The organism is Tenacibaculum gallaicum (genome assembly GCF_003387615.1).
Taxonomy (GTDB): Bacteria; Bacteroidota; Bacteroidia; order Flavobacteriales; family Flavobacteriaceae; genus Polaribacter; species Polaribacter gallaicus.
Window position 1 is genome coordinate 1 of the sequence record NZ_QUNS01000006.1, and the last position, 115,343, is coordinate 115,343.

Consider the following 115,343-nt stretch of genomic DNA (forward strand, 5'->3'; position numbering starts at 1 on the left):
ATCACAGTAACCGATACGACTGCACCAACTTTATCAGCAGAACCAACCGATATTTCAGTAGACTGTGAAGCCATACCATCAGTACCAACGATTACGGCAACCGATAATTGTGATACTGTAGTAGACGTAGTGTTTACCGAAGTAAGCAATACGGTAGTAGACGGATGTGGAGAAATCGTACGTCAATGGGAATCAACTGACAACTGTGGCAATACAGTAAGTCATACCCAAACCATCACAGTAACCGATACGACTGCACCAACTTTATCAGCAGAACCAACCGATATTTCAGTAGACTGTGAAGCCATACCATCAGTACCAACGATTACGGCAACCGATAATTGTGATACTGTAGTAGACGTAGTGTTTACTGAAGTAAGCAATACTGTAGTAGACGGATGTGGAGAAATCGTACGTCAATGGGAATCAACCGACAACTGTGGCAATACAGTAAGTCATAGCCAAACCATCACAGTAACCGATACCACTGCACCAACTTTATCAGCAGAACCAACCGATGTAAGTGCTGACTGTGAAGCCATACCATCAGTATCAACGATCACAGCGACGGACAATTGTGATAGCGTAGTAGACGTAGTGTTTACCGAAGTAAGCAATACTGTAGTAGACGGATGCGGAGAAATCGTACGTCAATGGGAATCAACTGACAACTGTGGCAATACAGTAAGTCATAGTCAAACCATCACAGTAACCGATACGACTGCACCAACTTTATCAGCAGAACCAACCGATATTTCAGTAGACTGTGAAGCCATACCATCAGTACCAACGATTACAGCGACTGATAATTGTGATACTGTAGTAGACGTAGTATTTACCGAAGTAAGCAATACGGTAGTAGACGGATGTGGAGAAATCGTACGTCAATGGGAATCAACTGACAACTGTGGCAATACAGTAAGTCATAGCCAAGCCATCACAGTAACCGATACGACTGCACCAACTTTATCAGCAGAACCAACCGATATTTCAGTAGACTGTGAAGCCATACCATCAGTACCAACGATCACAGCGACGGACAATTGTGATAGCGTAGTAGACGTAGTATTTACCGAAGTAAGCAATACGGTAGTAGACGGATGTGGAGAAATCGTACGTCAATGGGAATCAACTGACAACTGTGGCAACACAGTAAGTCATAGCCAAACCATCACAGTAACAGATATTACTAAACCAGGTTTTACAGTTCCAGCTGACATCACAATATTTAAAGATGATACTTGTACTTATGATGCTAATGTTGGAATCACTGGAGATGTAATAGATGAATCTGATAATTGTGATACAAATTTAAGCGCTAATTATACTGATATAGAATCAGCAGGTTCATGTGAAGGAGAAATAATTGTAACTAGAACTTGGTCTTTAACAGATAACTGTGGAAATACAACAGAAAAAGATCAAATAATAACAGTTAAAGACAATATAGCTCCAGTTATAGATGAAACGAATAAAAATAATATAGATATAGAATGTGGAGTAGGAGATACAGAAACTACTTTACAAGATTGGTTAGACAGTAATGCAGGAGCAACAGCAACCGATAACTGTAGTAGTGTAACATGGACAAATAATTATGGAGATGATACTTCTGTAAAATGTGATGGAAGTTATATTATAGTAACCTTTACAGCTACAGATGTTTGTGGTAATTCAAGTATCACAACCGCAGGATATTTAATTAAAGATGAAACAGCACCGACAATAACTCAACAACCATCAGATAAAACTGTAGAGTGTGATGGATCAGGAAACACAGCAGAGCTAAACGCTTGGTTAGCTAGTAATGGAGGAGCAACAGCAACAGATGATTGTAGCGTTGTATCATGGAGTAATAACTATACAGATTTAACATATACCTGTAGTTTTACAGGAGAAGTAGAAGTAATTTTTACAGCGAAAGACGCCTGTGGAAATCCTGTAGGTACCAATAGTGCTAAATTTATTATAGAAGACACGCAAGCACCAGAATTTGTTGAGACTTTACCAGTAACAGAGATAACAGTAAGTTGTGATACAATTCCAGTAGCAATGGTATTAACCGCAACAGATAACTGTGATACTTCTGTAACAGTAAACTATTCAGAAGAGTTTGCAGGACAAGATGACGAATGTGCATCAGAATATACAATCACAAGAACATGGACTGTAGAAGACTGCGCAGGAAATACAACCTCACATACTCAAGAGGTAACCGTAGAAGATACTGCTGCACCTGAATTTGTTGAGGAATTGCCAGTGGATGTAACGGTAAGCTGTGATACAATTCCAGCAGCAATGGTATTAACCGCAACAGATAATTGTGATGCTTCTGTGACTGTGAATTATTCAGAAGAGTTTTCAGGACAAGATGACGAATGTGCATCAGAATATACAATCACAAGAACATGGACAGTACAAGATTGTGCAGGTAATACAACCTCGTATACTCAAGTAGTGACAGTAGAAGACACGCAAGCACCAGAATTTGTTGAGACTTTACCAGTAACAGAGATAACAGTAAGTTGTGATACAATTCCAGCAGCAGCGGTATTAACCGCAACAGATAACTGTGATATTTCTGTGACTGTGAATTATTCAGAAGAGTTTTCAGGACAAGATGACGAATGTGCATCAGATTATACAATCACAAGAACATGGATTGTATCAGACTGTGCAGGTAATACAACTACACATAGTCAAGTAGTAACAGTAGAAGATACTACTGCACCAGTATTTGTAGAAGCATTACCAGCAGGTGTAACGGTAAGTTGTGATGCGATTCCAGCAGCAGCGGTATTAACCGCAACAGATAACTGTGATACTTCTGTGACTGTGAATTATTCAGAAGAGTTGTCAGGGCAAGATGACGAATGTGCATCAGAATATACAATCACAAGAACATGGACAGTACAAGATTGTGCAGGTAATACAACCTCGCATACTCAAGAGGTAACTGTAGAAGATACTACCGCACCAGAATTTGTTGAGACTTTACCAACAAACACAATAGTAAGTTGTGATGCTATTCCAGCAGTAGCAGTACTAACAGCAACAGATAATTGTGATTCTGAAGTAATAGTTGTATATTCAGAAGAGCTTTCAGGCCAAGAAGAAGGATGTGCTTCAGAGTATATCATTACAAGAAAATGGGAAGTACAAGATTGTGCAGGTAATAGCACATCACATACTCAAGTTATCACAATAGAAGATAATGAAGCGCCAACCTTGGTGTCAACATTAGAAGATATTACAGTAGAATGTGATACTGTTCCTGAAGTTCCAACTTTAGAGTTTACAGACAATTGTTCTTCAAATGTAACACAAACAAATTTTGAGGAAACAAGCACATTTGATGGAAGCGATAGTGACTATACAATCACTAGAACTTGGACAGTAGCAGATGATTGTGGAAATACAGCAGACTTTACACAATATATTACAGTAACTGTAAAAACATCCGTAACAGAAATAGCAGATTCAAGATGTATTGACGATGGCGAAATTGACTTGAATGACTATTTAGCGAATCAAAGTGAAGATGGAACTTGGGAAGTAACTCAAGGAAGCGTAACAGTATCTGATGATGGAAGCTTTGACCCGTCGGGAGTAAATTTAGGAGATTATATATTTACGTATACATCAGCAAACAATGGCTGTTTAACATCGACAAAAGTTACGATTAATATAAACGATGATTGTATAGTATTACCATGTGGACAAGAAGATGTGGTAATTTCAAAAGCAGTAACCCCTAATGGAGATTCATGGAATGAATTTTTTGAAGTTACAGGAGTAGAATCTTGTGGATTTATAGCCAATGTACAAATATTTAACCGTTGGGGAGCTAGAGTTTTTGAATCTAATAATTATGCAAATAATTGGAACGGAGTTTCAGATGGAGCTACGTTTGGATCAGCAGAAAGATTACCAGCTGGTACATATTACTACATTGTAATATTAGAAAATAGTGGGTTAAAACCATTTACAGGAGCAATTTACTTAGGAACCAAATAATATTATAGCTATGAACCAAAATTACAAGCTATTACAAGCAGTTATTGTACTGTTTTTTACAACAGTTTTAACAGTTCAATCACAACAGCTACCACAATTTACTCAGTATATGTACAACACAATTTCTATTAATCCTGCATATGCAGGAAGTAGGGAAGTACTGAGTATTGTTGGACTGCATAGAAGCCAGTGGGCAGGATTAGATAGAGCACCAGAAACACAAACCCTATCTATTCACTCACCTCTTAGAAATGATAAAATAGGATTAGGGTTATCATTTATAAATGATCAATTAGGATATGAAAATTTCACCTATTTATATGGAGACTTCTCATATACAATTCAACTTAATGACGATATAAAACTAGCCTTTGGACTTAAAGCAGGGTTTACTCAATACAATATTGATGATGCTTTAATAGCCTCTGAAGGGTCAGATCCAGGAATTTCAGGGATTCAAAATAGATGGGAACCTAATTTTGGGAGCGGTTTATTATTGCACACAAATAAATGGTATGTAGGGTTTTCAGCTCCAAGACTATTAAATATAGATCATAATGATTTGGTTGTTAACGGAATTAATTACGGAATCATAGATAAAGTAAGTTACTATTTAACAGGGGGGTATGTTTTTGATGTAAGTGATAACGTAAAATTTAAGCCAGCTACATTAATTAAAGCAACCAACGGAGCTCCAGTATCATATGATATAACAGCAAACTTTTTATTCAATGAAAAGTTCTGGTTAGGAGGTTCTTATAGAATTAATGAAAATACAGGGGCTTTAGGAGCTTTAGTAGATTTTCAAGTATCTCGTCAGTTCCGAATAGGTTACGCGTATGAACATCCATTATCAGACATCAATCAATATTCAAATGGTACACATGAAATATTATTAATGTTTGAGTTATTTCCTAAGTCATATAGAACGAAATCTCCTAGATATTTTTAAAAAGCATAGTTATGAAGACAAAAATTACACTGATACTACTTTTTTTATCATGCTTTGCATTTTCTCAAAGAAAAATAGCAAATAAATTCTATAAAGAATATGCGTACGTAAAAGCAGCCGAGTTTTATAAAAAAGCCATAAATGGAGGTGATGATGGGATAGATATGGTAACAAGATTAGCAGATTGTTATTATAATAACTCTAATTCTAAACAAGCAGCTTATTGGTATGGAGTTGCTTCAAATAGAAATGAAAATTTAACAGATGATGCTATATATAGATATGTACAGTCACTTAGAAGTATAGGGGAATATGACAAAGCAGATACATGGCTTCAAAAAATACCCGATACAGCGTTAAAAACAGGAAATGTTGATTATGATAAGTTAAAAACGCTTAATAAAGACTCCGTAGTCGTAGCAAATTTAGATATTAATACTAAAAACTCAGAGTTTGGATCATATGTACATGGACAGAAATTGTATTTTGCTTCGACAAGAAAAAAAGATGGCGAAATTTATGAATGGAATAACCAACCGTATTTAGATTTATATCAAGCCAAAATTACTAAAAATGAAAAGAAGGAAGATAGTATAGAAAATGTTATTCCTATTGTTTCTTCTAAAATTAACACAAGCTTTCATGAATCGAGCGTGGCGATAACTAAAGATGGTCAAACGTTATATTTTACAAGAAATAACTTAAACGATAAAAAAAAGTTAGAGTATAGTAAAAAAGGAACATCACATTTAAAAATATTCAAAGCTACATTGGTTAATGGTGAGTGGGATAATATTGAAGAGTTACCGTTTAATGATAAAATGTATTCTAGTGGGCATCCAGCATTGAGTCCCGATGAGAAAACATTATATTTTGTGTCTGATAGACCAGATAGTTATGGCTTAACTGATATTTATAAAGTAGCTATTTTACCTAATGGAGAGTATGGTGAACCAATAAATTTAGGAGATAAAGTAAATACAAAAGGAAGAGAGATGTTTCCTTTTGTAGCTAAAGATTATACCTTGTATTTCTCTTCGGATGGTTATGCAAACTTAGGGTTATTAGATGTTTTTAAATCTGACTTACTAATAAACAATTCGTCAGAAGTTATAAATATAGGAGCTCCATTTAATAGTGGGTACGATGACTTTGCTTTCTTTTATAATGAAGATGGAAAAACAGGATACTTTTCTTCAAACCGACCTGAAGGGAAAGGACAAGATGATGTATATAAGTTTAGAACGCTAAAATGCAAGCAATTTATCAAAGGAGTAACATATGATAAAAGAACTAAAGAAATATTACCCAATGCTTTAGTCGAATTGATTGACTCTGAAGGTAAAGTAATAAAAAGGTTTGTAACTCAAGAAGATGCCACCTACGTTTTTGAAGTAGAATGTGAGAAAAAATTTTCTTTAAGAGGAACAAAGTTAGATTATAAAGATGATTTTATCAATAATATTGAAACGACAGATGTAAGAGGTATAGAGATAGAACATGATTTATATCTAACACCATTAATTATAGGAAACGAAATAGTGATAGATCCTATATTTTTCGATTTCGATAAATGGAATATACGACCAGATGCAGCTTATGAATTAGAGCACATTGTAAGAGTAATGAACAATCATCCAAAAATGATTATCAAGATTGAAGCTCATACCGATAGTAGGGGGAGCGATAGGTACAATGAGATTTTATCAGATAGAAGAGCTAAGTCTACCAGAGATTATATTTTTTCAAGAGGTATAGCTACCAATAGGATAGAAAGTGCCATTGGCTATGGAGAAAAACAGTTAATGAACAAATGTTCTAATGGTGTTCCCTGTACAGATGAGGAACATCAAGAAAACAGACGATCAAAATTTATAATCGTCAATGATTATAAATAGTAAGAAAAAGAAATTAGTCTCCCGTAGAGTAGTTTTCTTTAGTAGCCCCAATTCAATGCGCATATTGAGTTTGGGGCTTTAATTTACTTCACTATTTTTTCACAAAAATATTAGTGTAATACCACTTACCGTTGTCGCTTTTTTCAGCTGTAATTTCAAAGTGAGTATAGTCACCTTCAATATTTTCTTTATGTCCGTTGCTTTTAATCCAAGCATCAACTACAGCTTCAGCAGTAGAATAGCCATAAGCTACATTTTCACCTACCTTAATAGCATTAGCGTTTTCAGTCAAATACTCTTTGCGTTGGTGAAAAAAGTCGTGAGAAATTTCTTCTTTTTCAATCATGTAATTTGTATGATTGTTTGTTTGCGACTTAATCGTTTGTAACTTGTTTAGTGAAGAAAAGCCATTATTAACTCTATAAGAATTAATAAGGTCTAAAACGTCCGCTTCTATCGATTTCTCATTGATACTAGTTGACATTTCTGGGGTACTATCAGCTATCTCGGCTTCGTTAGAAGAACAAGATGTTATTATTAGTGCGCAAAATAGCACCAATAACTTTTGGGGGTAGTTATTCATGATTATAGGGGTTAGGGGTTAATCAAAAACGTTGTAAAGATATAATGAAAATTAAATACAAAACAAGTTAAATGTGTGTATTTTAACAAAAAAGGTGTTTTTCCTGTGACTAGATTGCTTGCTTTATAAAGTCTTCATATTCATAAAAAAACAGTTCAAATTGTGTCATAGTTTCAACATAAAACTCATAACAATCTCGCCAAGTGTCTTTATTATGAATACTAAACTTCTTATCGAAAGGGACATAAACTCTGTGAATAATCTTGTGATTATCTAGTTCAAAATTATTATCAAAAATAACTTCAGGCAAATATTCTGTTTCCAAGATATTTTTCAAAGAAAGAAGTTGATCGTAAAGCAATTCATTGGCAATACTTTCTGGATGCTCGAAATCTAAACAAACTGAAGCTTTTTTTCTGTCTGCTTGAAATTTAAAAGCAAATCCTTTTATTTTAGTGTTGTATAACAACCATTTTCTTGGAAAAGACTTTCCAAAACTAGTCCAAAACTCCTTACGTAAGCGGGCAGATTCTTCTTTACTAAACACTATCCGTGAACTTTTGCTGTTTTACCTCTTTCTCGCATCATTTCAGCTTCAAAAGCTAATAAGTCTTCCCATTTTTTATCTACAATTTCACGATCCATATACTTTCTAGCATATCCTAAAAATAAGGTGTAGTGATTTGCTTCAGAAATCATTAAATCGATATAGAATTTTGATAATTCTTTATCTTCCATATTATCAGCAAAAACCTTAAAGCGTTCACAGCTACGCGCTTCTATTAAAGCAGCAACTAAAAGTCGGTGAATTAATGCTTCAGTTCTGTTTTTTGTATGCGGAAAGAATTTTTGTAATTTTAAAGCATAGTCGTTTTTAGTTGCTTGTCCTAAAACCATACCACGTTCAATCATTATGTTATGTACCATTCTAAAATGTTCCATTTCTTCAATAGCAATATCACTCATGTCTTTAACAAGTTCAGTTTCTTCAGAGTAATTGATGATAATTGACACAGCATTTGAAGCAGCTTTTTGTTCAGCAAAGGCATGATCTGTTAATAACTGTTCCAATCCATTTTTAGCAACTTCAACCCATGAAGTTTCAGTATCAAATTGTAATCCAAGCATAATGTATTATTCAGGCTGTAAAAGTAAAAAATATAAGTGCTAATTGTATCATAAATAGCTTAAAAATAGCTAGATTTGTTATTAAAAAAATCTCTTGAGAAAATTGCTTAAAAATATTGGCTTTAATTGCGAATACTAAATGAATTGCTACAAATTCTAAATAGATAATCTTTTAAAGATATTTTTAACTAGTTTTAGATAAAAAAGACAAAAACTTCTGATGAAATGAAATTACAATTATTTAAAAAAGTGAAAAAAATTATTGGCGTTTTTACATTAATCTTTTTAATGTTTATCGCTAACTCCTGCAAAAAATCTGCTGTTACAGAAAGTAACGTTAATGAGTTTAGTGAGTACATTAGTGTTTTTCCAGATAAACTGATATCGGTAAGCCCTAATTTAAAGTTTGTATTAAAAAATAAAGTCACAACAAACTTTGATGCCACTGAAGTAATTACTACAAAACCGGCCATAAAAGGAGAAGTTGTTTTTAATGACAGTGAGCTAGTTTTTGTGCCTGCTGAAAAATTAAAAAGTAATCAAGAGTATTTAATAACACTTCATTTATCTAAGTTGTATGAAGATATAGAGGAAGATTTAGAGAACTTTACTATTAAAGTAAAAACTAAAGAATTATTATTCAACGTTTCCTTACAAGCTCCAAGTGTTTATAATAAAAAATTATATGAGGTAGAAGGAGAGTTAATTGCCAGTGATATTATTGAAACGGAAAAAATAGCATCTTTGGTAAAAGCTACATACAACGGGAAAGAAAAAGCTATAAAGTTTAGTACTGCAGGTAAGGTAAGTTCTAAAGTTTACTTTAAGATAGACAGTATAGAACGATTTAAAGAAGATAAACAACTAAAGGTAGAGTGGACTGGAACGCCTATTCAGTCAGAGTCTAAAGGAAGTAGAGAGGTAACCATTACAGGAAAAAATAATTTTAAGATATTAAATGTTGAAGTTATTGATACAGATAAACAACATATCGAAATAAGCTTCTCAGATCCAATCCAAAAATCACAAAACTTAAAAGGACTTATTCAGTTTTTAAATACTCAAAAAAGAGCTTTTACATATAAGGTAAATAGTAATAAGGTAACGGTATACCCAAAATCATCATTTACACAAAAAGTTGATATAGAGATATTCAAAGGAATTAAGAGTGTGGATGGTTACGCTTTAAAAGAAAACACAATTAAAACGGTTTATTTTGAAGAATTAAAGCCAGCGGTAAAGTTTATAAAGAGTGGATCAATACTTCCAAACTCTAATAACCTAAAAATAAATTTTAGTGCAGTTAACTTAAAAGCGATTGATGCTACAATTTATAAAGTATACAAGGAGAATGTATTACAGTTTTTACAAAATAATAATTTAAGTAATCAAGGAAATTTACGTTATGTAGGGCGTCCGGTAGCGAAATATACAGTAAACCTTGGTAATCAAGGATTAGATTTAAGTAAAGAAAATGCTTTTGCTATTGATTTAGCAGAAATAATAAAAGTGGAAAACGGAGCGATGTATAGAGTTGAGTTTTCATTCAATAAAGACTATTCAAATTATAAATGTACTGAAGGTGTTTCAACCAAAACCATCGTTTTCGGGAAAAAGAAGATAGATACCAAAAGCTATGATAATCCTAATTACTACGACGATTATTACTACGATTATAGTTGGAGAGATAGAGAGGATCCTTGCACAACGTCATACTATTACAACAAAGATATTAGTACAAATATTTTAGCTACGAATATTGGAGTTATAGTAAAAAAAGGAAATAACAATAAAACGTTAGTAGCTGTTACAAATATACTTACCACAGATGTTATAGAAGGAGCAAAAGTAACCTTATATAATCTACAAAAACAAGAAGTAGCTTCAGCTACAACTAATAAAGAGGGAGTAGTTTCTTTTTCTGACGTAACAAATGACTTTTTTGCAGTAGTTTCTAAAAAAAGCAATACTACTTATGTGAAATTGAAGGATGGAGAAACACTGTCAATGAGTAAGTTTGATGTTTCTGGGGTGAAATTACAAGAAGGAATTAAAGGGTACATTTATGGAGAGCGCGGAGTGTGGAGACCAGGAGACCAAATATTCTTAACATTTGTATTAAATGACAATGCTAATCCAATTCCAGAGGAACACCCAATAAAATTTGAATTATTAAATCCAAGAGGAAAGATAATTGACAGAAAAGTACTTTCAAAGAAATCAAACAATGTATATGCATATGCTCCAAGAACAAATCCAGAAGCTATTACTGGTAACTGGAAGCTACGTGTAAGTGTTGGAGGGGCTGTTTTTAATAAAACATTAAAAGTTGAAACTATTAAACCTAATCGATTAAAGATTAAACTAGCTACAGATTCAGAGTTTATCAAAGCAAACTCAACTATTACAGGAGATGTAGAAGTAAAATGGTTGCATGGAGCAATAGCTAGAGGATTAAAGTTAGATATCAACGGAAAATTTTCACAAACCAATACAGAGTTTTCAAAATTCAAAAGCTATAATTTTGATGATGTAACTCGTCGATTTGGAACTGAAGAGTTTAAGGTATTAAAAGGAAATTTAAGTAACGAAGGAACCACTAAGTTTTCGGTAAAGCCTAAATTAGATAGTAAAGCTCCAGGTATGTTGAAAGCAAGCTTTATTACAAAAGTGTATGAAAATGGTGGTGACTTTAGTACTGATGTATTTTCTAACAAAGTATCGCCGTATACTTCATATGCAGGATTGCAAGATGCTGAAGAACCACAGTCTAAAAATTATTTATTTACCGATGAAAACTATACATTTAATGTAGCTTCAGTAAACGAAGATGGGGAAGGAGTAGCGAATAGTTTAGAAGTAAACGTATATAAATTATCATGGCGTTGGTGGTGGAGTACCTCTGATAATGGATTATCAAGTTATGACGGTACACGTTACCATGAACCATATAAAAAACTAAAAGTAACAACAAACGGAAGTGGTAAGGGAACGTTTAAATTAAAAGTTGATGAAAATGATTGGGGACGTTATTTAATAAAAGTAAAAGATTCAAAAAGTAAGCACGTTACCTCAAATGTGGTATATTTTGATTGGCCTTCTTGGTATGCTAAGAAGAAAGGAAATCAAGATAAAAGTAACGCTACGATGCTAATATTTACAACCGATAAAGAATCGTATGAAGTAGATGAAAAAGCAACTGTTAAGTTTCCGTCTTCCGAAGGAGGAAAAGCGTTTATTACGATAGAAAATGGAACAGAGGTATTAGACCATTTCTGGGTACCAACACAAGCACAACAAACATCATTTAGTTTCCCAGTAAAAGCGAGTTATACACCAAATGTATTTGTAAACATTTCATTGTTACAAAAACATAGTCAAACGGTAAACGATTTACCAATTCGTATGTACGGTTCAATACCAATGTTGGTAAACAATCCAGCAACTAAATTAGAACCAAAAATCCAGTTAGCTGATGAGTTACGACCAGAATCTACGGCTACCATTCGAGTGAAAGAAGAAAAAGGTAGACCAATGACGTATACGATTGCATTGGTAGATGAAGGTTTGTTAGATTTAACACGTTTTAAAACACCAAACCCTTGGGAAGTGTTCTATGCACGCCAATCTTTAGGAGTAAAAACTTGGGATATATTTGATGATGTAATTGGTGCTTACGGTGGAAAAGTAAATCAAATATTAAGTATTGGAGGTGATGAAGCAGAAGCAGGAAGTAAAAACAGGAAAGCCAACCGATTCAAACCAATGGTTACTTATTTAGGACCTTTCGATTTAGAAAAGGGAGATAGTAAGGAACACAAAATTAAAATACCAAAATATGTAGGATCTGTTCGTGCTATGGTAGTGGCTACCGATACTAAAAAAGATGCGTATGGTAGTGATGAAAAAACAGCTTTTGTACGAAAACCAGTAATGATTTTAGCCTCATTGCCTCGTAAAATAACACCAGAAGAAACCGTTACGTTACCAGTTACTGTTTTTGCAATGAAATCAAATATTAAAAATGTAAAAGTAACAGTACAACCAAACGAAGCATATACAATTGTAGGAGATAGAACACAAACGGTTTCATTTAATCAGCCAGATGAAAAAATGGCGTACTTTACATTAAAGGTGAACGATTTTAAAGGAATAGGTAAAGTGAAAATAGATGCAAGTTCAGGAAGAGAAAAAGCATCTTACGAGGTGGAAATAGATGTGTTAAACCCAAATCCAGTAACTACAGAAGTAAAAGATGTCGTATTGAAATCTAATGAAGTAGGGGAGATTAACTTTACAAGTTTTGGTACTAAAGGAACGAACGCAGCTACGTTAGAGTTATCAACCTTACCTCCAATGAATTTTACGAAGCGTTTGGGATACTTAATTCGTTACCCACATGGATGTGTAGAACAAACAACCTCTGGTGCTTTTCCGCAGTTGTTTTTACCAGAATTATTTGAATTATCAAAAGAGAAGATAGCTTCAATAGAAAGAAATATAAAAGCAGCAATTCAACGCTTATCAGATTTCCAATTATCTAATGGAGGATTGTCATACTGGCAAGGAAATAGTAGTGCTAATAGCTGGGGAACATCGTATGCAGGTCATTTTATGATTGAAGCTGAAAAGAAAGGATATGCGCTACCTATTGGATTCAAGTCAAAATGGATAGGGTATCAAAAACAACAAGCACGTAATTGGAGAAATGACTCACGTTACTACAACAATTCGCTTTCACAAGCTTACCGATTGTATACCCTGAGTTTAGCTAATACCCCTGATTTAGCTTCAATGAACCGTTTACGAGAGTCAATGGGAGTTTCAGATGAAGCAAAAATGAGATTAGCAAGTGCGTATGCTTTAATAGGCAAAAAGGCTATAGCAACATCTATTTTAAAAGGAATTACTGGTTATACGTATACAAAACGATATTATTCAAACTATGGTTCTGAAACGCGAAATAAAGCAATGTCTTTAGAAACCTATATGTTATTGGATGATGAAACAAAATCAATAAAATTAGCAAAAGAAATAGCTGAAGATTTATCTAGTAATAATTGGATGAGTACGCAAACTACAGCATATAGTTTACTAGCAATGAGCCAATATGCTTTGAAAAATGGAGGTAGTGATGGAATTAATACAAGTTATGTATTAAATAAAGCTTCAGGAGAAGCAAGTACTTCAAAATCGTTGTTGGCAAAAGATTTAATCGCAATTCAAAAAGAGAATTCATTAAAAATAACCAACAAAAACAGCGGAGTTTTATATGTACGTATACTAAACAAAGGAATTTTACCAATTGGTGAAGAAAAAGTATTCCAAAAGAATTTAGAAACATCTATCACATACAAAACAAAAGACGGTACACGTATTACACCAGATAACTTATCACAAGGGACTAATTTTGTAGCAGAAGTTACAGTAAAGAACCCAACAAGTGAAACGATTGATAATGTAGCATTAACACAATATATTCCTTCAGGATGGGAAATTGTAAATACTCGTTTTACTGATTTTGGAAACAATACTACGTCTTCAAAAGTAGATTATACCGATATACGAGATGCAAGTATCAGTAATTACTTTACCTTAAAAAAGTACGAAACTAAAACATTTAGAGTATTACTAAATGCGTCGTATTTAGGAGAATATTATTTACCAGGGGTACAAGTTGAAGCAATGTATGATAATGATTACATAGCACGTACCAAAGGTGAGTGGATTAAAGTAGTGAAGTAGTTAATATACCAAATAAGTAATAAACTCATAGATATTAAATAATATGACAACAAAAATAAAAACACAAGAAGATATTTTAGCAAAATTAAATATCTATGAGTTAAATGAAATGCAACAAAATGCCATTTCTACGATTGATAAAACAACTAATACAGTAATACTATCACCCACTGGTACTGGTAAAACATTGGGGTTTTTATTACCAACATTAAAGTTAATAGACCCTAATAATAAAGAGGTTCAAGTTTTAATTTTAGTACCATCAAGAGAATTAGCGATTCAAATAGAACAGGTAATTCGTGAAATGGGAACAGGTTTAAAAGTGAATGCTGTATATGGTGGGCGTTCAATGGCAAAAGATAAAATAGAGTTAAAACATACACCTAGTATATTAATTGGTACGCCAGGTAGAGTATCTGACCATTTTGCTAACAATCGTTTTTCTAAAGAAAGTATTAAAACTCTAATTTTAGATGAATTTGATAAATCGTTAGAAATTGGTTTTGAGTACGAAATGCGCGGAATAATTAATCAATTACCTAATATTAATAAACGTATCTTAACTTCAGCAACACAAGAAGCTGAAGTTCCAGATTTTGTACGTTTAAGCAATCCTACCGTATTAAACTATTTAACAGGTAAAAAACCAAAGAAATTAACTTTAAAAACGGTTGTTTCACCATCAAAAAATAAAAATCAAACCTTAGTAGAACTATTACACCATATAGGGAATGAACAAGGAATTATTTTTTGTAATTTAAAAGACAGTATTGCTAATGTAAGCGAGTTTTTGACTAAAAACAAGATAGCACACAGTTGTTTCTCTGGAGGAATGGAACAAAGAGATCGAGAACGTTCTTTAATAAAGTTTAGAAACGGAACAAGTCAAGTATTGTTAGCGACTGATTTGGCTGCAAGAGGAATTGATATTCCAGAAATGAAATACATTATTCATTACGAATTACCACAAAGAGTAGAAGAGTTTACGCATAGAAATGGTAGAACAGCAAGAGTTAATGCCAAAGGAACTGCTTATGTTTTAAAATGGCAAAAAGAAAGCTTACCAGAATTTCTTAAAAATATACCCAATGCGGATATTTCTCAGAAACAAAAATTAAAGCCTAGTTATTGGGAGACGTTATTTATTTCTGGAGGAAGAAAAGACAAAATATCTAAAGGAGATATTGCAGGTTTATTCTTTAAAAAAGGAAATTTAACCAAAGAACAAGTAGGAGTTATTGAACTAAAACAAGATTGTGCTTTTATTTCAGTTCCTATTACTGAGTCAAAAAGATTATTGGAAGATTTAAATAATACACGCTTAAAAAATAAAAAAGTTCGTATTACATTGGCGTAAACTTAGAAATAGACCAGTGTAACCTTGGTACATAGGTAGCTATTTTGATGTTGTTTGTTTTTTGGAGTGATATTTATCAAAAAAATAATTAGAAGTAATGTAATCAATGATTATATAGCATGTGCTAAAGATAGAGATGAATTAAAGTTTTGAAATAATTAATAACAATATTCTTTCGCGAAGAATAGGCATAAATCTTGAGTGCCTTTAAATGTTCAAGGATTTAATTATATTTTAAATAAATCTTAGTATTATCATGAAAAATGAAATTTTAAAAGCAGGTAAAGCTTTAACAAAAAAAGAACAAAAATCTATTGTAGGTGGTGGTTACGAATGTGGCTTAGTTTTCGATGAAACACAATGTGAAGAATTTTGGGCTTTGCCACCAGAATATCAAGCTTGTAGTGATGTTCATGCTGACTGCGTTTCTTAAAAAAGAATGTTACAATTTATAAAGAATAATAAAATCAAAACAATCATCACAGTATTTGCGGTGTTTGTTTATTATTTCTGTCTGCCTAAAAACTTATTTAATAACCTAACATCAACAGTCGTTATAGCAAAAATAGAGCTATAAAACATGTGATTAATTGTATAAAAATAGGTAAAACAGAATATAATAAGTATTAGTTATATATTTAAAGTTTCAAGGTTATCTTTCAAAGAGGGTAACCTTTTTTACCTTTCTCCATTCAAAATCTCCTTAACAGCCACTTGATATTTCTTAGGGTTTGTCGCTTTTTTAATTTTTTTATAAGTTTTACGAGGATCAGAAAACGATTGAGAAAAATACTCCCAAAAGCCTAACATTTTCATTTTTATAGGCGTTGGTCCAGATAAGGCAGCATCATACTGCTGGTATATTTCATCATGAAACTCTCCAAATATTTTCCATCTGTCTTTTGGATATTCAGTAGTATTATCTTTAATCATTTGTGGTAAAAACGGATCTGCAATTAAACCACGTCCAATCATAAAATGTGTAATGCTAGGAAAACGTTCTTTTATAGCTTTAAAACCTGCTACTGTGGTAATATCACCATTATAATATAATTGATGCTTGGCAACGTCTATACATTTTTGAAAAGCATCTAAATCAACACCTCCTTTGTACAATTGTTTTCCAATTCTGGCGTGAATAGCTACATTTTTTAATGGATACTTATCTAAAATAGGAAAAGTGTGCAGTATTTCTTCACTGTTTTCATAACCCATTCTCATTTTCATCGATACTAGAATGTCGGTTTCGTTATGAGCACGATGTAGTATCTCATCTATACGTGTAGGATTACAAATTAAACCAGAACCCATACCCGATTTTGTAACCATAGGGTAGGGACACCCTAAATTCCAATTCAACTCTTTATAACCTAAATTTTGTACATATTTGGCAACAAATAAAAATTCTTCAGCATCATTGGTTATAACTTGTGGAATAACCGTTAAGGTTGTGTTATTTTCAAGGAGTAAATCACGTTCATAACTCGATTTTATTTTAAATTTCCCATTTAATCGAATGTAAGGAGCATAATAAGTATCGATACCACCAAAATATTTTTGTTGGGCATTCCTAAAACGAAAATCGGTAAACCCTTGTAAAGGTGAAGAAAGTAAGTTAAAACTCATAGTGTAATTTGAGTTGCAAATATAACAGACTTATCGACTAGATGTTTGTTATAAACTTTATACTTTTGAGATATATAAGTTGTCTATGAAAATTGTTTTTAACTTTTTAAAACAGCATAAAATTAAAGTTATCATTATAAGTGTTTTTATGGTAGCTTATTATTTCTGTTTACCTAAAAATTTATTCGATAATCCAACATCAACAGTCGTAACATCAAAAAATAATGAATTGTTAGGAGCTGTTATTGCTAGTGATGGTCAGTGGCGATTTCCTGAGTTAGATTCTGTTCCTAAAAAATTTGAACATTGTATTTTACAATTTGAAGACGCTTATTTCTACAAACATCTTGGATTCAATCCTATTTCAATAGGAAAAGCGATGGTAGAAAATATAAAAGCAAAAAAAGTTGTCCGAGGTGGTAGTACATTAACGCAGCAAGTAATTCGTTTATCACGAAAAAACAAAAAACGTTCCTATTTTGAAAAGCTGCAAGAGTTAATATTAGCCACTCGTTTAGAATTTCGTCACTCCAAAAAAGAAATTTTAAATCTGTATGCTTCACATGCACCTTATGGAGGAAATGTTGTTGGGTTAGAAATGGCTTCGTGGCGTTACTTTGGATTAAAACCATATCAGTTATCATGGGCAGAAACGGCTACATTAGCGGTATTGCCAAATGCCCCATCATTAATTTATCCAGGGAAAAATCAACAAAAGCTAAAAAATAAAAGAAATAGGTTACTACAAAAGTTACACGAAGAAGGAATTATAGATCAAATTACGTATGATTTAGCGATTGAAGAAGAATTACCACAAAAACCATATCCATTACCTACGGTAGCACCACATTTTGTGCAAGAAGTAACTAAAAAGTATAGAGGACAACGCGTAAAAAGCTCTATTGATATTCATTTACAAAGGCAAATAAATAATTTAGTAAAACAACACTACTTCCGTCAAAAACAAAATGAAGTCTACAATATGGCGGTATTGGTGTTAGATGTTAAAACAAGAAAAGTACTGTCTTATGTAGGGAACTCTCCAACCGATAAAGCGCATCAAAAAGATGTGAATAATATTAATGCTCCAAGAAGTACAGGAAGTACTTTAAAGCCTTTTTTATATGCACAAATGCTACAGTCAGGAGATTTATTACCCAATCAATTAGTAGCAGATGTACCAACAGAGATTGCAGGATATTCTCCGAAAAATTTCAATTTAACTTTTGATGGAGCAGTTCCTGCGAACGAAGCATTGACACGTTCGTTGAATATTCCTTCAGTACGTATGTTACAACGATATGGATTGGAAAAATTTAGAGAAGATTTAAGAGCATATCATATTAAAGATATTAATAAATCAGCAGATTATTATGGACTTTCATTAATTTTAGGAGGAGCAGAAGCCAGTTTGTGGGATTTATGTAAAACTTTTGCAGGATATGCAGGAATTGTAAATCACTATGAAGAATTAAAACATAAGTATTATCAAAAAGAATTTGTAGAACCTAGTTTTTTGTCTGATGGAATTCCAAATTTTGGTGAGATTCAGGAGGATTATACAACTTTAGATGCTGGGGCTACATTTTTAACGCTAAATACTTTAATTGAGGTAAATAGACCTTATACAGATCAAGCTTGGAAGTACTATGATTCGTCCCAAAAAATAGCGTGGAAAACAGGGACAAGTTTTGGGAATAAGGATGCTTGGGCAGTTGGAGTTACCCCAAATTATGTGGTAGGGGTGTGGATAGGAAACTCTGATGGAGAAGGACGCCCTGATCTCACGGGAGTTGGAAGCGCAGCTCCACTAATGTTTAATGTTTTTGATGTATTACCAAAATCTAATTGGTTTTTAGAACCCTATGAAGATTTAATTGAAGCAGTTATTTGTGAGAAAAGTGGATTTTTAGCCAAAACTATTTGTCCATCAACAGTAACCAAAAGAGTTCAAAAAAGTGCAATGAAAGCTAAATCATGTCCATATCATCAAGAAGTAACAGTAGATGCATCTGAAAAATATAGAGTGAACTCAAATTGCGAATCAATTTCCAACATGGTAACAAAACCATGGTTTGTATTGCCACCATTAATGGCATATTATTATCAGCAAAATAATGCAGATTATAGATCACTTCCTAAGTTTAGGTCAGATTGTAACCAGTTGGAAAGTAATACAATGGATTTTGTTTTTCCTGCCAAATATACCTCGAAAATATCTTTAACAAGAGGAGAAAACAATAAGCTAAATCCTATAATTTTAAAGCTTACACACGCTAATGCAGAGGCAAAAGTGTATTGGTATTTAAACAAACAATTTATAGGAATAACAGAACAGTATCATGAGCAAGCAGTTATGCCAAAAAGCGGAACTCATATAGTAACGGTTATAGATGATTTTGGTAATGAGTTGAAGAGAGTTATTGAAATAAAAAATTAAATAAATATAAATAGGGTTTAATTAAAAGCTGTATTTTTAGTTTTTTTAAATATAAAATATGTTAGAACTAGCAGGGATAATTATACTTGGAATTTTAGCACAATGGGTAGCTTGGAGGTTTAAAATTCCAGCAATTTTACCTTTAATCTTAATAGGATTACTTGTAGGCCCTATTGCAGCAGAGTTTTTTAATGATGATGGAAGTAAATGGATAGAGCCTGTTTGGGATGGTGAAAAAGGATTATTCCCCGGCGACGGGCTGTATTATTTTGTATCACTATCTATTAGTATTATTCTTTTTGAAGGAGGATTAACCTTACGACGTGGTGAAATAAAAAATATAGGACCTGTTATTACAAAATTAATAACATTAGGATCGGCAATTACCTTTTTTGGAGGCGCTATAATCGCTCATTATGTGTTTGGTTTAAGCTGGGAATTATCGTTTTTATTTTCAGGATTAATAATCGTTACAGGACCTACGGTAATAACACCAATTCTTAGAAATATACCGCTTAAAAAAGATGTTTCGGCAGTTTTAAAATGGGAAGGAATATTAATAGACCCCATTGGAGCTTTAGTGGCCGTACTTGTTTTTGAATTTATAAGTGTAGGAGGAGGCGCAGGTTTTACAGGAACTGCCTTGTTAGAATTCTTAAAAATAATCCTTTTCGGAACCACTTTCGGGTTCACTTTTGCCCATGCTTTAATATTTGTAATCAACAAAAAATGGGTGCCACACTACTTATTAAATGTAGTTTCTTTATCCACAGTTTTATTAGTGTTTGTAGAGTCAGAGTTATTTGCTCATGAATCAGGACTACTAGCTGTTGTAGTAATGGGAATGGTGTTAGGAAACAGTAAACTAAAGAATTTAAAAGAAATATTATACTTTAAAGAGTCATTAAGTGTCTTATTAATTTCTATTCTATTTATTTTACTATCAGCAAATATTGATTACAAAGAATTAACACTATTGTATGAATGGAAAACACTGCTTTTATTTGCTTTAATAGTGTTTGTAATACGTCCGTTAGCGGTATTTTTAAGTACATCTAAATCTAATTTAAAAACAAATGAAAAACTATTTATTAGTTGGGTAGGGCCAAGAGGTATTGTTGCCGCTGGTATTGCTTCGTTATTTGGTAGTAAGTTATTAAAACAGGGAATTGAAGGATCTGAGTATATAACACCTTTGGTATTTATGGTGGTGTTAGGAACTGTTTTGTTAAACGCTACTACAGCAAGATTGTTTGCTAAATTAGTTGGCGTGTTTTTAAAGCGTTCAAATGCAATAATGATTGTTGGGGCTTCAGATTTAGCTAGAATGATTGCTAAATACTTAAAACAAAATCAAAGAAGAGTAGTATTGATTGATTCCAATATTGAAAATGTAGAAAAAGCAAAGGAAGAAGGGTTGGAGTCAATTGAAGTAAATATTTATGACGATCAACTTACAGATAATATCGAACTTAATGATGTAGGGTATTTAATTGCAATGACAGGAAGTGATTCCATTAACAAATTTGTAATCTCAAATTTCTCATCAATTTTTGGAGAACAGGGTGCTTATCGTTTAGCAACGTCACAAGAAGTTATTACAAAAGATTATGAAGATGAAGATCATTTATTTACTATAGAAGATGATTATATTAATTTAATGGAAGCTGTAAGAGAGTTTCCTGAAATTCACGAAACAGTAGTCAATTCTATTGAAGATTATAAGAAGAAGATTGAAGAAATTAATCGAGATCAAAAATCAATACCAATCTTTGTTAAGAGTCAGAAGAATGAAATTTTATTAATTTCAGAATTTGAGAAAAAAGTAAAGAAAATAGAAGATTGGAAGTTAGTTTACGTGGGGAAGAATTTAAACATCTAACCCAAAAGTATTCTTTAGCTTCTCAATTAACGGATTTTTTTCTTTTAGTTTGTCGTACTTCTCTTGAGGAGTATAGGCAAACTTTTTTTCTACAGTTTCATTTACAATAACATTGATTTGAATACCGTAATTGTTTAGTTTCTCACGTAAAAAACGTAATAACTTAGGTTTTCCTTTTTCAAGTTGAGATTTCATTAAATCGTTAGGTAATGAAAAAACAATGGTAAAATCCTCTTGTAGTTTAGGTTCATCTGAAGCTAAAATAGCGGCTATACTTCGCTCTCCAAAATTCTGAAGTTGAAAATAATATTTTTTCCAAGCATCTTTTAACTCATCTTGATTAAAAGGAGTTCTAGGATGATTGTCGTAATTCTCTTCTATATCTATGTTACTTTTTACTTCTTTCTTTTGCTGTAAACTTTTAAAAGATAAAGCAGAGGTACGTCGTTTAATATTTTTTAAAACTGGTTTAGCAGGAGTTTCTTTTGCTGCTGAAGCTGTTACAGGTGTAGCTTCAACTTTTTTAGGGGTTTTTGCAACAGCAGGTTTCACCTCAGTTTTTTTAATTGAGGGAGATAAAGCGGTAAAAAAAGTAGCGGGAATTATGTAGTTGCTAGATTTTTTTTTTGCTCCATCAAAAGTGATAGAGGCAATTTGCATTAAAGTAAGTTCTACCAATAACCGTTGGTTTTTACTTCCTCGGTATTTCAAATCGCAATCGTTTGCCTTATCTATAGCAGGGAGCAAAAACTGCATACTAGCTTTAGACGCTTGTTCTAAGTACTTCTTTTTTGTATTGTCTCCAATCTCAAGTAAAGCTATGGTAGCTTGGTCTTTTGCTACTAGCAAATCTCTAAAGTGAGAAGCTAAACCATTTATAAAATGATGTCCCTCAAACCCTTTTCCTAACACATCATTAAAAGCCATTAAAACTTCTGGAATTTTATTTCCAAGTAACAAGTCAGTAATGTTAAAATACACATCGTAGTCTAACACATTTAAGTTTTGAGTAACTGCTTCACGAGTTAAATTACTACCAGAAAAACTTACAACTCTATCAAAAATAGAAAGCGCATCACGCATAGCACCGTCAGCTTTTTGTGCAATTACATGCAAGGCATCATCTTCAGCAGTAATATTTTCTTTAGCACATATGGTTTTTAAATACTCTTTAGCATCTAAAACACCAATACGTTTAAAGTCAAAAATTTGACAACGAGATAGTATTGTTGGAATAATTTTATGCTTTTCTGTAGTTGCTAAGATAAAGATAGCATGCGCTGGCGGTTCTTCTAAGGTCTTTAAAAAGGCGTTAAAAGCAGCTTGTGAAAGCATGTGAACCTCATCAATAATATACACCTTGTATTTTCCTGTTTGAGGCGGAATACGAACTTGGTCAGTTAAATTACGAATATCATCAACAGAGTTGTTAGAGGCCGCATCTAATTCAAAAATATTGAAAGCAAAATCTTCATCATCAGTAGTTGCATCTTCTTGGTTAATACGTTTAGCCAAAATACGAGCACACGATGTTTTACCAACTCCACGAGGTCCTGTAAATAATAAAGCTTGTGCTAAATGGTTGTTTTGTATCGCATTTTCTAACGTATTGGTAATAGCTTGTTGCCCTACCACATCTTCAAAATTTTGAGGACGATATTTACGTGCCGATACTATAAAATGTTCCATTAAAATCTACTGTTTACGTAAACAAAAATAGAAAACACAAAGGCAACACACAAACAAATTTCTTAAGGAAATATTAAAGTTGTAAACAATTGTAAAAAATGTATTCTTTGTACGACCAACTAATATATAAACAGGACTAATTATATGAAGATATTTAAGGTAGTAACAGCATTTGCAGCTATTGTTTTAGTGATAACGCTATTGAGTTTCTCGCAAAAAAAAGAAGAAGAAAAACAAAGAAAGACATCAGAAAAAGTACTTTCAGAAACAAAAGTAGCTTACTTTGCAAGTGGTTGTTTTTGGTGTGTAGAAGCAATTTTTGAAAGTGTAAATGGAGTAGAGGAGGCTGTATCAGGATATGCAGGAGGACACACTAAAAACCCAACGTATAAAACTATAGGAACAGGTCGTACAGGACATGCAGAATCCGTAGCAGTATATTACAACCCTAAAAAAGTTAGTTTTCAAACGTTAGTAACGGTGTTTTTTGGTTCACACGATCCAACCACCAAAAATGGACAACATCCAGATTATGGTTCACAATACCGATCAATAGCTTTTTACAAAACAGAAGAGGAAAAGCAAATATTAGAGAATACTATTAAAAGGTTAAATAAAGATGTGTATCAAGGGAAAATAGTTACGGAGGTTAAAAAGATGGAGAAGTTTTATCCTGCGGAAGAGTATCATCAAAACTATGAACGTTTGCACCCAGAGAATCCGTATGTGCAAAAAGTTTCAATTCCTAGACTAAATCGGTTTAAACGCAAGTTTCCGGAATTGCTTAAAAAGGAAAAGCATTAAAAACTTTATTAAGTTAAAGTTTGTTTATATAAAAGCTCCCCAGTAGCAGTGTTACTGGGGAGTTATTTTTTATAGAGTGAAGTTTATTTCTTAAACAATATTTCTACCAGGGTAAAAAAATATTATCAGGAGTAAATTTTTTGGGTGAATGTAACTGATCGTGCAGGACATACAGAATCGTTAGCTGTGCATTGCAATACGGAAAAAGGAGTTTTCAATTCCTCGACTAAATTGGTTTAAGCGTAAGTTTCCGCAATTACTTAAAAAAGAAGAGAACTAAAAACTTTACCAAGTTAACGTTGGTTTAAATATAAAGCCTCTTAGCAGCATAGTTACTAAGAGGCTTTTATAATATGTATTGTTATAATTATTGTATTTCTACAGGTAATGAAACTTGTACATCTGTTTCTCCACCAGCATTGGTAATATCACCATCTTTAACATTGGCAGCACTTTTATTAGGCTCATGTCTTAAGATAAAAACATAATTTCCGCTTCCAGCTTCACCAGTTGCAACCGTAAAATTAATACCTACAGGATTTCCATTGGTATCATTATCACCAGCATAAGAGAAAGTACTTGTTACACCTGTTTGGCTATAAAAGAACTGGTGTTCATCTGCTTCTTCAGCAACTTCTTCAGTAATATTTTCAGCTGGATCTTCTAATTCGTTTAATAAGGTAATTTCTCCATTATATGTTGTGTTTGCACTTAAAGTACCTCCTGTAACTATTGGATCGTTAGGACCATCACCATCTAAATCTCTACTTTGTAATGTAACGGTGTCACCACCTTCTTGTGGAGTTAATTTAATAGTTACTGTAGTAATAACTTCTTCTTCGTTAACTGGTACTGGATCATCATCACTAGAACAAGAAGTAATTGCTAATGCAGAAGTAAATAATATGGCTAATAATTTAATATTTTTCATTTTAAATGTTTTTTAATAATTAATTTTTAGTTGAACTTTAAAGTTTCTTCCTAAGTCGTCAGCAAAATATCGTAATCTATTTAAATAATTTCGGTAAGATTTGTTTAAAATGTTATCCACATATAAGTTAATGTTAACTTTTGTTTTATTGAGTTTAAAATCAAATCCTGAAGAAAAGTTTAATAAATGGTATGCTGCTGGAGGTGTGCTAATATCAACAAGTACATTTTGATTTAATGTAGGAATAAAGGCATTAAAATTATTATTAGGGTACTTGTTTTGTTTTGCGTTGTATTCGCTTTCGATAGAAGCATAAAAATTTTGCCAACTTTCTTTTTTAAAAGCTAGCGAAGTTACTGTTTTAAAAGGAGGGATGTCTATTAACGGTCTATCGTTAGATACATCGGTACCTCTTAAAAATGAACTTTTGTTTGTTAACACAAAATTATTATTAATGTTGTATTGAGCGCTGGCATCAATACCAAATAACTGTGCGTTAACTTGTTTATAAGACCAAACAGAAAAAGTACCTCTGTTAGTAGTTTCTTGTCCGCTTGGTTCTATGTAAATAAAATCTTTAATATGATTGTAAAAAGCTTCTAAATTAAGATTTACCTTTTTATTAGTATACTTGTAAGAGGCTGATAACCTATTAGAAGTTTCTGTTTTAATACGTAAATCTCCTAATTCTATTCTAGCAGCAGAGTGGTGCAATCCATCGCTAAATAGCTCTGATGGATTTGGCGCTCTGTTTGCTAAACCGTAATTAAACATAAAAGAATTATGATCATTTGCATTATAGGTAATACCTACAGAAGCTGATACATTATGATAAGTAAACGTTGGATTTGTTAGTAGTTGTGAACCAGATACGTTTGGATCGATAACTATACTGCCAAAATCATTTTGATAATTTAAATTATCCCATCTAGATTGTTGATAGAATTTTTTAGCATCAATATGATTAAAATCATATCTAACACCTGTTGTTATATACAATTTATCAAACGTTAAATTAGAAATAGCATAGGCTCCAAAAGCATATTTATCATAATCGGGTATTAATCGTCTAACTTTAGTTATTGGATCAGAAAAATTTGATTGATACAAACCATTTATACCAAATTTATAAATTTGGTCTGTATTTGAATCTAAATACAAATCAGATTTAAAACTATGAGTTTTTAGTTTTAAGTCTACTGCTTGTAAGTTTTTTCTATCACCAATTCGTTTATCAAATTCAAACCTATGATTTACTTGATAATCATATTGTAATGATAGTTTACCAAAAGCTTTAAATCGTTTGTAAAATTTAGTTTTGAAAATTTGATGAGTTACTTCTTGTTTTGGATTATTAATAGTATAGCCAAAGTCATCAATAATAAGTGGTTGTTTACTATTAATTGCATTCAGCAAATCGGTAATATTACCAAAGTGAGAAGCACTTAATATACCAACTTGATTATCTAAGTAACTATAAAACAAATCAAAACCTTTTTCAAACTTATGAAAACCTGTGTTAACAGTAAATGCTTTTGAATTAATAGCTGTATTGGTAAGTTTATAGTCTGCAGCATCAAAATCACCAGCTCTTTTATACGATGCTTGTCCGTTTACATACCAACCAGTTTCATAATTTTTATTTACGTTGGTTGCTACTGAGAATAAACGACCATTGGTTTGTTGTGATATAATAGTTTTACCAAACAAAGTATCTTTAAGAATATTGTTTTTTGGGTTAAGTATTACCACACCACCAATAGCATCACCTCCGTATTGTAAAGCATTTGCTCCTTTAATTACAGAAATTGAGTTAGCAGCATTAATATCAATATTCGGAGCATGTTCTACACCCCACTCTTGATCTTGTAATCTAACATCGTTAAAAGACACCAAAACTCTACTACCATGTAACCCATTAATAACAGGTTTAACTATGCTATTACCTGTATTAATTGATGAGACTCCAGAAATATTTTTAAGGGCGTCTCCTAAAGTAGCGTCACTATTTTTTTCTAAAACACTTGATTTTAACACTGTTTCTTGTGCAGTTTTAGTTTTTAAGCCCGTAACACCTTTTATATTTACTTCATTTAGTTCTTCTTCATGATGTTCTAAATCAATAACTAAATAAGTGTTTTTAGTAATGTTACGTTCAATAATTTGTGACTCACAAGCTACATGTGATACTTCAACTATAATTTTACCAGAACATACATTTTTAATTGTAAACTTTCCTTCAATGTTTGTAACAGCATATTTATTTTGATTTTTAATATATACCGTAGCTCCTATAATAGGAGACTTATCATGAAAGTCTTCAACTAAACCAGAAAATGTATATTCACATTTTTGACCATATGCTGTAGAAAAAAATACGAGCATTAGCATCAAAATGATACAATTTGATTTCATATAAAGATTTTATATTATTTTTTTAAATTTTAATTTTTTGTAAAACTTAAAAAGGAGGTGCTCTAGAAGATCTTTTATCAGCATATATAAAAGAGATTAACTGAGGTTGAGTCTCATAATCTAATTTATAAAAGTGTTGCGGAATAACTGCAAAATTTTCAGCAGTACGATATGTAAATGTGTTAAATTGATAGTGAACTAAAGAACAATCAAGTTCTTGCGCATGGAAGTGATGCTCATTTGTAGAAGAACAGACTGTATGCTCATGATTTTCAAATAAGTGTATCGTTAAAACTACAGTTGGTAATAGTAGAATTAATATACTTAGTAAAGCAATATGTTTTTTTAGTTGAATCACAAGGAACAAAAGTATAAAAAATAAAACCTAATAGAAATTAACTATTAGGTTTTATTTTTTTATAGTCTTAATATTTTCTTAATGCTTTTTTGAATTCCCTCGCATTTTCATATTTAGCATTTCTACTACTAAAGAAAAAGTAATAGCAAAATATAAATAGGCTTTAGGGATACTCCCTATTTCTTCTCCAAAAAGAGTAGCATGAGATAGATGTGCTCCTTCTGCAATAAGCATGAATCCAATTAAGATTAAGAAAGACAATCCTAACATTTGAATGGTTGGGTGCTTGCTTACAAATTTTCCTACTGGATTTGCAAATAACATCATAATAACCATAGATAATACAACAGAAGTAATCATAATAACCATAGCACCTTCAATACCATTAGTCATTCCTACAGCTGTTAAAATAGAGTCAAAAGAGAAAACAATGTTAATTAACGTAATTTGTATAATAGCTTGCGTTAATGTGTATCCTTTTTTAGGCTTACCATCATTTTCATCTTCAGCATACCCTTCAACTTTATGGTGAATTTCTTTAGTACTTTTATATAGAAGGAATATTCCACCGGCAAATAAAATTAATGCCTGCCCAGTAACTCCAGCTTTGAACCAAGATAAATCAATGTTAAAAAAAGGAGAGTTCATAGCAATAAGCAATGAAATACCAAATAGCAGCAAAATACGAAGTACCATGGCTAAGAACAGCCCAATATTAGTTGCTTTTTTTTGTTGATTTTCAGGTAGCTTATTTGCAGCTATTGAGATAAAAATAATGTTATCAATACCTAATATAATTTCTAAAAAAGTTAAGGTTACTAAAGCACCCCACGTATCAGGTTGTAAGAAAATTTCCATAGTTTATTGTACTTTATATACAGTTCCTTTTTGTTTAAAGTTAGAATAGCCAATTTTTGCGGTAAAACTATAAGAGCTATCAGTAACTTTAGTTATTTGAACAAATATTGGATCTTTATCTAAATCAGTTTTAGGATTTTTCATTCGCAGAGTATATGCGAAATTATTTTTCCATTTGATGTAGAGTGTATCTATATGCTTTATTTCTTTTTCAGTAACTAAGCTGTCAGTAGAAATACTTACTTTTTTAGTATACTCTTCTATTTGTAAGCTATCTTTTCTTACAATAGTTGTTTTTCCGTAGTTATCACCAGCAGGAATTTCAAATGTTCCGTGAACGAAACGTGTTGGGTCTCCTTTTTTCTCAGTATTACAAGATGTTATAATTAACATGCAAAAAAAGAAAAAGACTTTAGATAGAAATAAAAAGTTAGCTTTTTTCACTTTCTAGATTATTTAGTTTTTGATAAATTATTTCGTAAATTTCTTCTACAGATTGATTTCCATCTACCTCAATAGTTGTTACTCCTTGTTCTTTGATGAAATTAATAGCCTGTTTAGTAAGATTAACAAATTCATCAATCCTAGTTAAAACTGTGTTTTGGTTTTCATCATCTTTTCTGTTTTCTTCAATTGCCCTTATTTTAGCTCTTTCTAACAAAACATCTTTAGGAACTTTTAAATGGATAATTAAATCTATAGCATTCTGATCTTTTTCTAGAAAATTGATTAAATGCTTTGCTTGTTTAATGTTTCTAGGATAGCCATCAAAAAGAAAATTGTTTTTATCATTTTGATTGGTATAAAATTTCTCTACTATTTCCATAACTAAATCGTCTGGAGCAAGTAGACCTTTACTACTGTATTCTTCAGCTTCTAAGCCTAAAACACTTTTTTTAGCTTTTTCTTTTCTTAACACATCTCCAGTAGAAAGATGTGTTAAGTTAAAATCATTTATTATTTTTTTTGATTGGGTTCCTTTACCAGCCAATGGAGGCCCAAAAATTATAATGTTCATGGATTATATACCTGTGTAATTAGATGGTGTAATTTGTTTTAATTCATTTTTAATCGCCTCAGAAACCTCTAAAGTATCAATAAAATTAGCGATAGAATCTTTGTTGATTTTTTCGTTCGTACGAGTTAATCCTTTTAAAGCTTCATATGGATTTGGATACGCTTCACGACGTAAAATAGTTTGAATAGCCTCAGCAACTACCGCCCAGTTATTTTCTAAATCTTCAGCAAACTTAGCTTCGTTTAATAATAACTTGTTTAATCCTTTTAAGGTAGAAGCAAAACCAATTAACGTATGTCCAAAAGGAACACCAACGTTACGTAATACCGTACTATCCGTTAAATCACGTTGTAATCTTGAAAGCGGTAACTTAGCAGATAAATGCTCAAAAATAGCATTGGCAATACCTAAGTTTCCTTCAGAGTTTTCAAAATCAATAGGATTTACCTTGTGGGGCATTGCAGATGAACCAACTTCACCTTTCTTGATTTTTTGTTTAAAGTAGTCGTTAGAAACATACGTCCAAACATCACGATCTAAATCAATTAAAATCGTATTTACACGCTTTAATCCGTCGTATAAAGCTGCCATATGGTCGTAGTGCTCAATCTGCGTAGTAGGGAAGGAGTGGTGTAATCCTAAAACCTCCTCAACGAAATGAGTTCCGAAGTTTTTCCAATCGATATCTGGATATGCTACTTTGTGTGCATTGTAATTACCCGTAGCCCCACCAAACTTTGCTGCGTGTGGTGTATGTTGTATGTGAATAACTTGATTGTTAATACGCTCTACAAATACAAAAAACTCTTTTCCTAAACGAGAAGGAGAGGCTGGTTGCCCGTGAGTTCTTGCTAACATAGGTACGTTTTCCCACTCTTCAGATAAATCAGCTAATTTGCAAACTAAGGTATCTAAAGTAGGGTAGTATACTTCTTCCATCGCATCTTTAATAGATAATGGAATAGCAGTATTGTTAATATCTTGAGACGTTAATCCGAAGTGGATAAACTCCTTATACTTATTCAAGTTTAGCTTGTCAAACTTTTCTTTAATAAAGTACTCAACAGCTTTTACATCGTGATTGGTAACGCTTTCAATTTCTTTGATTTTTAAAGCATCTTCAGCAGAAAAGTCTTCATAAATTTTACGTAAATCAGTGTATAAATCTTTGTTGAAATCGGCTAACTGAGGTAATGGAATTTCACATAAAGCAATGAAATATTCAATTTCTACCTTTACACGATATTTTATTAAAGCTTCTTCTGAAAAATAGTTCGCTAAGCTTGCTACTTTGTTACGGTATCTACCATCAATAGGAGAGATGGCGTTTAATTCTGTTAAGTTCATGTTTTGTTGTTGTGTTGAAAGGCACAAAAATAGAAAATACTTCCCTTTTTTTAGAGATAAACTACAGGAATTTTAGTACTTAAAGTTGAATTTCTTTTATTGCTCGGGCTTTAAAACTTTCGTAATCAAATTTATTGTCTTCCATATCCATAAATCTATTAATTTTTATGATTTATGACACACTTTGTTGAATACTCCCCATCAGCGCGTCACGCTGAGCTTTCCTCAAAGCAACGAAACCGTCAGCGCATTACGCTGAGCTTTCCTCAACACAACGAAACCTTCAGCGCGTCACGCTGGTCTTTTCTCAACGCAACGAAACTATCAGCGAGTTTCGCTGGTCTTTCCTCAACGCAACGAAACTATCAGCGACCCATGCCGTGATGTTAACGGAGCATGCCACAATATTAGCGAGCTTTCACTAAGCTTTTCTCACAGATATGTTAATACAATAAAACGTGTAGAGAACTTTATGAATGAATTGTTGCTATGGGGGTAGCCTATGTTGTAAAACGTTTACTGTTAATGTTAGATAAATATTATGAGTAAAATTATAATTAAAGGAGTTAGTATAATCATAGATAAATACCAGGCGTAAATATTCAACTGTAAATCACGCTTTATTTTGTTTATTTCTTCTTTATTTTCAAATTCTTCTCCGAAATAATCTAAATTTTTTATTCTAAATGTATCATAATCGATATCATCGTGGTTATCATATTTATTTAATATCATCTGGTACTTATCGTTTATTTCAGAGCAAAATTCAGCTATTTCTGATTCACTTTTCTCACCTTCTAAGGTTTTAAAAGTTCTTAATCTATTATAAATTTCGCCTAATTCAAGTCCACAACTATGAAAATTGTAAGCTTTTAGTTTGTAATTCTGATTATTCTCGTGCATACTTACAACAAGTAAAAGTATAGATAGAGCAGTAACTAAGTAATTGATAATATTATTATCAGAATTTTGATTTATATTGTAAACAGAGAATAAACTGGCAATAATTAAATAAGCTGATATAATTGATATACTGATATTAGATAACTTTGATTTTTTCTTGAACCTACTATCTGCATTGAATCTTGTTCCTTTTGTACACCATATTTTATGATTTAATTCTTCAAGAAAAGTTTTATCTAGATATTCTTTAGATTTTTTTCTTTTTTTTTCAGACATTATTTTTTCTAAATTTTATTTTAATGTTTTACAACGGTCTCGTATAAAAGTAGTAGTAGATTTTTTAAACACTAACTTTTCGGTTAAACACAGAGCTTTTTATGTTTACTTACTTTCGTTTTAGCGATTAAACTGCCATTATTTTTATACGGTGTTGTAGGTAGTTATTTTAATAGATTTTTAATTTCTCTTTCCCACATATTTCTATGAATAAACCTGTTTGTGTGTAAATCTCCGTCTAAAATTTCTTTTTTCGAAAGTTTAGATAGTTCTTCCCAATTATTTCCGAAAACATAAGTTGCATTCCCGAAATGTACACTTTCTAAAAGGTAAATGTTTTTATCAGGAAATCCAAAAATCATATAACCATGAAATCCAGCATTCCCAATGGCTATGAAGTCAGGTGAATATTGATTTATTAGACTTGTTCTTCTTTCAATTTTCTCTTTTTTCTCTTTTGAATAGTTATACTTAGAAATGACTTCTCCAACTTTATCTTTCAATTCACTCCAAGGATATTTTCCTTGTGGTAATATATTCCAATTTAGTCTTTTAATATTTTTGAAAGATGGAGTAAGGTCATCTTTTAAAACCTCACATTCTCCAAATAATTCTAAAAATAAATTGATGATATGTTTGGTTTGAAACTCATTCGAGTTGTTATTCTTTAATTTTGGTGAAACAATTATTTTCTCTCCATTATTTTCAATAATAGTTAATTCAATACTTGGTGCTGGAATAGGTTTTCTTTGATATCGTTCATAAGGAACATCTACAAAATGAGTATAACCGTGCCAATCAGTCATTTCCACTTCTCTATAAACTGTTTCTTTTGGCAAGTCAGTTAGTTTTTCAAAACTTCCATTTGCATTAAAGTCAGAAACTTTTCCTAAAGATGAAGGAAGAACTTGTTCTCCAACATTTAATGAGGTTGAAAATCCTGATTCTATCAATTTTGTTAAATCAATTTCGGAACTTTTAATTCCTATGTAAAACTCTTTGTTTGAAAGAATTCCAATTAAGTATCTTTTTGGAGTTCTTATTCTTTTTCCTTTAATTTTCATCTTTTCGTTTTTTTTAATTACTTACAACTCGTTATATGTCAAACTTTAGTTGTTTTATCCTGACAAAATCTTGGGATGACATAAAGTTTAGCAATTTTTATACGTTACCAAAGATATTAAAATCAATAGGTTACCTAAAATAAAGTTATTAACGAGTTATTGTTATTTGTTAATTAGTTATACAATTCCAACAAACTTACTACAAGGTGTGTACAAAATCTTACGGAATTCCATAAGTCTATTAATTTTATGGTTTATGACACACTTTATTAAAGGGTCACTTTAAAGAAAGCTTTAACGATATACCTTTCGTTTGCTAATTTTTACGTCTCCCTTTTTTTCTAAAGATTTTATGACTCGAATTACGGTTTCTACACGTAAACCTAAAATATCAGCTATTTGCTGACGTGTATAAGCTACTTTAAACGAGTATTTTCCTTCAACTTTGTATACATCGTCTTTTAAATAGTCAATAAAGCGGAGTACTCTGTGGGCAGGCTCTTGACTCGATATTTCGGAAGCAATAATAGCTTTGTAATACAAACGTTTTGCTAAACTTTGAGTGATTTTTAAGTGAATTTCAGGATTATCTTGCAGTAATTTAAACAGGTTGTTTTTAGACAAGGCTAGAATTGTACTGTCAGAAATTGCCACTGCATTAGCAGGATATTTTACATCGATAAATAAAGGTGGCTCACCAAAACTTTGGTTTTTATAAAATACGCCTTGAATAAACTCTTTGCCATCATCATTAAAATTATTCATTTTAACCACTCCGCTTACTATTTGGTAGTAGTAGTGTGCGGTTTGTTTTTCAGAGAAAATAATCTCGTCTTTTTGAAAACGTTTCGTTTCAGCGGTATATTTTAATAAGAGTTCTTCTGGAATCATTATGATTTAAGTCATAAATTGCAATTGCATAAAGATATACTTTTGTAGCGTATTTCAACAACGATTTGTAAATGGATAAAAGAGACATAGAAAATAGGGAAGATGTGTATAAGTTAGTATCAACCTTTTATAATGATAAAATTAGAAAGGATGATTTTATAGGGCCTATATTTTTAAAAACAATACCAGAAGAAACCTGGGAACCTCATTTGCAAAAACTCACCGATTTTTGGGAAACGAATTTGTTTTTTGTTAGAAAGTTTAAAGGAAACCCAATGAAAGCACATAAAGATGTAGATAGGGATTTTGAGTATGCTATTTACCAAGAACACTTTGGACGCTGGTTGCAATTGTGGTTTGAAACGGTTGATGAACTTTTTGACGGAACAAAAGCGCATGAAGCCAAAGAAAGAGCACGAAACATAGCCTCTATGCTCTTTTTTAGAATGTTTGAGGCAAAGCCTAAACCTACAACTACGTAGTAAGTAGGTAAAAAATCAACGAAATATTACCAAGTATATTAATAATAAATGCCCATGCAATTATTTTAAAAGGTTGTTGGCTTATGGCAGTAGCATTAGCGCCCATAGCGGTTACACAAGCAAAAATTAGGGCAAATAAATGAACCTCTCCATCTATAGCTAAAGCAGCAGTTATGGAGGCTATCATTGAGCCTACAGTAATTAATATAATAGATATACCAATACTGTTTTGTTCTCCTTCAGCAATTTTTTTATTGATGTAAGCCGTAATTCCCATATTATTTGTCTTTTGAAGTGTTTTTTCAGCGGTTAAGTTTTCAGTGGTTACCATACATATTAGTTTTTAGTAAAATTATGTAATTGATTGCTAGTTTTTTATGACCGAGGTCATAAATGAAAAAGAAGAAAAGGTCTTTTTATTTGTCAGATATTTTTATCTTCACATACTAAAATAAGCTGAGTGGAGTCAACAACTATAATTTACATTGTATTAGCCGTATTCATAAGCGTAGCCATTGCTTTTTTTCAATATTTCTATAAGGTAAAAAGAACTCCTAAAGTACACATCTTACTTTTTAGCTTAAAAGCCCTAAGCCTCTTTTTAATAGGATTGCTATTTATCAATCCGAAGATAACAACTCTTGAAACGGAGAACATAAAACCGGTGTTATCTGTATTGGTAGACAACTCACTATCTACTCAGTTTTTTAAAGAAGAAAAGAAGGTTGAAGAATCTCTTTCAAAAATTAAAAGCAACCAAGAACTTCAAAATAAGTTTGACGTTCAGTATTTTTCGTTTGGGAATGATATTAAAGTGTTGGATAGTTTATCGTTTGCTGAAACACAAACCAATATTTCAAAAGCAATTGAAGCTGTTAATGAGTTAAATAAAGGTAAAAAAGCAGCTACCATTTTAATAACCGATGGAAACCAAACCCAAGGGAATGATTATGAGTTTTTATCAACAAAGCATAAAGTATTTCCCGTAGTTATAGGAGATACCATTAAGTACCAAGACATTCAAATTTCACAGTTAAATGTGAATAAGTATAGTTATGTAAAGAATAAGTTTCCGGTTGAAGCGTTGTTGTATTATGAAGGAAAAGAAGTTGTTAATACTACTTTTACAATCATAAAAAACGGGAGCAGAATTTTCTCAAAAAGAGTACGCTTTTCACCAGAAAATCCTGTACAAACTGTTACTGCTAATTTAGTGTCTACTACCAAAGGAGTGCACTATTATACAGCATCCATAAGTAGTATAGCCAATGAAAAAAACACGAAGAACAATCATAAAAGCTTTTCAGTTGAAGTTTTAGATGAGCAAACCAAGGTTTTACTATTAAGTTCTTTTTTGCACCCAGATTTAGGGGCGCTTAAAAAAGCGATAGAGAGCAATAAACAACGCAAAGTAGACATTGCTTTGATTCAAGATAGAAATATAGAGTTAGACGCATATCAGTTTTTTGTTATGTATCAACCTAACAGTTATTTTAAAAGTACTTTAGAAAAAATACAATCTAACTTTTTACTGGTTTCAGGAACTAAAACAGATTGGAACTTTTTGAATAGTCAAGGTTTGGGAGTTCAAAAAAGAGCCATCAATCAAAAAGAAGAATATACCGCTATTTACAATGCAGATTTTCTAACTTTCTATCAAGAAGATATAGGCTTTAGTCAATTTCCACCATTAAAAGATAAGTTTGGAAAAGTACAGCTTAAAAAAGAATCTCAAAGTTTGTTGTATCAAAAGTATGCAGGAGTAGAAACCACACAACCATTATTGTCAACCTTTGAAGAAAATGATAAAAAACATGCAGTACTATTTGGAGAAGATATATGGAAATGGAGAGCTGCGAGTTACTTAAAAGAGAAAAATTTTGAAAGCTTTGATGCGTTTGTAGGAAATTTGGTTCAGTATTTAGCATCCACTAAAAAAAGGAAGCGTTTAGAGGTAAAAGCACAACGCTTGTATGCAGCGAATGAACCTATAACCATAGGTGCATTTTATGTTGATAAAAACTATCAGTTTGACAGTAGGGCTTCTTTAGAGTTAACGGTAACTAACTTAGAAACAAAGGTAAAAAAGAGTATTCCGTTTTCTTTATTTAACAACTCGTATCAAGTTTCAGTTGAAGGCTTAGCTTCAGGAGAATATTCATATACCGTAACTGTACAGAACCAAAATATAAGTAGCTCAGGAAGGTTTAAGATTGAAGATTATCAGATAGAAGAGCAATTTACCAATGCGAACTTTAAGAAATTAAAACAACTGGCCTCAAAAACAGACGGAGCAATTGCTTATGTAGATAAAGTTGACGAATTATTAAAAAAGATACAAGAAGATGCATCTTTTTATACCACACAAAAGTCTATTACCAAAAAACAAAGTTTAGTTGATTGGAAATGGTTGTTATTGTTAATTATAGTTTTATTGTCAATAGAGTGGTTTGTTAGAAAATATTATGGTAAAATATGATGTATGAGCACTTTTTTCAATGTCCACATTGTTGGGAAGAAATTTCCATGTTGCTGGATGCTAGTGCATCTGAAACCTATGTAGAAGATTGTGAGGTATGTTGTAATCCTATACAAATAACGTTTACCTTTGTAAATAACGATTTAGTAGCTTTTGAAGCTAAAAATATAGAACAATAAGTACGATGAGATTTCACACACGTAAATGGGTAAAACCAGAAGATTTAAATCCTAACGGAACACTTTTCGGAGGACGATTATTACAATGGATTGATGAAGAAGTAGCGTTGTATGCTATAATTCAGTTAGAAATTCCTAAAACAGTAACCAAGTTCATGTCTGAAATTAACTTTGTTAGTTCAGCAAAACAAGGAGATATTATTGAAATAGGAATAAATGTAGTAAAGTTTGGAACAACGTCTATCACCTTAAGTTGTGAGGTTCGTAACAAAATAACCCGAAAAACAATTATTGCAATAGATAAAATTATCATGGTGAGCTTGGATGGAGAAGGCAAGCCTTTTGCGCATGGTAAAACAAAAATTGAGTATGTTAAGGATAGATTGGATAATGAAGATTCATAAATTTTTATAATTTTGTAACTCTAAATTAGATTAGTGAAAAAAAGCATCATCATATTATTAACCTTACTGTTAATTGTGCCTCCTTTACAGGCACATACTGATGCTGTGGTTTTTGTAGCTGAATCAGAAGTGCATCATGATGTGTTGAATGAAGATCATCAAGATGAGCATCATCAACATGATACTGAAGAAGAAAAAAACAAAGAACATCACCATCATTGTAACGTAATTACTGTTACAGCAGATTTTATTCCGATTGATTATAGTTTTGATATTCCTGTCTTTTTTGAAATAAGAAACAGGATTAACTTCTATCAAAACACCTACTATAACTCGTACTTATCGGCTATTTTCCAGCCACCTAAGTCTTAATTCTATTTTATTATTAAAAACAGCAGTAGCTCTTGTGTAAACAAGAACTACGAACTGTCGTACCGATTATTTAATAATAACCGGTAAAAATTATGTTACAATAGAATTAAATCAATACAAAATGTTAGATAACATTATAAAATTTTCAATTAAAAATAAATTGATTATTGGAGCGTTGGTTGTTGCATTGATAGGCTGGGGAGTATATTCTCTAAAACAATTGCCTATAGATGCCGTACCAGATATTACCAATAATCAGGTGCAAATAATAACATCAGCACCCTCACAATCAGCCCAAGATATAGAACGTTTAGTTACGTTTCCTATAGAAATTACCATGTCAAACATTCCTGATATCGAAGAGATTCGTTCTTTCTCTCGATTTGGATTAAGTGTCGTTACGATTGTTTTTAAAGAAAGTACCGATATTTATTGGGCACGTCAACAAATTAGCGAACGGCTTATTGAAGCTAAAGATCAAATACCAGAGGGTGTTGGAACACCAGAAATGGCACCAGTAACCACAGGATTAGGAGAAATATATCAATACACACTCTATGCTAAAAAAGGATATGAAAAGCAGTATGACGCAATGGAACTACGATCTATTCAAGATTGGATTGTTCGTCGTCAATTGCTAGGAATAGAAGGAGTAGCTGATGTAAGTAGCTTTGGAGGTTTTTTAAAACAATACGAAGTAGCTATTCAACCAGAACGTTTACAATCATTAAATGTTAGTATTAATGAAGTTTTTGAGGCACTATCTAAAAATAATCAAAATACAGGAGGAGCGTATATAGATAAAAACCCCAAAGCATATTTTATTAGAAGTGAGGGGTTGATAAAAACTCCAGAAGATATCCAAAATATTGTCGTAAAAAACAATACAAACGGAACGCCTATATTAATGAAAGATATAGGAAAAGTTCAGCTAGGACACGCGGTGCGATATGGAGCAATGACAAGAAATACCGATGGAGAAGTAGTCGGTGCTATTGTAATGATGTTAAAAGGAGCCAACTCTTCAAAAGTAATTGAAAATGTTAAAGAAAGAATAGCTCAAATAGAAAAAAGTTTGCCTGAAGGCGTTGCTATTAAGCCTTTTTTAGACCGTACCAAATTAGTAAATAAAGCCATAAAAACGGTATCAACAAACCTTATAGAAGGAGCACTAATTGTAATCTTTATTTTGGTATTGTTGCTAGGAAACTTACGAGCAGGGTTAATTGTAGCATCTGTAATTCCTTTAGCAATGTTGTTTGCCATCAGTTTAATGAATGTGTTTGGCGTTTCTGGAAACTTAATGAGTTTAGGAGCTATTGACTTTGGTATTATTGTAGACGGTTCTGTAATTATTGTAGAAGCAACACTGCATCATTTGGGGTTAAAAAAATCTGGAACCCAATTAACCCAAAATCAAATGGATGATGAAGTGTACGAATCAGCTTCAAAAATAAGAACAAGTGCTGCTTTTGGAGAAATCATTATCCTTATTGTGTACTTACCAATTCTTGCCTTAGTAGGTATTGAAGGAAAAATGTTTAAACCAATGGCATTAACAGTAAGTTTTGCAATTTTAGGAGCATTTTTGCTATCGCTTACTTATGTACCTATGGTGAGTTCGTTGTTTTTAAAGAAAACAATAAACAACAAAAGGAATATTTCAGATAAAATCATAACAGCGATACAAAACGTATACACACCAATTCTCAATTTTGTGTTAACTCATAAAGTAAAAGTAGTAATAGGTTCAGTAGCTATTTTTATACTCAGTTTAGTCACTTTTTCTAAAATGGGATCAGAGTTTATTCCTTCGTTAGATGAAGGAGATTTAGCAGTACAAGCTATTGTTTCAACCGGAAGTTCACTTTCATATACGATTGATGTTTCAAATCAAGCATCAACACTATTAATGAAGGAATTTCCCGACGAAATAGAGCAAATTGTAAGTAGAATTGGTTCTTCGGAAATACCTACAGACCCAATGCCAATAGAGGCTTCAGATATTATTATAGTTCTAAAAGAAAAAGATGAATGGACAAAAGCTAGTACAAAAAATGAGCTTACTGAAAAAATGCAACAATTGTTAGATGAAAACTTGTTAGGTGTTTCTTTCGGTTTTCAACAACCTATTCAAATGCGATTTAATGAGTTAATGACAGGGGCTAGGCAGGATGTTGTACTAAAGATTTATGGAGAAGATTTAGATAAATTAGTAAAGTATGCCAATCAATTGAGTAGAATTATTCCAGATGTAGAAGGGGCGGAAGACGTGTATGTTGAAAAAATGACTGGACTACAACAAATCGTAATTGATTATAATCGAAGCCAATTAGCGTATTACGGACTCAACATTTCTGATGTTAATACAGTGGTAAACACTGCTTTTGCAGGACAAACAGCAGGTTCAGTATATGAAGGTGAAAAACGCTATAACTTGGTAGTACGTTTAGCAGAAAATAAAAGAGCTAGTATTGAAGACATTCGTAAACTATACATTACAACTTCAACAGGAGCGCAAATTCCTTTAACAGCAGTGGCGTCTGTAGATTTTAAAACAGGTCCGAATCAAATTCAAAGAGATGATGCTAAACGAAGAATAACTGTTGGTTTTAATGTAAGAGAGCGCGATGTAGCTAGTATTGTTAAAGAATTAAAAGGCAAAGTTTCAGATAAAATAGCATTTGATCCAGGATACTATATTACGTATGGAGGAACTTTTAAAAACTTGGAAGAGGCTCGCGCCAGATTAGGAGTTGCAGTACCAGCTGCTTTATTGCTCATCTTTTTGTTACTGTATTTTACGTTTAAATCCATTAAACAGAGTGTATTGATATTTACAGCCATACCGATGTCTGCCATTGGAGGAATTTTCGCTTTATGGTTGCGTGATATGCCATTCTCAATTTCAGCAGGAGTAGGTTTTATAGCTTTATTTGGTGTAGCGGTGTTAAATGGAATTGTTTTAATTGCTGAATTTAACCGATTAAAGGCTTCAGGAATATTAGACCTTACTGAAATAGTAAAAAAAGGAACATCGGTGCGTTTACGTCCTGTAATTATGACTGCAGCTGTAGCGTCGTTAGGTTTTTTACCTATGGCACTATCATCGTCAGCAGGAGCAGAGGTACAAAAGCCTTTGGCAACGGTAGTAATAGGAGGGTTGATATCAGCAACTTTATTAACCTTACTTATTTTACCTGTGTTGTATATGCTTTTTGAAAAGAAAGTCAATCTAAAAATGAAAAAAGGTATGGCAACTATTATGGTATTTGCTGCCAGTATTTTCAGTACCCAAGCTCAAGAAGTTCCTCAAAAGTTGACCGAACAGCAAGTTATTGAGCTAGCTTTACAAAAGTCGGTGTTGATGAAAAAATCAGCTCTAGCAATCGAAAAATCGAAAGTAGAAATAGGTAAAGCGATTGATTTGAAGCCTACAACAGTTCAATATCAAGATGTTGGGGTAGCCAATGGCATTGCAGAAAAAGAATGGTCTGTTAATCAAAATTTCGGTTCAATTTTAACACATGTCCAAAAAAAGAAGTTGGCTAAAGAGAAAAATACTTTAGCAACCATTAATAATAGTCTGTCTAAAAAAGAAACAGTAAGAAGAGCCAGAAGATTATACCAACAATGGAACTATTTATATGGTTTGTTATCTTTAATGGAAGAACAACAGGTAAGTACAAATCAAATAAAATCAATTGCAAAAACGTTGCATGCTGCTGGAGAAATAGGAGGATTAGAAAACGATTTAACCTCTTTACAGTCGTTAGGTGTACAGTCACAAAAGAACAAAAGATACAAAGACTTTATTCAAGTAGAAAATGAACTAAAACAGTTGTTACAAATTGATTATGTAATACAACCATTTAAAAAGCTACCAGAAAAAAAGGACTTTTTAATTCAAAAAGACTCGTTATCAAATGACTTTATTAAAGGTTTAAAGCAACAAAATATGGTAGCAGCTAAAAATGTATCGGTAGCAAAATCAACATACTTTCCTGCTTTAACGGCTGGTGTAATTAATAGAAAAACAGGAAATGAAAACAGTTATACAGGTTTTAATGTAGGAGTGAATATTCCACTTTCTTTTTGGTCTAATAATGCAAAAATTAAAGAGCAAAAGATTATACAAGAAGAAATAGCGTATGAAAACAACAATAAGGCCATGGTTATTCAAAATAATTTTAAAAGCCTGCAAGAGCAGCTTATTTATTTAAATAAAGAGTTGGTAAGTATTCACACAACAGTTACACAAGCAGAAAGGTTTATAAAAAAACTACAGCTAGCTTATAAGGTTGGTGAAATTGATGCCTATCAATACAATCAGAGTTTTACCGCTTATTTTCAAGTAATGCAAAATTACCTATCACTGGTTAACAACTTTAACCAGACTGTAATAGCCTACGAATTTTACACAAAAAAATAAAAATATAGACATGAAAAAATTAGTAATATTATTAGTAACAATTATTATTGTTGTTAGTTGTAACTCAAAAAAAGAAGATCACTCAGATCACGACCATGCTTCTGAAGAAAAAACAACTCAAAATGTAAAGAACGATGAAGAACATGATGAAAATGAAATTCATTTAACAGAGCAACAACTTGTTACAGCAAAAATTGAAACTTCTTTAATTGAAAAAAAGAAAATTAGAGAAAAAGTAGCTGTGACTGGTACTATAGAGGTGCCTCCACAAAGTAAAGCTACTATATACGCTCCTTTAGAGGCTTTTGTTTATAAAACAGATTTATTACCTGGAGATAAAGTAAAAAAAGGAGAAACAGTTGCAGTGTTACAACATCCTAATTTTATCGAATTACAATATGCGTATCTTGAAGCAATAAACAAGCTAAAAGTGGCTGAAGCAGATTATGAAAGAAAGAAAATGTTGTTAGAGAACGATATTACTTCAAAAAAATCATTTCAAATTGCTGAAGGAGGATATCAATCTTCTAAAAGTTTAGCCAATAGTTATGCTGCACAGTTAAAAATGGCAGGATTGTCATCTAATACAGTAGCAACAAAAGGCATTCAGCAATATGTATATGTTAAAGCACCTATTTCTGGTTATGTTGTAGAAAATAATTTGAACAAAGGAATGTTTTTAGCTGCTAATTCAGAAATGTTAGAAATAATAGATAACGATCATATGCACGCAGAGTTAAATGTTTTTGGTACAGACATAACAAAAATAAAGAAAGGAGATGAGTTTGAATTTCAACCTTCGGGAATAGATGTTGCATATGAAGGATATATAAAATTAATAAGCCAAAAAGTAGATGACCAAACGAAAACGGTAAATGTTCATGGACATTTTGAAGATGAACAAAACCGATTAAAAGCAGGTATGTTTATCAATGCTCAAATTTTATTAGGAGGAGATGAAGCATTTGCAGTACCTGAAGAAGCGGTGATAGAAAATGAAGGAGAAAACTTTATTTTTATAGAGAAAACAGCAGGAGAATTTATACCAGCAGAAGTAACAATTGGAGGTTCAGATGATGGGTATATTGAAATAAAAACAATTCAAGAAAATAATTACAATGTAAAAGTAGTAACCAAAGGGGCACATTTCTTAAAAGGAAAGCTATTACAAATGGCAGGCGGAATGGATGGTCATGCACATTAATAATAACATGGGATTATAAGCTCTATAATCCCATGTATTAAAGTAATTGCATCTTTTTAAAAGAAATAAAGTCTATTAACGAAACAATTTATAATGTCAAATCATACACATTCAGAAAACGAAGTCCATGAACACAAACATGGAGGTATTTTTGGAGAAAAAACTGAACTTTATTTTTCAATTTTAAGCGGACTATTTTTTTTCATAGGAATATTGCTTGAAAAATTAACCAACCTATCAAACACGTATCTACTTATAAGTTTTATAACAGCTTTTTTCTTTGGAGGGTACTTCACTACGATTGAAGCTGTTGAAAAAATTAAAAAAGGAGAGTTTGAAATTGATTTTTTAATGTTAGTCGCCGCTATTGGAGCAGCTTATATAGATAAATGGGAAGAAGGAGCTTTACTACTGTTTTTATTTAGTTTAGGGCATGCTTTAGAGCATTATGCAATGAATAAGGCAAAAAAATCAATAGAGTCTTTAGGAGAACTGTCTCCTAAAAAAGCACTTGTGAAACGAAATAATGTTATAGAAGAAGTTGCGGTTGAAGAATTAAAAATTAATGATATTATCATAATTAAGCCTAATACTAAAATAGCTGCAGATGGTGTTGTAATTAAAGGTAAATCAAGCATAAACCAAGCATCTATAACAGGAGAGAGTATGCCTGTTGATAAAGAAGCATATTTGAGCTTAGAAGAGTTACCAAAAGACTTTAATGAACTTGAAGAGAAGAATGTTGTTTACACAGGAACAATTAATGGTGACAATGCTATTGAGGTAAAAGTGTTAAAGCTAAGTAAAGATTCAACCATAGCACGATTAATTAAAATGGTAAGCGAGGTAGAAACAAAGAAATCTCCCACACAACTGCTTACTAAAAAGTTTGAAAAATGGTTTGTTCCTTTTGTAATCATTTTAGTTTTTGTCTTATGTTTTGCTTATTTGGTACTAGACGAGACTGTAAATGAAAGTTTATACAGAGCGATTACTGTATTAGTAGCAGCAAGTCCATGTGCATTAGCAATATCAACCCCTAGCGCAGTGTTAAGTGGTATTGCGAGAGCAGCTAACAAAGGAGTATTAATAAAAGGAGGACGTACTTTAGAAGATTTAGGAAGCTTAACTACAATAGCTTTTGATAAAACAGGTACACTTACCGAAGGAAAACCAAGATTAACAAATGCAATCGCCTTAAATAATTTTGAAGAAAAAGAGTTTTTAAAACTAGTAGTAGAAGTAGAGAGTTTAAGCAATCACCCATTAGCAAAGGCTATTTATAAAGACATTAAAGAACAATATACTATTCAACCTGCTAATGAAGCTTCCAATATCAGTGCTGTTCAGGGTAGAGGAGTTTCAGCAGATTATAAAAAGGTAAAAGTTTTTATAGGAAATGAAAAATTATTAGAAGAAAATCAAATAATTATTTCTCAAGAAGTAAAACAACAGGTGAAAAATTTGTTAGCTAAAGGTCATACTACTATGTTAGTAGCTTTTGATGATACACTAATTGGTTTGCTAAGTGTGATGGATGTTCCTAGAAAAACAGCAAAAGAGACGTTAACAAAATTAAAAAGCATAGGAATAAAAAAGATGATAATGCTTACTGGTGATCATCAAAATGTAGGAGATTCTATAGCTAAGCAAATAGGTTTAACAGAAGCAAAAGGAAATTTACTACCCGAAGATAAAGTTGCAGCTATTCAACAATTAAAAGAAACTGAAACTAGAATAGCTATGGTAGGTGATGGGGTAAATGATGCACCAGCAATGGCAAATAGCACAGTAGGCATAGCTATGGGAGCAGCAGGGAGTGATGTTGCATTAGAAACTGCAGATGTTGCATTACTTTCTGACAAAATTGAAAATTTACCATTTGTAATAGGGTTGAGTAGAAAATCAAAAAGTATTATTAAACAAAATTTATGGATAAGTTTAGGGGTAGTAGCTATTTTAATTCCAGCAACATTATTTGGATTTGCGTCTATAGGACCAGCAGTTTTAATGCATGAAGGTTCAACACTTATTGTAGTTTTAAATGCTCTCAGATTATTAAGGTACAATGAAAATTAATTCAGTATTTTTGAGAGTATAAAACATATATAAGATGGCAAGAAATCAAGTAGAGTTAAAATTTCCAAAGTTTGGATTGTTAATTCCAGTAGTAATAGCTTTAATAATTTTTATAGCAAAATCAACAGAAACAATTAAATCAGGACAAGCAGGAGTGCTGTATAAAACTTTTGATGGAGGGGTTGTAACTGATGAACCACCATTAGGTGAAGGTTTTCATGTAGTTGCACCTTGGAACAAGGTGCATATATATGAAGTAAGACAACAAGAACTTTTTGAAAAAATGAAGGTACTATCTTCTAACGGATTAGAAATTCAAATAGATGGATCTGCGTGGTATCAACCAGTTTATAACGATTTAGGTAAATTACACCAAGTATTAGGAGAAAATTACTTACAACGTGTAATTCAGCCTGCAATTCGTTCAGCGGCACGTAGTGTTGTAGGTCGTTATACGCCGGAGCAGTTATATTCAAGCAAGAGAGATGCGATACAAGATGAAATTTTTATTGAAACTAAAAAGATTTTAGAGTCTCAATACATTCAGTTGAATGAAATTCTTGTTAGAGATGTAACGCTACCTCCAACCATTAAAGAAGCAATTGAGCGTAAGTTAAAGCAAGAGCAAGAATCTTTAGAATATGAATTTAGGCTAGTAACAGCTCAAAAAGAAGCAGAAAAACAAATAATTGAAGCAAAAGGTAAAGCGGATGCAAACAAAATTTTAAGTGCATCGTTAACTGATAAGATTTTACAAGATAAAGGTATTGAAGCTACAAATAGATTAGCGAACTCTACTAACAGTAAAGTAGTTATTATTGGTTCAGGTAAAAGCGGAATGCCAATTATTTTAGGAAATCAATAAAATGATTTGTTGTTGTTTTAATAAAATATTATTACAAAAAATATAAATAACAGAAAGTTAAGTTGTTTAACTTGTTGTAAAACAGTTTTTAAACTTTCTTAAATATCTGTTAAATACATGAAAGGTATGTAACAACTCTGTGTTATCAACGTCATATAAGTGTACAAAAATTAATATAATACTTAAAAAATAATAATATGACAACAACAGATAATTTTAAAGAGGAGAAAAAAGCTAATCAAGTAGCAAGTGTTTATTCTAAAAGATATTCCTGGAACAGTAAAAGAAAATACGGCTATAAATATGTTACTTCTGTATTTTAGTTTTTAAAGAATTGTCTTAAGATAGCTTAATCATTAAGAAACCAAAAAAGCAGTGAAGTTAACTTCACTGCTTTTTTGGTTTTTATAATAAGTTTATAAATTAGTCTCTTCTACGTTTTCTACCAAAACCTGCTGCAGGTTTATTATCGCTTCTTCTAGAAGAGCTATTTTCACTACGTCTTCTGCCAAAACTTTTTTTACCATCAGTTGGTTTATCGCTTCTACGCTTTTTACCATTAAATCCTCCGCCGTTTCTACGTGGTTTTCTTCCACCGCCACCACTACGGTCGCTTTTAGTAATTTCAATATTTACTGATCGACCATTAAAATCTGCGTCATTAGAAGCAAAAGCATCTAACGTTTCTTTTTCGAAGTTTTTGTCAATTTCAAAGAAAGAAAATGTATCTAAAATATCAATAGCACCAATTTCAATCTTGTCGCCAATATTTTGATCATTAATTAAACCTATTAGCTTAGCAGGATTTAAACGATCTTTTCTTCCTAAGTTGATGAAGAAACGTGTCATATTCTCGCTAGAAGAACGACCTCTAGAACTATCTTTTGAAGATAAATTATTTAAATCAGGAGCATTTTCGTAGTACGATAAGAAAGTGTTGAACTCTAATGATACAAACTTTTGAATTAACTCTTCACGAGTTAAGTCTTCTAATTTTTCATAAATACCAGGTAAAAAACCTTCAATTTGATCCGTATTTACTTCGGTATTATGCACTTTATCAATTAAGTGAAATAATTGATTTTGACAAATTTCTTTACCAGAAGGAACAGGGGTATGAACAAATTGTTTTTTTATAATTCGTTCAATAGGACGTAACCTACCTTGTTCTTTCTTACTTACTAAAGCAATAGAAATTCCTTTATTACCAGCTCTACCAGTTCTTCCACTACGGTGATTGTAGTTTTCTATTTGATCTGGTAATTTATGGTTGATAACGTGTGTTAGGTTATTAACATCTAATCCACGAGCAGCAACATCGGTAGCTACTAATATTTGAATCGTCTTTTTACGAAACTTTTCCATTACTGAATCACGTTGAGCTTGTGATAAATCTCCGTGTAAAGCATCAGCATTGTAACCATCCCTTATTAGGTTGTTGGCTACTTCTTGGGTTTCTCTTCTAGTTCTACAAAATACAATTCCGTAGATATTTGGGTTTAAATCTGCTACCCTTTTTAGAGCAGGGTAACGTGTTCTTTCTGTTACTAAATAATACTCATGACTTACGTTGTCAGATCCTTGATTCTTTTGACCTGAAGTAACCTCTATAGGGTTTGTCATGTAGTTTTTAGCAATATTTTCTACTTCTCTAGGAAAAGTAGCAGAAAATAATAACGTTTGTTTAGTGTTTGGCGTAGCTTCTAAAACTTGATCTAACTCATCTTTAAAGCCCATGTTAAGCATCTCATCTGCTTCATCAAGTACTAACCATTTTACATTACCAAGCTTTAAAGCCCTTCTTTTAATTAAGTCTACGGTTCTACCAGGAGTACCTACAACTATTTGAACACCTTTCTTAAGTTTTCTTATTTGTTCTTCAATATTAGTCCCACCATAAACAGTGGCTACCTTTAAGTTAGGTAAGTATTTTGAAAAATCTTCAATGTTTTTTCCTATTTGAACAGCTAGCTCACGGGTAGGAGATAAGATGATTGCTTGCGTGTGTGTGCTTGTTTGATCAGCAAGCTCAATAATAGGCAAGCTAAAGGCTGCAGTTTTACCTGTACCTGTTTGTGCAAATGCTTTTAAATCATCCGTAGAAGAAATTATTTGAGGAATTGCTTTTTCTTGAATTACTGTTGGCTTTTCATAACCTAAATCGGTTAATGCCTTGTTGATAGGTTCTTGCAAACCTAAATCTAAAAATGTTGACATACTGTGTTTTTAGAGAACCCACAGATGCCCCTCCGCGAATTCTATAATTAATTATTAATTAAATCGTCTAATACGATTTTTTTTGGACGGTGCAAAAGTACACTAAATAAAATGAATAGAGGTTAACTATTTGATTTTTTGTAAATTACTGATTTCTAGGTTTATGTCTTTTGCAGATAAACTAGTATAACCGTTTTGAATAATTCCGTTTTTATCAACTAAAATCATACGAGGAAATTTACTAGAGGTAAAGTCACATACTGTACTTTCATTAGGTATGGTGTATTGATATTTTACATCTACATTTTTAGTAAATCTTTTTGAAGAATCACATAGGTTAACCAAAACAAAGTTAACATCAGGATTTTTCTTTACTAAATAGTTAAAACGAGAAGATACCCAGTCGTCTGAGGCATATTTATAATTTTTTAACAGTACAACTGTGTTTTTGTTTTTAGAAATACGATTAAAGTCCTTTAACTCACCATCGGCAGCTATTAGTTTAAAAGAAGGTAACTTTTCTCCTTTATTTAATATTTTTAAATCATTAATTAAACGTTGAACATTTTTTTTATGCTCATTATTGGTGTTTAATTTGAAGAAAGTAAAAAAAGCTTCACTCTTCATTTCGCTATTCGGTTCTTCGTAGAAGTTTCGAATAACTGCATTATACATCATTTTATTCTTAACAGCCTCAAGAGTTACATTTTCATTAATTGCGTGTAATAAGCTTTGCGTAAATTTTTCTGATTTTACTCCGTGGTTTTTTTGGTAAGCATCATTATTAATTTTTTCTATTATAAACCTATAATATGGTCCATAAAACATCAAAGAGTCTTTGTTTGTTGAAGCCTTTTCACGATAATTATAATAAGAACTACTAAAGTGTTGAACCCCTTTATTTAAGTTCTCAATGGCATACTGTTCTAACCTAGTGTATAACGGGAAATTTAAAGATATATCAAAAATATCCACAAAACCTGAAGCATCATTACTACGAGTTTTATAGTTTTTAAGAATAGTACTTTTAATAGACCTCATTGAGTCTATTTTTGTTAAAAACTCATTTTTTGGTAACGAAAGATATTTATATGTGTCTTTATTGTCTTGCTCATATTGTAAAAAAGACTCAATTAATAAGTTATTTCTTTCCGCATTAACACCACTAAAAACTAACGATTCATCAAAATCCCAAGTATTTAGCCTAATTAATAAACTATCAGAAGGTTGCATGTATACATATTGAAGCTCATTACCATGATGAAAAATGTATAAGCCTTCTTTAAAGTTCTCATAGCTTTCTAAAAATGTATTATTCTTACTAAGAGGAATAGTGTCATTAAAATCGTAATTGTCAGACAATATAACGAAGTCACATTTAGGATTGATAATTTTACCCCCAAAATAGGTAGGCTTATTTTTACTGGATTCGTTGCACCCAATAAATACAATTAATATGAGAGGTATAAAATACTTAATCATGATTCAAATTACCCTAAATACTAGAGTTCAAAAATAGATAACTCTTTATTATTAGGCTGTTAATTCGTTGTTAAAAAGAATTAAAACGAGCCAAAAGTAAGATGTTAAAAACTTCCATGCAAATTCTTTTATAGTCTTTAGTTTTTATACTTTTGCACGGAATTAAAAAAAATATACATGTTATCAGTTTCTAATTTATCAGTTCAGTTTGGAAAACGTGTTTTGTTTGATGAAGTAAATACGAAGTTTACGCAAGGAAATTGCTACGGAATTATCGGAGCTAATGGAGCTGGGAAATCTACATTTTTAAAGATTTTATCAGGAAAACAAGAACCTACTTCAGGCCAAGTTCATTTAGAACCAGGAAAAAGAATGTCTGTATTAACACAAGATCACTATGCTTTTGATGAGTATACTTCTTTAGAAGCTGTGTTAATGGGGAATAAAGAACTGCACAAAATAAAATCGGAAATAGATGCATTGTATGCTGATTATTCTGACGAAAATGCAGAAAAAATAGGAGAGCTACAAGTTCGTTTTGAAGAAATGGATGGTTGGAATGCTGATGCTTCTGCTGCAAGTTTATTATCTAACTTAGGAATTAAAGAAGAAGACCATTATACGCTATTAGCAGATTTAGATTCAAAGAAAAAAGTACGTGTGTTATTAGCACAGGCTTTGTTTGGAAACCCTGATGTGTTAATTATGGATGAGCCAACTAACGACTTAGATTTTGAAACAATTGCTTGGTTAGAAAATTTCTTAGCAAACTACGATAATACAGTAATTGTAGTATCTCACGATCGTCACTTTTTAGATGCTGTTTGTACACATATTTCAGATATTGATTTTGGAAAAATTAATAATTATTCAGGAAACTATACATTTTGGTATGAATCTTCTCAGTTAGCTGCTAAACAAAGAGCACAACAAAACAAAAAAGCAGAAGACAAAAAGAAAGAATTAGAAGAATTTATCCGTCGTTTTTCTGCAAACGTTGCAAAGTCAAAGCAGGCAACATCTCGTAAAAAAATGATAGAGAAGTTAAATGTAGATGAAATTAAGCCATCTTCACGTCGTTATCCTGCAATCATTTTTGATAGAGATAGAGAAGCTGGAGATCAAATTTTAAATATTGAGGGGCTTTCTAAAACAGATGTAGAAGGAGAATTATTATTTTCAAAAGTTGATATCAACTTAAATAGAGGAGATAAAGTAGCCATTATTTCTAAAAACTCAAAAGCTACCACAGCTTTTTATCAAGTAATTTCAGGAAATGAAGAGCCAGATGCAGGAAAATATAGTTGGGGGGTAACAACAACACAATCGTACTTACCTGCTGATAATTCATCGTTTTTCCAAAATGGAGAATTAAATTTAGTAGACTGGTTACGTCAATATGCACAAACAGAAGAAGAAAGAGAAGAAGTTTTCTTAAGAGGGTTCTTAGGAAAGATGATTTTTTCTGGTGAAGAAGCTTTAAAGAAAAGTAACGTATTGTCAGGAGGAGAGAAGGTACGTTGTATGTTATCTCGTATGATGATGACTAGGGCTAATATTTTAAAGCTAGATGAACCAACAAACCACTTAGATTTAGAGTCTATTCAAGCATTGAACAACTCTTTAATTAATTTTAAAGGAACGGTGTTGTTTACTACACATGACCACGAGTTTGCACAAACGGTTGCTAATAGAGTTATAGAAATTACCCCTAAAGGTATTATTGATAAATACTCAACATTTGATGAGTATTTAGATGACCCGAAAGTAAAAGAATTAAGAGAGAAAATGTATTCTTAGTTAAGATATTATATAAACAATAAAAAGGAGACCAATGGTCTCCTTTTTATTGTTTATAACACTTTTTTATTTTTGTTTAAAGGAAGAACCCCAAAACGTTGTTTATATATTTTAGAAAAGTGTGTTGTATGTAGGTAACCAACCTCTAAAGCCAATGTTTTTAATAATACAGTAGGGGTTTGTTCTACAATACTTCTAGCTTTTAGTAGCTTAATTTCTGTAATAAATTGGTTAGGAGTTAATCCAGTAGCAGCTTTTATTTTTCTATTTAAAGAACTTCTAGAGGTATTAAAATGTTGCGCAATATCTTCTTGTGTCATGTTAGGATTAGAACATTGTTTGTTAATGAATTCTTGTACTTTTTTAATCCATAAACTATTTTGACTTAATTCCTTCTTTTCAATAATATTTTCTTTAATAAAATTTGTTCGGTTTATACTATTATCTAAAGCATTTTGAATTCGAATAAGTAGTTCTTCTCTTTCAAAAGGTTTATTCAAATAATCATCTATACCTAATCGTAGAACTTTTAATTTACTTTTAGAGTCGGTACGAGCTGTAAGCATTAAAATGGGAATATTTATCTTCTTTTCTTTGATATTTTCGATTAAGGTTAAGCCATTCATTACTGGCATCATATAATCGGTAACTACAAAGTCAATTTTTTCTTTAGAAAGAATATTTAAGGCTTCTTTTCCGTTTTCAGCTTCAAAACAGGTATACTTATTTAAAATACTCTTTAGGTAAGCACGCATTTCAAAGTTGTCATCAACAATAAGAACCTTATAATGTCCGGAACTAAGTTGTTTTGTATTATAATTACTAAATTGAGAAAATTCTTTGTAAACACTAACTTCTGACTTTGTTTTTTTATTACTCTTTAACGTCTCTGGTAAGGTAATAGTAAAATTACTTCCTTTATGTAGTTCACTTTCTACAGTTAAACTTCCTTTGTGTAGCTCAATAATTTCCTTGCTAAAAGCTAGGCCTACACCGCTACCTCCAGCTTTATTAATGTCATTTTTTACTTGATAAAAACGGTTATAGATTAGTTCAATGTCTTTTTTAGCAATGCCTATACCTGAGTCTTTAATAGATATAGTGACTTGTCCATTTAGTTTACTTAAAAAAATAGTAATGCTTCCTTTTTTAGGAGTGTATTTAATGGCATTAATAATAATGTTGTTTAAGGCTCTTTCTAAAAAAATAGTATCAGATAATACCCAGTATTCTTCTTTTTCTTCTTTAACGGTAAATACAATATCTTTTTGATTACATAAAGGTTCAAAAGAAGTATAAAGTCTATCAATTAAATTATTTATTAGGTAGGGTGTAGGATGAATTTTAAAATTAGCATCCTTCATTTTTGCTAAATCAAGCACATCATCAACTATGGTTTTAATTTTATTAACTTGCTTATTTAGTCGATTTTTAATAACAAAACTTTGTTTTTCGTAAGGGGTATTTTCAAAAACATCTAATTGATCGATTTCTCCCTTAATTAAAGTAAGAGGTGTTCTAATTTCATGAGAAATATTGATAAAGAATTGAGACTGAAATTCATTTAATTCTTCCAGTTGTTTTCGTTGGTTTTCAAGGATTTCTTCACTTTTTATATTCGCTTTTTTAAAGTACTGTACTAAGAAAAAGAAAATAATAAATTGAATTAAGATAAGTATTGGTGAACCAAAGGTGCCTTCTGGGTAGATAGGGAAAACATGTATTGGAATAACAAAAAGTAAGTAAGAAATAATAAAAACACTATAAAGTAAGTACTTATTATTCGTGAAAAGTAATAGGAATACTGGTACAACAATGTAAAAATATTCGATATAACCACCTCTTTCAGCAAAATTACAAAACATAAAGTTACTGTATAGAATTAATGAGAAAAACAAGATTCTAGCAGATAAAAACTTACGTTTATATTGTAAAAATAAAGTGATTAATAACCCTATAATACTACCAGAGTGTATAAAAACTTGTAAAGAAGGGTCCTTTTTACTTAAGTAGTCCTCAGTAATTAAAACAAGTTCTATTAAAAACCAATTTGAAATAAAAATATTGAGTAAACGAACCCTTTTGATTTCTAATTTAGAAAGTTCATCTGTTATTCCAATATTAATTAAATCACTATATAGTTTAGCTATTTTCCCCATTTGAATAATTAAAATTCAAATATATTAATCTATCTATAAACAAAATCTTTTTTATGGTTTGTTACTAGTGTTTTAGGATGCTTGACACAAAAGTGAGTGTAATTGAAGCAATATTGACTTATAGAACATTTATGTTTGTAATTAGATTATAGACAGATATTAAGTCGTTTCTTTTTTTTGAATCATAACTCAAACTTTCATTATCGTTTTATTATAAGAGTTTTTAACAGAAACTAAGGAGAGGATATTATAAAATTAACTCATGAAATTACTATACATACTTTTATTATTTAGTTATTTAGGTTTAGCCAAGTCTCTAAAAGAGGAAAGAAGCACCTCAAATAGTAAACTTACTAAATTTATAAAAGCAAATAAAAAAACAACATTTTTAAAGCATAATTTTTTAAATGAAACTAGAAGTAAGAAAAAAAGAACTTATTTTATTCCTCCAGTAGCGAACTTTACAATTTCAGGAGGATATTGTATTGGCAACGTAGTGACATTTACAGATAATTCATCTTCATCGAATGGAGATATTGTGAGCTGGGAATGGGATTTTGGTGATGGGACCACTTCTACAGAAGAAAACCCAACTCATAGTTATTCTGGCGTAGGTAATTTTACAATATCACTAAAAGTAACAGATATTATTGGAGAAACAAGTTCAATAACTAAATCCTTCAATGTAAAAACACCAAAAGCTAGATTTATATCGAATCCCACAAAAGGACAGACAATACCGCATACTGTATTTTTTACGGACCAATCAACGTTACCAGATAAATGGTCTTGGAATTTTGGAGACGGAAAGACATCAACAGCCCAAAACCCAATACATGCTTATACAGCAGTAGGTGATTATACTGTAAATCTTACAGTAATAGATACTATCACTGGTTGTAGAGATACGACGACAGATTTAGTTAAAATTGTAATTCCAAAAGCTAAAATAGGAGGCTCAAAAGTTTTTGGTTGTGGGCCTTTTACTGTAAACTTTACAGATGCATCAATAGTTGATGGTAATGATACTATAGATACTTGGTTATGGGATTTTGGAGATGGTACCACATCAACAGCTCAAAACCCCACACATACTTATGAAACAGTGGGCATATATGATGTAAAACTAACCATTACCACAGCCATTACAGATTTTTCGAGAACTAAAACGGAAACAAGTTTTGTGCAAGTAATAGGTCCAAATGTTGATTTTTCAACAACTGACGCTACTACAGGTTGTAAACCTTTAACCGTTAACTTTAAAGATGAAACTACTTTTTATGGCCCGCCAAACTCTTGGTTATGGGACTTTGGAGATGGTAATACCTCTAACTTACAAAATCCAACACACACCTATAGAACAACAGGTATTTTCGATGTCAGCTTAACAGTTTCAGATATTGATGGTTGTACCAAAACCCAAATCAAAACAGCTTTCATAAATACAGAGGAAACAGTTTTACCTACAGTGCAGACTAAAGATGTTATTGTACAACTTGATGCTTCTGGGAATGCTATCATAACAAGTTCAGATATTGATAATGGTTCGACCGACAACTGCAATATTACTTCTATGAGTTTAAATAAAACAACTTTTGATTGCGATAATATAGGAGCTAATACGGTAATACTTACTGTTGAAGATGTTAACGGAAATAGAGCATCGAAATTAGCAACAGTAACGATAGAAGATAATATACCACCTATAGTAGTTTGTCAGGATATAACTATTGAATTAGATGCTACAGGGGTAGCAACTATAACAACTGCAGAGATTGATAATGGAAGTACTGATGCCTGTGGAATATCCTCATTGAGTTTAGACAAAACAACTTTTGATTGTACTGATATTGGAGTAAATACTGTAAACTTATCTGTTGAAGATACAAACGGAAATATAAATACTTGTACAGCAACGGTAACGGTAGAAGATATTGTACCACCAACAGTAGTTTGTCAAGATATAACGGTTCAATTAGATGCTACAGGGGTAGCAACTATAACAACAGCAGATATTGATAACGGAAGTGTTGATGCCTGTGGAATAGCTTTATTGAGTTTAGATAAAACAACTTTTGATTGTACTGATATTGGAGTAAATACTGTAAACTTATCTGTTGAAGATATTAATGGAAACACCAGTACTTGTAATGCTACAGTAAAGGTGGAGGATGTTACACCACCTACAACTATTTGTCAAAATATTACCGTTCAGTTAAATGAAGCTGGACTTGTGACTATAACAACTGCTGATATGGACAACGGAACTACTGATACTTGCGGAATAGCTTCAATGAATTTAAGTCAAACGAACTTTAACATTTCTGATGTAGGAATAAACACAGTAAATCTAATTGTAACCGACACAAGTGGAAACACAAATACTTGTACAGCAACTGTAGTGGTAGAAGATGTAACTCCCCCTATGGCTATTACAAGAGATATTGAAACAGTATTAGATGCTAATGGAAATGCAGTAATCACTCCAGAAGATTTAAATAATGGTTCTTATGATGCATCAGGTATAGCAAGTATTAGTTTAAATCAAACAAATTTTGAATGTCCAAATTTAACAGATTATACTGTATTGTTAACTGTAACCGATCAAAATGGCTTGTCAAGTTCTGCAGAAGCAATCGTTACGTTTGTGTCAGATGATTTAGATAATGATTTTATAGCGGACGTATGTGATGATGATATAGATGGTGATGGAGTATTAAATATAAATGATAACTGCCCAACAACATCAAACTCAGATCAAAAAGACTTGGATAATAATGGAGTAGGAGATGTATGTGATACATCTAATTTATTAGTGTCTAATGGGTTTTCTCCTAATGGAGATGGAGTAAATGATGAATTCGTTGTACAAGGTTTACATAATTACCCAAACAATAGATTAGAAGTATATAATCGATGGGGAAACAGAGTATACCTTTCTTATAATTATCAAAATAATTGGAATGGGGTAGGTAATGAACAAAGAAGGAGTTTACCAGCAGGAGTATATTTTTATGCGCTTACAGTAGAGGGAAATTCTCGAAATTTAAAAGGTTGGGTCTACATCATTTATTAGTTACTATTTAAGAAATTAGAATAAACTTTTCCTCGTCCTAAAAAACCGTTACAGTTTTAAAAACAAAATATCAGATAAGACTATAGTTTTATCTGATATTTTGTTTTTAAAGTGTTTGTTTTTAGGTTTTTAATCTATTTGAAATAATTGTGATTATGGTTGACACAATATTGATTGAGATATTATTAATATTTGCTAAGTAAGGTTTTATTAATACTTTTTTGATAACCCCTTATGTAAAAATTAATCGATTAACATATAACTTAAAAAAAAGAAAATAATGAGATTTAAAAATGTATTAACAGGAGCAGAAATTAGAGTAGGTTTTTATAAGATGACAGATGGAAAACCATATTTAGGAACACTACCAGGAATGGAGGTAGATATAAAGGTTGGAGAAACAAAAGAGCTTAGAGATGATTCTTACCCGAAAGTAAAAGTTAGGGTTTGGAAAAAAGAAGGAATAGGGCTTCCAATAATTATTGAACCAGGTACTATTTACAATATGACGGATGATTTTTATGTGAATTGGAATAGTAAGAAAAACCACTTTTTAGAAAAGGCAGAATTAAAACCAACACCAGAAAAAATAGAAGAAGAAAATGTAAAAGTATATCATTTTTTTGATTTGAGGAATTTTAATGAAAATGTTAAAAGAACTATAAAAACTACATTTCAAACAGCATTTTCACAATCATCTTCTTTTTCAAAATCACATAGCGAGAGTTCAGAGTTTAGTATTAATGGAAAAATTGGAGGATGGATAGGCGGAAAAGAAGATTCAGCAGGAGGAAGTGCTGAAATTTCTGCAGGATTTAAATCGAAGGTTGAAGATTCATTTACACAAAAGTATGAAAGCTCAATAACGAGAACTTGGGGTCAATCTGTTGAAGATGAGTATAATTTAAAGCCAGGAAAAATCTATGTATTAACGAGTGTTTGGAATATTAAATATGCGACAGGAACAATAGAATACTTTGGAGAAAAAACTACCTACAAAATTCTTGACTCTTCTGAAAGTAAGTTAACAGAACCAGTAGCTTACGATGATGTATCTCAAATGGATAATAAAACAAGAAAAATGTATGAAGAGCAATTGAAGCTTAATACCGTTTTATAATGTATTTACTACTTTAAAAATAAAAAACAGCCGCAATATTAATTGCGGCTGTTTTGTTATGCCACATCTCTATAATATAATTCATCTATAATATCTTTTGAACCCTTGCCACAAAAAAGTAAATTCTTTTCTTTTTTTATTGAAAATTGATACGCTTCGACTATTGAGTTAACTCCAAGAGTATCAATATTGGTAATATTACCTATATCAACAATAATGTTTTTATATTTTTTTATAAAAGAATAAATCATTATTTCAAAAATCTTCACATTAGAAATGGTTAAATCACCTGATATTTTTAAATAGTTATCAGAACTTTTAATTTTGAACTCCATAATACATAGTTTTAAATTTATAAGATAAAACTACAGGATGTTTTGAGTGTGGGTTATAGTAATTCGTTAAAAGCCAGGTTTTTGTTGTCAGTTGGTTAATTTAGAAAGATGAATAAATAGGTGGGAGGGTAGATTGAATTATTCTTCATCACTTTCCGTAATTTCAAAAAAGCTAAAAACATTACCTCCGTAACGTTTCTCATAGCTATAAAAAGGATGTTTAGATAAATCTGTGTGTTTAGAATGCTCAATTATTAAAAGACCATCATCATTTAATAAATCACGATCAAAAATTATATCAGCAATTTTTAAAAATTGACTTTCTTCAAAGTCATAAGGAGGGTCTGCGAAAATAACATCTGTTTTAAGAGGTGTTTTTTCTAAAAACTTATATACATCACTCTTATAACTATTAATGTCCATACCTAAGTCTTTAGTTGTTTGATTGATAAATTTTATACAGGCATAATGAGCATCTACAGCATAAATGCTTTGTGCGCCCCGTGAGGCAAATTCGTAGCTAATATTACCTGTTCCAGAAAATAAATCAAGTACTGAAATATTTTCAAAGTAGTAAAAGTTGTTTAAAATATTAAATAAAGACTCCTTTGCCATATCAGTTGTAGGGCGAACAGGCAAATTTTTAGGAGCTGTAATTCTTTTACTTTTATATTTTCCAGAAATAATTCGCATTAGGATATAAGTATAAAGTTAGAGTGGTTTGAAAAGTCGTCACTATCTGCAAAAAAACTATTCACAGGGTTCATAAAATGAATATTTCGAACGTATGTATAAGTAATAGAGTAAATATCTGAACCTTTTTCAATCTCACCAATAAAGGTTAATTGAAAGGAGTTAGGATCCATTTGCAGCTGTTCAGCAGTAAAAAGAATATAGTAGATAAAATCTTCTTTTGTGTTGTAAGAAAACGAGTTGTAAAACAACAATTTTCCTTCTTTACAAACTACAACATCTAAATGAGAAGAAGAAACATGGACAAAAAACTGCTGCTCAGAATCATTTTCAGAATAGGTAAGTAGTTTATCTATTAAAACTGTTGAATGGTGTTTGTATTCAAATTCCCCAAAGTTTTGAAAAAGGTAGTTGTTAATATTCACATAAGGTATGTAAACTGTGTTAGCAGCTATTACAGTATGTAAATCATAGGTAATAAAATCCGTTTTTAATGTTTTAACATCATACTTTAAATATGGAGCTAAATTGTTTCTATCAAAGAGCTTGTTAGGAACCAACGTAGCTAAATTGTTTTGATGGACAGCAAAAACAGTTGTAAAGTCTTGTTGTAAATCTTTGTCAGTGTCAAAAATACGGATGATTTTCTCTAGTAAAAGTTCTGGAGAAGCAGTAGAGCTAGAGAAAGTATACTTAGTAAAAAGAAGAAGCTCTTTTGTTTCTGAGTTTGAGATACAAAAAGAAAATCCATCCAAACTAAATTGGATGGATAGACTTTTATGTTGCGCAAAAGCGCTGTTTTTTTTACTCTTTTTTTGCAATTGCTTCAGCTTTATCATAATAAGGAGGCCAGTTACCACCTACAGTTACTTCAGTTAAAGAACCAACAGAAACAAACTCGCCTTTAATTTGGTCTGTTTCAATAGCTTCTAATTCTTGCTTTATTAAAGAAGGATTCATTCCTACTAAAATAGGCTTTTTAGAAACTTTAGCTTCAAAAACAGGAACTTCTAATCCTGCAACTTTTTCAACTCTACCTGTAGCTAATTCAAATTGCTCTTTTGTACCAGGTACCTCAAACATTTTTGCATATTCTTTACCTTCAAAATATTTTAAAACAGGCTCGTATCCTACAGTATCAATAACTTTAACAGATATATCTTTAGTAATACCTCCACCCAATTCAACTGTTTTTTCAACGTTTTTAGTTTCAGTAATAGCTAATTGACCATTTTGAATAAAGGTAAGTAAAGTATCTTTATTGTTAGTATATGTTCCGTAAACTTCTTTATATTTTACTTCAGCATCTCGAATTAATTTTAAATTCTTAATAACTTTAGCATAACGTACTCTCTTGTCTTTGTTAAAATTAATAGGTTCCATAACACCATTATAAATTTTATATACTAAAAAGACAGTTGCTCCTAATAATAATAATGAAACTAACCATCTCATTTTTAGAGGAACAAACTTAACAACAAGTAATGCTAAAAGAACTGCAACTACAACAGCTGCTAAAATCATTAATAATAAATTCATTTTTTTAATTTTTAATGTATGATATTCGCAAATCTACAATTTTTTTTCAATGATGAAAATAATTATTTATAAATAGGCCTATCTTTGAATATTATTTGAAATATGATACAAACTGCTCCGAAATTTTATAAAGAAATACTACAAAAATTCCCGTATGCGCCTACACAGAAGCAAAATGAGCTATTAGATGTCTTAACTGATTTTATTTTTTCTGATGATAATCGTGCTTTATTTTTACTAAAAGGATACGCAGGAACAGGTAAAACAACGATAATAAGTACTGTTGTACATAATTTATGGAAGATAGGTCAAAAAGCAGTTTTACTAGCGCCTACAGGGCGTGCAGCGAAAGTAATTTCAGGATATTCCAATCGACAAGCATTTACGATTCATAAAAAAATATATTTTCCTAAAAAACAAAGTAGTGGGGCTGTAAACTTTGTAATGCAGCCTAATAAGCATACCGACACGCTTTTTATAGTGGATGAAGCTTCTATGATTTCTGACGAAAAACAGAATGCGAAATTGTTTGAAAATGGGTCATTACTTGATGATTTAATCTCGTATGTGTACTCTGGAAAAAATTGTAAAATTATTTTTATAGGTGATACAGCGCAGTTACCACCTGTAAAATTAACGATGAGTCCAGCTTTAGAAGCAGATAAATTATCTTTTGAGTTTAATAAAGAAGTTACTGAAATTGAGTTGGATGAAGTGGTTCGACAAGAAGAAGGTTCAGGTATTTTATCAAATGCAACTGATTTACGTTTATTAATTCAGAATGATTCGACACATTTTCAATTTGATGTGAATTATCCTGATATTATTCGCTTACAAGATGGGTATGATATTCAAGATGCTATAACAACTGCATACGATGGAGAGATAGGAGTAGAAGATACAGCTATTATAGTTCGTTCAAACAAACGAGCAAATCAGTACAATCAACAGATTAGAACTAAAATCCGCGGACAAGAAAATGAAATTTCTACAGGAGACTATGTAATGGTAGTAAAAAACAACTACTATTGGTTAAAAGACTCCTCTTCGGCAGGTTTTATTGCCAACGGAGATATTTGTGAGGTAATGCGTATCAATTCAATTAAAGAATTATACGGATTTAAGTTTGCTGAAGTAGAGGTTCGTATGATTGATTATCCTGATATGAAGCCTTTTGAAACGGTTTTGTTGTTAGATACATTAACAAGTGAAAGTCCGTCATTAACCTATGAAGAGTCGAATCGTTTATATGAAGCTGTAAAAGAAGATTTTGCTCATGAAAAATCGAAGTACAAGCAATTTATGGGGGTAAAAAAGAATAAGTATTTCAATGCGCTTCAGGTAAAATTCTCGTATGCAATGACCTGTCATAAATCACAAGGAGGGCAGTGGAAAACAATTTTTATAGAACAACCGTATTTACCAGATGGAGCATCGGTAGAATATTTACGTTGGTTATATACAGCTGTTACCCGTGCTCAAGAAAAATTATATTTGATAGGTTTTAAGGATGAGTATTTTTTAGATTAAAAAAAATTTAGTTCTTTCCTACAAAAGAAAAGTAGCTTTATTCTTTATAGCAGAAATGTTAGCATTTTGTTAATGTACCTTATACTTTAGTTAAAAAAGTTACATTTGTGTATTACTCAAACTATTAAAAATGCACAAAAAAGTACTTTTATTGCTATCTTTTTTATTGATTTCATTAACAATAAACGCACAAGAACCACAAAAACTTACTTCAAACCAAATTTATGAGAAAGTTCAAAAATTAAACTTTTTGGGTTCTGCATTATACATTGCAGCACATCCTGATGATGAAAATACACGCTTAATAGCGTATTTATCAAATCATGAAAAAGCAAGAACAGGATATTTGTCGTTAACACGTGGCGATGGAGGTCAAAACTTAATAGGACCTGAAATGCGTGAACTATTAGGAGTAATTCGTACTCAGGAATTGTTAGCAGCAAGAGGAGTAGATGGAGGAGAGCAACGTTTTTCTAGAGCAAATGATTTTGGGTATTCAAAACATCCAGATGAGACTTTAAAAATATGGAATAAAGATAAAGTATTGGCCGATGTAGTTTGGGCAATTCGTACTTTTAAACCAGATGTAGTCATCAATCGATTTAATCATAGAACTCCAGGAACAACTCACGGACACCACACTTCTTCGGCTATGTTAAGTGTTGAAGCTTTTGATTTAGCGAATAATAAAACAAAGTATCCAGAGCAATTAAAATATACAGATACTTGGAAACCAAATAGGTTGTTTTTTAATACTTCTTGGTGGTTTTATGGTAGCCAAGAAAAATTTGCCAAAGCAGATAAAAGTAAGATGTTAAGTTTTGATATTGGGACGTATTATCCTTTAAAAGGATTGTCGAATAACGAATTGGCATCAATGGCAAGTAGTCAGCATTTATGCCAAGGATTCGGAAGACTTACCACAAGAGGAACCCAAACAGAATATGTAGAATTTTTAAAAGGAGATTTTCCTAAAGACAAGAAAGATATTTTTTCAGGAATTAACACCACATGGAATAGAGTAGAAGGAGGTGGAGAGATAGGTGATATTTTATATGAAGTAGAACAAAACTTCGATTTTGTAAACCCATCAACACATCTTCCTGCCTTATTACAAGCTTATCAAAAAGTTCAAAAATTAAAAGATGAGCACTGGAAGAAGATTAAAACTAAAGAATTAAAAGAAATTATAGAGGCTTGTGCAGGTTTATATTTAGAAGCTTCTGCAGAAAGTTCTAGTGCAGCACCAAATAGTACAATTAATATCGATTTTGAAGTATTGAATAGAAGTGGAGTTTCAATGGAGTTATCTTCGATAAAAGTACTTCCAGAAAATAAAAAAATAAAGAAAGACTTAGATTTAGCGAATAACAAGAAGAAAACGTTTACAGAAACTATTTTGATACCTGAAGTCGTATATTCATCACCATATTGGTTACAAAAACCTTGGGATTTGGGAATGTACACGGTAGAAAACCAGGAATTAAGAGGGAAACCAGAAACTCCGAGGCCAATTCAAGTACAATTCAATTTAATGATTGAAAATCAATCTATTTCTTTTGTAAAACCTGTAGTGTATCGCTATTCAAAAAGAGATAAAGGTGAAATTTATGAACCTTTTGAAGTGTTACCAAAAGTAACCACAAAATTATTGAATAAAGTGCTGATTTTTTCTTCAGAAAGTCCTCAAAAAGTTACTGTTGAAGTTCGTTCTGGAGCAAAAAACACAAATGGCACAGTTGCGTTAAAAGCTCCAAAAGGATGGAGTGTTATGCCAAGTGAAGCGAAATTTTCTATAGCTCAAAAAGGCGATATTCAACTGATTGATTTTATGGTTACTCCAACACAAAAAGAATCAGAGGGAGTATTAAAAGCTACAGCAAAGGTTGAAGGAAAAAATTATGATAAAGAATTGATAGAAATTAATTATAGCCATATTCCTAAGCAATCAGTACTACTAACATCGCAAGCAAAAGTTGTACGCTTAAATATTCAAAAGAATGGTACTAGAATAGGATATATACAAGGTTCTGGAGATGCAATTCCTGAAAGTTTGCAGCAAATAGGTTATGAAGTAACAGAATTGAATGTAAATACTATTAATGGTAATTTAGAAGAGTTTGATGCGGTTGTTGTAGGTATTAGAGCGTATAACATCATAAAAGAACTACAGTTTAAGCAAAAATACTTGTTAGAGTATGTGAAAAATGGAGGAAACGTAATTGTACAATACAATACCAATAGAGGAGTAGATGTACAAGCTCCGTACAATTTACAATTATCTCGTGATAGAGTTACCAATGAAAATGCTAAGGTAATACTATTGGCAAAGGAACATTCTATATTAAACTACCCAAATAAAATAACTGAAGCTGATTTTGAAGGATGGGTACAAGAGCGCGGATTGTATTTTCCAAATAAATGGAGTGCAGAATACACACCTATTTTATCAATGCATGACAAAGGGGAGTCAGCTAAAAAAGGAAGTTTGTTAGTTGCTAAGTATGGAAAAGGAAATTATATTTATACAGGATTAAGTTTCTTTAGAGAGTTACCTGCTGGTGTTCCAGGAGCATATAAGTTGTTTGCTAATTTACTGTCAGTTAAAGAAAATACTATAAGTGAGAATTAAAATAGTTTAAATTCAATAAAAATTAAAGAAAAGCAAGGTTTTAAACCTTGCTTTTTTACTTAAAAAGATTAATAGAAACTGTAGCTAATTCCGAATTTGGAAATTTCTTAAACGTGTTTTTATCAGGAGTTAACCCAATAGCTTCCATCGTATTCATATATTCATCGAGTTCTATGATGTACTGATCAGAATACCCATGAGTAGCATCATAAGCAGTAGCAGCTGTTTTTCCTAAGTTTTTAGCAACTGATTCTGGTTTTGAGGTATGTAGCTCAATTAATAACAGCCCAAATTTACTGATATAGGGTTTCCATTTGTTGAAATGTTGTTTTAATGATTCTACTACAAGATTATTGTTTAAACGTTTTCCTCTGTAAACATAAGCTCCAGTTGAATTGGTAATAGTTAAATCATCGTTAGGAGCAGGCTCTTGCCAAATTCTGTTATGATCTAAAAAGGTACGGACATTCAATAAGTCAGAAAGATTAATGCTATATTTATCTTGTAAATCTTCTGATAACGCTTTAGGGTTCCCAATATCTCCCCAAATCACTTTCGCCCAAATATCGGCTTGGACTAGGTTTTTACGAGTTATTTTTAACGCTGCTTCGTTATAATCGACACCAATAAGTAAGAGCGGATGATCTTCTAACATAGCGCCTCTTTTAGTTTGATGTTCAATTACGTTAAATAAATGTTTTAAAAAAGCACCATTACCACAACCAACATCTAAAATTCCTTTAGGTTGCTCATTAATAGGTTTGTTAAACAGGTTGATGATAATTTCGTCAATTACTTTAAAATATGTAGAATGTGCGCCGCCACTTCCCCAAACATTCATTTCTCTATCTACATGAATTTCATCATTTCCTATCTCAGAAGTTCTAAAAATATCAGGATTTCCAAAAATAAGCTTGTCTAGCTTTCTAAGAGTAGGGATATACGATACTGTTACTCCGTAAGCACTGGCTCTACGAGCAAAAAATAAACCTTCATGGGTAAATTCATACGAATCCTTTGTTTTAGTAAACCACCCCAAATTAGTTAATAAATCTAATAATCGTCCGAAATTATCAGCATCTTTATGGAATTCATCTGCACTAAACTTGGTTTGCATAAAATATTTATGAAACATACCACTCATTCCTAATAATACAGTTGTTGGACCTACAATAATTCCCTCTATATGTGTAAGGATTTGTGTTAGAATTTCTTTTTCCTTAGAAGTTGAAGGAAGTGTAATTCCGAAGTTGTTTGTAAAGTTTTTATAGAGGTTTTCTAATTTTTCAAAAGGTTCAATTTCAAATTTTCTAGCACTATAACTTTCAGAAAACCGTAATAAAGAAAAAGCGTCTTTATACAAATGAAAATAGGAAAAAGCAATGGTTGAAGCTTCGTTAATTTTAAACAGAACCGTATTTTGAGTATTATCAACAAATTGGGTTAACCACCCTTGTGAACACAGTGTTCTTAAAGCGACGTTTAAGTAACCATCATTAGCATTAAAGTGATTGGTAATCTCAGTTAAACTAACTGATTTTTTCTCTAGTAAATACTCTGTAATTCCTTTCTCATGTAAGGTGTAGGCTGCAGGACAAGTTACAATTCCGTCTAGATGACGAAATAACCTACTTCTTAATGCAGATTTTTCTTGTTTTGTTAACATATAGGGTGATTATTTGTCTTAAATATAGTTATTTAAGTTTAAAAGTATTCCACCTTGTTTTAAATTTTTGAGGTATTATTTATAGGTGAATGTAAAAGATACAATCTTTGTAGTGTTTGAAATCGTGGACTTTTTCTTTTGCTCAAGACAGTTTTTTTTGTTGTCTTTTGAAGTACATTCAATATTGATTGTATCTACAGGAATACTGTATTTATCAGCAACCACAATTTTTGAAAGTTGACCATTTTTATATTGGTATTGATGTGTGTAAAATGTAGAGAAGTTATCCACTATTTTATCAATCAAACCATTTTTAGTGTAATGCACAATAACTTCATTTTGTTTGTACTGTTTTTGAGTATAACAACTAATGCGTTCTTGTTGATTGGGTTTCCATCGTGTTTTACAATAATACGGAAGCTTGTTTGGGTACGAACGTTTTTCAAACCACAACCGTTTTTCAGTTTCTTCTAACATATTACCAAGACTGTCTACAGTTTTTGAAATTTTTATACGTCCGTTTTTAGTAAAATGTAGGTTTTTTATTTGAACTAACTTTTTTTGATTGTTTTCTATTACATAGGTTTCTTCTATCATGCTCTTAATATCACTTGAGAAGCCATGTTTTTTTAAATATTGTTTAGAAGCACAAGATTGCAGTAGATAAATTAGTAAACAAAATAGTAACTTTTTCATTTTAAATGAAATTAGGTTACTATAATATACTAAGTTTTTTTAGAATTTGATTGTGAACAAAAGAATAATAGTCTTGATGTTGAGGAAGTAATAAGTTTTCGTAGTCTTTAGTGTGTAATATTGTTTCTAAGCTAAATAATTTTAAAGCTGCTACTTCTTCTTGCTGAAGTGTTAACTCTTCAATAGGAGTGGTTAATTCAGCAATAAACACATGATGGAATTCATTATCTATAATCCCATTTGGATGGTTTACCATGTGCTTTCTAGCTCCTATTTTATCTAAGTCTTCTGGAAGGATGTCAAAACCAATCTCTTCTTTTATTTCTCTAGTTGCTGCTGTTTTAATGTCTTCACCAGCAGCAATATGACCAGCCACAGAGATGTCCCATAAACCAGGAAATACTTTTTTGGTTAACGCTCTTTTTTGAAGTAGTATTTTATAATCAGAAGTATATAACCAAACATGGATAGTGGGGTGGAAGTAGCCTTTTTTGTGAGCCTCAGATTTTAAGCAGGTTTTTCCTGTATAATTTCCATTTTCATCAACAATATCTATAAGTTCATCCATGAGGAGCGTTGATTAAAAAAGCGTCATTACTTGTTCGCAATGACGCTTGATTATTTTTTACATTATTTAAAGTAAGAGAAGTTTTCTCCGTCTTCAATTTTTAATAAACTTTCGTAAATCATTTTAATTACGTTTTCAACATCTTCACGGTGTACCATTTCAACCGTAGTATGCATGTAACGTAAAGGCAATGAAATTAAAGCTGAAGCAACACCGCCGTTACTATAAGCAAAAGCATCAGTATCTGTTCCTGTAGCTCTAGATAGTGCAGAGCGTTGGAAAGGAATTTTGTTAGCATCAGCAGTATCAATAATTAAATCACGTAATTTTTGTTGTACAGCTGGTGCATATGCTATCACAGGACCTTTACCTAACTCTAAATGACCTTCTTTTTTCTTATCAATCATTGGAGTAGTAGTATCATGCGTTACATCGGTAACAATAGCTACATTAGGTTTAATTGTTTCAGTAATCATTTGCGCACCGCGTAAACCGATTTCTTCTTGAACTGAGTTTGTAATATATAATCCGAATGGTATTTTTTTCTTGTTTTCGTGTAATAAACGAGCTACTTCGGCAATCATAAATCCTCCCATACGGTTATCTAAAGCACGACACACAAATTTATTTCCGTTTAAAATATGGAATTCATCTGGGTATGTGATAACACAACCTACATGTACTCCTAATTCTTCAACTTCTTCTTTGGTACTACAACCACAGTCGATAAAAATATTGTCTGGTTTTGGAGCTTCTTCTTTGGCTTTGTTACGTGTATGAATAGCTGGCCACCCAAAAACACCCTTTACAATTCCGTTTTTAGTGTGAATATTTACAATTTTACTAGGTGCTATTTGATGGTCACTACCTCCGTTACGGATTACATAAATTAACCCGTCATCAGAAATATAGTTTACATACCAGGAAATTTCATCAGCATGTCCTTCAATAACTACTTTATATTTAGCATCAGGATTAATAACCCCTACAGCAGAACCATAAGTATCTGTAATGAACTCGTCAACATAAGGTTTTAAATAGTTCATCCATATTTTTTGCCCTTCCCATTCATACCCAGTAGGAGCAGCATTATTTAAATATTTTTCTAAGAAGTCTAATGACTTTTTATTTAAAATAGATTTATTAGTCATAACTTAAACGTTAATTTTAATTTTGTTAATCTTTGTTTTCTTTAGGTTTGTCAGCTCCCCAAAAACGTCTTTTTTCAATAAATTCTTCTTGCTCTTTCAGTTGTTTGGGTGTTAATACCTTTAAAAAAGAGGGGTGCTGCTCTATAGCATATTCAATTCTTTCAATAATGTTAGCCACGTCCTCATTTTCGTAATCAATGTCTAAAGGTTCTTTAATAACCATTGATTGCAGTACGTTACGCTTTTTTATCATCAATCCTTTTTTATCAAAAGAACGTCTAAACCCGTCAATAACTATCGGGACTACAATAGGTTTAAAGGTTTTAATAATATGAGCTGTACCACGACGAATAGGTTTAAAAGGCGTAGTTGTACCCTGTGGGAAGGTAATTACCCAACCGTCATCTAAAGCCTTTCCTATATTAGAAATGTCAGACATTTTGACTTGTCTGTTAATATTTTTACCAGCGCTTCTCCAAGTTCTTTCAACAGAAACAGAACCTACATAAGCAAAAATTTTAGGAAGTAATCCAGAGCGCATCGTTTCACCTGCGGCAACGTAATATATGTTTAATTTGGGATTCCATAAATAGCCTACATTTCTAATATTATCATCCCTACCTTTTAAGGCAGCATTAAATACATGAAACATTGCAGCCACATCAGCAAAATACGTTTGATGGTTGGAAATAAATAGTACTTTTTCGTTGGGGAGATTTCTTAAAACATCCATTCCCTCTATTTGTAGGTCATTAAACTTACGGTAACGTCCGTGAGAAATAACTCCGAGAATTTGTATCAAAAACCTTTTAATGAACAATATATGTCCAAAAGGATTCCTTTTAAATAAAGGCATTTTTATAGTCAAGTTTTATTAGTGTAAATGCTAAATTACAAAAGAAAAATATAAAAAAACTATTTAAATAAATCTTTAATTTCTGAAAGCATCATGGCAGTAGCACCCCATACAATGTAATCGTTTAATTTAAAGCATGGTACCTCAATGTTTTTCATGTATGAGGTTTCCATTTCTACTGAAGTTAAGTTTGAGTCGTCTAGTAAATCAGCTAATAAAACTTCAATTACTTTTGCAACTTCTTCATTTGGTGCAAAGTGAGGAGTGTTTTCTGAAACTCCTATAAATGGAGCTACTAAAAAATTACTAGGAGGAATATAAGCATCAGAAGTTTGTCGTATTATTTCAATAGATTTATAGTGCACACCAACTTCTTCATAGGTTTCACGTAAAGCCGTGTTTTGTAAGTTTTTATCTTCTTTATCAAACTTACCACCAGGAAAGCTAATTTGCGATGAATGTGCTCCATTATAACTTGCTCTTTCGGTAAGTAAAAAACGAGTTTGATTACTGTTATCAGGATAAAATAATGCTAAAACAGCTGCTTTTCTAGGATTTTTACTTTGTATTAATTCTTCTGAAAATCGTGTTCTTAGTTTGGGAGCTAATTTAAATTGAGATGTTAAACCACCCAATTGTTTTTGCTGTAATTTTTCTATTTGATTGATGAAATCAGAAAAAGTCATTCGTTTTTAGTATTTTAGAACAAACTTATCAATTTACAAGATAAAAGTTATAAATTTTGGCTTGAATTTTGATTTGTGGGGTGTGGAATTAATTTAATATCAATGAATAAAGAAAAAAAGTATCAAAAGCTAGCATTAAGTTTGTTGTTTGACGCTATTGGGTATGTGTCTTATTTAATACCTGGGTTTGGAGAGCTGTCAGACATTGTTTGGGCGCCAGCATCAGCGTACATAATGACAAAAATGTATAAAGGAAACAAAGGGAAAATAGCAGGAGTTATTGCTTTTATTGAAGAAGCAATGCCTGGGTTAGATGTTATACCAACATTTACCCTTATGTGGCTATATACTTATGTTTTTTCTTCAAAGGAAACAAAAACTACGATTGAAGTTTAGTCTTTTAAGTCGAATAAAAAAATAAAGAGCTTCCAAAACTGGAAGCTCTTTTTAGTATTCTATAACTATAAACTATTTCTTGATGATTTTTTTTGTAAATGACTTTTGACCGTCGTTTACTTCAAGAATATAAATTCCGTTATGAAGGTTTGAAATGTTAAGATTGTTATGAGTAACTTTTCCTGTTAAAACTTGTTGACCTGTTAAGGTTGTAACTTTAAAAGTAGCATTTCTGTCATCTGCTAATTTAATTTTTACGAAATCAACACTAGGATTTGGTGAAATGCTAGCATCAAAAATAGAAGCTTCATTACCTAACTTTCCATCGATGGTTATATTGTGATTCATTATACCTTTAGAGCTACTACCTATGTTAACAGTATAGTCTTCCACTTCTCCATAAGAAAAGTTTTCACAAGGTGAAGGAGCTGCATCCCATTTCATAGAAACACGCATTCGTGTAATTCCTGATGAAGCAGAGGTAGGTACAGAAAAGTTATATGATAAATTACCAGAGCTAGATGAAGAGCCACTAACTACTTCCTCAGAAGATTCAAAAGTTCCGTTTTTATTAAAATCTATCCAAACTTTCCAATATTCAGTATAAGAAGAACTAGAAAATCCTGCGCTTACTACAATACTATTACTTCCATAAGGTAAATTTCCTGTTAAAGAAGTAAAGTCTCCATATCCACCATTTCCTCCAGTAGTATTTGAAATTCCTCCAATAACAACGTTGTCAATCCATTCATAACTTACATTATTCCCTTTTGTACTACAATAAGAAACTGTGTTTGCTAAAGTTGTTACATTTACTGTATTACTTGCTGAAGAAACATTATTAGCTGCATCTTTTGCTTTTACAGAAAAGTTATAACTTGTAGAGGTTGTTAATCCATTAACAGAATAGCTCGTAGTGGTAACAGTTGTTATTTTTGTACTTCCTTGATAAACATCGTACCCAGTAACACCAATATTATCTGTTGATGCAGTCCAGCTTAAGTTAACAGAAGTTTGTGTGATGTTAAAAGCTGCAACATTAGTTGGTGCAGATGGAGCAGTTGTGTCTGGAGTAGCAGTTCCGCCATCAATGTTATGGTTTCCCAAGCCACTAAATGTATCTTTAGCTAAGATATCCCATTCAGAAGTTGTATAAGAACTATTAGGAGATGTAACAGAAGATTTTCTTTGCATTGTTTTATCTTGTGCAAAAGTTGACGAACTATTAGGATCTCCAATCAAATCGATAAGGGTACTTCCTTTGAATAAACCAACAGCATCGTTTCCGTTAAAAGATATTACGCCAGTATCTGTTCTGTCAGCTTTATTTAATATCGTACTAGAAGCGTTGTTATTAGCGATAACGTACACATTACCGTTTGTTAATTGACCACTTAAAGTTAATGTATTGGTCCATCCACCACCATTGGCAGCTTTCTTTAATGAATAACCAGCTAAGTTTACAGTAGCTCCAGTGAAATTAGCAATTTCAAGGGCTTTATTATTTGAAGAACCTTCTACATATTCAGAAATTAATAAATCTGTAGCTGTTCCATTTCCTCCACCTGAACTAGTGTCAGTTGTCATAGAAACTGAATTACTTGAAGAAGAAATATTGTTGGCAGCATCTTTAGCTTTTACAGAAAAAGTATAATTAGTAGCCGCTGTTAAACTTGTAACAGTATAAGAAGTTGAAGAGGTTGTAGTTATTTTAGTAGCTCCATTATATACATCATATCCAGTTACGCCAACATTGTCAGTAGATGCAGACCAAGTTAAGTTAACTGTAGTTTCTGTAATGTTAGAAGCGGATAAGTTAGTAGGAGCAGTAGGAGCTTGGGTATCTGATCCATTACCGCCATCAAATAAATCTTCAGCTTGAGGTCCTCCCCATATTTCAGTGGCAAATGCAGGATTATCGATAAAAGGATTACGGTTTCCTTGAATTCCTTCTAAAATAGGATTGCGTTGCTTTTCAAAGTCAGATACTGGATCATCTACATTCCACTGAATAAACATAGCAAGCATATTAGCATCTGAAGCCATTGTTGATCCTGTACCAACACCCGAAGGTAAACATTGGTTACCGTAACGTAAATACATATACATCATCATACGAGCAACATCACCTTTCCATTCATCTCCAGGGTACCAACCTCCAGAAACACTACCAGCATTACCAGAACCATTTGCAAATTTTTTACTACCTCTTTGAGAGTTGAAAGAAATATCAGCAGGTCTTAAATGATGAGCATCTGCTCCCGGTCCAGAAGTTCCTAAATTAGGACTTCCTAAGGATTTAGGGTATACATGTTCTCTGTTCCATTGTGTACCAGCACTACCACCATTAGCATTTTTATCTCTGGTTCTGTCAGTAACGTAGTTTCCATCAGTATCATTATAACCATAAACTAATAAAACCTTACTAGCGTCGTTAGGATCTAAATCAGTTTGTTTTAGTGCATTCCACACACCAGGAGTGTAAGATAAATTGGTTGTATGTGTATTGATAATTTTTGTAGCTAATTCATTTTTTAATGCTGAACCAGATAAATTCAAGTTTACATCGTTATAATATGAAGGGATTTGAGAAAAAACCGATAAAGAAGCTATCAATAAAAAGAAGAGGAGTAATTTATGTTTCATAATATTTTCTTGAAATGTTAAAATTTTGTTAACCTGTTACAAATCAATAAAAAATATAATTTTCCAATGTTACCAAAAGGTTAATAATCAGTTGTATATCTTTTGTAGATAACTAGTTTATAGTTTTTCCTTTATTTTGCGTAAATTTGCACGCTAAAATTAGAGATTGATTATGAAGATATCATACAATTGGTTACAACAATTTTTACAAACAGATTGGGAAGCTGAGAAAACAGGTGAGTTATTAACTGATTTGGGTCTTGAAGTTGAAGGAATAGAAACTGTAGAGAGTATTAAAGGAAGCCTAAAAGGAGTTGTCGTAGGAGAGGTGAAAACTTGTGAAAAGCATGAAAATGCAGACAAGCTAAAAGTTACTACTGTTGATTTAGGAGATGGTAACCCTGTACAAATTGTATGCGGTGCACCAAATGTTGCGGCAGGTCAAAAAGTTCCTGTAGCTACAGTTGGGACTATATTGTATGATGAAAAAGGAGAAGGGTTTAAAATTAAAAAAGGAAAGATACGAGGAGAAGTAAGTCATGGGATGATTTGTGCTGAAGATGAATTAGGTTTAGGACAAAGTCATGATGGTATTATGGTGTTAGACGAGAGTTTGGTTCCAGGTACTCCGTGTTCAGAAGTTTTTAATATTGAAAAGGACCACGTTTTTGAAATTGGTTTAACACCAAACCGTGCAGATGCAATGAGTCATTACGGTGTTGCACGCGATTTAAGAGCTGGATTGATTCAACAAGGAACAAACATTGAATTGATTTCTCCATCTGTATCAGATTTTCATGTAGATGAACGTACTCATAAAATTGATATAGAAATAGAGGATAAGGATTTAGCACCTCGTTACTGTGGTATTACTATTAGTGATATTGAAGTAAAAGAATCGCCAGAGTGGATTCAAAATAGATTAAAAGCAATAGGCTTAGTTCCTAAAAACAATATTGTAGATATTACAAATTATGTTCTACATGAATTGGGACAGCCATTACACGCTTTTGATGCTTCCAAAATTAGAGGAGGAAAAGTAGTTGTTAAAACTTTAGAAGAAGGAACAAAGTTTACAACATTAGATGATGTAGAAAGAGAATTATCTTCTGAAGATATTATGATTTGTGATGCTGATGATAACCCATTGTGTATTGGTGGTGTATTTGGAGGAGCAAAATCAGGAGTTACAGAACATACAACTTCTATTTTCTTAGAAAGCGCCTATTTTAACCCTGTATCAGTAAGAAAAACAGCGAAACGCCACGGATTAAATACCGATGCGTCTTTCCGTTTTGAAAGAGGAATTGATATTAACACGACAAAATATGCTTTAAAGCGTGCTGCTTTATTAATTGAAGAATATGCAGGAGGAAAGATGTCTTCTGATATTTTAGACTTTTACCCCGTTAAGATTGAAGATTTTGAAGTATTCTTATCATTTGAAAATGCTTATAAGTTAATAGGGCAAGAAATTCCGAAAGAAACTATTAAAAAGATTTTAGCTTCATTAGATATTAAAATTAATAGTGTTACAGAAGCAGGTTTAGGTTTAGTAGTACCGTCTTACCGAGTAGATGTACAACGTGAAGCTGATATTATTGAAGAAATCTTACGTGTTTACGGATATAACAACATAGAGTTTTCTCATAAATTAAATACGTCAATTTCTTTTGATAGTGATAAAGACGTAAAAATTGAAAACATAGTAGCAGACCAGTTAACATCGTTAGGGTTTAACGAAACCATGGCAAACTCGTTAACGAAAGCTGATTATATTGAGTTGTCAGAGAACTTAAAAGCTGATTTCAACGTTGAAATGTTAAACCCATTAAGTAATGACTTAAAAGTAATGCGTCAATCATTACTGTTTAGTGGTTTAGAATCTGTAGCTTACAATATTAATAGAAAGAATAACTCATTAAAGTTTTATGAGTTTGGTAAAACCTATCATAAATACGAAAGTGGATACCAAGAAGACAAACATTTAACATTGTTTGTTACAGGAAACAGAACGCAAGATAGCTGGAAGGTAGCTACGCAAGTATCAGACTTCTTTTATGTTAAAGGAATTGTAACAGCCTTGTTAAGTCGTTTAGGAATTGAGAAGTTAAAAACCACCCCAACAAAAACAGATGTATTTTCTGAAGGTATTACCTTAAGTTTAGGGAAAACTAAGTTGGTAGAATTAGGTGTTGTAAAAAGAACAGTCTTAAAAGAGTTTTCGGTTAAACAAGAAGTATTATTCGCTGACTTTAATTGGCAGAATATTTTAAGTTTAGTAGGTAACAAAAACATAAAAGTAACTGATTTACCTAAATTCCCAGCTGTAAAGCGTGATTTAGCGTTGTTACTAGATAATACAATTGAGTTTAAAGAAATTTATAACTTAGCATTTCAATCAGAAAGAAAGCTTTTAAAAGAAGTTGATTTGTTTGATGTGTATGAAGGAGACAAATTACCAGAAGGTAAAAAGTCGTATGCAGTAAGTTTTGTATTGCAAGATGAAAACAAAACTTTAGCAGACAAACAAATAGATAAGATAATGCAGAAACTACAGCAAACATTCGAAAAGAGTTTAGACGCTGTATTACGATAATTCAGAAGCTCCATTTTTGGAGCTTTTTTTATATTTAACAACCGAAGATTATAATTACAACAATGTACAAATTACTTATTCGCCCATTTTTTTTCCTTTTTGATCCTGAAAAAATTCACCACTTTACATTTTCGTTAGTGAAGTTTTTATCGAAGATACCAGGAATGTTGTCTATTTTTAGAGGAATGTATCAAGTGAATGATAAAAAATTAGAGCGTAATTTATTCGGGTTAACTTTTAAAAATCCAGTAGGGTTAGCAGCTGGATTTGATAAAAATGCAGTTTTGTATAATGAGTTAGCTAATTTTGGTTTTGGTTTTGTTGAAATTGGTACGGTTACACCTAAAGGTCAAGTAGGAAACCCGAAGAAACGTTTATTCCGCTTAAAAGATGATAAAGGAATTATCAATAGAATGGGATTTAATAACGAAGGGTTAGAAGCAGCCATTGAACAATTAAAAAAGAACAAGGGAAAAATTATTATAGGAGGAAATATTGGAAAAAACACCAATACAGCTCCTGAAAACTACACAGAAGATTACGTAACGTGTTTTAAAGGGTTACATCCATATGTAGATTATTTTGTATTGAATGTAAGTTGTCCAAACGTATCTAGTCACGCAAAGTTAGAAGATGTTGATTATTTAAAGGAATTAATCACTGAGGTGCAAAAGATTGGTAAAGAATTATCGGTTGCTGAGCGTAGTCGAAGCAAACCAATTTTATTAAAGATTGCACCAGATTTAAACAATCAACAATTAGATGAAATTATTGAGTTGGTAGCAGAAACTAAGATTGACGGAGTTATAGCGTCGAATACTTCAGTAAATAGAGATAATTTAAAAGCTTCTAAAAAACGTTTACAAGAAATAGGTAACGGTGGTGTAAGCGGGCAACCGGTTAAAAATAGAAGTACCAAAGTAATTCAATACTTAGCAGATAATTCTAATAAAGCATTTCCAATTGTTGGGGTAGGAGGCATTCATTCTGAAAAAGATGCCTTAGAGAAGTTTAAAGCAGGAGCAGATTTAGTTCAAATTTATACAGGATTTATTTACGAAGGACCTAGTTTGGTAAAAAGAATCAATAAAGCTATTTTAGCTGAAAGTTAATTTATGCTAGAAACCCTCATCTCTTTTGTATTAGCGACTGCTACTTTGGCTTTTTCTCCTGGACCTGATAATATTTTTGTATTAACCCAAAGTATTGTCAACGGTAAAAAATATGGATTGGCTACCGTTGTTGGCTTAATGACAGGGTGTATCATTCATACAACTCTAGTTGCTTTTGGAGTTTCAGAAATCATCAATCAGAACCCGAGTTTATTTTTTATTATTAAATTATTCGGAGCAGGATATTTGTTGTATCTAGCATATCAAGTGTATAAAAGCGACGCAAAAATTGCTTTTTCTACAGATAATGTTCAGAAAAAATCAACATTACAATTATTCAAAACAGGTTTTTGGATGAATGTATTAAACCCTAAGGTTACGATTTTTTTCTTAGCATTTTTTCCTCAGTTTTTATTTTCTGACACCTTGTCAAATGTTATCCAGTTTTATGTATTAGGTGGTTTGTTTATTTTAATATCGTTTGTAATCTTTTCTTCAATAGCTATTTTAGCAGGAAAAATTTCCGATTACATCAAACAACATAATAAAATAGGAGTATATTTAAAATGGGCGCAGATTGTAGTTTTTGTAGGTATTGCTCTGTTGATTTTAGTGTAAACTTAACACCAATTATTTCTAATTAATAATTGCTCAATATGAGCATAATGATGGTTACAATGCCAAGCATAAATACCTATATTTTCTTTTAAACTGACTTCTTCATTTCCGTCAGGATGGATAAACGATTTATTTAATTCATCTTCAGTTAAACCTTTTAAGAAGTAAACCCATTTAGCGTGTAAAGCTTTCAAAACATCTAAAGAAAGTTGTATTGGAGCATTTTTTGAATCAAACAGTTCAGCCCAACGGTCTTCAAAATACGCTTTTATAACAGGTTTGTCTTCCGTAAGAGTCCATTTAAAACGTGTGTAAGAGTTATGATGACTATCGGCACAATGATGGATTACTTGTCGGATAGTCCAACCATTTTTTCTATATGAAGTGTCTAATTGTTCTTCAGATAAATTAGAAACTAGTTTTTCCAGCCCTTCAGGAAAGTTTTCAATTATAGCAATCCATTCAGCAAGGAGTTCAGAAGAAATTTCATTAGGAATGTTAGGTTTACCAATAGGGTATTTTAATTGCTTCATTACTCTTGATTTTTTGAAGTCAGTTTTTCTAAGTTTCTCTTAGAGCTTCTGTTTTCAGGATTGATGGTAAGTGCTTTTTTATAGTATTCAATAGCTTTTACAGTGTCTTTCATTTTTGCATAAGCATCTCCAGTACTATCGTAGGTATTAGAACTATTAGGGTATAGTTCAATATTAATTTTAAAAACATTAATAGCATTTTCAAACTCATCTTTTCTAAGATATTGATATCCTAATCTATTTAAGTTTCGCTCTCTAATTACGGGGCTTAAACTATCTTTTATTTTAATGGCTTTATAACCTTTTAGAGCTGCTTCAAAATTACCATCAGCCAAATGTTCGCTTGGTGTTTTTTCTCCTTTTTTTAGTTTTTTAAATACATATTTTTTGCCTTCATGTTCACGTTTTACAGCCAACTCAATTTTATTATGAGAAGTATTAAAAATTAGCTTTTCATTCAATTCTCGAACATAAAAAGAAGAATCATTAACTTTTAAAGGCTCTAAATTTTGATTACGCCATTTTATGAGTAATTTATTAGTATCATCAAAAGTAACTTCTATAATTTCATCAGCATTAAAATAATAGCGTCCAGCGGCTTTTTTTATAAATTCTGGGGAGTTTGATTTAGAAGTACAACTAGCAAATACTAGTATAAAGGAAAGGAATAAAAGTTTAATTTTCATTTTTTTGTTAGTTTTTATTGAAAATGATATTAGTAAGACGACTCGGAATAAAATAAGTTACAATTTAAGTTATTTATAGCTTTTGTTGGCATAAGAATTGAATTATAGATAGTAAGATAAGTATAAAGATGATTGTATTCTTTTGTTTATCAGTAATTTATGATTTTAAAAAAGTGGTTTTCTTTAAAAGGAAAATTAAGAAGTGCCACTATGACAGAATAAGTAAGATATGAGCAAATCAAAAATATTACATTTAGACAATTTGTCGCTTCAAGATGTTTTTAATGAAGATTCAGAATTAATTCCATTATTAACACCAGAAGATGAAGAATTAATAAATAAAGAAAGTATTCCTGAAGAGTTACCAATTCTTCCGCTACGTAATACGGTATTATTTCCTGGGGTTGTGATACCAATTACTGCAGGTAGAGATAAATCTATTCAGTTAATTAAAGATGCAAATAAAGGAGATAAAGTTGTTGGAGTAGTTGCACAAAGAAATAGCGAAGTTGAAGATCCTGGGTTAGATGATATTTATCAAACAGGTGTCGTAGCGCAAATATTACGTGTGTTAAAAATGCCTGATGGTAACACAACGGTTATTATTCAAGGTAAAAAGCGTTTTGAAATAGAAGAAATTACGCAAGAACAGCCTTATTTAAAAGCAAAGGTAAAAGAAGCTATTGATGAGCGAGAAATTGATGATCAAAAAGAATTTGATGCAATTATCGAATCGATTAAAGATTTAGCATTAGAGGTAATTAAAGAAAACCCAATGTTGCCTTCAGAAGCATCATTTGCGATAAAAAATATTCAATCTAGTTCGTTTTTGGTGAATTTTATTTCATCAAATATGGAGTTAAGCGTAGCGCAAAAACAAGTATTGTTAGAGAAAGATAACTTAAAAGAACGTGCGTTGTTAACTTTAAAGAATTTAGATAAAGAGCTTCAAAAATTACAGCTACGTAACGATATTCAGTCTAAAACACGTTCTGATTTAGACCAGCAACAACGTGAGTATTACTTAAACCAACAATTAAAAACCATTCAAGATGAACTAGGAGGTGTTTCTCATGAGCAAGAGCTAGATGAAATGCGTACTAAAGCAAAGTCGAAAAAATGGAGTAAAGAGGTTGGTGAAACTTTTGATAAAGAGTTAAGTCGTTTAAAGCGTATGAATCCTCAAATGGCGGAATACGGTGTACAACGCAACTATTTAGAGTTAATGTTAGAGTTGCCTTGGGGCGAATATTCTAAAGATAAGTTTGACTTAAAAAGAGCTCAAAAAATACTGGATAGAGACCATTTCGGTTTAGAAAAAGTAAAAGAACGTATTATAGAACATTTAGCTGTTTTAAAATTACGTGGAGATATGAAGTCGCCAATTATTTGCTTGTATGGTCCTCCAGGAGTAGGTAAAACATCGTTAGGTAAATCGGTTGCAGAAGCATTAGGTCGCAAATATGTACGTATGTCTTTAGGTGGTTTACGTGATGAAGCTGAAATTCGCGGACACCGTAAAACGTATATTGGAGCGATGCCAGGGCGTTTAATTCAAAATATCAAAAAAGCAGGGAATTCAAACCCAGTATTTGTTTTAGATGAGATTGATAAACTAAGTCAAAGCCACCAAGGAGATCCTTCTTCTGCTATGTTAGAAGTATTGGATCCAGAACAAAATACAGCGTTTTATGATAACTATTTAGAAGTAGGATACGACCTTTCTAAAGTATTATTTATAGCTACAGCAAATAATATCAGTCAGATTCCATGGGCATTGCGTGATCGTATGGAGATTATTAATGTAACTGGTTATACCATTGAAGAAAAAGTAGAAATAGCTAAAAAATACTTGTTTCCAAAACAATTAAAAGAGCACGGTTTATCAAAAGAACACTTAAATGTTGGTAAAAAACAAATTGAGAAAATTGTAGAAGGATATACTCGTGAATCTGGGGTTCGTGGTTTGGAAAAACAAGTGGCTAAGGTAGTTCGTTTTGCTGCAAAATCTATTGCAATGGAAGAGGAGTATAATGTTACGTTGACTAATGAGGATATTGAAACTATTTTAGGGCCTGCACGTTTAGAACGTGATAAATATGAAAGTAACGATGTTGCGGGAGTAGTTACAGGATTGGCTTGGACGAGTGTTGGAGGAGATATATTATTTATAGAGTCTATCATTTCTAAAGGAAAAGGGAACCTTTCAATTACGGGGAATTTGGGTACCGTCATGAAAGAATCATCAACCATTGCCATGAAATATATCAAATCAAATGCTGAAGAGTTTGGTATTAACCCTGAAGTGTTAGATAAATATGATGTACATATTCACGTACCAGAAGGCGCTACTCCTAAAGATGGACCAAGTGCTGGTATTACAATGTTAACATCATTAGTATCTGTATTTACGCAACGTAGGGTGAAAAATAAACTAGCAATGACTGGTGAAATTACTTTACGTGGTAAAGTGTTACCAGTAGGTGGAATTAAAGAAAAAATATTAGCGGCGAAACGAGCTAATATTAAAGAAATTATTTTGTGTGTTGATAATAAAAGAGATATAGAAGAAATAAAAGAGAGTTACTTAAAAGGATTAACATTCCATTATGTAACTGACATGAGCGAGGTAATTGATATTGCACTTACCAAGCAAAAAGCTAAAAATGCTAAGAAATTAGTGTAAAAGTTTTAAGCTTAACGTAAACTTTAAAAATAAAAACAACCAGTATACCCTAAAAGATATACTGGTTGTTCTACAAAATATGGCAATATTTATTTTTTAAAGTCTTCTGGCGTATCATCTATTTCAGCTTCACACCAACAGCCTAACCAGTTACATCTTAGTACTTGACCTCTTGGGCATGAAATTTGACCTCCATTAATAGTTACTTGTTCTGTTTTATTTAAAACATTACCTAAATTTGAAATTGACTTTAACATAATTAATTGATTTTAGTTATTAATATTTTAATGACCTTTTATCTCAATAGACTCTTCAATATGTTCTGATTGGCACAAACACCTTATTCAGTTACATTTTAAAAAAGCCGCCTTTTATTTTTAAATTACCTTACGAAATCATCACCTGGTTGAAGGTAAGACTGACACCAACAAGATACCATAGGAGGTGTACCAATACATGTATATACTGTATGGTCAGGACACTGTAGTATTCCCCCATTGATTTCTCTTTGTTCTGATTTATTCAAAACGTTTCCTAAGTTTGAAATTGATTTTAACATAATTAATTAGTTTTTAATAATCAAAAAAATCAAAGTCAATAGGTTCTTCAATAGGTTCTTCAATATGTTCTGATTCACACCAGCATCTTATCCAGTCACATTTTAAATAATACCCTCTAGGGCATACAATTTGCCCTCCATTAACTTCTCTTTGTTCTGATTTATTTAAAACGTTTCCTAAGTTTGAAATTGATTTTAACATGGTTACTTAATTTTAATTTTCCTTACTCTATTTATATGCTTTTCAGGTTCGGCATTTAAGAATTATGTATTACAAATATTGGGAGTTTGATAGAGGAAATGAAGTGTATTAAGTGACTATTTAAGAAAAAAGCAGGTACTATTTAAAAAAAATGGCACTATTAATATGTGGTTAAGTTGCTGTTTGTTAGTGTTTTGTTTGTCTTGTTAAAGAATGAGAGTGATAAAAATAAAAACAACAGATAAAAAAATTAACTTTACCTAAACTGAAAAATTAAAACTTATGAAATATTTATCTATTGAGTTGTTAACAAAGTATGAATTAACATCAGAAGAAAAGATTAAAATATTTGCAGGAGATCCAATTGAGGCACCTGCTAATAAAATAGATTTTGGAGGACCAGATACAGATGGAGAAGAAGATTGTTTACCTCCACCTCCTGGAGATGATAGTAAAGATAAATGCTATGAGTACAAATTTTTTAGTATTTACAGATAATTATAACATTATAACTCCTTATCAATTTTTTCTATAAATTGATAAGGAGTTATACCTATATGTTTTTTGAAAATTCGAGTAAAGGACTTAGAGTTCTTGTATCCAGCTATTTCTCCAATAGCTTGAGTTGTATAAGATCTCACTTTCTTGTCATTGCTTAATACTCCAATAATATAATTAATTCGTAACTCATTTGTATAATCATTAAAGCTCATTTTTTTATAATCTTTAATTATTTTTGATAAATAAGTGGTGTTAGTGCCTATTTTTTTAGCTGCATTGTACAGGTTAAATTCTTCCTTTAAAAAATATTTTTTCTCTTCTATTTTTAATAAGCCACTAATAATTTGTTGGTGTTGCTCATCTTTTATTTTTAAAGGACTAGATAATGAAAAAGGCTTTTCAGTCAGGTCTTCTTTTTTTGAAATTTTACTTAACAGTTCGTTTAATTTTTTCTTTGCTTTCTTTTTTTCTTTAGTGTTTTTAAATACTAAAAAGGTGATAAATAGCACAATAGTAATTAAACCAATAACTATGATTTCGTAATAAAAACTCTTTTTAGTACTATCTTCTTTTAAGTCTTTTATTTTTTGATCAAAATCAACTTTAATTGCTTCTTTAAATTGCTTTCTATCTCTTAATGAAACTTTAGAATGATTACGTACATATGTGTTTAAGTAATAATTGGCAGAGTCTACTTTATTTTGATAAGTGTAAATCTGTGAAAGATATCCATGCATTTTTATATAATTATCATCTAGGATGGTATCTTTTTTAATATTGAGGGCAGTTAAAAAGTTTTGTTTAGCCTTTTCAAAATTATTTAAGCTATAATAGTTTAAACCATTATTGTAGTAACCCTTATATAAATAAGATTGTGATTTGCTTTTTTCAAATAACTCTAAACTTTTTTCAAGAAAAGAACTAGCTTTAGTATATTCCTTTTTTAAATTATACACAGTACCGATACCATAATAAACTTTACCAGTATAATAGTTATTAAGGTTGAACTCTTTTGTTTTTAATATCGAACTATAGTAATGTAAAGAAGAGTCTGCATACTGCTGCTTTTCTTTATCGTTTTTATATAAAGTAGCGTAGATGGCAGCAACATTAAACATTCTTTTATATTTACTACTATAATATTTGTTTGAAAGAATCTCTTTGTTCGCTTCTATAAGTTCAAGTGTTTCTTTTGCTTTGCTAAGAGCTTTACCAAGCTCTTCCATGTCTTGATAAATAAGTGCGATATTTCCTTTTATCTTAATAGTTCGCCCAATATCTTTAGCTAACAAAGCATAATTTTCGGCTGTAATATAATTTTGTAAGGCAGGTTTAATTAACTTTCTTCTTTTATTAGAGTTACCTAACAGAATATGTATATCGAATAGTAATGGGAAGTTTTTATTGATTTTAGCTATCTTGGGTAGATATTTATTTATACTGTCTTTAAAAGAAATATTTATTGATTGTTTTTCTCTTACTTTTAAATATTCTATAGCTGCATATCCAAAAGTTTTATAAGCGGTATTATTACTTAGTAAAAGCTTGTCCATATAGTATAGAGAACTATCAACACCAATTTCTCTATTGAGGTAGAACTTTTTTTTAAAATTTTCTAAATCACTCTCGTTATATTCTTTTTTTGTTTGAGAATAAGATACAATGCAAGTAAAAATCACTAAGAAGAGAAACGAAATTTTTTTAGACATGATTTTTAGAAGGATTATAAATTAATATGAACTGCAAAATAAAAAATATTTAAAGAAATTAATCATTAAAGAGTTGGTTGTTTACTTCTTTTTTGATGATTTATAGAGTATTAGTGTTTAGAGAATCAAATTTGAAAACTTTTTTCTTATGCAATGGTTTTGTAAAAGAAGTATTCTGGAGAATAAATGATAAGATAAGATACTTTTTATGGGTAAAAAGCGTTGTTGTTTTAGTTATATTTAAAAATTGAAAACAATATCAAACGTAAACCCTTAAATTTCATGAAAAAACTTTTTTTATTAACAGGTCTTTTATTTTCTGTAGCCTCGTACTCTCAAATTGAATTTATTGAAACTACTAAAACTGAAATAGTAGGAAAAATAGAATATGTTTATTTAGAGAAAATAGGGGATAAAGCTTATAACTTTTATTATAAGAATATTAATGACCCTATCCATGAATATGTTCATTTTTCATTTAAAAACTTAGATAATGATGTAGAAAAGTTACATCAAATAATTGTAAAAGGTTTTGAAGAAAATCCTAGAGACCCGTATAAAATTAAAGCAAATGGAGATGTAATCTGGTTAAAATATACTAAAGTTGATGGAGTTGTTATGCTACAGATTCAACAGTATGTAAGTAGAGATCCAGATATTATGACGGTTTCTAAATTACTTACTTATGAAGAAGTAAATAAGTTATTTAGTAAGTAATAATTAAGATGATGAGTTATAAAAAAAGCAGCTTTTAAGGCTGCTTTTTTTATTGGGTTTAGATAATCTTTATTAATTTTTTGCTTTATTTTTAAAAGCATCAAACTTGTTTGTTGTTTGCTTAGGCCAACTGTTGTTTGAAGTATCAATATCAGCAGTTTCTAAATCAGGATCTATAACAATGCTTTTAATTTCTTGAGAAGAAGTAAATACTCTTTTTACTTTATGCTCATCTTTTTTCCATATTTGAGCAGGAAAAGTTTCACGTTTTTTAGAACCATCAGCATAGGTTAATTCTACAATAATAGGCATAACTAAACCACCTGGTTTTTCAAACTCAACCTGATACATATAGTTGGGAATATCTTCTAAATTGGCTTTCTTGTCTGAAGGTAAACCACTAATATATGTTTCTATTTCAGATTTATCAGCATCTTTCTTTTCAGTAGTTAAATAAACTAACTTACCCAATCGAGCAAAGTAAGAAGGGTATTGCTGTTGTATTTTTTTAGTTTCCTCGTTTGGTTTATTAGTTAAGTATAAAGGCTTAACCTCTTTAATTCCAATATCAGTATAATCAGTGGTGTAGAACCAACCTCTCCAAAACCAGTCTAAATCCATACCAGAAGCATCTTCCATAGTTCTAAAGAAATCGGCAGGAGTAGGGTGCTTAAACATCCATCTTTTAGAGTATGTTCTAAAAGCGTAGTCGAATAATTCAGGTCCCATAATTGTTTGACGTAACATATATAAACCAGCGGCTGGTTTTGTGTAAGCATTAGGTCCGAAATTATGTACATAATCACCTTGAGACATAATAGGGCTTAATTTATTTTGATCTAAACTCATGTAACGAACAATATCTTTAGGTAAATTACCAGTGTTGAAGTTTGGGTCGTAATCTAACTCAGCTAAAATTTCTACAAAAGAATTCAATCCTTCATCCATCCATGTCCATTGACGCTCATCAGAGTTTACAATCATAGGGAAGAAGTTATGGCCAACCTCATGAGTAATTACTCCAATCATTCCGTTTTTAACCCTATCAGAATAGGTTCCATCAGGGTTTGGACGGCCGTAGTTAAAACAAATCATTGGATATTCCATTCCTTGACGCTTAGCGTGTACTGATACTGCTTTAGAGTATGGATAATCAAAAGTCATTTTTGAATACTCTTCTAACGTATTAGCAACAACACGAGTAGAGTGCTCTTCCCATAACGGATTTCCTTCTTTTGGGTATAAAGACAGCGCCATAATAGTTTTACCGTTAATATTTACAGCCATAGCATCCCAAATATATTTTCTTGATGAAGCAAAAGCAAAGTCACGTACTTTGTTAGCTTTAAAATGCCAAGTTTTAGTTTTAGTAGTTCTTTGTTTTTCGTTTTCTTCAGCTTCTTTTTGGGTAACAATAAATACTGGATCTTTAAAAGACTTTCTAGCTTTTTCAAAACGTTTACGTTGTTCTCTATTTAGTACCTCTTTTTCATTTTGTAATTCACCAGTAGCATCTAAAATATGGTCAGCAGGAACTGTAATTTTTACATTGTAATCACCAAACTCTAAAGCCCATTCACTACGCCCCCAGAACTGCATGTTTTGCCACCCTTCAACATTATTATAAACACATAATCTTGGGAAAAACTGAGCAATGGTGTAGTTCTTATTTCCGTCAGGAAAAGATTCAAAACCAGAGCGACCACCATCTTCAACAGAGTTGTTAATTAAGTAGTTCCACTTTATTTTGAATTTGAAAACTTCACCAGGAGCTAATGGTTTAGGTAAGTTAATACGCATCATCGTACGATTAATAGTATGAGGTAAATCTCTACCATCAGCATATTTTACGGCTTCAATATTAAAACCAAATGCTTTTGGCTTATCCATATTGTCACTCACAAACTTATCAGGGGTTTGAAAACTTCTTGCTGCATTAGATTCTGCTAATGGAGATTTAGAATCTGGAGCTCGCATATTTTGATCTAACTGTAACCATAAATATTCTAAATGGTCTTTAGAGTTGTTGTGGTAAGTAATATCTTCATCTCCATATAATCTATCTGTAGCTTCATCTAAGCGTAAGTTCATTACATAGTCAACTTTTTGTTGCGTATATGCATGACCTGGCGCTCCTGATGCTGTACGTTGATCGTTAGGAGTTGCTAATACATCTTTTAATTGTCGAAATTTGTTTTGGTCGGTGTGACCTTGTTGACGTTCTTTTTTAGGAGCTTCTTGGGCAAATAAAGAAGCTGATACAAAGAGCGCTGAAAATAATAGCGTAGAATATTTTCTCATTATATGCTTATTAGTTTTTGAATAAATAAGCGGAAAGTTAATGAAATCTTATTACTAAAAAAGAAGCTTTATTAAAAATTTAACAAACCTTTATCATTATCGCTCGATAAAAACAAACTTTTACGCTCTTTTTTAACAGTTGCTTTAATAAGGTTTTGTTGATCAGGGAAATGGTCTACTAAAATATCGTTTTCTATTTTTATTGACTTTGGTAATGAAACATCTTCTATCTCTAAATAAAAGTAAACAATATTTCCGTCGTATTCTTTCCCTATAAATTTATAGACTGCTTCTTTATTATTAATAGTTACTTTAAAATGAGTTTTTAAGTATTTGTAATAATATTCATTAATAGATGGTAACTCGTTTTTAGTAGCAATTTGTAGGTTGGTGTTGTAATCTTTATTTATAGCGAGCTCAATATCATCCATAAAAACATTCATAATCATTTGTACGCTTTGGGTATCTTCTCTGTATTCAATTTCAGTTAATGCAACATAGTATTTATGGAGAGTGAACGATAGTAAGGGAAGTACTAATAAGAGGACAAAAAGTTTTTTCATGGTTGATAAAGGTCAATTATTGCGCCAAATTAGTGTTTCTCAATAATTTTAAGGTATCCTGTATGTTCTTTTCTAAAGATTTTAATAACTTTTAACACTTCACGGTTTTGATACAGTTTTTCTATTCCTAGCGGATTACAATATTCTAAAAAGTGATAATACTTATCAACAGGAATTTTAAGTTCAACAAAAAAGAAATCTACCCCTAATTCACTTAACAATTTAGCGGGCATATTTTCTTTAAAAGCTAACTCTTTACGAAGTTTCCATAGTTTTTCTGAGTCTTTCACAGGAAACGTATTAGTGGTCCCCATACCTTCAAAAGCTTTTGTAGGGTCAACTCTAACCACATTGGGCTTTACGTGTTTACTTATATAATCGTTTGAATGATAATTACTATAATTAACATTTGAGAAGTCAGTAGCGCTGCTAGCCTTTTCTAAATTTTTATCTTGTTTTACCTTTCTAAGGTCTTTGGCAAGTTCACCTGAAAGTTCATTGTTTCTTAATAAAACTTCATCTAGTTCATAATCTTGTTTTTCAAGAGTAGTTCTTTTTCTATAGGTGTTAAAATCGGCTTTGGTTAACTTTTCATTAATAGTTTTATAGCCTATACTACTATATCTAATAGAATCTGTAGGTCTAGCGAAAAGCCTATATTCTCCATTCTCGTTAGAAAATGTAGCTTGATTTGTTGAAAAGTTAACAATATGAGCATTTTCTAACCCACCATTTTCATCATAAACAATTCCAAAAAGTGTTTTTCGTTCTTCTTGTGCGAATACTAGTTGAGATAAGAATAATAAGACAATTAGAGCTTTCTTCATAATATTTATAGGTTACGTTAACGTACACACCTAAAGGTACAAAATATTTTAAGAAAGTGTAGTGAAAATTATCCTGTAAAAAGGTAGGACTTTAGTTATAAGTTTTAGGGTTTAGCTTTTTAAAAACCTCAGCTTTCTTTTGTAAAAATTCTATCATTGTAACCTCATTATGTAGGTAAAAAGGAGTGAAGTCATCTGCTGATTCAGCAAAATGAATAAACCTGTCAATATCTTCTTTTAGTATGTTTAGTTCGTGTTGAATGAGTATGTGGTAATTACTGCGTATGTTTTCTATTCTTTTTTCTCTATCTTCAATAGCTTTATTTTTTTTTAATTTTCTCAGTCTTCCTGATATTGAATTAATAATATAATCTGTAGATAAAACAAACCCTAGGCCTTCAAGTTTCATGGGACGTCCTCCCATTCCAGTATAGAGCCTTCTTTCAGCAGGGGTAAGTATTCTAGAACCTGCAAAAGGTAGTTTTAATGTTTCGGCATTTATTTCTTTTTCAGATTTTATATGTTTTGAGTCAGAAGAAATATACCCGAGTAAATTATGTTTTTTTACTTCGACTTCATCCAGCTCAATAGGTACTTTTTTTAGTAGGATACTATTTTCTTGTATTCCGAAGTGATTAACACCTACCATAAATTTTTTAGTTTCATAACCTACGAACGTAATTTGTATAGTATCATTTGCTTTGGCCAAAATTCTAAATTCACCATTATTATTAGTAAAAGTTCCTTGTTTAGTGTTAAGGTTTATAATATGTGCGTTAGGAACAGTACTTACTTCATCTTGTATGGTAGCGTAAAAGAATTTTCTACTTTCTTGTGCGGTAGCTTTTATTATAAAAAACAGACAAATAATTGAAGGGAGTATATTTTTCATGTGTTTAGTTATTAATTACTTTTAAATAACTCTTACTTTCTTGCTGTAAGATAGCAATCACTTTTAAAAGTTGTTGTTCTTTATATAATTTTTCTATACCTAGTGGATTGCAATATTCTAAAAAATGAAGATACTTGCCTTTAGGTATTTTTAGCTCTTTAAAAAAGAAAGATTCTCCAAATGCTGAGAGCAGCATTTTAGGAAAACGTTCTTTAAATGTTATTGTTTTTCGGGTTCTTTTTAGCTGTTCAGAATAACTATCTTTTCCTAAACTAATTGCGCCTCCAACACCAGCAAATTTAGCTGTGGGATCGGTTACTTTCCTCATATTTGGGGCTTTCATTTTATCAATCTCATCAATGGGCATAATAATAGGGTCTTGAAAATTAATCATAGAAAAATCAATAGCCTTTTTAGCTTTTTCCATACCAATATCTTTAGGTGTTTGTTTAGTATCTATAGCAAGTGAACCTATTAAGTTGTGTTTTTTTACTTCCACTTCATCCAATTCAAAAGGAACTTTAACTAGGGTAATTTTATTTTCTTGTATTCCAAAATGAGTATGGGTAAGCTTAATTTTTTTGGTTTCGTATCCTACAAAAGAAATCTGCAAAGTATCGTTAGGTTTTGCTAAAATTCTAAACTCACCAAAATCGGTACTAAATGTACCTTGTTGGGTATTTAGGTTGATAATATGAGCGTTGGGTATAGCACCAAGTTCATCATTTAAAGTTCCGTAAACGAATTTTCGTTTTTGTTGAGCTGTAGCTCCTAAAGTAATTAGTAGTAAAAGTGTGATGGGTAGTTGTTTAATCATGCAATTATTTTTTGGTAACTCTTATGTTTTCATTTTCTAATAGGTAAGGGGAGGATTTACTATTTTCAATTAAAACCGCAGTAAGTTCTAAAACTTTATCTTTTTTATATAGGTTTATAATTCCTTTAGAAATACAGGCTTGTAAAAACTGATTGATGTGTTCTTTCTTTATTTTTAGTTGACGTATAAAAAAACCATCTGTAAAGTGTTTTCTAATTTTTTCAATATTTCTATCTTCAACAGTAATCTTTTTTAATTGTTTTTTTCGTTTGTTTGTTCCGTTAAGCGCATTTATAAGCCCCGTTACACTAATGGCTAAGCCCGATTCTATTTTTACTGTTTTTTCGTCTTTAGTTTGTATTACGTTAGCATAAGGTAGTTTTAAGGTTTTAGCATTTACAACAGGGGCGTTGTTAAGAATGTCGGGATCAATTTCTAAAATACTTCTTTGCTTTTCAAGCACAACTTCATCTAACATGTGCGTTTTACTATCAACAAAAATTACAATGTTTTTAGCTTTTATATGCTCTTTGGTAAGGGTAACCTCTTTAAACTCTAGGTTTAAGTGAGAAACCAATAAGGTGTTGTTTTCAGAAGCTAAAATTTCAAAGCGTCCGTTTTCATTAGAAACAGCACCAAGCGTTAGTTTTTTATTAATAATATGTACATCTTGCGTAGCAATACTATCTATAAACACAGTACCCGTAATAATTTTAGGGGTGTTTTGAGCAATTATAGCACAGGTAGTTATGGTAAAAAGAACAAGTAACAATTTTCTCATATCACAAATAAACTACCTACTTGTCTTAAAAATGTTTTAAGGACATGGTAAATTTTTGTTAAACAAAGAAAAAGACCGTTTGAAAATTAATTTTCAAACGGTCTTATAGTTTTTAATGTACGTTAGAAACTTATCTTTCTAATATAACTGTAGCATTACCTACAATTTTTACCCCAACACCTTGAACTGTTTGAGTTTCATTTATTTTTTGTTTTAAGACAAGCTTGTTTTCTGTATATGAATCAATAATCATTTCAGAAGAAACACCATTACTCTTTGTAATAAGTTTATTTCCTTTAATTTCCCACTCACCAGATTCTAGGTCCATAATAGAACTCGATTCTGTTTCTTGAGTTTCTACTTCTCCATTAGTATTTGTTTTGGTAACAAGGGTAAGAGATCCTTCTGTAGAGTATTCGTTAGGGTTCTCAGAAAAGGTCATTGAAAAATTGTAATTTTTACCATAAACAGCTGTTGTGCTATTAACAGTATTTCCTTGATAAGAAAACTTATTAGTTACATTTGAGGTTAAATCAATTAAGTTCCACTTACCTATAAGGTCTTCGTTTGAAATTTCTACCAAATCATTGCTGTCAGAACAAGAAAATAGAAGAAAAGAGATACTGAATACAAAAAGTATTTTTTTCATAGTTTTTAATTTTTTTAATTATTGAAATCAAAAGTCATATTTTTGATTGAATAAACAAAGAAAAAAATGAAAAAACTACTTATAGCAAGCACATCTACCGTTCATGGTAGCGGGTACCTAGCATATATTTTACCAATCTTAACTAACTTTTTTAAAGAAGCCTCTACCATATTATTTATACCGTATGCACGAGCAAGCGGAAAAACTTATGATGAATATACTGAAATAGCTCGTAAGGCTTTTGCAACAATTAATAAAGAGGTAAAAGGGATTCACGAGTTTGATAATCCGAAGGAAGCTGTTCAGCAAGCCGAGGCTATTTTTACAGGAGGAGGTAATACGTTTGAGTTAGTAAATCAACTATATAAAAACGATATACTTTCTGATTTAACTACAGCGGTTGAAAACGGAACTCCGTATTTAGGTACCAGTGCAGGAAGTAATATTTGTGGAGTAACGATGATGAACACCAACGATATGCCTATTGTATATCCACCAAGTTTTAAAACCTTAGGGTTTATTCCGTTTAATATCAACGCACATTATTTAGACCCAAATCCAGATTCTACGCACATGGGTGAAACGCGTGAAACACGTATTAAAGAATATCATGTATTTAATGAAACACCTGTGCTAGGGTTACGTGAAGGTAGCTGGCTAGAGGTTAACGGAGATTCAATTATATTACGAGGAACTTACACCGCACGTTTATTTAAACAAGGAAAGGAAGCTGAGGAGTTAGCCACAAATACAGAGGTTAGCCAGTATTTTTAATACACTTTTATAGTACTTAGCTTACAAAAGAAAACTCCAAATAACAGTTTGGAGTTTTTTTGTTTTATACCATAAGTTTATGGTTATTTTACTAAAAAAGCATTGTTTTGTTGTATAAGTTAGTATTGTTTTGTAGATATTGTTAAAATATTCTAAATAAATAATAAGCGTTTAAAAAAAATATTATTTTAGCGATGCTATAAAAAGATTTAGACGAATGTAAATTGCTATAACAATACAATCACCTAATCTTTATATTTCAAATTCCTCTTAAAATTAGCATACGTTTACTTACAAACGAATGCCTAACACTATTTTAGTACGTTGTGTTTTGGCATGTTTTAAAGGTAAACGTTATTGAAAAAGTAACTTAAATTAAAAATTGATATTATGAAGTATTATTTATCAGAAAACAGATTAACAGATGAAGCAAACTATGTAGCACGTGTATTAACAGAGCGTACTATTAACCAAGACGAGCTTATTGAAAAAATGTTGAGTAAACGAAATTTAGTAAGCAAAACCGACATTGTAGCGGTATTAAACTCGTATTACGAAGAAATTATTGAATCTATAGAAGAAGGCGATAACATTAATTTACCTATAGTAAACATAGGCTATTCTATTTCTGGGGTTTTTGATACAGAGGAAGACAGTTTTAACCCCGATGTTCATAAACTACACGTAAACTTGAATAGCGGAAAACTTATTAATGAGGTAAAAGAAGACATTCCGCTGCAAAAAATAACAGCACCTATTACCAGTACTTTAATTAACAACTGTAAAGATATTATAAGCCAAACAACCAATACTACTATAACCTCTAACGGATTGTTTGAGTTAAACGGAGTTAGGTTAAAGGTGGATGGTGATAAAGACGAGGTAGGTTTGTATTTTGTTGCAGAAGACGGTACTGAAATCAAAGTACAATACCTAGCTCAAAATAGTTTTAAAAGAGTAATAGGGCAAGCACCTACTTTAGCAACGGGTACTTATAAAATTAGAATTAAAACGCAAGCTACCAATAATTCAGGGCAGTTTTTAAAAGAAGTACGTATTTCAGATGCACCATTTGTAGTAACAGCTGCATAATTATTAAGGGTAACAAGTCTTAAAAAACGCTGTAAACCTCATAAACACTCGTGTTTTATGAGGTTTTCTTTTTGTAATAAACACTTTACTATAAAAAATAATTAGGCAAGGAGTAATGCTCCCCTTATAAGGGGAATGACACTCCCCTTAGGCAAGGAGTAATACTCCCCTTATAAGGGGAGTGACACTCCTCTTAGGGAGGTAGTGTTATTTTAAGCTAGTACCACTAACCATTTTAATGTTAAAAAATGAAAGAACAACGTATGCTAAAAAAACTACTTTCTATAAAAACTATATAGGCTATCTTTGAAAAAATCCTATTTTTACGATATGGACATAAAATTGACAGAACAAGAGAAGATAAAAATCTTAAATTCCGATGATATCTACGGAATAATGCAAAAAATATTACTTCGTGAAAGTAAGATAGACCAAAACCGTGAACACTTTTGGGTTATAGGGCTAGAAAACAACAACCGTATTCTTTTTATTGAGTTAATAAGCTTAGGTACTATTAATGCAACTTTGGTAGAACCTATGGAGGTTTTTAGTCTTGCCTTACAAAAAAGAGCTGTAAAAATAATGTTATGTCATAACCACCCAAGTGGTGAGTTAACTCCGTCAGATAATGACAAAAACCTAACAGATAGGTTGATACAAGTAGGTATTATAGTAAACACACATGTAATAGACCATTTAATTATTTCTGATAAAAGCTATTTGAGTTTTGCTAATACTGGTCTTTTACAAGAATTAGAGAAAAGCACCAAATATGTTCCTAAATATGTACTGGAACAACGTCTTAAAAAAGAAGCTTCTGAAATAGCTAAACGTAATGAGAAAATAGAAATAGCTAAAAACTTGAAAAGGAAAGGTGTTGATACAAGTACTATTGCAGACTCCACAGGTCTTACCATTGAAGAGGTGGAGAAGCTGCGTGTTAGGAAGAAAAATTAATACTACTATACTATTAAATAAAAGAATATATAATATATGCCCACACTTAACTGGATAGGTAAAGAAAAAGTAATTAGCCACCACCAAGATGTACCATATCGAGTATTAGAGCACAAGTATGGTTTTACAGCCGAAAAAGGAGAGCAAAACGAACCTACCAAAAGCGGAAACAAAATAATACATGGAGATAATTTAGAAGCTTTAAAAAGCCTATTGCCTGAATACGAGGGTAAAATAAAGTGTATTTATATTGACCCACCCTATAATACAGGAAATGAAGGTTGGACTTATAATGATAATGTAAATCATCCTAAAATAAAAAGGTGGTTAGATGAAACGCTAAAAGCAAAAGAACAAGATAAAGTTGCAGCAATTGGGGTTGACGACTTAACTAGACACGATAAGTGGTTGTGTATGATGTATCCACGTTTAAAACTGTTACATAAACTTTTAGCTGATGATGGTGTAATTTTTATAAGTATTGATGATCATGAATTGGCACATTTACGTCTGCTAATGGATGAAATTTTTGGTAGAAATAATTTTATAGAATATTTCTGTTGGACTAAAACATCTACTCCACCTAGTTTAGCTAACAAATCAAGAAAGACAGTTGAATATATTATTTGCTATGAAAAGAAGAAAGACAACTTAAAATATAACGCTGAACTTTCTGATGGTGGTGATGCACCATTATTAAATTCAGGAAATCCACATGCAAAGATATTTTTTCCAAGAGAAAAAGTGTATTTCAAGTTGCCAGATGGAAAATATAAAGCAGGTCAATATGATAAGGCTTATCTTCATAAGGATATAACAATAGAAAATGGATATGCAGACATTGATTTTGAACTAACTGCTCAATTCAAGTGGGTTCAAAACACAATAGATTTAGAAATTGAAAAAGGGACAGAATTTATTATAAAAAGTGATAAGTTTTCAATAAGATTTTTGAGAACAGATAAATCTTTTAAGGCTCCAACAAATCTTCTTAAAGAAAAGTACTTAAATACAACAATTAATAAAGTAGAGAATAATGTTGATACTAATGAAGGAGCAAAAAAGGTCTTAAATCAAATTTTTGGTAAAGATATTTTTAACTACCCTAAACCATATTCATTAATTGAATTTTTACTAAAGATAGGCTCAGGAAGAGATTCGATTATTCTTGATTCCTTTGCAGGATCAGGTACCACAGCTCATGCTGTATTAAACTTAAATAAGGAAGATGGAGGTAAACGTAAATTCATTTTAGTAGAAATGGAAGAGTATGCGAATGACATTACAGCTGAAAGAGTAAAACGGGTTACTAAAGGTTATGGTAAAGATAAAAAAGCAGTAGAAGGTACAGGTGGAGCATTTAATTTTTACGAATTAGGCTTACCCCTTTTTGACGAAAACCAAAACTTAAACGAAGAAGTAGGTTTGTCAAAAATTAGAGAATATATTTGGTTTTCAGAAACTAGAACTTCGTTTACAGAACCAAATGCTGAAAATTACTTCTTAGGCAAAAAAGAAGAATCAGTCTACTACTTTATTTATGAGAAAGACCATTTAACCACCTTGGATTATGATTCTTTGGAACTCATAAAAACCAAAGGAGAACAATATATTGTATATGCAGATAATTGCTTGCTACCTAAAGGTTTTATGGCTAAAAACAATATTATTTTTAAGAAAATACCAAGAGATATTACAAGATTTTAAATTATGGAGTTAAAGAGTTATCAGCAAAAAGTAATTGAGAATCTTGAAGAATATTTAACCTATGTTCAAGAGCAAAAAGATTTAGGCAAAGCTTTTAATCATTATTGGGAAGATAAAATTGGTTCGTATAATCCTCTTGATGGTACAGGAATGCAGCCTTATAAAAATAATATTCCAAATGCGGCTCATGTCTGTGTAAAAGTACCAACAGCAGGGGGTAAAACCTTTATTGCAGTTAATGCATTACATACTATTTTTTCTGCATACGATTCAAGTAAACCTAAAGCGGTTATTTGGTTAGTGCCTTGGAGTAATTTATTACAACAAACAGTGGATGCACTTTCTAATCCTGAGCACCCATACCGACAAAAACTTAATACACTTTTTAATCATAGAGTAGAAGTGTACCAAAAAGAAGACCTATTACAAGGTTCTAACTTTAATCCCACAGTGGTAAAAGATCAACTAAGTATTTTTGTAATGAGTTTTGCTAGCTTGAGAGCTAGAAAGAAAGAAGATAGAAAAGTTTACCAAGAAAATGGGCAATTAGAAGCTTTTGTATCACAGTTTAAAAACAATGAGCATATTTTAGATGGTGTTGATGATACAGCCTTAATTAATGTATTGCGTTACCTTAATCCTGTTTTAGTGGTAGATGAAAGCCATAATGCAGAGAGTGATTTAAGTGTAGATATGCTAAAAAACTTAAATCCCTCATTTATTCTTGATTTAACTGCAACACCAAAGGAGAATAGTAATATAGTAAGTCTTGTGCCTGCCATAGAGTTAAAAAAAGAACATATGGTAAAGCTTCCTGTTATTGTATATAATAATCACGACAAAACGGAAGTTATAAATAATGCTCTGCATTTACAACGTAAACTAGAAAATTTAGCTAAAAAGCAAGAGAAAGAAGGAGGTAAATATATAAGACCTATTGTGTTATTTCAAGCACAACCTAAAACAAAGAATGATAATACTACTTTTGAAAAACTAAAAGAACAATTATTAAGCTTAGGAGTTCCAGAAAACCAAATCAAAATTAAAACAGCAAATATTGATGAGTTAAAAGGAGTAGATTTAATGAGTAAGGAATGCGAAGTACGTTATATAATAACTATAAACGCATTAAAAGAAGGTTGGGATTGTCCTTTTGCTTATATTTTGGCTTCATTGGCAGACAAATCGAGTCCTGTAGATGTTGAACAGATCTTAGGACGTGTTTTAAGGCAACCTTATGTGCAAAAGCATAAATCTTTTCAATTAAATCTTTCTTATGTATTAACAGCATCAGCTAAGTTTAATGAAACTCTACAAAGTATTATAAAAGGTTTACAAGAGTCTGGTTTTAGTGAAAAAGATTATCGAAAAGTAGATAAAATGACAGAGGAAGAAAAGAAAACAGTTACTACCAATCCTGTAGAGTCTTTTCTTTTTCCTGAGCAACAAACTAAAGAGGAAGAAGATAAAAATATTGATGCAAAACGTGTAACGTTTGATCCTAATATTGATGATGAAGAAATAGAATTACCAGCTGTGATTACAGAAATTGAAACTATAGCTAAAGAACAAAATCGACAATTAGAAGAACAAATAAAAGAGCAGGAAAAACAACCTGTTGATGAAAATATTTTTCAAGAAATGGGAGATAAAGTAAAACGTTATAGTGTAAAAAGTGTATATAAAGAATATATAGATAAAATTAAGTTTCCTCAGTTTTTTATTAAAGTAACTGCAAGTGATATTTTTGGTACAAGTGAAGAACTATTAAATAGAGAGTCCTTGCTAAAAGATTTTAAACTGTCTGAGGAAGATATTAAAATTGACTTTGATAAGATTTCATCTGATTTATATAAAATAGATTTAGAGGAGGCAAAAGAGAATGAATTTAGACCATCGTTTACTAAAATAGAAGATAGCTTAGTAAAAGACCCAATAGCTGAATATATTTTAGCTAAACCAAAAGAGAACCAAATAACAGATATAACACACCAAATAATACAGATTATAGGAAATATGTATCCAATTGCAGACCAAGAAATCAAGGTTTATATTGGTCGTGTTTTAGCAGGAATGAGTGTTGAACAGTTAAGAGATGTTTTAGTTCGAAAGTGGAGTTATACTGATAAAATTAAAGCTAAAATAAAGCAGTTAGCTGATACATATGCAGAAGAAAAGTTTATGGATTATATAAAATCTAAGCGAATTAGTACCAAAGAATTTTGGAGTTTGAGTAAAGAGATTGTTCCAGGCGATCCGGGTTCATCAATAGGTAATTCTCTTTATGAAAAAGAAGGCAAAATGAATAATTTTGAAGAACGAGTAGCTATGGAACTGGGAACTTCTTCTAGTATAGAATTTTGGCATCGAAATTTAGAACGTGGTAAAGGTTTTTATATTAACGGATTCAAAGCCAATCATTACCCTGATTTTATTATGCAAACTAAGTCAGGAAAAACAATCTTAGTAGAAGCAAAAGGAGATCATTTAGATAATGCGGACAGTGCAGCAAAATGTCGATTAGGGAGCGAATGGGAAAAATTAGCGGGTCAGAACTTTGCTTATTTTATGATTTTTGATAAAAAAGAAGTTAAAGGAGCTTTTACACTTGATAAAGCAAAAGAACTTATAAGTAAAATGTAAATAAAAAAGACTGCTTATTAAGCAGTCTTTTTTATTATATATAAAGTTTTTTATTACACTTTTTCTTGTCTTCACTCATAAGCTAATAAAAAGGTGTGATTTTCCGATTAGGAGAAACTACCTTTATAAGTTTTATATAGTGTTGGTAGTAGTTTTTTGCCAATTATCATTTGTGAAAAATGTACAATTACAGATGTAGAAAGTATAAGTAAAATAGTTTCTTTAAAACTTCTTGGTATAGAATAGTACTCGTTAGGTAGTTGATAATAATAAAATAGTTGTCTAGAAAACACGACTATTAAACTGATTATAAAAATAACAAGACCATGGTATTTGTAATTCTTAATTACATAAATTAAAAAAGGAAACAAAAAAGCTGAGAACATATATACTTTTCTTAAAAACAAAAAGTCGGCACCTCCATTTTTTTGAGTAACAAACATACCAGAAACTAAATATTCTTCAGTAATTAAACCAGAAACAACAACGACAAAGAATATTAACAGAAAGTTTATAATTGAACTTAATATGTGAAATTTTATTTTATTACTCATTATAAATAGAAATATGTGTTATTATCATCTTTTAACTCTCTAGCACCGCCCAAGTAAGGGAGACTCCATCCCCAGTCGCTATCACATTTAATGCTTCCCACTTGTTCTCTGCTCATTCCTCGCCCCGCACCAATAGAACAAAAACCATCATCAACAAAACTATTTTTTTGAATACTAGTAATTATTTCTACATGAGTTGTTCCGAAAACGACAATATCTCCTTCTTTTACATCTTTATAACTTTCTCGTTTCTTTAAATTGGATTGCCCTTTATAAATTTGTTTAGGATCATAATAATGATTGTTTGAAGAAGTGAAATTACCCCCATTGTTTAAATAAATAGCATCTCCAACAAATACATTACATAACCAACGTTTTCCATCACCTAAATCACTCCAAAAGATACTATATAAGTTTCCTTTCCACTTACTCATACATGCCTCTCTTAATTTGGAAAAGTGATTCATACTGTCAAGATTTATACCTTTACCCTCGTATCCAAAACCTGCAAGAGAGGAAATAGTCATACGTTGTCTTAAACTTAAATTATTCCACTTTTGCTTTCTTTGAGTAGAAGTGTATTTTTTCCAATCACTAGCAGTTGGAAATATAGGTCTTCTTGTAGCTCCATCTAGGTTTGGATTAGGTGAGAAAAACCAATTTTGTTTTCTTTCATGATATTCCCAATATGAATCCATAATTTCTTTATTCATACCTAATTGCTTTGCTGTTTGAGCTAATCCCATAGTTTTTTGTTTAATTTGAAACAACTTGTTTATACATAAGCACTTTTAGTGTCTTTATCTATCCTAAAAAGGAAGTATAAATGTAATTATTGCAATTTTTAATTAGTGCTAGCTAATATAGCAAAAATGGGTAATTAAATTTAATTTTAAGCGTTTGTATACTAAAATGTAGTACTAAATATGAGAAGGTCAGGTTATTATTCGTAGTTGTATAAGTACAAGATACTTACTTGTTAAGTACATTACAGTGTTTGTATTTGTACAGAGTTCATACAAAACTAATTGATAGTTGTTAGTATACAGTACTTTATAGTAAATAGCTTAAAAATCAGTATGCTACCTGTTTGTTTTTGGATATATTTTATATCTTTAAACTCAAAAAATTGTACCAACATAAAAAATGCTTATGAATATAAAAGCCAAACTTTTTGTATGTGGAGAGGAGCGAGAATTAATTGCTACTAGTTTAAATTACATTCGTCTTACCGATTGGAATGGTAAACCTACATCAGCCCTAATGGGAGGAGCTTTTACGGCTACTTTTAAACCTGAAATGTACGATGATACCTTTATTGAATGGATTATAGCCGATAGAAAAGACAATAAAAAAATACGTCATCCTTTTAATCTTTATCTATTAAGAGACGGGAAAGTAGTTTTTTATGAAGATGATTTTGATGGAGTAGAGCTATTCCAATACAACTTTCAAGATGGTGTACTTATAAACTACCATGAGGTTTTTGATAACCAAAAAGGTATGTATGTTACGTTAACCATATCGCCTGCTATGCAAGATTATCGTTTTTTTAATAATAGTACAGATTGGCGTAGAAAAAGCCCAACTCGTTATATAAAACCATGGCAAGAAAGTTTTATACCGCCTATAGAAGAAACTCCTTATAAGGCACAGGAGAATAAAGAACCAAAGAAAGAGAAATATTTTGTTGAAAAAATAGAAATAGAGAGTTTAGATGAAGGTTCAGATAATGGAGGAACAAATAAAAAAGAAGGACTAATTCATGGAAAGGAGTATGCCTTAAAAGTTGCTAAATATAAAAATGATAAAGCTCCGAAAGACAGTAACACCATAAAATGGTCTTATGGTTACACCAATGCAAAAGAAGAAGTTGTAGTAGGAAACATAAATCAAAAAGGAGATAAGGTTATTTTTAAAGCAAATGATTTAGATTACTGTGGTAATAAAATTACGTTTTATGCTTACATTGAAAATAAAGAGAATGAAGCTGAATTAGAAGTGTTTCATCATTACCGTTTTAGGTGGTTTGATAGAAAAGTAGTAGAGCGACAAATAGAGGAAAGGGTTAAAAAACCATGGAGAATAAATCAGGGAGGTACTTCTCTTTGTGGTATGGCTTGTTTATTTTATCTTTTCGCTAAAAAAGATAAACAAGGCTATAAAAAATTAGCAGAAACACTCCATAGAACAGGAAAAGCATTACATAACGGGTATACTGTAGAGCCTGATGAAGATGCTAAAGAAGAAATGTATAATACTAACCCCATTACATCAAAAAAACATCCTTGGATTCCTGAAATTGATTGGATAACTATGGCTACTACAAGAAGTAAAGAGAGTGATTTTGGATATACAGGTAAAAGGGGACAAGATGCATCTGCGATAAATTGGCCTTGGTTAATGACTAAATTAGGTAAGAAACTTTTAGGTTATAAAACTGTGGAGATGGACTATTATAAGATAAACAAATCGTACATCAGAGATTTCTTTGGGTCAGATGAAAAAATCAGAATTTTAGAGGAAGATATTGATAAAGATTATAAAAATGGATATGAAATTTGTATGATGATTGATGCTGATATGATGTATAATAAAGCTGATTATGATATAACAGACTTTGGAGAATATCATTGGGTAACTTATGAAGGAGCTCTTGAAATATTAAATTCTAAAAGGAATACCGAATCTGATTATGATAAAGTAACAGGTATAAACTTCAATGTTGTAACTTGGGGGGAATTCAAAAGAGATAAAGGCTCTGATAAAAAGAAGTTACGATTATCAAAAGCATCTTTTAGAAATAACTATTACGGATATTTAAAACTTAAATAAAATGAAGAAAGTTATTTTTTTGTTTTTCCTAGTATTACTAGCTTGTAACTTTGATAAGAAGTGTAATAAATCTCTAACCCTAAATTCTGATATATATATATATGGATGGGATAAAAATTACTTTATAGCAAAAAAAGCAATCATCTATGAATATGATAAAACAGATAAAGAGAATGAAATAAACTCGTATTTATTAAAAAACATTGTACTTCCTGATACGCTTAAAAATCGAAAAGAGTTATACTTGCGTACTTCAGGTATTTTTAAAACAAAAAATAATTATAAACTTATTATAAATGATTCTTTAGAGTTTAAAATTTCAGATTTTAAAATCAGTAATATAGACAGAGGAACCGCTATTACAGTTCAAAAATATTGTGTAGTTAAAAATTACAGAGTAAATAATACATTAATAAAACAGAATAATAACCATTTACAATTTGATAAATCCCTTGGAAGAATTATAAAATAGTTAAAATCGAAATATTGATAATGTATAACAAGAAATTACTGAAGATAGAAATAGTTTTATTTCTGTCCCTAAAGAGTGTTTAGCAAATAGTGTCGACACCTATTATTATATTGACTCCTTTTATAATTAAAAATAGCCTTTATTACAGTACACAAAAAAACTATGAATAATAATTAAGAAAACTTACATAATGATTTTAACAACCAAAGATGTAATACTTTTTATCTTACTTCTTATAATCTCACAATTAAGTTTTGCACAAAAAGTTATAGACATTAAAGCTGACTATTTTAAATTAGATGGAGACGAAATTACTTTTTTTCAAAAGTTATATAATTCAAATTATAAAGAAGTAAACATATATACTATAGAGAAAAAGCAAAATACTCCAGCTAAAATAAGTCTTGATGAAGAATATATTAATAAAAATGAACTTCCTAAAGGAATTATAAATATTTCTAAAATTAAAAAGCAACCTATTAATAGTCTTTTCAAAACATTAAATAATAATATCTTCTTTTATAAACCAGAAGAAGAGTTAAATTTACTTTTACCTTATCAAAAATCATTTTTTAGTTTAAGTATCTTTTATGAAGATAATAACAAAAAGAACAATTGGAAGTTTGTTGAGCATAAAGTGCTTAACTCATTTGTTTTAAGAATAAACAAAAAGTACCAAGTAGTGATTCTTATTGATAATGATAATAAGGATATCGATATTTTAGGATATATAGTACCTTTTGAAAATAAATTAAAAATAGCTTTTGATGGCGAATATATTTATGACCTAGAAGAGAAAGGACTATCAGATAAATTAGAAAAAAAACTACTCAAACAAATTTCATTAAATTTCGCAACTAATGACAGTCTTTATCCTACCTATCATTTAGAAGATAACAAAATTAAAGATGTTGTTTTTCACAGAGAAATACTAAATAAAAACTGGGACACCTTATATTTTACAAACGGTCTTTTTGTTACCAAAAAAAAGAATGAGTATTCAATATTAAATAGCCAACTTCAAGATATAACTCCTAAAAAACTTAGAGCTTTCTATAGTGGTGATGTATTGTGGGATAAAGAATATACCGTGCTTTTAGGTAATGAAGTTAAGTTTTTATTACCTAATGGCTCAATAGTAGATAATATGTCTTATGAGGTAGTAACTGTTTGTGGAACAGTTACTGAGTATAGTAGAAAGTTAATTAGAAATGAATTTTTCTATATAATTGAAAAGAACACAGATTATAATTTTAGTGATTCAAGAAGGGGGGTAATAAGTGTTAAGCACAAATTATTTAACAAATCAGATTATGATTCAATTTGTTTTCTTAATGGAGAACAAGAATTTTTCTTTGATGAAAATGATTATATTTTAAATACAGATCCTATTTGGTTAAATCATTTAATTGTTAAAAAAAATGAAAAGTATGGGTTGTTAAAAATACGTTTTGATAAAGATGTTTTTACTGGAATTGACACACTATATAAGACAGATTTAGACAATATTGAAACTTATGGCTTGTCTCATCCAATATTGCTTAAAAAAGGGAATCTCTTTAAATATCATAATATCAACTCTAATTTTGAGTATACAAAAATTAGTAAATTTAAAAATGGTTTTGCTCGGTTTACTAAAAATGGTAGTAAAGGATGGTTAAGTTTAAAAGGTAAGGAATATTACGACGAATAAAAATGAATTTTATTACACAAAGTATTTATGCTGTTGTTGTTTTTGGCGTTTGTAAGTTATAATGCTCAAAAAAACAACGATGAAAACCTTTGAAATTAAAAATAGGAACTAGATAACATACCAGAAACTAAATATTCTTCAGTAATTAAATCAGAAACAACAACTGCAAAGAATATTAGCAGAAAGCTTATAATTGAACTTAATATGTAAAATTTACCTTTATTACTCATTGTAAATTAAAGTTTAAGCTAACTCCATAGTTTTTTTAGCTTGTGCCAAAAACTAGAATTATTTATAACTTTTTCTGGCTTTAAAGAGTTAGTAATATTTTTTTCTGGACGGAGGTAGAAGTTTAAAAACTCTTCCTTTTCAACAAAATACTGCCCAAATCCCCATGTTTGGTCAGTAGAATATATAAGGGCAGAGGTTAATTCAGCAATAGAAGCACCAATAATAGCACCACAAGTATTTATAACTTTGTCCTTTTCATCTGAACGATATAAAAACCATGATTTGTTTATTTTTTTAGCTTTTTCAAGCTTATCCTCTAAATTAAGAACAGTCTTAGTTTCATTCTTATAGGTATTTAATTTCCACCAAGGGTTCTCAGGGGAAGTTTCGGGGTCAAATATTACATCATAATCAGTTTTTATAACACCAGAAACTCCTTTAATAGAAAAGATGAGTAATTGATTTTTTTTCCATTCAAATATATCTGTTAAATCAACTTCATGATAAGATTCTTTATTTTCAACCTTATCATAGTTTAGAATATGTATTTGAAGTTTAATTTTTTCTTTTAGTTGAATTATATTTAAAGAGGAGTTAATATATTTTTCAGACAGGTTTATTATTTCTCCAAAAGTAACTTCAGTATTTTCAGTTGGTATTATTCCTATGGTAGAACTCATTGATATTTATTAAATATTTTGTTTATGTAAGCACTTTTAGTGTATTATTTACATTTTTTAAACTTTCCCTTTATTTTTATAATACCTTTAAAACCAATTAATCCGTAAGTTTTTATAGCGTTTTCAGGCTTTATTACCTCCAAGTTTTTTATTTTAAACTTCTTTTCATTTAATATTGGATTTAATACAGAAGAATCTTTAGTAGACATTAGTATTTTACCATTTATGCTATATATTGTTTGGTTACCTAAGGTGCTATCCACTAACTTTTTATTAAAATAAGGTCTATTACTTTCAGTATGGACTAAAGTGTTTTTTGATTTTATGAAAAAACGAGTGTTTGTAAAAAAAGATATAAGTTTTTCATTATTAATTTTAATTCCATCGTTTTTCTTACTACTCTTAATTTTATTGAGAATGTAAATTGTATCTCCCTTTATTTTACTTTTAAATTTTATTTCATTTCCACGATAGAACATATCTTTTGAAAATATGGTTATGATGATATTGTTTTTTTGAATATCAACTGAATGTTTAGGAATTGATTTAAATGAAGGTGTAATATAAGTATTACCTTCAGGAAAAGGTTGCGGTATAAAACAAAAATAAGAAAGAAAAAATATGCTGATAAAAGTTTTAGTACTTAACATAAATGGATTAGTTTCAATAAGCACTTTTAGTGTCTTTATATATCCTAAAAAGTAATTATTGCAATTTTTAATTAGTGCTAGCTAATATAGCAAAAAAAGGTAATTAAATAGTAGAGTAAGAGAAATGTATAAACTGTTCTCTATAAAAAAAGACTGCCTTTAAAAGCAGTCTTTTCAATTATATATAAAGTTGTTTTATTACGCTTTTTCTTGTCTACGTTCACAAGCTAATAAAGTGTTTTTTAGTAACATTGCAATGGTCATAGGACCTACACCACCAGGTACGGGAGTAATGTGCGATGCTTTTTCTTTTACTTCGTTAAAAGCAACATCACCTACTAATCTAAATCCTCTTTTCTTAGAAGGATCAGCAACACGAGTAATTCCTACATCAATAATTACTACATCGTCTTTTACCATATCACCTTTTAAAAACTCAGGAATTCCAATAGCAGCAATAATAATATCGGCTCTTTTAGTAATCTCTTTTAAGTTTTTGGTTCTACTATGTGTTAGGGTAACCGTTGCGTTTCCTACTTTTCTTTTTTGTGACAGTAAAATACTCATTGGACTTCCTACAATATGGCTACGCCCAATAACTACTACATCTTTACCAGAGGTTTCAATATTGTAACGATCTAACAATTCTAAAATTCCGAAAGGAGTAGCAGAGATATAAGTAGGTAAGTTTAACGCTAATTTACCAACATTCATAGGGTGGAAACCGTCTACATCTTTATCAGGATTAATAGCCATTAATACCTTTTGTTCATCAATATGGTCGGGTAGGGGTAATTGTACTATAAAACCATCAATATCATTATCAATATTTAAAATAGCAATTTCATTTAATAATTCTTCTTCAGTAGTTTCTTTTGGAAGACGAAGTAAAGTAGATTCAAACCCTACACGTTCGCATGCTTTTACTTTTGCGTTTACATAAGTTAAACTCGCTCCGTCGCTACCTACGATAACTGCTGCTAAGTGTGGTGCTTTTTTATCGTTAGCTTTTAATGCTGCTACTTCTAAAGCAATTTCTTCTTTAATGTCTGCTGATGTCTTTTTACCGTCTAGTAAAATCATAGTCTTGTTAAGTTTTCAGTATACAGTTTTTAGTATACAGTTGTTGTGTTGTAATTGTTGTGTTGTTATATTCCAAAACTTATCAGGATTCTTAATCATATAATTAATTAGTCTCCTAACTTCTTTGTTTTTGTTTTCAATAGTAATATTTTAAAAGTTACTTCAGTAGAAGTATTACTTTTTAATCATAAATTAAGTTCAAATACTATATGTCAGTTCGAGTATCGACTGCAGGGAGATGTATCGAGAACCAGTTCCAAATGTCTCAATACAATTTATCTTCCTTTTAGTTAGAAAAATCACTCGACATGACATAGAAAGAACTTAATAGTTTTAAAATCCATAAATACAGTTTACTGAATACTGTTTATTTTGGCACTGTAAACTAAATAAAAAAAGACAGGCAGCAGCCTATCTTTTTTTATTTTATTTCATGCCTTTCATCATTTGCATCATTTTTCTTCCGCCTCCGCCTTGCATCATCTTCATCATCTTACTCATCTGATTAAATTGCTTCATCAATTGGTTAACTTCTTGTACCGAAGTTCCGGAACCTTTTGCAATTCGTTTTTTGCGACTCGCATTAATCATGGAAGGGCTAGTCCTTTCTACTGGAGTCATGGAGTGTATAATAGCTTCAATACCTTTAAAAGCATCATCGTCAATGTCAACATCTTTCATTGCTTTACCAGCACCAGGAATCATTCCAACTAAATCTTTCATGCTACCCATCTTTTTGATTTGTTGAATTTGACTTAAAAAGTCATCAAAACCAAACTGATTTTTAGCAATCTTCTTTTGTAATTTTCTAGCTTCGTCTTCGTCGTATTGTTCTTGGGCACGCTCAACTAACGAAACAACGTCTCCCATTCCTAAAATACGATCTGCCATACGGCTTGGGTGGAATACATCAATTGCATCCATTTTTTCACCCGTACCTATAAATTTAATCGGTTTATTTACTACCGATTTAATTGATATTGCAGCACCACCTCGTGTATCACCATCTAATTTGGTTAGTATAACTCCGTCAAAATTCAACACATCGTTAAAGGCTTTTGCTGTATTTACAGCATCTTGCCCTGTCATAGAATCTACTACAAATAAGGTTTCTTGTGGAGTTACTGCTTTGTGGATGTTAGAAATCTCCGTCATCATTTCTTCATCAACAGCTAAACGACCCGCGGTATCAATAATCACCACATTTTTACCGTTTGCTTTTGCATGCTTAATAGCATTTTGAGAAATTTCTACCGGATTTTGATTTCCTTCTTCAGCATATACCTCAACACCAATTTGTTCTCCAACAACGCGTAACTGATTGATTGCAGCAGGACGATATACATCACATCCTACTAATAAAACTTGTTTGCTTTTTTTAGTTTTAAGGTAGTTAGCTAATTTACCAGAAAAGGTTGTTTTACCCGAACCTTGTAAACCAGACATTAAAATAACAGTAGGTGAACCTCCTAAGTTAATACCAACGGTATCACCTCCCATTAATTCGGTTAATTCATCCTTAACCAATTTTACCATTAATTGCCCAGGATTTAACGTTGTTAATACGTCTTGACCTAAGGCTTTTTCTTTAACTGTTTTGGTAAAATTCTTAGCTATTTTAAAGTTAACATCGGCATCTAATAAAGCTCTACGAACTTCTTTTAGAGTTTCCGCAACGTTAACTTCGGTAATTTTTCCGTGTCCTTTCAGCGTATGTAACGCTTTATCTAACTTTTCGCTTAAATTATTAAACATGTATCGGCTTCATTTTTTAGAGGCACAAATTTAGCTATTAGTTGTTAGTTTTTAGCAATTTGTTAGCAGATTTTTTCGCTTAAATAGTATAAAAGTGTGTAATTTTTTATAAGAAGTAAGGATAACACCCTTTTTTTGTAGTTTTCTTATCGGTATTGATAGGGGAGGAAGCTACAGATCATCCGTAAAATGTTTGCGGCTTTTTTCTTCGCTAAATTTTTCTTTGTTATAGTTTTTTGAAGCATTTTTAGGAATGGACAAGGGGGTCCAGTTTTCGTTTTGTACCATTTTACTTAAAAATACAATTTGACCAATATGGTATGGGTAGTGGCAAATTTGACGATTAATTGCTTCGGTTACTGTATGTCCTTGGTTTCTTATGTAGATGATTTTCTCTAAGTCGTCTTCTTTTAAAGAGTTGATAGTGTTTAAGAAACAGTTCCATCCTTTTTCCCAATAAGCAATCATTTCTTCTTTGGTTGTAAAGGTGTTTACAAATTCATCATCTCTATTTCTCCATAATTTTTCTCCATCTTCAGTAAAAAAGTTGGTCCAACGTGATAACATATTACCAGCAATATGCTTAGCTATTACAGCTATAGAGTTACTTTCTTTATTGTATTGATAAAAAAGTTCTTCTTGTGTGAGTTGATCAAAGGTTTTATCTCCTAAACTTTTATAGTAGGTTATTTGTTTTTTTATACTATCTAAGTAAGAGTTTTGCATGGTATATTATTTTTTTGGAATAAACTCCAAAGCAACTCCATTAATACAGTGACGTTTACCTGTAGTTTCTTTAGGTCCATCGTTAAAAGAATGTCCTAGATGTCCACCACAAGTATTGCATTTTAACTCTGTTCGAGCATATCCTAGTTTATAATCTGTATCTAGTTCAACATTTCCTTTAATAGCTCTATCAAAAGATGGCCAACCACTACCTGAATCGTATTTGTGTTCCGATTTATATAGTGGAGTTTTACAGGCAGCACAAGCATAAACTCCTTTTTTCTTATTATAATTTAATGGACTTGAGTTAGGGCGTTCAGTACCTGATTTTCTAAGTACAAAATATTGTTTTGGGGTTAATAACTGTTTCCACTCACTATTAGTTTTGCTTACTGTATATTTTTTCTTGTTTTGAGCATTTGCAGTAGTACTAAATGTTACTATTAAAAGGAATAAAATAATTAATTTTCTCATGGTTCTTGAATTATAAAGTCAACAATTTTGGAAGCTACTTTTGGATTACGAAGAATTCTGGTGTGTCCTAACCCTTCCGTAATTAAAAGTTTTCCATTCTGTAAGTTTTGACGTATTGCTATTGCACAACTTACATCAACATCGCCATCAAATGAATCATGAACTACCAGAGTAGGTATTTTTATACTTTTAGCTTGAACGCTTGAAGAGTGTGTATCAATATCTCGTTGCCATTTTTTATCAAAAAAATGCTTCATTTTGCGAGCTATGATAGGTTTTACTTGTAAATTCTTAGTGAAGTTTAAAATAACATCTGATATTTTATCCGCAGCACCAACAGTTACCAACTTGTTTACAGCAAAATCTTCAGCAAGAGCATTATACAAACATACCCCACCAAAAGAATGTCCTATGGCAGCGTCAAATGGCCCAAACTGTTTGTTAAGTTCAGTAATGGTTTCTAAAAACTCAGGCATTTCAGTAGTTTTTCCTGTAGATTTTCCATGTGCGGGTCCGTCAAACGAAATAACCATATAACCTTTTTCTAATAATTTATCAGCAATCATATATAATTGAGTGCTTCTTCCTGCCCAACCATGTACCCATAATACTTTTTTAGTTGAATAACCATATGATAGTACTTCAATATCTCTTGAAATGGATGGCACATTTATTGTTTTTTTTTGAGCACTCTCTAACATTACTTTTTCTCTTTTAGGAATAGAAAAATTAACAGGAGTTGTAAAAAGTCTAGCACTAAATTTTGCAGCTTTATTGGTAGATATAAACTGTAAAGTTTTAACAGAAAGAATAACAGGTTTAGGAATTTTAATACTTGGTACAGCTGTTTTTGAATGCGTAAAATTCATGAATTAGTTTTTAAGATAAAGATAGAATTTGTAGCTTTAAAGACATAATATATTATCAAGTTTGTGACAAATAAGTTAATTTTGTGTCATAAAAGATACAACCAAGAATATAGAACTTTAAACTATTAAATAATGAAAAAAATTATAGCCCTAACATTTTTAGCTGCTTTTTTAGTAGAGTGCAGCACAGTGCCAATTACGGGAAGAAAAAGATTAAATTTTGTAAACGATGCTCAAATTTTACCAGCTAGTTTTGCACAATACAAAGGGTTTTTAGAAGAAAATAAATTATCTACTAATAGTGCTAAAACAAATCAAATTAAACGAGTAGGGAAGAATATTTCTACAGCTGTAGATCGTTTTATGAGAGCTAATGGTATGAAAACTGAAGCAGATGCTTATAGATGGGAGTTTAATTTAGTTGAAGATAAAACGGTAAATGCATGGTGTTTACCTGGAGGAAAGGTAGTTTTTTATACAGGAATTTTACCAATTTGTGCTAATGAAGATGGAATTGCAGCTGTTATGGGGCACGAGGTAGCTCACGCATTTGCAAAACATGGACAAGAACGTATGTCTACAGGTCAATTACAACAATTAGGTGGAGTAGCTTTAGCTTTAGGTACTCAAAACAATGAAAATGCTGAAATGTGGAATATGGCATATGGATTAGGTACGCAAGTAGGAGTAATGTTACCATTTAGTAGAAATCACGAAACTGAAGCTGATAAATTAGGATTGGTTTTTATGATTATGGCAGGATATAAAGGAGAAGAAGCTGCTGAAGTATGGGTACGAATGAGTCAACGTTCAGGAGGAGGAGCTCCACCAGAGTTTATGAGTACACACCCGTCTAACCAAACTCGTATTCAAACGTTAAGAAATTTTTTACCTGAGGCTAAAAAATTAGCAGCAAAATACAACGTGCCTACGAGTAAATAAGATTGATAAATTATAGTATATTGCAAACCGTTCATGTTATATGAGCGGTTTTTTTATTAGAATTTATATGTACAAAATAGGAGATAAGAAGTTAATTAACGGATGGGCATTTTACGATTGGGCCAACTCAGTATATTCATTGGTAATTAGTACAGCAGTTTTTCCGTTGTATTACAGTGGGGTAACTGAAGGGAAAATTGTAAGTTTTTTAGGAATGGATTGGGAGCACCCAGATAGTTTATATAGTTATGCTTTATCATTTTCGTTTTTAGTAGTAGCTTTTATCTCTCCAATTTTATCGGGTATTGCAGATTATACGGGAAGTAAGAAAAAATTTATGAAGTTTTTCTGTACACTAGGAGCATTATCGGTAATGAGTTTGTATTTCTTTGAAGGAATAGATACCGTATGGATAGGAATTTTATTTACAGTTTTAGCAAGTATAGGTTTTTGGGCGAGTTTGGTATTTTATAATGCTTATTTGCCTGAGGTAGCGCATCCAGAACAACAAGATAGAGCTAGTGCTAAAGGTTTTGTGTATGGGTATATTGGTTCTATTATTTTACTATTAATAAACTTAGCTATGATTATGTTTCCTGAAACTTTAGGTATTAGTGCAGGAATGGCATCTAGAATTTCTTTTGTTATGGTCGGTTTATGGTGGTTAGGATTTGCTCAAGTAACCTTTAAGCGTTTACCAGGAAATGTATATAACAAAAAACCTGAAAAAGACTATATATGGAAAGGTTATAAAGAATTACAAGTAGTGATTAAAGAGTTAATGAACTACCCAACTTTAAAACGTTTTTTAATTTCTTTCTTCTTATTAAGTATTAGTGTACAAACTATTATTTTAATGGCGGCTATTTTTGGTTCTTCAGAATTAGGATTGCCTCCTACGAGTTTGATTATTACTATTTTATTGGTGCAAATCGTTGCGATTATAGGAGCTATTTTATTTTCAAGACTTTCAGAAAAATGGGGAAACATTACAGCTCTAAAAGTAACTATTGTAGTATGGATGTTAGTATGTTTTTGTGCTTTTATGTTAGATAAATCACAAGAACATGTAGCTGTTTATTTCTACGGACTAGGAGGTTTATTAGGGTTTGTACAAGGAGCTATACAAACTTTAACACGTTCTACCTATTCTAAATTATTACCAGAAACAGAAGATCATGCTACGTATTTTAGTTTTTATGATGTTACTGAAAAAATAGCCATTGTTTTAGGAACAGCTGTATATGGAACATTAAATTGGATTACAGGTTCTATGCAATGGAGTGTGTTGTGTTTAGCAATTTTCTTTTTAGCCTCGTTTATCATTTTAAGTACACTTAAAAAGACAAAATACGTAGAATAGCTAAAAAGGAACAGGAGAAGTAAAACTGACTTGTTTTTTTGAAGTAGGATGTACAAATGTGATTTTTTCAGCATGTAAGTACAACCTATCTGCTTTCTTTCCGTATAGATCATCACCTATAATAGGAGTGTTTAATCCTAAATGATGTGCAGCATGTACACGTAACTGATGGGTGCGCCCTGTTACAGGATAGAAGTGTACTTTCGTTTTGTTGTTTAAAACTTCAACGGTTTCCCATTGAGTCAACGCTTTTTTTCCATGTTGATAACATACAAGCTGTTTAGGACGATCGTTTAGATTTACTCTTAGTGGTAACTCAATAATCCCTTTTTTATCTTTTAAAACACCTTCTAATAAAGCTACGTAACGTTTTTGTACAGTTTTATTAATGAATTGTACCTGTAGAGCTTTATAAGTGTCTTCATTTTTTGCTATTAATAGTATTCCAGAGGTTGACATATCTAAACGATGTACAACCAAAGGTCCAGTAGCATTTGGATATAACTTTTGAATACGGCTAAACACGGAGTCTTTTATTTCTTTTCCAGCAACTGATAATAACTCATGTGGTTTGTTTATGACTAATAAATCTACATCCTCATAAATAACTGAAATCTCTTTTTCTTCTTTTAATTGAGCAACTAACGGGTTTTCTTTTACCGTTACTCCTTGTAGCATGTGTGTTAAAATAGGTTTACACTTACCAGTACATGCAGGATAATAGTTTTGATGTTTTCTGATGGAAGTTAGCAAAGGTTTACCCCACCAAAACTCAGCCATACAAACAGGCTTTAATTGGTGTTTATACGCGTATTGAAGTAACTTAGGAGCACAACAGTCACCTGCACCTGCAGGAATATTTTGTGTAGTGTCTTTAAAAATAGCTAAAAGGTTTTGACTTTCTCCTTGATAGTTAAGAAAAGCATACTTTTTGAATATCTCTTGCTGAGTCCAAGCTGAAAGATTTGCACGTTGCTCTTTTAGCTGATCAACTTGCTGTTGTTTTGTATGATATGTTTTTTTTAGTGGAGCTATTTTATCGTTTAAATACACTTCGTATTCGCGTAAGTAAAACTCTTCATTTATATTTAGCTGATTGTTTTGTTGTCCTAGTTTTTTTCTAAGTTTTCTCCGTTGTTTAATTTTTGATTGTTCATCAGCTAAA

92 protein-coding genes (1 of these 92 running past the window's edge) are annotated in these 115,343 nt (G+C 31.3%); 40 read left to right on the forward strand and 52 right to left on the reverse strand.

Annotation, left to right across the window (positions count from 1 at the left end; translation table 11 throughout):
* The 3 genes from C7448_RS11315 to C7448_RS11325 form a co-directional block, all read left to right on the forward strand.
* A partial coding sequence (locus C7448_RS11315) for a gliding motility-associated C-terminal domain-containing protein (protein ID WP_147300528.1) occupies positions 1 to 4,017 on the forward strand: 4,017 nt, incomplete at its 5' end.
* Between the two features lie 10 nt (positions 4,018 to 4,027).
* Complete coding sequence (locus C7448_RS11320) at positions 4,028 to 4,969, forward strand: PorP/SprF family type IX secretion system membrane protein (RefSeq protein ID WP_115901497.1); 942 nt, start codon at positions 4,028 to 4,030, stop codon at positions 4,967 to 4,969.
* An 11-nt stretch (positions 4,970 to 4,980) separates the two neighbouring features.
* Positions 4,981 to 6,867 carry an OmpA family protein gene (locus tag C7448_RS11325; RefSeq protein ID WP_115901498.1) on the forward strand — a complete coding sequence of 629 codons (1,887 nt, stop codon included), beginning with the start codon at positions 4,981 to 4,983 and terminating at the stop codon, positions 6,865 to 6,867.
* Between the two features lie 91 nt (positions 6,868 to 6,958).
* Here C7448_RS11325 and C7448_RS11330 read toward each other — a convergent pair whose 3' ends face one another.
* The 3 genes from C7448_RS11330 to miaE form a co-directional block, all read right to left on the reverse strand.
* On the reverse strand, positions 6,959 to 7,450 hold the full coding sequence (locus C7448_RS11330; protein WP_245939473.1) for a CAP domain-containing protein: 492 nt from the start codon (positions 7,448 to 7,450) through the stop codon (positions 6,959 to 6,961).
* Positions 7,451 to 7,559: 109 nt separating this feature from the next.
* Positions 7,560 to 7,997, reverse strand: a complete 438-nt coding sequence (locus tag C7448_RS11335; RefSeq protein ID WP_115901499.1) for a DUF4268 domain-containing protein — start codon at positions 7,995 to 7,997, stop codon at positions 7,560 to 7,562.
* Positions 7,997 to 8,578, reverse strand: coding sequence for a tRNA-(ms[2]io[6]A)-hydroxylase (miaE, locus tag C7448_RS11340; RefSeq protein WP_115901500.1), 582 nt, complete (start codon positions 8,576 to 8,578; stop codon positions 7,997 to 7,999). Before miaE ends, C7448_RS11335 begins: the two co-directional genes overlap by 1 nt.
* 225 nt (positions 8,579 to 8,803) lie before the next feature.
* On the opposite strand from miaE, the gene C7448_RS11345 reads away from it, so the two are divergent.
* The 3 genes from C7448_RS11345 (at position 8,804) to C7448_RS15855 (ending at position 16,113) form a co-directional block, all read left to right on the forward strand.
* On the forward strand, positions 8,804 to 14,323 hold the full coding sequence (locus C7448_RS11345; protein ID WP_115901501.1) for an alpha-2-macroglobulin family protein: 5,520 nt from the start codon (positions 8,804 to 8,806) through the stop codon (positions 14,321 to 14,323).
* A gap of 43 nt (positions 14,324 to 14,366) precedes the next feature.
* Entirely contained in the window at positions 14,367 to 15,680 is a 1,314-nt protein-coding gene (locus tag C7448_RS11350; protein WP_115901502.1) for a DEAD/DEAH box helicase, read from the forward strand.
* 256 nt (positions 15,681 to 15,936) lie between these two features.
* Positions 15,937 to 16,113 (forward strand): hypothetical protein, encoded by a 177-nt coding sequence (locus tag C7448_RS15855; RefSeq protein WP_170137037.1) that lies wholly within the window; start codon positions 15,937 to 15,939, stop codon positions 16,111 to 16,113.
* 245 nt (positions 16,114 to 16,358) lie between these two features.
* Here the strand turns inward: C7448_RS15855 and C7448_RS11355 are convergent, their stop codons facing one another.
* Positions 16,359 to 17,306, reverse strand: coding sequence for a tRNA dihydrouridine synthase (locus tag C7448_RS11355; RefSeq protein ID WP_115901503.1), 948 nt, complete (start codon positions 17,304 to 17,306; stop codon positions 16,359 to 16,361).
* A gap of 85 nt (positions 17,307 to 17,391) precedes the next feature.
* Between C7448_RS11355 and pbpC the strand changes: the two genes are divergently transcribed.
* Together pbpC and C7448_RS11365 are read left to right on the forward strand one after the other, a co-directional pair.
* Positions 17,392 to 19,746 carry a penicillin-binding protein 1C gene (gene pbpC / locus C7448_RS11360; protein ID WP_115901504.1) on the forward strand — a complete coding sequence of 785 codons (2,355 nt, stop codon included), beginning with the start codon at positions 17,392 to 17,394 and terminating at the stop codon, positions 19,744 to 19,746.
* A gap of 58 nt (positions 19,747 to 19,804) precedes the next feature.
* A complete protein-coding gene (locus C7448_RS11365; RefSeq protein WP_115901505.1) occupies positions 19,805 to 21,628 on the forward strand; it encodes a cation:proton antiporter in 1,824 nt (607 codons plus the stop codon).
* On the opposite strand, the gene dnaX is transcribed toward C7448_RS11365, so the two are convergent.
* Positions 21,617 to 23,317, reverse strand: a complete 1,701-nt coding sequence (gene dnaX / locus C7448_RS11370; RefSeq protein WP_115901506.1) for a DNA polymerase III subunit gamma/tau — start codon at positions 23,315 to 23,317, stop codon at positions 21,617 to 21,619. The genes C7448_RS11365 and dnaX overlap by 12 nt on opposite strands.
* Before the next feature lie 144 nt (positions 23,318 to 23,461).
* Between dnaX and msrA the strand changes: the two genes are divergently transcribed.
* A complete protein-coding gene (gene msrA / locus C7448_RS11375) occupies positions 23,462 to 24,121 on the forward strand; it encodes a peptide-methionine (S)-S-oxide reductase MsrA (RefSeq protein WP_115901507.1) in 660 nt (219 codons plus the stop codon).
* A 367-nt stretch (positions 24,122 to 24,488) separates the two neighbouring features.
* Here the strand turns inward: msrA and C7448_RS11380 are convergent, their stop codons facing one another.
* From C7448_RS11380 to C7448_RS11425, 10 genes are all read right to left on the reverse strand, one after another.
* On the reverse strand, positions 24,489 to 25,052 hold the full coding sequence (locus tag C7448_RS11380) for a type 1 periplasmic binding fold superfamily protein (protein WP_115901508.1): 564 nt from the start codon (positions 25,050 to 25,052) through the stop codon (positions 24,489 to 24,491).
* A gap of 12 nt (positions 25,053 to 25,064) precedes the next feature.
* The gene (locus tag C7448_RS11385) at positions 25,065 to 27,467 is read right to left on the reverse strand and encodes a TonB-dependent receptor (RefSeq protein WP_115901509.1); all 2,403 of its coding nucleotides are present in this window, start codon (positions 27,465 to 27,467) and stop codon (positions 25,065 to 25,067) included.
* 46 nt (positions 27,468 to 27,513) lie between these two features.
* The gene (locus C7448_RS11390) at positions 27,514 to 27,825 is read right to left on the reverse strand and encodes a hypothetical protein (RefSeq protein ID WP_115901510.1); all 312 of its coding nucleotides are present in this window, start codon (positions 27,823 to 27,825) and stop codon (positions 27,514 to 27,516) included.
* A gap of 78 nt (positions 27,826 to 27,903) precedes the next feature.
* The gene (locus tag C7448_RS11395; RefSeq protein ID WP_115901511.1) at positions 27,904 to 28,683 is read right to left on the reverse strand and encodes a TerC family protein; all 780 of its coding nucleotides are present in this window, start codon (positions 28,681 to 28,683) and stop codon (positions 27,904 to 27,906) included.
* Positions 28,684 to 28,686: 3 nt separating this feature from the next.
* Complete coding sequence (locus C7448_RS11400) at positions 28,687 to 29,127, reverse strand: hypothetical protein (protein WP_245939474.1); 441 nt, start codon at positions 29,125 to 29,127, stop codon at positions 28,687 to 28,689.
* A complete protein-coding gene (locus C7448_RS11405; RefSeq protein WP_115901513.1) occupies positions 29,114 to 29,701 on the reverse strand; it encodes an adenylate kinase family protein in 588 nt (195 codons plus the stop codon). The genes C7448_RS11400 and C7448_RS11405 overlap by 14 nt, the downstream gene beginning before the upstream one ends.
* A 3-nt stretch (positions 29,702 to 29,704) precedes the next feature.
* Positions 29,705 to 31,048 carry an adenylosuccinate lyase gene (purB, locus tag C7448_RS11410; protein WP_115901514.1) on the reverse strand — a complete coding sequence of 448 codons (1,344 nt, stop codon included), beginning with the start codon at positions 31,046 to 31,048 and terminating at the stop codon, positions 29,705 to 29,707.
* A gap of 528 nt (positions 31,049 to 31,576) precedes the next feature.
* Positions 31,577 to 32,227, reverse strand: coding sequence for an SLATT domain-containing protein (locus tag C7448_RS11415; RefSeq protein ID WP_115901515.1), 651 nt, complete (start codon positions 32,225 to 32,227; stop codon positions 31,577 to 31,579).
* A 164-nt stretch (positions 32,228 to 32,391) separates the two neighbouring features.
* The gene (locus C7448_RS11420; RefSeq protein ID WP_115901516.1) at positions 32,392 to 33,291 is read right to left on the reverse strand and encodes a hypothetical protein; all 900 of its coding nucleotides are present in this window, start codon (positions 33,289 to 33,291) and stop codon (positions 32,392 to 32,394) included.
* A gap of 294 nt (positions 33,292 to 33,585) precedes the next feature.
* A complete protein-coding gene (locus tag C7448_RS11425; protein ID WP_115901517.1) occupies positions 33,586 to 34,182 on the reverse strand; it encodes a Crp/Fnr family transcriptional regulator in 597 nt (198 codons plus the stop codon).
* Between the two features lie 71 nt (positions 34,183 to 34,253).
* Here C7448_RS11425 and C7448_RS11430 point away from each other — a divergent pair, with 71 nt between their 5' ends.
* Complete coding sequence (locus C7448_RS11430; protein WP_115901518.1) at positions 34,254 to 34,664, forward strand: group III truncated hemoglobin; 411 nt, start codon at positions 34,254 to 34,256, stop codon at positions 34,662 to 34,664.
* Here the strand turns inward: C7448_RS11430 and C7448_RS11435 are convergent.
* Positions 34,657 to 34,995, reverse strand: coding sequence for a hypothetical protein (locus C7448_RS11435; RefSeq protein ID WP_115901519.1), 339 nt, complete (start codon positions 34,993 to 34,995; stop codon positions 34,657 to 34,659). The two genes, C7448_RS11430 and C7448_RS11435, sit on opposite strands and share 8 nt — an antisense overlap.
* Before the next feature lie 129 nt (positions 34,996 to 35,124).
* On the opposite strand from C7448_RS11435, the gene C7448_RS11440 reads away from it, so the two are divergent.
* The 8 genes from C7448_RS11440 (at position 35,125) to C7448_RS11475 (ending at position 46,678) form a co-directional block, all read left to right on the forward strand.
* Positions 35,125 to 37,143: a VWA domain-containing protein gene (locus C7448_RS11440; RefSeq protein WP_245939475.1), complete on the forward strand. Its 2,019-nt coding sequence runs from the start codon at positions 35,125 to 35,127 to the stop codon at positions 37,141 to 37,143.
* Positions 37,143 to 37,322: a CPXCG motif-containing cysteine-rich protein gene (locus C7448_RS11445; RefSeq protein WP_115901677.1), complete on the forward strand. Its 180-nt coding sequence runs from the start codon at positions 37,143 to 37,145 to the stop codon at positions 37,320 to 37,322. The genes C7448_RS11440 and C7448_RS11445 overlap by 1 nt, the downstream gene beginning before the upstream one ends.
* Before the next feature lie 5 nt (positions 37,323 to 37,327).
* Positions 37,328 to 37,726, forward strand: a complete 399-nt coding sequence (locus tag C7448_RS11450; RefSeq protein WP_115901520.1) for an acyl-CoA thioesterase — start codon at positions 37,328 to 37,330, stop codon at positions 37,724 to 37,726.
* 33 nt (positions 37,727 to 37,759) lie between these two features.
* Positions 37,760 to 38,098, forward strand: coding sequence for a hypothetical protein (locus C7448_RS11455; RefSeq protein WP_115901521.1), 339 nt, complete (start codon positions 37,760 to 37,762; stop codon positions 38,096 to 38,098).
* A 121-nt stretch (positions 38,099 to 38,219) separates the two neighbouring features.
* A complete protein-coding gene (locus tag C7448_RS11460) occupies positions 38,220 to 42,530 on the forward strand; it encodes a CusA/CzcA family heavy metal efflux RND transporter (protein ID WP_115901522.1) in 4,311 nt (1,436 codons plus the stop codon).
* Between the two features lie 10 nt (positions 42,531 to 42,540).
* Entirely contained in the window at positions 42,541 to 43,734 is a 1,194-nt protein-coding gene (locus C7448_RS11465) for an efflux RND transporter periplasmic adaptor subunit (protein WP_115901523.1), read from the forward strand.
* Between the two features lie 93 nt (positions 43,735 to 43,827).
* Positions 43,828 to 45,813, forward strand: coding sequence for a heavy metal translocating P-type ATPase (locus tag C7448_RS11470; protein ID WP_115901524.1), 1,986 nt, complete (start codon positions 43,828 to 43,830; stop codon positions 45,811 to 45,813).
* 34 nt (positions 45,814 to 45,847) lie between these two features.
* Positions 45,848 to 46,678, forward strand: a complete 831-nt coding sequence (locus C7448_RS11475) for a prohibitin family protein (RefSeq protein ID WP_115901525.1) — start codon at positions 45,848 to 45,850, stop codon at positions 46,676 to 46,678.
* 423 nt (positions 46,679 to 47,101) lie between these two features.
* On the opposite strand, the gene C7448_RS11480 is transcribed toward C7448_RS11475, so the two are convergent.
* Together C7448_RS11480 and C7448_RS11485 are read right to left on the reverse strand one after the other, a co-directional pair.
* The gene (locus C7448_RS11480; protein ID WP_115901526.1) at positions 47,102 to 48,895 is read right to left on the reverse strand and encodes a DEAD/DEAH box helicase; all 1,794 of its coding nucleotides are present in this window, start codon (positions 48,893 to 48,895) and stop codon (positions 47,102 to 47,104) included.
* Positions 48,896 to 49,021: 126 nt separating this feature from the next.
* On the reverse strand, positions 49,022 to 50,377 hold the full coding sequence (locus C7448_RS11485; protein WP_115901527.1) for a TlpA family protein disulfide reductase: 1,356 nt from the start codon (positions 50,375 to 50,377) through the stop codon (positions 49,022 to 49,024).
* Between the two features lie 177 nt (positions 50,378 to 50,554).
* On the opposite strand from C7448_RS11485, the gene C7448_RS11490 reads away from it, so the two are divergent.
* Positions 50,555 to 52,177, forward strand: a complete 1,623-nt coding sequence (locus C7448_RS11490; protein WP_115901528.1) for an ABC-F family ATP-binding cassette domain-containing protein — start codon at positions 50,555 to 50,557, stop codon at positions 52,175 to 52,177.
* A gap of 53 nt (positions 52,178 to 52,230) precedes the next feature.
* Here C7448_RS11490 and C7448_RS11495 read toward each other — a convergent pair whose 3' ends face one another.
* Positions 52,231 to 54,336, reverse strand: a complete 2,106-nt coding sequence (locus tag C7448_RS11495; RefSeq protein ID WP_115901529.1) for a hybrid sensor histidine kinase/response regulator transcription factor — start codon at positions 54,334 to 54,336, stop codon at positions 52,231 to 52,233.
* A 262-nt stretch (positions 54,337 to 54,598) separates the two neighbouring features.
* Between C7448_RS11495 and C7448_RS11500 the strand changes: the two genes are divergently transcribed.
* Together C7448_RS11500 and C7448_RS11505 are read left to right on the forward strand one after the other, a co-directional pair.
* Positions 54,599 to 57,412, forward strand: coding sequence for a PKD domain-containing protein (locus C7448_RS11500; protein WP_115901530.1), 2,814 nt, complete (start codon positions 54,599 to 54,601; stop codon positions 57,410 to 57,412).
* Positions 57,413 to 57,692: 280 nt separating this feature from the next.
* Positions 57,693 to 58,532, forward strand: coding sequence for a hypothetical protein (locus C7448_RS11505; RefSeq protein ID WP_115901531.1), 840 nt, complete (start codon positions 57,693 to 57,695; stop codon positions 58,530 to 58,532).
* Positions 58,533 to 58,588: 56 nt separating this feature from the next.
* Here the strand turns inward: C7448_RS11505 and C7448_RS11510 are convergent, their stop codons facing one another.
* The 4 genes from C7448_RS11510 to C7448_RS11525 all read right to left on the reverse strand — a co-directional run bounded on the left by C7448_RS11510 (position 58,589) and on the right by C7448_RS11525 (position 61,099).
* Entirely contained in the window at positions 58,589 to 58,867 is a 279-nt protein-coding gene (locus C7448_RS11510) for an STAS domain-containing protein (RefSeq protein WP_115901532.1), read from the reverse strand.
* Between the two features lie 138 nt (positions 58,868 to 59,005).
* The gene (locus tag C7448_RS11515; RefSeq protein ID WP_115901533.1) at positions 59,006 to 59,560 is read right to left on the reverse strand and encodes an RsmD family RNA methyltransferase; all 555 of its coding nucleotides are present in this window, start codon (positions 59,558 to 59,560) and stop codon (positions 59,006 to 59,008) included.
* The gene (locus C7448_RS11520) at positions 59,560 to 60,381 is read right to left on the reverse strand and encodes a DUF3822 family protein (protein ID WP_245939476.1); all 822 of its coding nucleotides are present in this window, start codon (positions 60,379 to 60,381) and stop codon (positions 59,560 to 59,562) included. Before C7448_RS11520 ends, C7448_RS11515 begins: the two co-directional genes overlap by 1 nt.
* Positions 60,365 to 61,099, reverse strand: coding sequence for a hypothetical protein (locus C7448_RS11525; RefSeq protein WP_115901535.1), 735 nt, complete (start codon positions 61,097 to 61,099; stop codon positions 60,365 to 60,367). Before C7448_RS11525 ends, C7448_RS11520 begins: the two co-directional genes overlap by 17 nt.
* Positions 61,100 to 61,201: 102 nt before the next feature.
* On the opposite strand from C7448_RS11525, the gene C7448_RS11530 reads away from it, so the two are divergent.
* Together C7448_RS11530 and C7448_RS11535 are read left to right on the forward strand one after the other, a co-directional pair.
* Positions 61,202 to 62,629 (forward strand): ATP-dependent DNA helicase, encoded by a 1,428-nt coding sequence (locus tag C7448_RS11530; RefSeq protein ID WP_115901536.1) that lies wholly within the window; start codon positions 61,202 to 61,204, stop codon positions 62,627 to 62,629.
* A gap of 130 nt (positions 62,630 to 62,759) precedes the next feature.
* Entirely contained in the window at positions 62,760 to 65,261 is a 2,502-nt protein-coding gene (locus C7448_RS11535; RefSeq protein WP_115901537.1) for a PIG-L family deacetylase, read from the forward strand.
* Between the two features lie 55 nt (positions 65,262 to 65,316).
* Here C7448_RS11535 and C7448_RS11540 read toward each other — a convergent pair whose 3' ends face one another.
* The 6 genes from C7448_RS11540 to C7448_RS11565 all read right to left on the reverse strand — a co-directional run bounded on the left by C7448_RS11540 (position 65,317) and on the right by C7448_RS11565 (position 70,884).
* Positions 65,317 to 66,927 carry a class I SAM-dependent methyltransferase gene (locus C7448_RS11540; protein WP_115901538.1) on the reverse strand — a complete coding sequence of 537 codons (1,611 nt, stop codon included), beginning with the start codon at positions 66,925 to 66,927 and terminating at the stop codon, positions 65,317 to 65,319.
* A gap of 75 nt (positions 66,928 to 67,002) precedes the next feature.
* Positions 67,003 to 67,623: a hypothetical protein gene (locus C7448_RS11545; protein ID WP_115901539.1), complete on the reverse strand. Its 621-nt coding sequence runs from the start codon at positions 67,621 to 67,623 to the stop codon at positions 67,003 to 67,005.
* 19 nt (positions 67,624 to 67,642) lie between these two features.
* Positions 67,643 to 68,191, reverse strand: coding sequence for an NUDIX hydrolase (locus C7448_RS11550; RefSeq protein WP_115901540.1), 549 nt, complete (start codon positions 68,189 to 68,191; stop codon positions 67,643 to 67,645).
* Positions 68,192 to 68,253: 62 nt separating this feature from the next.
* Positions 68,254 to 69,342, reverse strand: a complete 1,089-nt coding sequence (locus C7448_RS11555; RefSeq protein ID WP_115901541.1) for a M42 family metallopeptidase — start codon at positions 69,340 to 69,342, stop codon at positions 68,254 to 68,256.
* A gap of 25 nt (positions 69,343 to 69,367) precedes the next feature.
* The gene (locus C7448_RS11560; RefSeq protein WP_115901542.1) at positions 69,368 to 70,198 is read right to left on the reverse strand and encodes a lysophospholipid acyltransferase family protein; all 831 of its coding nucleotides are present in this window, start codon (positions 70,196 to 70,198) and stop codon (positions 69,368 to 69,370) included.
* Positions 70,199 to 70,257: 59 nt separating this feature from the next.
* Entirely contained in the window at positions 70,258 to 70,884 is a 627-nt protein-coding gene (locus C7448_RS11565; protein ID WP_115901543.1) for an NUDIX hydrolase, read from the reverse strand.
* A gap of 102 nt (positions 70,885 to 70,986) precedes the next feature.
* Here C7448_RS11565 and C7448_RS11570 point away from each other — a divergent pair, with 102 nt between their 5' ends.
* Positions 70,987 to 71,280 (forward strand): hypothetical protein, encoded by a 294-nt coding sequence (locus C7448_RS11570; protein WP_115901544.1) that lies wholly within the window; start codon positions 70,987 to 70,989, stop codon positions 71,278 to 71,280.
* Between the two features lie 72 nt (positions 71,281 to 71,352).
* On the opposite strand, the gene C7448_RS11575 is transcribed toward C7448_RS11570, so the two are convergent.
* Positions 71,353 to 73,926: an endonuclease gene (locus tag C7448_RS11575; protein WP_115901545.1), complete on the reverse strand. Its 2,574-nt coding sequence runs from the start codon at positions 73,924 to 73,926 to the stop codon at positions 71,353 to 71,355.
* A gap of 172 nt (positions 73,927 to 74,098) precedes the next feature.
* Between C7448_RS11575 and pheT the strand changes: the two genes are divergently transcribed.
* From pheT to C7448_RS11590, 3 genes are all read left to right on the forward strand, one after another.
* Positions 74,099 to 76,525: a phenylalanine--tRNA ligase subunit beta gene (gene pheT, locus C7448_RS11580; RefSeq protein WP_115901546.1), complete on the forward strand. Its 2,427-nt coding sequence runs from the start codon at positions 74,099 to 74,101 to the stop codon at positions 76,523 to 76,525.
* Between the two features lie 62 nt (positions 76,526 to 76,587).
* Positions 76,588 to 77,637: a quinone-dependent dihydroorotate dehydrogenase gene (locus C7448_RS11585; protein ID WP_115901547.1), complete on the forward strand. Its 1,050-nt coding sequence runs from the start codon at positions 76,588 to 76,590 to the stop codon at positions 77,635 to 77,637.
* Between the two features lie 3 nt (positions 77,638 to 77,640).
* Positions 77,641 to 78,255 (forward strand): LysE family translocator, encoded by a 615-nt coding sequence (locus C7448_RS11590; protein ID WP_115901548.1) that lies wholly within the window; start codon positions 77,641 to 77,643, stop codon positions 78,253 to 78,255.
* Between the two features lie 2 nt (positions 78,256 to 78,257).
* Here C7448_RS11590 and C7448_RS11595 read toward each other — a convergent pair whose 3' ends face one another.
* Together C7448_RS11595 and C7448_RS11600 are read right to left on the reverse strand one after the other, a co-directional pair.
* A complete protein-coding gene (locus tag C7448_RS11595) occupies positions 78,258 to 78,788 on the reverse strand; it encodes a YfiT family bacillithiol transferase (protein WP_115901549.1) in 531 nt (176 codons plus the stop codon).
* On the reverse strand, positions 78,788 to 79,474 hold the full coding sequence (locus C7448_RS11600) for a tetratricopeptide repeat protein (protein WP_115901550.1): 687 nt from the start codon (positions 79,472 to 79,474) through the stop codon (positions 78,788 to 78,790). The genes C7448_RS11595 and C7448_RS11600 overlap by 1 nt, the downstream gene beginning before the upstream one ends.
* 229 nt (positions 79,475 to 79,703) lie before the next feature.
* Between C7448_RS11600 and lon the strand changes: the two genes are divergently transcribed.
* The gene (gene lon, locus C7448_RS11605; RefSeq protein ID WP_115901551.1) at positions 79,704 to 82,160 is read left to right on the forward strand and encodes an endopeptidase La; all 2,457 of its coding nucleotides are present in this window, start codon (positions 79,704 to 79,706) and stop codon (positions 82,158 to 82,160) included.
* Positions 82,161 to 82,249: 89 nt separating this feature from the next.
* Here lon and C7448_RS15860 read toward each other — a convergent pair whose 3' ends face one another.
* From C7448_RS15860 to C7448_RS11610, 3 genes are all read right to left on the reverse strand, one after another.
* On the reverse strand, positions 82,250 to 82,417 hold the full coding sequence (locus tag C7448_RS15860; RefSeq protein WP_170137038.1) for a hypothetical protein: 168 nt from the start codon (positions 82,415 to 82,417) through the stop codon (positions 82,250 to 82,252).
* 125 nt (positions 82,418 to 82,542) lie between these two features.
* Positions 82,543 to 82,719, reverse strand: a complete 177-nt coding sequence (locus tag C7448_RS15865; RefSeq protein ID WP_170137039.1) for a hypothetical protein — start codon at positions 82,717 to 82,719, stop codon at positions 82,543 to 82,545.
* Positions 82,720 to 82,732: 13 nt separating this feature from the next.
* Positions 82,733 to 82,921: a hypothetical protein gene (locus tag C7448_RS11610; protein ID WP_115901552.1), complete on the reverse strand. Its 189-nt coding sequence runs from the start codon at positions 82,919 to 82,921 to the stop codon at positions 82,733 to 82,735.
* Positions 82,922 to 83,203: 282 nt separating this feature from the next.
* On the opposite strand from C7448_RS11610, the gene C7448_RS11615 reads away from it, so the two are divergent.
* Positions 83,204 to 83,419, forward strand: coding sequence for a hypothetical protein (locus C7448_RS11615; RefSeq protein WP_115901553.1), 216 nt, complete (start codon positions 83,204 to 83,206; stop codon positions 83,417 to 83,419).
* An 8-nt stretch (positions 83,420 to 83,427) separates the two neighbouring features.
* Here the strand turns inward: C7448_RS11615 and C7448_RS11620 are convergent, their stop codons facing one another.
* Positions 83,428 to 85,131, reverse strand: coding sequence for an AraC family transcriptional regulator (locus C7448_RS11620; RefSeq protein ID WP_115901554.1), 1,704 nt, complete (start codon positions 85,129 to 85,131; stop codon positions 83,428 to 83,430).
* Between the two features lie 282 nt (positions 85,132 to 85,413).
* Here C7448_RS11620 and C7448_RS11625 point away from each other — a divergent pair, with 282 nt between their 5' ends.
* On the forward strand, positions 85,414 to 85,848 hold the full coding sequence (locus C7448_RS11625) for a hypothetical protein (protein ID WP_115901555.1): 435 nt from the start codon (positions 85,414 to 85,416) through the stop codon (positions 85,846 to 85,848).
* A 72-nt stretch (positions 85,849 to 85,920) separates the two neighbouring features.
* Here the strand turns inward: C7448_RS11625 and C7448_RS11630 are convergent, their stop codons facing one another.
* The 7 genes from C7448_RS11630 to C7448_RS11660 all read right to left on the reverse strand — a co-directional run bounded on the left by C7448_RS11630 (position 85,921) and on the right by C7448_RS11660 (position 92,678).
* Complete coding sequence (locus tag C7448_RS11630) at positions 85,921 to 88,149, reverse strand: M1 family metallopeptidase (RefSeq protein ID WP_115901556.1); 2,229 nt, start codon at positions 88,147 to 88,149, stop codon at positions 85,921 to 85,923.
* A 71-nt stretch (positions 88,150 to 88,220) separates the two neighbouring features.
* The gene (locus C7448_RS11635) at positions 88,221 to 88,712 is read right to left on the reverse strand and encodes a DUF6702 family protein (RefSeq protein WP_115901557.1); all 492 of its coding nucleotides are present in this window, start codon (positions 88,710 to 88,712) and stop codon (positions 88,221 to 88,223) included.
* 29 nt (positions 88,713 to 88,741) lie between these two features.
* A complete protein-coding gene (locus C7448_RS11640; RefSeq protein WP_115901558.1) occupies positions 88,742 to 89,539 on the reverse strand; it encodes a carboxypeptidase-like regulatory domain-containing protein in 798 nt (265 codons plus the stop codon).
* A gap of 91 nt (positions 89,540 to 89,630) precedes the next feature.
* Positions 89,631 to 90,431 carry a carboxypeptidase-like regulatory domain-containing protein gene (locus C7448_RS11645; RefSeq protein ID WP_115901559.1) on the reverse strand — a complete coding sequence of 267 codons (801 nt, stop codon included), beginning with the start codon at positions 90,429 to 90,431 and terminating at the stop codon, positions 89,631 to 89,633.
* A gap of 4 nt (positions 90,432 to 90,435) precedes the next feature.
* Positions 90,436 to 91,248 (reverse strand): carboxypeptidase-like regulatory domain-containing protein, encoded by an 813-nt coding sequence (locus C7448_RS11650; protein WP_115901560.1) that lies wholly within the window; start codon positions 91,246 to 91,248, stop codon positions 90,436 to 90,438.
* 4 nt (positions 91,249 to 91,252) lie between these two features.
* Positions 91,253 to 92,029 carry a carboxypeptidase-like regulatory domain-containing protein gene (locus C7448_RS11655; protein WP_115901561.1) on the reverse strand — a complete coding sequence of 259 codons (777 nt, stop codon included), beginning with the start codon at positions 92,027 to 92,029 and terminating at the stop codon, positions 91,253 to 91,255.
* A 130-nt stretch (positions 92,030 to 92,159) separates the two neighbouring features.
* Positions 92,160 to 92,678 carry a lipocalin family protein gene (locus tag C7448_RS11660; RefSeq protein ID WP_115901562.1) on the reverse strand — a complete coding sequence of 173 codons (519 nt, stop codon included), beginning with the start codon at positions 92,676 to 92,678 and terminating at the stop codon, positions 92,160 to 92,162.
* Between the two features lie 66 nt (positions 92,679 to 92,744).
* Here C7448_RS11660 and pepE point away from each other — a divergent pair, with 66 nt between their 5' ends.
* The 5 genes from pepE (at position 92,745) to C7448_RS11685 (ending at position 99,851) form a co-directional block, all read left to right on the forward strand.
* Positions 92,745 to 93,452 (forward strand): dipeptidase PepE, encoded by a 708-nt coding sequence (gene pepE, locus C7448_RS11665; protein WP_115901563.1) that lies wholly within the window; start codon positions 92,745 to 92,747, stop codon positions 93,450 to 93,452.
* Positions 93,453 to 93,842: 390 nt separating this feature from the next.
* A complete protein-coding gene (locus tag C7448_RS11670) occupies positions 93,843 to 94,544 on the forward strand; it encodes an HU family DNA-binding protein (RefSeq protein ID WP_115901564.1) in 702 nt (233 codons plus the stop codon).
* A gap of 330 nt (positions 94,545 to 94,874) precedes the next feature.
* Positions 94,875 to 95,501 carry a JAB domain-containing protein gene (locus C7448_RS11675; RefSeq protein ID WP_115901565.1) on the forward strand — a complete coding sequence of 209 codons (627 nt, stop codon included), beginning with the start codon at positions 94,875 to 94,877 and terminating at the stop codon, positions 95,499 to 95,501.
* 36 nt (positions 95,502 to 95,537) lie between these two features.
* The gene (locus C7448_RS11680; protein WP_115901566.1) at positions 95,538 to 97,208 is read left to right on the forward strand and encodes a site-specific DNA-methyltransferase; all 1,671 of its coding nucleotides are present in this window, start codon (positions 95,538 to 95,540) and stop codon (positions 97,206 to 97,208) included.
* A gap of 3 nt (positions 97,209 to 97,211) precedes the next feature.
* Positions 97,212 to 99,851 carry a DEAD/DEAH box helicase gene (locus C7448_RS11685; RefSeq protein WP_115901567.1) on the forward strand — a complete coding sequence of 880 codons (2,640 nt, stop codon included), beginning with the start codon at positions 97,212 to 97,214 and terminating at the stop codon, positions 99,849 to 99,851.
* A 553-nt stretch (positions 99,852 to 100,404) separates the two neighbouring features.
* On the opposite strand, the gene C7448_RS11695 is transcribed toward C7448_RS11685, so the two are convergent.
* Complete coding sequence (locus C7448_RS11695) at positions 100,405 to 101,151, reverse strand: hypothetical protein (protein ID WP_115901569.1); 747 nt, start codon at positions 101,149 to 101,151, stop codon at positions 100,405 to 100,407.
* Positions 101,152 to 101,557: 406 nt separating this feature from the next.
* On the opposite strand from C7448_RS11695, the gene tssD reads away from it, so the two are divergent.
* The 3 genes from tssD (at position 101,558) to C7448_RS11710 (ending at position 105,405) form a co-directional block, all read left to right on the forward strand.
* On the forward strand, positions 101,558 to 103,240 hold the full coding sequence (gene tssD, locus C7448_RS11700) for a type VI secretion system tube protein TssD (protein WP_115901570.1): 1,683 nt from the start codon (positions 101,558 to 101,560) through the stop codon (positions 103,238 to 103,240).
* A 1-nt stretch (position 103,241) separates the two neighbouring features.
* Positions 103,242 to 103,712, forward strand: coding sequence for a hypothetical protein (locus tag C7448_RS11705; RefSeq protein ID WP_115901571.1), 471 nt, complete (start codon positions 103,242 to 103,244; stop codon positions 103,710 to 103,712).
* Between the two features lie 190 nt (positions 103,713 to 103,902).
* The gene (locus tag C7448_RS11710) at positions 103,903 to 105,405 is read left to right on the forward strand and encodes a hypothetical protein (RefSeq protein WP_115901572.1); all 1,503 of its coding nucleotides are present in this window, start codon (positions 103,903 to 103,905) and stop codon (positions 105,403 to 105,405) included.
* A 248-nt stretch (positions 105,406 to 105,653) separates the two neighbouring features.
* On the opposite strand, the gene C7448_RS11715 is transcribed toward C7448_RS11710, so the two are convergent.
* The 7 genes from C7448_RS11715 to C7448_RS11745 all read right to left on the reverse strand — a co-directional run bounded on the left by C7448_RS11715 (position 105,654) and on the right by C7448_RS11745 (position 111,873).
* Positions 105,654 to 106,316: a hypothetical protein gene (locus tag C7448_RS11715; protein WP_115901573.1), complete on the reverse strand. Its 663-nt coding sequence runs from the start codon at positions 106,314 to 106,316 to the stop codon at positions 105,654 to 105,656.
* A 44-nt stretch (positions 106,317 to 106,360) separates the two neighbouring features.
* Positions 106,361 to 106,966 carry a hypothetical protein gene (locus tag C7448_RS11720; RefSeq protein WP_147300529.1) on the reverse strand — a complete coding sequence of 202 codons (606 nt, stop codon included), beginning with the start codon at positions 106,964 to 106,966 and terminating at the stop codon, positions 106,361 to 106,363.
* A 198-nt stretch (positions 106,967 to 107,164) separates the two neighbouring features.
* Positions 107,165 to 108,049 (reverse strand): bifunctional methylenetetrahydrofolate dehydrogenase/methenyltetrahydrofolate cyclohydrolase FolD, encoded by an 885-nt coding sequence (gene folD, locus C7448_RS11725; RefSeq protein WP_115901575.1) that lies wholly within the window; start codon positions 108,047 to 108,049, stop codon positions 107,165 to 107,167.
* Positions 108,050 to 108,475: 426 nt separating this feature from the next.
* Positions 108,476 to 109,804: a signal recognition particle protein gene (gene ffh / locus C7448_RS11730; protein ID WP_115901576.1), complete on the reverse strand. Its 1,329-nt coding sequence runs from the start codon at positions 109,802 to 109,804 to the stop codon at positions 108,476 to 108,478.
* A 171-nt stretch (positions 109,805 to 109,975) separates the two neighbouring features.
* Entirely contained in the window at positions 109,976 to 110,530 is a 555-nt protein-coding gene (locus C7448_RS11735) for a DUF1572 family protein (protein ID WP_115901577.1), read from the reverse strand.
* Positions 110,531 to 110,536: 6 nt separating this feature from the next.
* The gene (msrB, locus tag C7448_RS11740; protein WP_115901578.1) at positions 110,537 to 111,004 is read right to left on the reverse strand and encodes a peptide-methionine (R)-S-oxide reductase MsrB; all 468 of its coding nucleotides are present in this window, start codon (positions 111,002 to 111,004) and stop codon (positions 110,537 to 110,539) included.
* The gene (locus C7448_RS11745; RefSeq protein WP_115901579.1) at positions 111,001 to 111,873 is read right to left on the reverse strand and encodes an alpha/beta hydrolase; all 873 of its coding nucleotides are present in this window, start codon (positions 111,871 to 111,873) and stop codon (positions 111,001 to 111,003) included. The genes msrB and C7448_RS11745 overlap by 4 nt, the downstream gene beginning before the upstream one ends.
* A gap of 132 nt (positions 111,874 to 112,005) precedes the next feature.
* Here C7448_RS11745 and C7448_RS11750 point away from each other — a divergent pair, with 132 nt between their 5' ends.
* Positions 112,006 to 112,815 carry a M48 family metallopeptidase gene (locus C7448_RS11750; RefSeq protein ID WP_115901580.1) on the forward strand — a complete coding sequence of 270 codons (810 nt, stop codon included), beginning with the start codon at positions 112,006 to 112,008 and terminating at the stop codon, positions 112,813 to 112,815.
* Between the two features lie 67 nt (positions 112,816 to 112,882).
* On the forward strand, positions 112,883 to 114,178 hold the full coding sequence (locus C7448_RS11755; RefSeq protein WP_115901581.1) for an MFS transporter: 1,296 nt from the start codon (positions 112,883 to 112,885) through the stop codon (positions 114,176 to 114,178).
* Here C7448_RS11755 and C7448_RS11760 read toward each other — a convergent pair whose 3' ends face one another.
* Positions 114,179 to 115,343, reverse strand: partial view of an RluA family pseudouridine synthase gene (locus C7448_RS11760; RefSeq protein ID WP_115901582.1) — the 3' portion only. It continues 458 nt past the right edge of the window; only the last 1,165 of its 1,623 coding nucleotides appear in the window; its start codon lies beyond the right edge, outside the window; the stop codon is at positions 114,179 to 114,181.

Coding starts and splice junctions, on each gene's coding strand:
- C7448_RS11515 (WP_115901533.1), bottom strand. CDS start 59,560: ATGCGAATTATTTCTGGAAAATATAAAAGTAAAAGAATTACAGCTCCT.
- C7448_RS11395 (WP_115901511.1), bottom strand. CDS start 28,683: ATGGAAATTTTCTTACAACCTGATACGTGGGGTGCTTTAGTAACCTTA.
- C7448_RS11380 (WP_115901508.1), bottom strand. CDS start 25,052: ATGAAAAATATTAAATTATTAGCCATATTATTTACTTCTGCATTAGCA.
- C7448_RS11595 (WP_115901549.1), bottom strand. CDS start 78,788: ATGAAGCAATTAAAATACCCTATTGGTAAACCTAACATTCCTAATGAA.
- C7448_RS11470 (WP_115901524.1), top strand. CDS start 43,828: ATGTCAAATCATACACATTCAGAAAACGAAGTCCATGAACACAAACAT.
- C7448_RS11745 (WP_115901579.1), bottom strand. CDS start 111,873: ATGAATTTTACGCATTCAAAAACAGCTGTACCAAGTATTAAAATTCCT.
- C7448_RS11670 (WP_115901564.1), top strand. CDS start 93,843: ATGAAGTATTATTTATCAGAAAACAGATTAACAGATGAAGCAAACTAT.
- C7448_RS11590 (WP_115901548.1), top strand. CDS start 77,641: ATGCTAGAAACCCTCATCTCTTTTGTATTAGCGACTGCTACTTTGGCT.
- C7448_RS11425 (WP_115901517.1), bottom strand. CDS start 34,182: ATGATTCCAGAAGAACTCTTATTAAAATATACCGCTGAAACGAAACGT.
- C7448_RS11530 (WP_115901536.1), top strand. CDS start 61,202: ATGATACAAACTGCTCCGAAATTTTATAAAGAAATACTACAAAAATTC.
- C7448_RS15860 (WP_170137038.1), bottom strand. CDS start 82,417: ATGTTAAAGTCAATTTCAAATTTAGGTAATGTTTTAAATAAAACAGAA.
- C7448_RS11545 (WP_115901539.1), bottom strand. CDS start 67,623: ATGAAAAAGTTACTATTTTGTTTACTAATTTATCTACTGCAATCTTGT.
- C7448_RS11485 (WP_115901527.1), bottom strand. CDS start 50,377: ATGATTAAGTATTTTATACCTCTCATATTAATTGTATTTATTGGGTGC.
- C7448_RS11620 (WP_115901554.1), bottom strand. CDS start 85,131: ATGTCTAAAAAAATTTCGTTTCTCTTCTTAGTGATTTTTACTTGCATT.
- miaE (WP_115901500.1), bottom strand. CDS start 8,578: ATGCTTGGATTACAATTTGATACTGAAACTTCATGGGTTGAAGTTGCT.
- C7448_RS11445 (WP_115901677.1), top strand. CDS start 37,143: ATGTATGAGCACTTTTTTCAATGTCCACATTGTTGGGAAGAAATTTCC.
- C7448_RS11560 (WP_115901542.1), bottom strand. CDS start 70,198: ATGCCTTTATTTAAAAGGAATCCTTTTGGACATATATTGTTCATTAAA.
- C7448_RS11570 (WP_115901544.1), top strand. CDS start 70,987: ATGAATAAAGAAAAAAAGTATCAAAAGCTAGCATTAAGTTTGTTGTTT.
- C7448_RS11630 (WP_115901556.1), bottom strand. CDS start 88,149: ATGAGAAAATATTCTACGCTATTATTTTCAGCGCTCTTTGTATCAGCT.
- C7448_RS11585 (WP_115901547.1), top strand. CDS start 76,588: ATGTACAAATTACTTATTCGCCCATTTTTTTTCCTTTTTGATCCTGAA.
- C7448_RS11405 (WP_115901513.1), bottom strand. CDS start 29,701: ATGAACATTATAATTTTTGGGCCTCCATTGGCTGGTAAAGGAACCCAA.
- C7448_RS11750 (WP_115901580.1), top strand. CDS start 112,006: ATGAAAAAAATTATAGCCCTAACATTTTTAGCTGCTTTTTTAGTAGAG.
- C7448_RS11350 (WP_115901502.1), top strand. CDS start 14,367: ATGACAACAAAAATAAAAACACAAGAAGATATTTTAGCAAAATTAAAT.
- C7448_RS11430 (WP_115901518.1), top strand. CDS start 34,254: ATGGATAAAAGAGACATAGAAAATAGGGAAGATGTGTATAAGTTAGTA.
- C7448_RS11345 (WP_115901501.1), top strand. CDS start 8,804: ATGAAATTACAATTATTTAAAAAAGTGAAAAAAATTATTGGCGTTTTT.
- folD (WP_115901575.1), bottom strand. CDS start 108,049: ATGATTTTACTAGACGGTAAAAAGACATCAGCAGACATTAAAGAAGAA.
- C7448_RS15865 (WP_170137039.1), bottom strand. CDS start 82,719: ATGTTAAAATCAATTTCAAACTTAGGAAACGTTTTGAATAAATCAGAA.
- C7448_RS11415 (WP_115901515.1), bottom strand. CDS start 32,227: ATGTCTGAAAAAAAAAGAAAAAAATCTAAAGAATATCTAGATAAAACT.
- C7448_RS11500 (WP_115901530.1), top strand. CDS start 54,599: ATGAAATTACTATACATACTTTTATTATTTAGTTATTTAGGTTTAGCC.
- C7448_RS11655 (WP_115901561.1), bottom strand. CDS start 92,029: ATGAGAAAATTGTTACTTGTTCTTTTTACCATAACTACCTGTGCTATA.
- C7448_RS11650 (WP_115901560.1), bottom strand. CDS start 91,248: ATGATTAAACAACTACCCATCACACTTTTACTACTAATTACTTTAGGA.
- C7448_RS11575 (WP_115901545.1), bottom strand. CDS start 73,926: ATGAAACATAAATTACTCCTCTTCTTTTTATTGATAGCTTCTTTATCG.
- C7448_RS11640 (WP_115901558.1), bottom strand. CDS start 89,539: ATGAAGAAAGCTCTAATTGTCTTATTATTCTTATCTCAACTAGTATTC.
- C7448_RS11635 (WP_115901557.1), bottom strand. CDS start 88,712: ATGAAAAAACTTTTTGTCCTCTTATTAGTACTTCCCTTACTATCGTTC.
- C7448_RS11320 (WP_115901497.1), top strand. CDS start 4,028: ATGAACCAAAATTACAAGCTATTACAAGCAGTTATTGTACTGTTTTTT.
- purB (WP_115901514.1), bottom strand. CDS start 31,048: ATGAACTTAACAGAATTAAACGCCATCTCTCCTATTGATGGTAGATAC.
- C7448_RS11735 (WP_115901577.1), bottom strand. CDS start 110,530: ATGCAAAACTCTTACTTAGATAGTATAAAAAAACAAATAACCTACTAT.
- C7448_RS11695 (WP_115901569.1), bottom strand. CDS start 101,151: ATGGGATTAGCTCAAACAGCAAAGCAATTAGGTATGAATAAAGAAATT.
- C7448_RS11660 (WP_115901562.1), bottom strand. CDS start 92,678: ATGAAAAAAATACTTTTTGTATTCAGTATCTCTTTTCTTCTATTTTCT.
- C7448_RS11330 (WP_245939473.1), bottom strand. CDS start 7,450: ATGAATAACTACCCCCAAAAGTTATTGGTGCTATTTTGCGCACTAATA.
- ffh (WP_115901576.1), bottom strand. CDS start 109,804: ATGTTTAATAATTTAAGCGAAAAGTTAGATAAAGCGTTACATACGCTG.
- C7448_RS11475 (WP_115901525.1), top strand. CDS start 45,848: ATGGCAAGAAATCAAGTAGAGTTAAAATTTCCAAAGTTTGGATTGTTA.
- C7448_RS11565 (WP_115901543.1), bottom strand. CDS start 70,884: ATGACTTTTTCTGATTTCATCAATCAAATAGAAAAATTACAGCAAAAA.
- C7448_RS11720 (WP_147300529.1), bottom strand. CDS start 106,966: ATGTTAAGTACTAAAACTTTTATCAGCATATTTTTTCTTTCTTATTTT.
- C7448_RS11355 (WP_115901503.1), bottom strand. CDS start 17,306: ATGAGTTTTAACTTACTTTCTTCACCTTTACAAGGGTTTACCGATTTT.
- C7448_RS11625 (WP_115901555.1), top strand. CDS start 85,414: ATGAAAAAACTTTTTTTATTAACAGGTCTTTTATTTTCTGTAGCCTCG.
- C7448_RS11755 (WP_115901581.1), top strand. CDS start 112,883: ATGTACAAAATAGGAGATAAGAAGTTAATTAACGGATGGGCATTTTAC.
- C7448_RS11505 (WP_115901531.1), top strand. CDS start 57,693: ATGAGATTTAAAAATGTATTAACAGGAGCAGAAATTAGAGTAGGTTTT.
- C7448_RS11490 (WP_115901528.1), top strand. CDS start 50,555: ATGTTATCAGTTTCTAATTTATCAGTTCAGTTTGGAAAACGTGTTTTG.
- C7448_RS11435 (WP_115901519.1), bottom strand. CDS start 34,995: ATGGTAACCACTGAAAACTTAACCGCTGAAAAAACACTTCAAAAGACA.
- msrA (WP_115901507.1), top strand. CDS start 23,462: ATGAAGATATTTAAGGTAGTAACAGCATTTGCAGCTATTGTTTTAGTG.
- C7448_RS11420 (WP_115901516.1), bottom strand. CDS start 33,291: ATGAAAATTAAAGGAAAAAGAATAAGAACTCCAAAAAGATACTTAATT.
- C7448_RS11525 (WP_115901535.1), bottom strand. CDS start 61,099: ATGAATTTATTATTAATGATTTTAGCAGCTGTTGTAGTTGCAGTTCTT.
- C7448_RS11610 (WP_115901552.1), bottom strand. CDS start 82,921: ATGTTAAAATCAATTTCAAACTTAGGAAACGTTTTAAATAAATCAGAA.
- C7448_RS11450 (WP_115901520.1), top strand. CDS start 37,328: ATGAGATTTCACACACGTAAATGGGTAAAACCAGAAGATTTAAATCCT.
- C7448_RS11680 (WP_115901566.1), top strand. CDS start 95,538: ATGCCCACACTTAACTGGATAGGTAAAGAAAAAGTAATTAGCCACCAC.
- C7448_RS11385 (WP_115901509.1), bottom strand. CDS start 27,467: ATGAAATCAAATTGTATCATTTTGATGCTAATGCTCGTATTTTTTTCT.
- C7448_RS11465 (WP_115901523.1), top strand. CDS start 42,541: ATGAAAAAATTAGTAATATTATTAGTAACAATTATTATTGTTGTTAGT.
- lon (WP_115901551.1), top strand. CDS start 79,704: ATGAGCAAATCAAAAATATTACATTTAGACAATTTGTCGCTTCAAGAT.
- msrB (WP_115901578.1), bottom strand. CDS start 111,004: ATGAGAAAATTAATTATTTTATTCCTTTTAATAGTAACATTTAGTACT.
- C7448_RS11495 (WP_115901529.1), bottom strand. CDS start 54,336: ATGGGGAAAATAGCTAAACTATATAGTGATTTAATTAATATTGGAATA.
- C7448_RS11535 (WP_115901537.1), top strand. CDS start 62,760: ATGCACAAAAAAGTACTTTTATTGCTATCTTTTTTATTGATTTCATTA.
- pepE (WP_115901563.1), top strand. CDS start 92,745: ATGAAAAAACTACTTATAGCAAGCACATCTACCGTTCATGGTAGCGGG.
- C7448_RS11615 (WP_115901553.1), top strand. CDS start 83,204: ATGAAATATTTATCTATTGAGTTGTTAACAAAGTATGAATTAACATCA.
- C7448_RS11555 (WP_115901541.1), bottom strand. CDS start 69,342: ATGACTAATAAATCTATTTTAAATAAAAAGTCATTAGACTTCTTAGAA.
- tssD (WP_115901570.1), top strand. CDS start 101,558: ATGAATATAAAAGCCAAACTTTTTGTATGTGGAGAGGAGCGAGAATTA.
- pheT (WP_115901546.1), top strand. CDS start 74,099: ATGAAGATATCATACAATTGGTTACAACAATTTTTACAAACAGATTGG.
- C7448_RS15855 (WP_170137037.1), top strand. CDS start 15,937: ATGAAAAATGAAATTTTAAAAGCAGGTAAAGCTTTAACAAAAAAAGAA.
- C7448_RS11685 (WP_115901567.1), top strand. CDS start 97,212: ATGGAGTTAAAGAGTTATCAGCAAAAAGTAATTGAGAATCTTGAAGAA.
- C7448_RS11540 (WP_115901538.1), bottom strand. CDS start 66,927: ATGTTAACAAAACAAGAAAAATCTGCATTAAGAAGTAGGTTATTTCGT.
- C7448_RS11460 (WP_115901522.1), top strand. CDS start 38,220: ATGTTAGATAACATTATAAAATTTTCAATTAAAAATAAATTGATTATT.
- C7448_RS11480 (WP_115901526.1), bottom strand. CDS start 48,895: ATGTCAACATTTTTAGATTTAGGTTTGCAAGAACCTATCAACAAGGCA.
- C7448_RS11710 (WP_115901572.1), top strand. CDS start 103,903: ATGATTTTAACAACCAAAGATGTAATACTTTTTATCTTACTTCTTATA.
- C7448_RS11675 (WP_115901565.1), top strand. CDS start 94,875: ATGGACATAAAATTGACAGAACAAGAGAAGATAAAAATCTTAAATTCC.
- C7448_RS11715 (WP_115901573.1), bottom strand. CDS start 106,316: ATGAGTTCTACCATAGGAATAATACCAACTGAAAATACTGAAGTTACT.
- C7448_RS11510 (WP_115901532.1), bottom strand. CDS start 58,867: ATGGAGTTCAAAATTAAAAGTTCTGATAACTATTTAAAAATATCAGGT.
- pbpC (WP_115901504.1), top strand. CDS start 17,392: ATGAAAATTGTTTTTAACTTTTTAAAACAGCATAAAATTAAAGTTATC.
- C7448_RS11645 (WP_115901559.1), bottom strand. CDS start 90,431: ATGAAAAATATACTCCCTTCAATTATTTGTCTGTTTTTTATAATAAAA.
- dnaX (WP_115901506.1), bottom strand. CDS start 23,317: ATGGAACATTTTATAGTATCGGCACGTAAATATCGTCCTCAAAATTTT.
- C7448_RS11600 (WP_115901550.1), bottom strand. CDS start 79,474: ATGAAAATTAAACTTTTATTCCTTTCCTTTATACTAGTATTTGCTAGT.
- C7448_RS11550 (WP_115901540.1), bottom strand. CDS start 68,191: ATGGATGAACTTATAGATATTGTTGATGAAAATGGAAATTATACAGGA.
- C7448_RS11325 (WP_115901498.1), top strand. CDS start 4,981: ATGAAGACAAAAATTACACTGATACTACTTTTTTTATCATGCTTTGCA.
- C7448_RS11365 (WP_115901505.1), top strand. CDS start 19,805: ATGTTAGAACTAGCAGGGATAATTATACTTGGAATTTTAGCACAATGG.
- C7448_RS11705 (WP_115901571.1), top strand. CDS start 103,242: ATGAAGAAAGTTATTTTTTTGTTTTTCCTAGTATTACTAGCTTGTAAC.